The 111562-nt window shown below is 69.9% G+C and carries 113 protein-coding genes, 4 tRNA genes and 1 other RNA gene (2 of these 118 cut by a window edge); 79 read left to right on the forward strand and 39 right to left on the reverse strand.

What is annotated here, in order from left to right; genetic code table 11:
* A protein-coding gene (locus Q9R19_RS04750) for an LLM class flavin-dependent oxidoreductase (RefSeq protein WP_311255874.1) crosses the window boundary here: on the forward strand, positions 1-621 show its 3' portion. Its footprint begins 597 nt before the window's first position; 621 of the gene's 1218 nt are visible here — the last part of the coding sequence; its start codon lies off the left edge, out of view; its stop codon occupies positions 619-621.
* A gap of 1 nt (position 622) precedes the next feature.
* The gene (locus Q9R19_RS04755; protein WP_311255185.1) at positions 623-1267 is read left to right on the forward strand and encodes an FMN reductase; all 645 of its coding nucleotides are present in this window, start codon (positions 623-625) and stop codon (positions 1265-1267) included.
* 65 nt (positions 1268-1332) lie between these two features.
* Here Q9R19_RS04755 and Q9R19_RS04760 read toward each other — a convergent pair whose 3' ends face one another.
* Complete coding sequence (locus Q9R19_RS04760; RefSeq protein ID WP_311255186.1) at positions 1333-1506, reverse strand: DUF5302 domain-containing protein; 174 nt, start codon at positions 1504-1506, stop codon at positions 1333-1335.
* Positions 1507-2304: 798 nt separating this feature from the next.
* Here Q9R19_RS04760 and Q9R19_RS04765 point away from each other — a divergent pair.
* From Q9R19_RS04765 to Q9R19_RS04785, 5 genes are all read left to right on the forward strand, one after another.
* The gene (locus tag Q9R19_RS04765) at positions 2305-4578 is read left to right on the forward strand and encodes a polyribonucleotide nucleotidyltransferase (RefSeq protein WP_311255187.1); all 2274 of its coding nucleotides are present in this window, start codon (positions 2305-2307) and stop codon (positions 4576-4578) included.
* Between the two features lie 207 nt (positions 4579-4785).
* Entirely contained in the window at positions 4786-5811 is a 1026-nt protein-coding gene (locus Q9R19_RS04770) for an aldo/keto reductase (RefSeq protein ID WP_311255188.1), read from the forward strand.
* 116 nt (positions 5812-5927) lie between these two features.
* Positions 5928-6530 carry a histidine phosphatase family protein gene (locus Q9R19_RS04775; protein WP_311255189.1) on the forward strand — a complete coding sequence of 201 codons (603 nt, stop codon included), beginning with the start codon at positions 5928-5930 and terminating at the stop codon, positions 6528-6530.
* 53 nt (positions 6531-6583) lie between these two features.
* The gene (gene dapB / locus Q9R19_RS04780; protein WP_311255190.1) at positions 6584-7330 is read left to right on the forward strand and encodes a 4-hydroxy-tetrahydrodipicolinate reductase; all 747 of its coding nucleotides are present in this window, start codon (positions 6584-6586) and stop codon (positions 7328-7330) included.
* Positions 7327-10479, forward strand: a complete 3153-nt coding sequence (locus Q9R19_RS04785) for a BTAD domain-containing putative transcriptional regulator (RefSeq protein ID WP_311255191.1) — start codon at positions 7327-7329, stop codon at positions 10477-10479. The genes dapB and Q9R19_RS04785 overlap by 4 nt, the downstream gene beginning before the upstream one ends.
* 60 nt (positions 10480-10539) lie before the next feature.
* On the opposite strand, the gene Q9R19_RS04790 is transcribed toward Q9R19_RS04785, so the two are convergent.
* Both Q9R19_RS04790 and Q9R19_RS04795 read right to left on the reverse strand, forming a co-directional pair.
* Entirely contained in the window at positions 10540-11370 is an 831-nt protein-coding gene (locus Q9R19_RS04790) for an ABC transporter permease (RefSeq protein WP_311255192.1), read from the reverse strand.
* On the reverse strand, positions 11367-12359 hold the full coding sequence (locus Q9R19_RS04795) for an ATP-binding cassette domain-containing protein (protein ID WP_311255193.1): 993 nt from the start codon (positions 12357-12359) through the stop codon (positions 11367-11369). Before Q9R19_RS04795 ends, Q9R19_RS04790 begins: the two co-directional genes overlap by 4 nt.
* 130 nt (positions 12360-12489) lie before the next feature.
* Here Q9R19_RS04795 and Q9R19_RS04800 point away from each other — a divergent pair, with 130 nt between their 5' ends.
* Positions 12490-12933 carry a hypothetical protein gene (locus Q9R19_RS04800; RefSeq protein WP_311255194.1) on the forward strand — a complete coding sequence of 148 codons (444 nt, stop codon included), beginning with the start codon at positions 12490-12492 and terminating at the stop codon, positions 12931-12933.
* Positions 12934-12959: 26 nt separating this feature from the next.
* Here the strand turns inward: Q9R19_RS04800 and Q9R19_RS04805 are convergent, their stop codons facing one another.
* The 3 genes from Q9R19_RS04805 to Q9R19_RS04815 all read right to left on the reverse strand — a co-directional run bounded on the left by Q9R19_RS04805 (position 12960) and on the right by Q9R19_RS04815 (position 14273).
* Positions 12960-13385: an OsmC family peroxiredoxin gene (locus tag Q9R19_RS04805; RefSeq protein ID WP_311255195.1), complete on the reverse strand. Its 426-nt coding sequence runs from the start codon at positions 13383-13385 to the stop codon at positions 12960-12962.
* Positions 13386-13473: 88 nt separating this feature from the next.
* A complete protein-coding gene (locus Q9R19_RS04810) occupies positions 13474-13962 on the reverse strand; it encodes a DUF4395 domain-containing protein (RefSeq protein WP_311255196.1) in 489 nt (162 codons plus the stop codon).
* Positions 13959-14273, reverse strand: a complete 315-nt coding sequence (locus Q9R19_RS04815; protein WP_311255197.1) for a thioredoxin family protein — start codon at positions 14271-14273, stop codon at positions 13959-13961. The genes Q9R19_RS04810 and Q9R19_RS04815 overlap by 4 nt, the downstream gene beginning before the upstream one ends.
* A 205-nt stretch (positions 14274-14478) precedes the next feature.
* Here Q9R19_RS04815 and Q9R19_RS04820 point away from each other — a divergent pair, with 205 nt between their 5' ends.
* From Q9R19_RS04820 to dapF, 17 genes are all read left to right on the forward strand, one after another.
* A complete protein-coding gene (locus Q9R19_RS04820) occupies positions 14479-15288 on the forward strand; it encodes a thymidylate synthase (RefSeq protein WP_311255198.1) in 810 nt (269 codons plus the stop codon).
* Positions 15285-15761, forward strand: coding sequence for a dihydrofolate reductase (locus Q9R19_RS04825; protein WP_311255199.1), 477 nt, complete (start codon positions 15285-15287; stop codon positions 15759-15761). The genes Q9R19_RS04820 and Q9R19_RS04825 overlap by 4 nt, the downstream gene beginning before the upstream one ends.
* A complete protein-coding gene (locus Q9R19_RS04830) occupies positions 15761-16522 on the forward strand; it encodes an SDR family NAD(P)-dependent oxidoreductase (protein ID WP_311255200.1) in 762 nt (253 codons plus the stop codon). Before Q9R19_RS04825 ends, Q9R19_RS04830 begins: the two co-directional genes overlap by 1 nt.
* Positions 16523-16571: 49 nt before the next feature.
* Complete coding sequence (dapA, locus tag Q9R19_RS04835) at positions 16572-17549, forward strand: 4-hydroxy-tetrahydrodipicolinate synthase (protein WP_311255201.1); 978 nt, start codon at positions 16572-16574, stop codon at positions 17547-17549.
* A gap of 64 nt (positions 17550-17613) precedes the next feature.
* Positions 17614-19290, forward strand: a complete 1677-nt coding sequence (locus tag Q9R19_RS04840) for a ribonuclease J (RefSeq protein WP_311255202.1) — start codon at positions 17614-17616, stop codon at positions 19288-19290.
* Positions 19291-19406: 116 nt separating this feature from the next.
* Positions 19407-22127 (forward strand): DNA translocase FtsK, encoded by a 2721-nt coding sequence (locus tag Q9R19_RS04845; protein WP_311255203.1) that lies wholly within the window; start codon positions 19407-19409, stop codon positions 22125-22127.
* Complete coding sequence (pgsA, locus tag Q9R19_RS04850) at positions 22127-22702, forward strand: CDP-diacylglycerol--glycerol-3-phosphate 3-phosphatidyltransferase (RefSeq protein ID WP_311255204.1); 576 nt, start codon at positions 22127-22129, stop codon at positions 22700-22702. Before Q9R19_RS04845 ends, pgsA begins: the two co-directional genes overlap by 1 nt.
* The gene (locus Q9R19_RS04855; protein WP_311255205.1) at positions 22699-23181 is read left to right on the forward strand and encodes a CinA family protein; all 483 of its coding nucleotides are present in this window, start codon (positions 22699-22701) and stop codon (positions 23179-23181) included. The genes pgsA and Q9R19_RS04855 overlap by 4 nt, the downstream gene beginning before the upstream one ends.
* Positions 23182-23358: 177 nt before the next feature.
* Complete coding sequence (locus Q9R19_RS04860; RefSeq protein WP_311255206.1) at positions 23359-23667, forward strand: helix-turn-helix transcriptional regulator; 309 nt, start codon at positions 23359-23361, stop codon at positions 23665-23667.
* Between the two features lie 16 nt (positions 23668-23683).
* The gene (locus Q9R19_RS04865) at positions 23684-23905 is read left to right on the forward strand and encodes a DUF3046 domain-containing protein (protein ID WP_311255207.1); all 222 of its coding nucleotides are present in this window, start codon (positions 23684-23686) and stop codon (positions 23903-23905) included.
* 285 nt (positions 23906-24190) lie between these two features.
* Positions 24191-25240 carry a recombinase RecA gene (gene recA, locus Q9R19_RS04870; protein ID WP_311255208.1) on the forward strand — a complete coding sequence of 350 codons (1050 nt, stop codon included), beginning with the start codon at positions 24191-24193 and terminating at the stop codon, positions 25238-25240.
* Positions 25241-25297: 57 nt separating this feature from the next.
* Positions 25298-26026 carry a regulatory protein RecX gene (locus Q9R19_RS04875; protein WP_311255209.1) on the forward strand — a complete coding sequence of 243 codons (729 nt, stop codon included), beginning with the start codon at positions 25298-25300 and terminating at the stop codon, positions 26024-26026.
* An 88-nt stretch (positions 26027-26114) separates the two neighbouring features.
* Entirely contained in the window at positions 26115-27668 is a 1554-nt protein-coding gene (gene miaB / locus Q9R19_RS04880; protein ID WP_311255210.1) for a tRNA (N6-isopentenyl adenosine(37)-C2)-methylthiotransferase MiaB, read from the forward strand.
* Between the two features lie 118 nt (positions 27669-27786).
* Positions 27787-28698 carry a tRNA (adenosine(37)-N6)-dimethylallyltransferase MiaA gene (miaA, locus tag Q9R19_RS04885; RefSeq protein WP_311255211.1) on the forward strand — a complete coding sequence of 304 codons (912 nt, stop codon included), beginning with the start codon at positions 27787-27789 and terminating at the stop codon, positions 28696-28698.
* A gap of 40 nt (positions 28699-28738) precedes the next feature.
* The gene (locus tag Q9R19_RS04890) at positions 28739-29296 is read left to right on the forward strand and encodes a dihydrofolate reductase family protein (RefSeq protein WP_311255212.1); all 558 of its coding nucleotides are present in this window, start codon (positions 28739-28741) and stop codon (positions 29294-29296) included.
* Positions 29293-29736, forward strand: coding sequence for a GNAT family acetyltransferase (locus Q9R19_RS04895; protein WP_311255213.1), 444 nt, complete (start codon positions 29293-29295; stop codon positions 29734-29736). The genes Q9R19_RS04890 and Q9R19_RS04895 overlap by 4 nt, the downstream gene beginning before the upstream one ends.
* Positions 29737-29771: 35 nt before the next feature.
* The gene (gene dapF, locus Q9R19_RS04900; protein WP_311255214.1) at positions 29772-30644 is read left to right on the forward strand and encodes a diaminopimelate epimerase; all 873 of its coding nucleotides are present in this window, start codon (positions 29772-29774) and stop codon (positions 30642-30644) included.
* Positions 30645-30657: 13 nt separating this feature from the next.
* On the opposite strand, the gene Q9R19_RS04905 is transcribed toward dapF, so the two are convergent.
* Complete coding sequence (locus Q9R19_RS04905; protein ID WP_311255215.1) at positions 30658-31302, reverse strand: methyltransferase; 645 nt, start codon at positions 31300-31302, stop codon at positions 30658-30660.
* A gap of 105 nt (positions 31303-31407) precedes the next feature.
* Between Q9R19_RS04905 and hflX the strand changes: the two genes are divergently transcribed.
* Positions 31408-32922 (forward strand): GTPase HflX, encoded by a 1515-nt coding sequence (gene hflX / locus Q9R19_RS04910; protein ID WP_311255216.1) that lies wholly within the window; start codon positions 31408-31410, stop codon positions 32920-32922.
* A gap of 16 nt (positions 32923-32938) precedes the next feature.
* Here the strand turns inward: hflX and Q9R19_RS04915 are convergent, their stop codons facing one another.
* Positions 32939-33598 (reverse strand): SIMPL domain-containing protein, encoded by a 660-nt coding sequence (locus tag Q9R19_RS04915; RefSeq protein WP_311255217.1) that lies wholly within the window; start codon positions 33596-33598, stop codon positions 32939-32941.
* Positions 33599-33739: 141 nt separating this feature from the next.
* Here Q9R19_RS04915 and ssrA point away from each other — a divergent pair.
* Positions 33740-34109, forward strand: a transfer-messenger RNA (tmRNA) gene (gene ssrA / locus Q9R19_RS04920).
* Between the two features lie 73 nt (positions 34110-34182).
* Here ssrA and Q9R19_RS04925 read toward each other — a convergent pair.
* Complete coding sequence (locus Q9R19_RS04925; RefSeq protein WP_311255218.1) at positions 34183-34785, reverse strand: TetR/AcrR family transcriptional regulator; 603 nt, start codon at positions 34783-34785, stop codon at positions 34183-34185.
* Positions 34786-34899: 114 nt separating this feature from the next.
* On the opposite strand from Q9R19_RS04925, the gene Q9R19_RS04930 reads away from it, so the two are divergent.
* Positions 34900-35100 (forward strand): hypothetical protein, encoded by a 201-nt coding sequence (locus tag Q9R19_RS04930; RefSeq protein ID WP_311255219.1) that lies wholly within the window; start codon positions 34900-34902, stop codon positions 35098-35100.
* 48 nt (positions 35101-35148) lie between these two features.
* On the opposite strand, the gene Q9R19_RS04935 is transcribed toward Q9R19_RS04930, so the two are convergent.
* Together Q9R19_RS04935 and Q9R19_RS04940 are read right to left on the reverse strand one after the other, a co-directional pair.
* Complete coding sequence (locus Q9R19_RS04935; RefSeq protein WP_311255220.1) at positions 35149-35733, reverse strand: hypothetical protein; 585 nt, start codon at positions 35731-35733, stop codon at positions 35149-35151.
* A 28-nt stretch (positions 35734-35761) separates the two neighbouring features.
* Complete coding sequence (locus Q9R19_RS04940) at positions 35762-36571, reverse strand: inositol monophosphatase family protein (protein WP_311255221.1); 810 nt, start codon at positions 36569-36571, stop codon at positions 35762-35764.
* 168 nt (positions 36572-36739) lie between these two features.
* Here Q9R19_RS04940 and Q9R19_RS04945 point away from each other — a divergent pair.
* Positions 36740-36815: transfer RNA gene (locus Q9R19_RS04945), tRNA-Lys, on the forward strand.
* Between the two features lie 238 nt (positions 36816-37053).
* Here the strand turns inward: Q9R19_RS04945 and Q9R19_RS04950 are convergent.
* Positions 37054-38148 (reverse strand): Rossmann fold nucleotide-binding protein, encoded by a 1095-nt coding sequence (locus Q9R19_RS04950; protein WP_311255222.1) that lies wholly within the window; start codon positions 38146-38148, stop codon positions 37054-37056.
* 73 nt (positions 38149-38221) lie between these two features.
* Between Q9R19_RS04950 and Q9R19_RS04955 the strand changes: the two genes are divergently transcribed.
* Entirely contained in the window at positions 38222-38701 is a 480-nt protein-coding gene (locus Q9R19_RS04955) for a hypothetical protein (protein WP_311255223.1), read from the forward strand.
* Here Q9R19_RS04955 and Q9R19_RS04960 read toward each other — a convergent pair whose 3' ends face one another.
* From Q9R19_RS04960 to Q9R19_RS04975, 4 genes are read right to left on the reverse strand one after another with little or no spacing between them, the layout of a single operon-like run.
* Complete coding sequence (locus Q9R19_RS04960; protein ID WP_311255224.1) at positions 38702-39184, reverse strand: YbaK/EbsC family protein; 483 nt, start codon at positions 39182-39184, stop codon at positions 38702-38704.
* 28 nt (positions 39185-39212) lie between these two features.
* Positions 39213-40439, reverse strand: a complete 1227-nt coding sequence (locus tag Q9R19_RS04965; RefSeq protein ID WP_311255225.1) for an MFS transporter — start codon at positions 40437-40439, stop codon at positions 39213-39215.
* On the reverse strand, positions 40436-40876 hold the full coding sequence (locus Q9R19_RS04970) for a MarR family transcriptional regulator (RefSeq protein ID WP_311255226.1): 441 nt from the start codon (positions 40874-40876) through the stop codon (positions 40436-40438). The genes Q9R19_RS04965 and Q9R19_RS04970 overlap by 4 nt, the downstream gene beginning before the upstream one ends.
* 37 nt (positions 40877-40913) lie before the next feature.
* The gene (locus Q9R19_RS04975) at positions 40914-41708 is read right to left on the reverse strand and encodes an IclR family transcriptional regulator (RefSeq protein WP_311255227.1); all 795 of its coding nucleotides are present in this window, start codon (positions 41706-41708) and stop codon (positions 40914-40916) included.
* Positions 41709-41811: 103 nt separating this feature from the next.
* Here Q9R19_RS04975 and Q9R19_RS04980 point away from each other — a divergent pair, with 103 nt between their 5' ends.
* From Q9R19_RS04980 to Q9R19_RS04990, 3 genes are read left to right on the forward strand one after another with little or no spacing between them, the layout of a single operon-like run.
* On the forward strand, positions 41812-42594 hold the full coding sequence (locus tag Q9R19_RS04980) for a CoA transferase subunit A (protein WP_311255228.1): 783 nt from the start codon (positions 41812-41814) through the stop codon (positions 42592-42594).
* A 1-nt stretch (position 42595) separates the two neighbouring features.
* The gene (locus Q9R19_RS04985) at positions 42596-43249 is read left to right on the forward strand and encodes a CoA transferase subunit B (protein ID WP_311255229.1); all 654 of its coding nucleotides are present in this window, start codon (positions 42596-42598) and stop codon (positions 43247-43249) included.
* On the forward strand, positions 43246-44424 hold the full coding sequence (locus tag Q9R19_RS04990) for an acetyl-CoA C-acetyltransferase (protein WP_311255230.1): 1179 nt from the start codon (positions 43246-43248) through the stop codon (positions 44422-44424). Before Q9R19_RS04985 ends, Q9R19_RS04990 begins: the two co-directional genes overlap by 4 nt.
* Positions 44425-44427: 3 nt before the next feature.
* On the opposite strand, the gene Q9R19_RS04995 is transcribed toward Q9R19_RS04990, so the two are convergent.
* Positions 44428-44706 (reverse strand): hypothetical protein, encoded by a 279-nt coding sequence (locus Q9R19_RS04995; RefSeq protein ID WP_311255231.1) that lies wholly within the window; start codon positions 44704-44706, stop codon positions 44428-44430.
* Between the two features lie 143 nt (positions 44707-44849).
* Between Q9R19_RS04995 and Q9R19_RS05000 the strand changes: the two genes are divergently transcribed.
* The 7 genes from Q9R19_RS05000 (at position 44850) to ilvC (ending at position 53543) form a co-directional block, all read left to right on the forward strand.
* Positions 44850-46079, forward strand: a complete 1230-nt coding sequence (locus Q9R19_RS05000) for an MFS transporter (protein WP_311255232.1) — start codon at positions 44850-44852, stop codon at positions 46077-46079.
* 47 nt (positions 46080-46126) lie between these two features.
* Complete coding sequence (locus tag Q9R19_RS05005; RefSeq protein ID WP_311255233.1) at positions 46127-47551, forward strand: trehalose-6-phosphate synthase; 1425 nt, start codon at positions 46127-46129, stop codon at positions 47549-47551.
* Complete coding sequence (gene otsB, locus Q9R19_RS05010) at positions 47548-48345, forward strand: trehalose-phosphatase (RefSeq protein WP_311255234.1); 798 nt, start codon at positions 47548-47550, stop codon at positions 48343-48345. The genes Q9R19_RS05005 and otsB overlap by 4 nt, the downstream gene beginning before the upstream one ends.
* A 9-nt stretch (positions 48346-48354) precedes the next feature.
* Positions 48355-50088 carry a dihydroxy-acid dehydratase gene (gene ilvD, locus Q9R19_RS05015; RefSeq protein WP_311255235.1) on the forward strand — a complete coding sequence of 578 codons (1734 nt, stop codon included), beginning with the start codon at positions 48355-48357 and terminating at the stop codon, positions 50086-50088.
* 65 nt (positions 50089-50153) lie between these two features.
* Entirely contained in the window at positions 50154-51959 is a 1806-nt protein-coding gene (locus Q9R19_RS05020; protein WP_311255236.1) for an acetolactate synthase large subunit, read from the forward strand.
* A 3-nt stretch (positions 51960-51962) separates the two neighbouring features.
* The gene (ilvN, locus tag Q9R19_RS05025; RefSeq protein ID WP_311255237.1) at positions 51963-52472 is read left to right on the forward strand and encodes an acetolactate synthase small subunit; all 510 of its coding nucleotides are present in this window, start codon (positions 51963-51965) and stop codon (positions 52470-52472) included.
* A gap of 42 nt (positions 52473-52514) precedes the next feature.
* Positions 52515-53543, forward strand: a complete 1029-nt coding sequence (gene ilvC, locus Q9R19_RS05030) for a ketol-acid reductoisomerase (RefSeq protein WP_311255238.1) — start codon at positions 52515-52517, stop codon at positions 53541-53543.
* A gap of 73 nt (positions 53544-53616) precedes the next feature.
* On the opposite strand, the gene Q9R19_RS05035 is transcribed toward ilvC, so the two are convergent.
* Positions 53617-54534, reverse strand: coding sequence for a hypothetical protein (locus tag Q9R19_RS05035; RefSeq protein WP_311255239.1), 918 nt, complete (start codon positions 54532-54534; stop codon positions 53617-53619).
* Between the two features lie 70 nt (positions 54535-54604).
* On the opposite strand from Q9R19_RS05035, the gene Q9R19_RS05040 reads away from it, so the two are divergent.
* From Q9R19_RS05040 to Q9R19_RS05090, 11 genes are all read left to right on the forward strand, one after another.
* Positions 54605-55126: a DNA polymerase III subunit gamma/tau gene (locus Q9R19_RS05040; protein WP_311255240.1), complete on the forward strand. Its 522-nt coding sequence runs from the start codon at positions 54605-54607 to the stop codon at positions 55124-55126.
* Complete coding sequence (locus Q9R19_RS05045; protein WP_311255241.1) at positions 55123-55482, forward strand: hypothetical protein; 360 nt, start codon at positions 55123-55125, stop codon at positions 55480-55482. Before Q9R19_RS05040 ends, Q9R19_RS05045 begins: the two co-directional genes overlap by 4 nt.
* 126 nt (positions 55483-55608) lie before the next feature.
* Positions 55609-57228 (forward strand): phosphoglycerate dehydrogenase, encoded by a 1620-nt coding sequence (serA, locus tag Q9R19_RS05050; RefSeq protein WP_311255242.1) that lies wholly within the window; start codon positions 55609-55611, stop codon positions 57226-57228.
* A gap of 130 nt (positions 57229-57358) precedes the next feature.
* Positions 57359-58408 carry a 3-isopropylmalate dehydrogenase gene (locus tag Q9R19_RS05055; protein ID WP_311255243.1) on the forward strand — a complete coding sequence of 350 codons (1050 nt, stop codon included), beginning with the start codon at positions 57359-57361 and terminating at the stop codon, positions 58406-58408.
* Between the two features lie 46 nt (positions 58409-58454).
* Entirely contained in the window at positions 58455-59543 is a 1089-nt protein-coding gene (locus Q9R19_RS05060; RefSeq protein ID WP_311255244.1) for a branched-chain amino acid aminotransferase, read from the forward strand.
* A gap of 139 nt (positions 59544-59682) precedes the next feature.
* Complete coding sequence (locus Q9R19_RS05065; RefSeq protein ID WP_311255245.1) at positions 59683-60459, forward strand: fumarylacetoacetate hydrolase family protein; 777 nt, start codon at positions 59683-59685, stop codon at positions 60457-60459.
* Positions 60456-61718: an MFS transporter gene (locus tag Q9R19_RS05070; RefSeq protein ID WP_311255246.1), complete on the forward strand. Its 1263-nt coding sequence runs from the start codon at positions 60456-60458 to the stop codon at positions 61716-61718. The genes Q9R19_RS05065 and Q9R19_RS05070 overlap by 4 nt, the downstream gene beginning before the upstream one ends.
* Positions 61715-62473 carry a methyltransferase domain-containing protein gene (locus Q9R19_RS05075; RefSeq protein ID WP_311255247.1) on the forward strand — a complete coding sequence of 253 codons (759 nt, stop codon included), beginning with the start codon at positions 61715-61717 and terminating at the stop codon, positions 62471-62473. The genes Q9R19_RS05070 and Q9R19_RS05075 overlap by 4 nt, the downstream gene beginning before the upstream one ends.
* A 44-nt stretch (positions 62474-62517) precedes the next feature.
* Entirely contained in the window at positions 62518-64029 is a 1512-nt protein-coding gene (gene gltX, locus Q9R19_RS05080; protein ID WP_311255248.1) for a glutamate--tRNA ligase, read from the forward strand.
* Positions 64030-64155: 126 nt separating this feature from the next.
* The gene (locus Q9R19_RS05085) at positions 64156-64638 is read left to right on the forward strand and encodes a lipocalin family protein (protein ID WP_311255249.1); all 483 of its coding nucleotides are present in this window, start codon (positions 64156-64158) and stop codon (positions 64636-64638) included.
* Positions 64639-64734: 96 nt separating this feature from the next.
* Positions 64735-64806: transfer RNA gene (locus Q9R19_RS05090), tRNA-Gln, on the forward strand.
* Positions 64807-64848: 42 nt separating this feature from the next.
* Here the strand turns inward: Q9R19_RS05090 and Q9R19_RS05095 are convergent.
* Both Q9R19_RS05095 and Q9R19_RS05100 read right to left on the reverse strand, forming a co-directional pair.
* Positions 64849-65127: a hypothetical protein gene (locus Q9R19_RS05095; protein ID WP_311255250.1), complete on the reverse strand. Its 279-nt coding sequence runs from the start codon at positions 65125-65127 to the stop codon at positions 64849-64851.
* A 23-nt stretch (positions 65128-65150) separates the two neighbouring features.
* Complete coding sequence (locus tag Q9R19_RS05100; protein WP_311255251.1) at positions 65151-66101, reverse strand: DUF4267 domain-containing protein; 951 nt, start codon at positions 66099-66101, stop codon at positions 65151-65153.
* Between the two features lie 84 nt (positions 66102-66185).
* On the opposite strand from Q9R19_RS05100, the gene Q9R19_RS05105 reads away from it, so the two are divergent.
* Positions 66186-66683, forward strand: a complete 498-nt coding sequence (locus tag Q9R19_RS05105; RefSeq protein ID WP_311255252.1) for a MarR family transcriptional regulator — start codon at positions 66186-66188, stop codon at positions 66681-66683.
* A 2-nt stretch (positions 66684-66685) separates the two neighbouring features.
* Here Q9R19_RS05105 and Q9R19_RS05110 read toward each other — a convergent pair whose 3' ends face one another.
* The gene (locus tag Q9R19_RS05110) at positions 66686-67087 is read right to left on the reverse strand and encodes a hypothetical protein (RefSeq protein WP_311255253.1); all 402 of its coding nucleotides are present in this window, start codon (positions 67085-67087) and stop codon (positions 66686-66688) included.
* A gap of 186 nt (positions 67088-67273) precedes the next feature.
* Between Q9R19_RS05110 and Q9R19_RS05115 the strand changes: the two genes are divergently transcribed.
* From Q9R19_RS05115 to Q9R19_RS05125, 3 genes are all read left to right on the forward strand, one after another.
* Complete coding sequence (locus Q9R19_RS05115; RefSeq protein WP_311255254.1) at positions 67274-67627, forward strand: hypothetical protein; 354 nt, start codon at positions 67274-67276, stop codon at positions 67625-67627.
* Positions 67628-67703: 76 nt separating this feature from the next.
* Complete coding sequence (locus tag Q9R19_RS05120) at positions 67704-68168, forward strand: hypothetical protein (RefSeq protein ID WP_311255255.1); 465 nt, start codon at positions 67704-67706, stop codon at positions 68166-68168.
* Between the two features lie 66 nt (positions 68169-68234).
* Positions 68235-69230 (forward strand): pirin family protein, encoded by a 996-nt coding sequence (locus Q9R19_RS05125; RefSeq protein ID WP_311255256.1) that lies wholly within the window; start codon positions 68235-68237, stop codon positions 69228-69230.
* Positions 69231-69239: 9 nt separating this feature from the next.
* Here the strand turns inward: Q9R19_RS05125 and Q9R19_RS05130 are convergent, their stop codons facing one another.
* Positions 69240-69689 carry a carboxymuconolactone decarboxylase family protein gene (locus Q9R19_RS05130; RefSeq protein ID WP_311255257.1) on the reverse strand — a complete coding sequence of 150 codons (450 nt, stop codon included), beginning with the start codon at positions 69687-69689 and terminating at the stop codon, positions 69240-69242.
* Between the two features lie 132 nt (positions 69690-69821).
* Between Q9R19_RS05130 and msrA the strand changes: the two genes are divergently transcribed.
* Entirely contained in the window at positions 69822-70379 is a 558-nt protein-coding gene (msrA, locus tag Q9R19_RS05135) for a peptide-methionine (S)-S-oxide reductase MsrA (RefSeq protein WP_311255258.1), read from the forward strand.
* 9 nt (positions 70380-70388) lie between these two features.
* Here msrA and Q9R19_RS05140 read toward each other — a convergent pair whose 3' ends face one another.
* Positions 70389-70880, reverse strand: a complete 492-nt coding sequence (locus tag Q9R19_RS05140) for an Lrp/AsnC family transcriptional regulator (RefSeq protein WP_311255875.1) — start codon at positions 70878-70880, stop codon at positions 70389-70391.
* Positions 70881-70999: 119 nt separating this feature from the next.
* On the opposite strand from Q9R19_RS05140, the gene Q9R19_RS05145 reads away from it, so the two are divergent.
* On the forward strand, positions 71000-72193 hold the full coding sequence (locus Q9R19_RS05145; protein ID WP_311255259.1) for a PLP-dependent aspartate aminotransferase family protein: 1194 nt from the start codon (positions 71000-71002) through the stop codon (positions 72191-72193).
* Between the two features lie 53 nt (positions 72194-72246).
* Positions 72247-74754, forward strand: a complete 2508-nt coding sequence (gene pepN / locus Q9R19_RS05150) for an aminopeptidase N (protein WP_311255260.1) — start codon at positions 72247-72249, stop codon at positions 74752-74754.
* 110 nt (positions 74755-74864) lie between these two features.
* On the opposite strand, the gene Q9R19_RS05155 is transcribed toward pepN, so the two are convergent.
* Positions 74865-75503: an MBL fold metallo-hydrolase gene (locus Q9R19_RS05155; protein WP_311255261.1), complete on the reverse strand. Its 639-nt coding sequence runs from the start codon at positions 75501-75503 to the stop codon at positions 74865-74867.
* 147 nt (positions 75504-75650) lie between these two features.
* On the opposite strand from Q9R19_RS05155, the gene Q9R19_RS05160 reads away from it, so the two are divergent.
* From Q9R19_RS05160 to Q9R19_RS05170, 3 genes are all read left to right on the forward strand, one after another.
* A tRNA-Glu gene (locus Q9R19_RS05160) sits at positions 75651-75723 on the forward strand.
* Between the two features lie 135 nt (positions 75724-75858).
* Complete coding sequence (locus Q9R19_RS05165) at positions 75859-76884, forward strand: LLM class flavin-dependent oxidoreductase (RefSeq protein WP_311255262.1); 1026 nt, start codon at positions 75859-75861, stop codon at positions 76882-76884.
* Positions 76885-76945: 61 nt separating this feature from the next.
* Positions 76946-77018, forward strand: a tRNA-Glu gene (locus tag Q9R19_RS05170).
* A 56-nt stretch (positions 77019-77074) separates the two neighbouring features.
* On the opposite strand, the gene Q9R19_RS05175 is transcribed toward Q9R19_RS05170, so the two are convergent.
* From Q9R19_RS05175 to Q9R19_RS05185, 3 genes are read right to left on the reverse strand one after another with little or no spacing between them, the layout of a single operon-like run.
* Positions 77075-77881 (reverse strand): SDR family oxidoreductase, encoded by an 807-nt coding sequence (locus tag Q9R19_RS05175; protein ID WP_396653446.1) that lies wholly within the window; start codon positions 77879-77881, stop codon positions 77075-77077.
* A 24-nt stretch (positions 77882-77905) separates the two neighbouring features.
* Positions 77906-79150, reverse strand: a complete 1245-nt coding sequence (locus Q9R19_RS05180) for an MFS transporter (RefSeq protein WP_311255263.1) — start codon at positions 79148-79150, stop codon at positions 77906-77908.
* Position 79151: 1 nt separating this feature from the next.
* A complete protein-coding gene (locus Q9R19_RS05185) occupies positions 79152-79688 on the reverse strand; it encodes a helix-turn-helix domain-containing protein (protein ID WP_311255264.1) in 537 nt (178 codons plus the stop codon).
* Positions 79689-79916: 228 nt separating this feature from the next.
* On the opposite strand from Q9R19_RS05185, the gene Q9R19_RS05190 reads away from it, so the two are divergent.
* The 7 genes from Q9R19_RS05190 to Q9R19_RS05220 all read left to right on the forward strand — a co-directional run bounded on the left by Q9R19_RS05190 (position 79917) and on the right by Q9R19_RS05220 (position 87484).
* Positions 79917-80906 (forward strand): TerC/Alx family metal homeostasis membrane protein, encoded by a 990-nt coding sequence (locus Q9R19_RS05190; RefSeq protein WP_311255265.1) that lies wholly within the window; start codon positions 79917-79919, stop codon positions 80904-80906.
* Between the two features lie 142 nt (positions 80907-81048).
* Positions 81049-82521 carry a 3-isopropylmalate dehydratase large subunit gene (leuC, locus tag Q9R19_RS05195; protein WP_311255266.1) on the forward strand — a complete coding sequence of 491 codons (1473 nt, stop codon included), beginning with the start codon at positions 81049-81051 and terminating at the stop codon, positions 82519-82521.
* On the forward strand, positions 82521-83138 hold the full coding sequence (gene leuD, locus Q9R19_RS05200) for a 3-isopropylmalate dehydratase small subunit (RefSeq protein ID WP_311255267.1): 618 nt from the start codon (positions 82521-82523) through the stop codon (positions 83136-83138). Before leuC ends, leuD begins: the two co-directional genes overlap by 1 nt.
* A gap of 107 nt (positions 83139-83245) precedes the next feature.
* Positions 83246-84610 carry a UDP-N-acetylglucosamine 1-carboxyvinyltransferase gene (gene murA / locus Q9R19_RS05205; protein ID WP_311255268.1) on the forward strand — a complete coding sequence of 455 codons (1365 nt, stop codon included), beginning with the start codon at positions 83246-83248 and terminating at the stop codon, positions 84608-84610.
* A gap of 4 nt (positions 84611-84614) precedes the next feature.
* Positions 84615-85364 carry a lysophospholipid acyltransferase family protein gene (locus tag Q9R19_RS05210; protein WP_311255269.1) on the forward strand — a complete coding sequence of 250 codons (750 nt, stop codon included), beginning with the start codon at positions 84615-84617 and terminating at the stop codon, positions 85362-85364.
* Positions 85354-86496 (forward strand): NAD(P)H-dependent glycerol-3-phosphate dehydrogenase, encoded by a 1143-nt coding sequence (locus Q9R19_RS05215; RefSeq protein ID WP_311255270.1) that lies wholly within the window; start codon positions 85354-85356, stop codon positions 86494-86496. The genes Q9R19_RS05210 and Q9R19_RS05215 overlap by 11 nt, the downstream gene beginning before the upstream one ends.
* The gene (locus tag Q9R19_RS05220) at positions 86396-87484 is read left to right on the forward strand and encodes a D-alanine--D-alanine ligase family protein (RefSeq protein ID WP_311255271.1); all 1089 of its coding nucleotides are present in this window, start codon (positions 86396-86398) and stop codon (positions 87482-87484) included. The genes Q9R19_RS05215 and Q9R19_RS05220 overlap by 101 nt, the downstream gene beginning before the upstream one ends.
* 4 nt (positions 87485-87488) lie before the next feature.
* Here Q9R19_RS05220 and Q9R19_RS05225 read toward each other — a convergent pair whose 3' ends face one another.
* Positions 87489-87962 (reverse strand): DUF3515 family protein, encoded by a 474-nt coding sequence (locus Q9R19_RS05225; protein WP_311255272.1) that lies wholly within the window; start codon positions 87960-87962, stop codon positions 87489-87491.
* Between the two features lie 23 nt (positions 87963-87985).
* Between Q9R19_RS05225 and thiL the strand changes: the two genes are divergently transcribed.
* Positions 87986-88999: a thiamine-phosphate kinase gene (gene thiL, locus Q9R19_RS05230; RefSeq protein WP_311255273.1), complete on the forward strand. Its 1014-nt coding sequence runs from the start codon at positions 87986-87988 to the stop codon at positions 88997-88999.
* Here thiL and rsmD read toward each other — a convergent pair.
* On the reverse strand, positions 88966-89547 hold the full coding sequence (rsmD, locus tag Q9R19_RS05235) for a 16S rRNA (guanine(966)-N(2))-methyltransferase RsmD (RefSeq protein ID WP_311255274.1): 582 nt from the start codon (positions 89545-89547) through the stop codon (positions 88966-88968). The two genes, thiL and rsmD, sit on opposite strands and share 34 nt — an antisense overlap.
* 63 nt (positions 89548-89610) lie before the next feature.
* Here rsmD and Q9R19_RS05240 point away from each other — a divergent pair, with 63 nt between their 5' ends.
* The 6 genes from Q9R19_RS05240 (at position 89611) to mutM (ending at position 94751) form a co-directional block, all read left to right on the forward strand.
* Complete coding sequence (locus Q9R19_RS05240) at positions 89611-91782, forward strand: ATP-dependent DNA helicase RecG (RefSeq protein ID WP_311255275.1); 2172 nt, start codon at positions 89611-89613, stop codon at positions 91780-91782.
* A gap of 57 nt (positions 91783-91839) precedes the next feature.
* Positions 91840-92337 carry a pantetheine-phosphate adenylyltransferase gene (coaD, locus tag Q9R19_RS05245; RefSeq protein ID WP_311255276.1) on the forward strand — a complete coding sequence of 166 codons (498 nt, stop codon included), beginning with the start codon at positions 91840-91842 and terminating at the stop codon, positions 92335-92337.
* Between the two features lie 84 nt (positions 92338-92421).
* Entirely contained in the window at positions 92422-92916 is a 495-nt protein-coding gene (locus tag Q9R19_RS05250) for a DUF177 domain-containing protein (protein ID WP_311255877.1), read from the forward strand.
* A gap of 2 nt (positions 92917-92918) precedes the next feature.
* Positions 92919-93128 (forward strand): 50S ribosomal protein L32, encoded by a 210-nt coding sequence (gene rpmF, locus Q9R19_RS05255; protein WP_029263535.1) that lies wholly within the window; start codon positions 92919-92921, stop codon positions 93126-93128.
* 10 nt (positions 93129-93138) lie between these two features.
* The gene (rnc, locus tag Q9R19_RS05260; RefSeq protein WP_311255277.1) at positions 93139-93849 is read left to right on the forward strand and encodes a ribonuclease III; all 711 of its coding nucleotides are present in this window, start codon (positions 93139-93141) and stop codon (positions 93847-93849) included.
* An 8-nt stretch (positions 93850-93857) separates the two neighbouring features.
* Complete coding sequence (gene mutM / locus Q9R19_RS05265) at positions 93858-94751, forward strand: bifunctional DNA-formamidopyrimidine glycosylase/DNA-(apurinic or apyrimidinic site) lyase (RefSeq protein WP_311255278.1); 894 nt, start codon at positions 93858-93860, stop codon at positions 94749-94751.
* Between the two features lie 20 nt (positions 94752-94771).
* On the opposite strand, the gene Q9R19_RS05270 is transcribed toward mutM, so the two are convergent.
* The 6 genes from Q9R19_RS05270 to Q9R19_RS05295 form a co-directional block, all read right to left on the reverse strand.
* Positions 94772-95767: an endonuclease/exonuclease/phosphatase family protein gene (locus Q9R19_RS05270; RefSeq protein WP_311255279.1), complete on the reverse strand. Its 996-nt coding sequence runs from the start codon at positions 95765-95767 to the stop codon at positions 94772-94774.
* A 186-nt stretch (positions 95768-95953) separates the two neighbouring features.
* Entirely contained in the window at positions 95954-97069 is a 1116-nt protein-coding gene (locus tag Q9R19_RS05275; RefSeq protein WP_311255280.1) for a hypothetical protein, read from the reverse strand.
* 42 nt (positions 97070-97111) lie between these two features.
* Positions 97112-98434, reverse strand: a complete 1323-nt coding sequence (locus Q9R19_RS05280) for an FtsX-like permease family protein (protein ID WP_311255281.1) — start codon at positions 98432-98434, stop codon at positions 97112-97114.
* Positions 98431-99126, reverse strand: coding sequence for an ABC transporter ATP-binding protein (locus Q9R19_RS05285; protein ID WP_311255282.1), 696 nt, complete (start codon positions 99124-99126; stop codon positions 98431-98433). Before Q9R19_RS05285 ends, Q9R19_RS05280 begins: the two co-directional genes overlap by 4 nt.
* Positions 99127-99210: 84 nt before the next feature.
* Positions 99211-100326, reverse strand: coding sequence for a GNAT family N-acetyltransferase (locus tag Q9R19_RS05290; protein ID WP_311255283.1), 1116 nt, complete (start codon positions 100324-100326; stop codon positions 99211-99213).
* A complete protein-coding gene (locus Q9R19_RS05295; protein ID WP_311255284.1) occupies positions 100323-100601 on the reverse strand; it encodes a hypothetical protein in 279 nt (92 codons plus the stop codon). The genes Q9R19_RS05290 and Q9R19_RS05295 overlap by 4 nt, the downstream gene beginning before the upstream one ends.
* A gap of 535 nt (positions 100602-101136) precedes the next feature.
* Between Q9R19_RS05295 and smc the strand changes: the two genes are divergently transcribed.
* Genes smc through Q9R19_RS05310 form a run of 3 tightly spaced genes read left to right on the forward strand, consistent with a single transcriptional unit; the run spans position 101137 to position 106150 of the window.
* The gene (gene smc / locus Q9R19_RS05300) at positions 101137-104700 is read left to right on the forward strand and encodes a chromosome segregation protein SMC (protein ID WP_311255285.1); all 3564 of its coding nucleotides are present in this window, start codon (positions 101137-101139) and stop codon (positions 104698-104700) included.
* Positions 104701-104735: 35 nt separating this feature from the next.
* Complete coding sequence (ftsY, locus tag Q9R19_RS05305) at positions 104736-105611, forward strand: signal recognition particle-docking protein FtsY (RefSeq protein ID WP_311255286.1); 876 nt, start codon at positions 104736-104738, stop codon at positions 105609-105611.
* A 38-nt stretch (positions 105612-105649) separates the two neighbouring features.
* A complete protein-coding gene (locus Q9R19_RS05310) occupies positions 105650-106150 on the forward strand; it encodes a DUF2004 domain-containing protein (RefSeq protein WP_311255287.1) in 501 nt (166 codons plus the stop codon).
* Between the two features lie 37 nt (positions 106151-106187).
* Here Q9R19_RS05310 and Q9R19_RS05315 read toward each other — a convergent pair whose 3' ends face one another.
* From Q9R19_RS05315 to lipB, 4 genes are all read right to left on the reverse strand, one after another.
* On the reverse strand, positions 106188-106862 hold the full coding sequence (locus tag Q9R19_RS05315; RefSeq protein WP_311255288.1) for a GNAT family N-acetyltransferase: 675 nt from the start codon (positions 106860-106862) through the stop codon (positions 106188-106190).
* On the reverse strand, positions 106859-109234 hold the full coding sequence (locus tag Q9R19_RS05320) for a hypothetical protein (protein WP_311255289.1): 2376 nt from the start codon (positions 109232-109234) through the stop codon (positions 106859-106861). The genes Q9R19_RS05315 and Q9R19_RS05320 overlap by 4 nt, the downstream gene beginning before the upstream one ends.
* Positions 109235-109318: 84 nt before the next feature.
* Positions 109319-110311 (reverse strand): lipoyl synthase, encoded by a 993-nt coding sequence (gene lipA, locus Q9R19_RS05325; RefSeq protein WP_311255290.1) that lies wholly within the window; start codon positions 110309-110311, stop codon positions 109319-109321.
* A complete protein-coding gene (lipB, locus tag Q9R19_RS05330) occupies positions 110308-110961 on the reverse strand; it encodes a lipoyl(octanoyl) transferase LipB (protein WP_311255291.1) in 654 nt (217 codons plus the stop codon). Before lipB ends, lipA begins: the two co-directional genes overlap by 4 nt.
* Positions 110962-111082: 121 nt before the next feature.
* Here lipB and Q9R19_RS05335 point away from each other — a divergent pair, with 121 nt between their 5' ends.
* Positions 111083-111562, forward strand: partial view of a TetR/AcrR family transcriptional regulator gene (locus Q9R19_RS05335; protein ID WP_311255292.1) — the 5' portion only. 105 nt of this gene lie beyond the right edge of the window; 480 of the gene's 585 nt are visible here — the first part of the coding sequence; its start codon is at positions 111083-111085; its stop codon lies beyond the right edge, outside the window.

Below are 111562 nucleotides of genomic sequence, written 5' to 3' on the forward strand. Positions count from 1 at the left end.
AACAACATCTTCTGGCCCAAAGAGCACTATCAGCGCCTCATCGAGCTGTACCGGCAGCGGTGGAGCCACTACGGCCACGGCGCGCCGGAGACGGCGATCGTCGGGCTGGGCGGGCAGGCGTTCATCCGTCCGAACTCGCAGGATGCCGTCGACGAGTTCCGGCCGTACTTCGACAACGCACCGGTCTACGGCCACGGCCCCTCGATGGAGGACTTCACGGAGATGACCCCTCTGACCGTAGGTTCGCCGCAGCAGGTCATCGACCGGTACGCCTCGATGCGCGACACCTTCGGCGACTACCAGCGCCAGCTGTTCCTGATGGATCACGCCGGCCTGCCGCTGAAGACCGTGCTCGAGCAGATCGACCTGCTCGGCGGCGACGTCGTGCCGGTGCTGCGCAGGGAGCTTGCGAAGGACCGCCCTGCCGCCGTCCCGGATGCTCCGACGCACGCGGCTCGCGTGCAGGCGGCCTACGGCGACGGGCCCGCGCGCGAGGCGCGGCCGGGCGCGAACCGCGGCGACAATCTCACGGCGGGATCGCCGTACCAGGACGGCGGGTCGCCGGACGCGTCGAAGAGCGTCGCCGGCGCCGCGTTCGGCCTGACCGGAAAGGATGCCTGAGATGAGCGAGCGCCGTATCGCTGTGATCTCCTCGGGCCTGTCCAATCCGTCGTCGACGCGGATGCTGGCCGACCGCCTGTCGGCCGAGACCGCCAAGGCCCTGCGTGAGCGCGGTATCGAGGTGCAGGTCGATGTGATCGAGCTGCGCGACCTCGCGCACGACATCACGAACAACCTGCTCACCGGCTTCGCACCGGCGCCGCTGGAAGAGGCGATCAACCGGGTCGTCTCAGCGGATGCGATCATCGCCGTGACACCGATCTTCTCCACCAGCTACGCGGGCCTGTTCAAGTCGTTCATCGACGTGCTCGATCCGGATGCGCTGACCGGCAAGCCCGTGCTGATCGGAGCGAACGCCGGCACGGCCCGGCACTCGCTGGCGATCGACTACGCGATCCGGCCGCTGTTCACCTACCTGCACGCCGAGCCCGTCTCGACGGGGGTGTTCGCCGCCTCCAGCGACTGGGGTGCGAACGCCGACGAGGTGGCGCCGCTGAGCGCCCGTGTGGAGCGCGGTGCGCGCGAGCTGGCCGAGGCGATCGCGCGCAAGGAGCCGGTGACCGACGCCGACCCGTTCGACCCCGACACCTACCTGGGCAAGGGGAAGTCCTTCGGGCATCTGCTGGGCGGGCTCGCGGGGGAGTGATGCAGAAGGGCCGAGCCCGGGAGCGACATGCGCATCCCGAGCCCGGCCCGCTCGTGTCCGCTGGATCAGCCGCTCTTGCGGCGGAACTCGCGCTTCATCTGGGGTGCGGGCGTCGCGTGCACGGCCGAATCGCCGTCGAGGTGAGCCTCGCCGCCCTGGTTCTTCGCATTCTTCCGGTCGAGCGCTTCCTTGAACTTGCGCTTCATCTCCTCGGGGGAGACTGCCTTGTCTTCGCTCATGCAGGTCAGCCTAGCGGCTCAGCGTGCGCTGGGCGCGAAGAGTCAGCGTGGCATGGTCAAAGGCAGCGCCGGACCGGGCCGAAGTTGCTGGAGCGCATCATCTGATGAGACCCGCAGGCCCCGATCCTCTCGATCACCAGCTGCACCGCCTGGCGGGCCGCCGCCGTGCTACACCGTTGTGGCGAGAGCAGGGCGCCCTTCCGTGCGACGCATGACCACGACCGTGATGACCGCGCCGAGAGCGATCAGGACTGCAGACACCATCGGAAAGAGGCAGACACCATCGGAAAGAGGAGGATCAGCGCCACGGCACCGCCGAAGACGGCGATCACCGCTCCCAGCGCGATTGCGGCACCAGCGGGAAGAGACTGGAGCGTCGGGGCCATCAGAACGACGAGCGCGCCGCCGTTGAGTGCGATCGATGCGGGTTGAGCCTCGCCGACAAGCGGTGACGCGTTCGATTCCTCGCTGGCGGGATTCGGCCTCTTCGTCTCGGCGGACGCGGCTGACGCAACTCGGGGAGAACGTCGATCCTGGGGGTGCACTGCTAGGCTTGAGCAGGATGCCTGTGGCATCCGTCAAACTGCATATCGACTTAGTACGGAGCGGTCGGCTGAGAAGCTGGTCCCCTGTGGTGGGTTCCTCGTCGCGCACGGCGCCGGGTGATCTTCTACTGGTGGCCAGCGCAGGCGAGATTCGCGGGGATGCCCGCGCGCTTATATCTGTCCGCATCCGCTCCTTCGCGAGAACTCGCGCGTCACACGGACGCGCGAGCCTAAACAAAGAAGGAGAGACCTCTTGGAAGGTCCTGAAATCACTGCCGCCGAAGCCGTTCTCGACAACGGCCGCTTCGGCACCCGTACCGTCCGGTTCGAGACCGGACGCCTCGCCCAGCAGGCGCAGGGCTCCGTCGCCGCCTACCTCGACGGCGAGACCATGCTGCTGTCGGCCACCAGCGCGGGCAAGCACCCGCGCGAGGGCTTCGACTTCTTCCCGCTGACCGTCGACGTCGAGGAGCGCTCCTACGCCGCCGGCAAGATCCCCGGCTCGTTCTTCCGCCGCGAGGGCCGCCCCTCCACCGAGGCGATCCTGGTGTGCCGCCTGATCGACCGTCCGCTGCGCCCGTCGTTCGTCGACGGCCTGCGCAACGAGGTGCAGATCGTGATCACCGTGCTGTCGATCGCCCCTGGCGAGTACTACGACGCGCTGGCGATCAACGCGGCATCCGCCTCGACCCAGATCTCGGGTCTGCCCTTCTCGGGTCCGATCGCCGGCGTGCGCCTGGCGCTCATCCCCGGCCACGGCGAGCACGCCGACCAGTGGGTCGCGTTCCCGAACGCCGCTCAGGTCGAGGAGGCCGTGTTCGACCTCATGGTCGCCGGCCGCGTGGTCAAGAAGGCCGACGGCTCCGAGGACGTCGCCATCATGATGGTCGAGGCCGAGGCCACCGAGAACAGCTGGAACCTGATCAAGGCCGGCGCCGTCAAGCCCAGCGAGGAGATCGTCGCCGGTGGCCTGGAGGCCGCGAAGCCGTTCCTGAAGCAGCTCGTCGAGGCGCAGGCCGAGATGGCGCAGCACTCGTCGAAGGAGCCCGGTGTGTACCCGGTCTTCCCCGCGTACGAGCAGGCCACCTACGACTTCATCGCCCAGTCCGCGACGGCGGATCTCGAGAAGGTCTACCAGATCGCCGACAAGATCGAGCGCCAGAACGCCGACGACGAGGTCAAGAGCCGCGTCAAGGCCGAGGTCGCCTCGGCCATCGAGGCGGGAACGCTGCCCGAGTCCGCAGCCGGCGAGGTCTCCGGCGCGTACAAGTCCGTCACCAAGCAGATCGTTCGCGGCCGCATCCTGGCCGAGGGCGTGCGCATGGACGGCCGTGGCCTGGCGGACATCCGTCCGCTGGACGCGGAGGTGCAGGTGATCCCGCGCGTGCACGGCTCGGCGATCTTCCAGCGCGGTGAGACCCAGATCATGGGCGTCACCACGCTGAACATGCTCAAGATGGAGCAGCAGATCGACTCGCTGTCGCCGGTGACGCACAAGCGCTACATGCACCACTACAACTTCCCGCCGTACTCGACCGGTGAGACCGGTCGCGTCGGGTCGCCGAAGCGTCGCGAGATCGGGCACGGCTTCCTCGCCGAGCGCGCCCTCGTGCCGGTGCTGCCGACCCGCGAGGAGTTCCCCTACGCGATCCGTCAGGTCTCCGAGGCCCTCGGATCCAACGGCTCGACGTCGATGGGCTCGGTCTGCGCCTCGACCCTGTCGCTGCTGAACGCCGGTGTGCCGCTGCGCGCACCCGTCGCCGGCATCGCCATGGGCCTGGTCTCGGACGAGGTCGACGGTGAGACCCGCTACGCGGCGCTCACCGACATCCTCGGTGCCGAGGACGCGCTGGGTGACATGGACTTCAAGGTCGCAGGCACCAGCGAGTTCATCACCGCGATCCAGCTGGACACCAAGCTCGACGGCATCCCGTCGTCGGTGCTGGCAGGCGCCCTGACCCAGGCCCGCGACGCGCGCCTGACGATCCTCAGCGTGCTGAACGCCGCGATTGACGCTCCTGACGAGATGGCGCCCACCGCGCCGCGCGTCATCAGCGTGCAGATCCCGGTGGACAAGATCGGCGAGCTGATCGGCCCGAAGGGCAAGACGATCAACGCGATCCAGGATGAGACCGGCGCGCAGATCTCCATCGAGGAGGACGGCACCGTCTACATCGGCGCCGTCGACGGCCCGTCGGCCGAGGCCGCGCGCGCTCAGGTCAACGCGATCGCCAACCCGACCAACCCCGAGATCGGCGAGCAGTTCCTGGGCACAGTGGTGAAGATCGCCAGCTTCGGCGCCTTCATCTCGCTGCTGCCGGGCAAGGACGGACTGCTGCACGTCACCGAGGTGCGCAAGCTCGCCGGTGGCAAGCGGGTCGAGAACGTCGACGACGTGCTCTCGGTCGGGCAGAAGCTCCTCGTGCGCATCACCAAGATCGACGACCGCGGCAAGCTGTCGCTCGAGCCCGTGCTCGACGACGCCCCGGCCGAGGGCGAGCAGGCAGCGGAGACCGCCGAGGCGTGATCCTCGCGGATGCCGGTCAGCCGGCATCCGCCCAGGGGCCCGGGAACGTGCGCAGCGCGCGCGTTCCCGGGCCCTTTCGCATCCGATGTGATGGGATCGTTACGAGAACTTCCCGTCGCGCCCGCCCACCGGACCGCGCACGTGCGAGACCTCGCATACTCTCGAAGTACGCACGGGGGTGCGTCGGATGTCTCACGGGGGTGGGAGATGAGGATCTTCGGAGTCGGCACGGCCGATCAGCGTTCGCGCGCCGAAGAGATCTCCGCCGAGCATCCCTCCGCGCCGATCCCCGTGGTCGGTGCCGGCGTGGGCGAGGGCGTGCGCGTCCCGCTCGGCGAGACCGGCTTCTCGGTCTTCCCGCTCATGCTGGGCGCGGCGGAGTTCGGCTGGAACGTGGACCTGCCGACCAGTCACGAGCTGCTGGACCGGTACGCGGAGATCGGCGGCAACGCGATCCACACGGCCGACGGGTTCTCCGGAGGGCGCAGCGAGCACATCATCGGCGAATGGCTGCGCACGCGAGGCGAACGCGACCGGATGGTGCTGAACGTGCGCGTCGGCTCGCACGCCGACAACCCCGGACTCGGATCGGTCAACCTCGTGCGGGCTGTGGAGGCATCGCTGACCCGGCTCGGCGTCGAGCGCGTCGACGTGCTGCACCTGGACGCATCCCTGGACCAGGACACGAGCCTGGAGGACACCCTCGCCACGGTCGAATGGCTGCGGGACGCCGGCAAGATCTCCGCGGCCGGAGCCTTCCGTTTCGCCCCGGAGCAGCTCGTCGAAGCGCGTATCCTCGCCTCTGCCGGCTATCCGCGGCTGGAGGTGCTGGACGAGCCGTACAACCTGGTGCGCCGCGCAGAGTTCGAGGGCGATCTGCGGCTGGTCGCGGCTGCGCAGGGGCTGGCGGTCACGCCGTCGCATGCCCTCGAGCACGGCTTCCTCTCCGGTCGGCACCGCCGCGGTTCCCGCGTGGGAGGTGTGCGCGGGCAGCAGCTGCGCAGCCAGCTGAATCGCCGTGGCATCCGCGTGCTGCGCGCGCTCGATCTGATCGCGGCCGACCTCGGCGTGCCGGTGGCCGCGGTGTCGATCGCGTGGCTGCTGGCCCAGCGCACGGTGGTGGCGCCCATCGTCAACGCGTTCGCGACGGTGCACGTGGACGAGCTCGTGCAGGGCACGGGCATCACCCTCTCCCGAACGCAGCTGGCCGAACTCACCCGCGCCGGGGCCTGAACCGCCGCCGCGATGCCAGCTGAATCGCCGCCGCGACGCCACACGCGCGCGCCGACGTCGGCGACGTGACCTAAGCTGGAGACGCCGCGATGCGGCGGCATGAAGCGAGCAGGGTTGTGACGCACTACATATATCTGGTCAGACACGGTGAACATCAGGACGCCGAGCACGGCGTCGACGACGGACCCCTCTCGCCCAGAGGCCAGCGCCAGGCCGAGCTCGTCGCGGACCGGCTCTCGGGCCTGCCTCTGGACGCGGTCTGGCACTCCCCGCTGCTGCGCGCCGCCGAGACGGCCCGCGCCGTGGCCGCGCGTCTGCCGTCGGTCGATCCGGTGCCCTCCGCGCTGCTGTTCGACTGCGTGCCGACCGGCATGACAGAGGACACGCCCGCCGCCTACGAGCCCTTCTTCGGCTCGGTCAGCGAAGCGGAGATCGAGGCCGGCTCCGCGCAGATGTCCGACGCCGTGGGGGAGTTCCTCCGGCGGCGCACCGGCGAGGTGCACGAGGTGCTCATCACCCACAACTTCGTGATCTCGTGGTTCGTGCGCGAAGTGCTCGGCGCGCCGGCATGGCGCTGGATGACGCTGAACCAGGCGCACTGCGGACTGAGCGTGATCGCGCAGAAGCAGGGGCGGCCGTGGTCGCTGCTGACCCACAACGATCTGGGGCACCTGCCGATGGAGCTGCGCACGGGACTGCCCGACTACGCCTCGGTCTGAACCCGCCGCGTCACGCGCCCTGGGGAGTGCGAGCGCGAATCTAGACTGGAGGCATGACCACTCAAGTCGCCCTCGTGGGGGGCAGGGGCAACCTCGGACGCATCATCCACGCGGTGATCGACGACCTCGACGGGTTCGAGGTGCGCACCGTCCTCGGCTCCGACAGCGACCTGGGCGAGCTCGCCGGCGCCGACCTGATTGTGGACGCCTCCACCCCGGCCGTGAGCATCGAGGTGGTCAGGGCGGCGCTGGAGCTGGGCGTCAACGTGCTGGTCGGGACCTCCGGCTGGTCGCAGGAGCGCATCTCGCTGGTGCGGCCGCTCCAGTCTTCGGCGCGCACCGGTGTGGTCTTCATCCCGAACTTCTCACTCGGCTCCGCGCTCGGCTCCGCGCTGGCGGCGGCTGCGGCACCGTTCTTCGAGTTCGCCGAGGTCGTCGAGGCGCATCGCGACACCAAGATCGACTCGCCCAGCGGAACCGCCGTGCGCACAGCCGAGCTGATGGCCGACGCGCGCGACGCACAGGGGCCGTTCCGCGCCCCGCACGCGGATCAGCGCGCACGGGGCGAGCAGGTCTCCGGCATCCCGGTGCACTCGCTGCGCCGTCCCGGCGTCGTCGCGCGCCAGGAGGCGGTGCTGTCGGGTCCCGGTGAGACGCTGACGATCGTGCACGACACGATCGACTCCGCGGCGGCGTACACGCCCGGCATCCGCCTGGCGCTGCCCTTCGCCCGCGACAGCAGCGACCTGGTCGTCGGCCTCGAGAACATCGTCGACATCGGGATCCGGCCACGGGGATGACCGTCCGCGTCGGGGTGCTCGGCCCCGTGCAGATCGCGGGCGGGGACGCCGGGGGCGCCGCGACGCGCGCGCTGCTGGCCGCGCTCGCGCTGGCGGCGGGCAGCTCGAGGTCGGGCACCGCGCTCGCCGACGATCTGTGGGGTGACAGCCCGCCGCGCAACCCGCGTGCCGCGCTGCAGACGGTGGTGTCGCGCACGCGGGCGCTCGGCGGCGCCGACCTGATCCAGAGCGTTCCCGGTGGCTACGCTCTGGCACCCGCGGAGACCGACCTGTCCAGGGCGCGACGGCTGCTCACCGCCGCCGGCACCGGTCCGGCCGCCGAGCGCCTCGAGGCCGCCGAAGCCGCCCTGGCCCTGTGGCGCGGCGAACCCGGCGCCGATCTCGGTGACGCACCCGTCGCCGCTGAGCTCTCCCACGAGGCGGCGGTCCTCGCGGAGCGGCTGCGACTGCTGCGCGCCCGAGCGCTGGGCGCGATGGGCAGGACGACGCAGGCCGTGGCGGAGTTGGAGACGATGACCGATGCGCATCCGCTGGACGAGGGCCTGCAGCTCGAGCTCCTGACCGCGCTGCAGGCCGATGGGAGGGCCACCGAGGCGATCGCCCGCTATGCCGGCTTCGCCGATCGGCTGCGCGAGGATCTCGGCGCATCGCCCGGCCGGGCCCTGCGTGAGCTGAACGCGCGGTTGCTGCGCGCGCAGGAGCCAGGGCCCCGGGTGCGCGTGGGCATGCGCGCCGCACCGAATCCGCTGATCGGCAGGGAGGGCGACCTCAGTGCGATCGTCGAGATGCTGGCGCGCGGGCGCCTGGTGACGATCCTCGGCGTGGGCGGGCTGGGCAAGACGCGCGTGGCGTACGAGGTCGCGAACGCCTCGGATGAGGAGTCGGTCATCGTCATCCCGCTCGCGGCGGTGCGCGACGACGCTGACGTGGAATCCGCGATCGCCACCGCGCTCGGCGTGGGGGAGAGTGCCGCCGGTACGGGATTCGCCGACACGCTGAGCCGGCCCGACCTGCGGTCGCGCATCATGTCCGCGCTGGGCGAGCGTGCGACTCTGCTCGTGCTGGACAACTGCGAGCAGGTGGTGCAGGGCGTCGCGATGTGGGTCGCCGACGCGCTCGCGCACGTCGCGGGCCTGCGTATCCTCGCCACCAGCCGCACCCCGCTCGCGATCGGTGCCGAGCGCGTGTATCCGCTGCGGTCGCTGGATGCCGAGGGCGACGCGTCCGCCGTGCGCCTGTTCGTCGAGCGAGCGCGCGCCGTGCGACCGGGGGCCGAGCTGGACGCCGAGGTCGTCGCGCGGCTGTGCGCGCACCTGGACGGCCTGCCGCTGGCGATCGAGCTGGCCGCCGCCCGCGTGCGCACCATGACGCCGGAGCAGATCGAGGAGCGCCTGCAGAACCGATTCGCGCTGCTGACCACGGGAGAACGGACGGCGCCTGCGCGGCACCGCACGCTCGAAGCCGTCATCGAATGGAGCTGGGACCTGCTCGACGCGGAGGCCAGGCAGGCGCTCAGTGCGCTCTCGGTGCTCCCGGGCGGGTTCTCCGCGCGCACGGCCGCCGAGGTGCTGGAGCGCGACGATGCCGACGACATCATCGACGCCCTGGTGGCGCAGTCGCTGCTGGTGGTCGTCGACGACGCGGAGTCCGGCATCCGATTCCGGATGCTGGAGACTGTGCGGGAGTTCGGCCTGGCCCGGCTCGTGCGGGACGGCCGCGATCGGACTGCGTGGGATGCGGCGCTGCGCTGGGCGCGGTCGTTCCACGGCCGGCCGGGCTCGACGATGGTCGGGCGGTTCGCGCCGATGGACGTGGCGCTGTTCTCCCGCATCCGCTCCGAGCACGAGAATCTCGTCGTCGTGCTGCGCCGCGCGCTCGAGCAGGGCAGCCCGAGGGACGTGCTGGAGATCGCGGGAGTGCTGGTACAGTCGTGGGTCATCCGCGGTGCGGTCGGCGAGCTGACCGGATTCTCCTCCGCGATCCTGGGCGCGCTCGGCCGGCTGCGGTCCGATGCCGCGGATCCGGATGACCTGGCGCAGGTGCTGCTGCCCTGTGGCATCGTCTCCCTCGTAGCCGACGATCCCCAGCGCGCGCTGCGGGCGGTGGCGAGGGTGCGTCTGCTGCGCCGCCGCGCCGGCGCGGGGATGTCGCCCCAGTGGCGGGCGGTCGCCGAACTGCTCGAGGGGGTGCGCGCGCTGCCGCTGCTCCCCGGGATCATCCAGCGCCTGCGCGACGACGACGATACGGGCGTGCGCCTGATCGGCGAGCTCGCGCTGTCGCACCTCGCCGAGAACGAGGGCGAGACCGGGGAGGCGCTGGCGGCCTCCCGCCGCGCGTGGGAGCTCGGCGAACGACGGGGTGATCTCTGGTTCGCGACGCTGGCGGCCAGCAGCGCGGCCGACCTCGGCGGGCAGACCGGCGACCCCGCCGAGACGCTGGACTGGCTCCAGCGTGCGCGCGGCGGCCTCGAGGCCTTCGGAGCGAAGGAGTCGCTGCGCCAGCAGAGCTGGACCCGGGGCAGCGCTCTGCTCATGCTCGGCCGGCCCGAAGAGGCCGAGCCGCACTTCGGCCACATGGTCCACGGCGGGGAGCGCACGCAGGAGGGCGTCGAGCACGCCTCGCTGGGGTGGCTCGGCCTGGCCGAGATCGCACGACTGCGGGCGGAGCCCGGCGAGGCCGCGGCCCGCTATCGTCGCGCGCTGTCGCTGTTCGCCGAGCACGATCAGCGGGCATCGCCGTGGTACCTGCTCACGGTGTCGGCGCTGGTCGCCGCGGTGTCGGCGGACCGGGCGGTGGACGAGGATGCCGCGCAGTGGGCGGAGCGCCTGCGCGTGCGCTTCCTCGCCGTGCGACGGCTGCGGCCGGTGTTCGTCGACAAGCCCATCCTCGGTGTGGTGCTCACCGGCTGGTCCGCCTGGGCGCTGACCGAGCCGTCGGCGCGCGAGGCCGGGCTGCAGGCGCTGGTGCTGGGAGAGGCGATGGGGGCGCGGCAGGACGTGCCGAGCCTGCGCATCGCCGACCTCCTCCACCGGGCCGAGGCGGTGCTGGGCTCGGGCGCCGTCGCGTCGGCTCGTGCGGCGGCGTCGGCGCTGCGGATGCCGGAGCGCACAGCCGCGGGACTCGAGATCCTCTCCGGGCAGCCGCGCTGAGCGGACCCACCGCGAGATCCCCGGTCACCGTGACGGTGCCGGGGATCCGGGTGGCGGGCCTCAGGCCCTGCGCATGTAGGCGCGCACCGTGAGCGGGGCGAAGACGATCACGATGATCGCCGCGCCCAGCAGCGAGATCCAGACGTCGCCGGTGAGGGCGCCGTTGTTGGCCAGTTCGCGCACCGCGGTGACGAGGTGCGAGATCGGGTTCGCATTCGCGAACCAGCGCAGCCAGTCCGGCAGCGTGTCCACGGGCACGTACGCGTTGGAGAGGAACGTGAGGGGGAACAGCACCAGCATGGAGATGCCCTGCACGCTGCCCGCGGTGCGCGCGATCACGCCGAAGAACGCGAAGATCCAGCTGATGGCCCAGGAGCAGGCGATCACCAGCAGCCCGGCCAGCGCGACGCTGCCGATCCCGCCCGCCGGGTGATAGCCGATCACGTAGCCCATCACGAAGGTGAGCGTGGTGGCGATCGCGTAGCGGATGGTGTCGGCCAGCAGTGCCCCGGACAGCGGCGAGATGCGCGCGATCGGCAGCGAGCGGAAGCGGTCGAACACGCCCTTGTCCATGTCCTCGCGCAGCTGCGTGCCGGTCACCACTGAGGTGGTGATCACGGTCTGCACGAGGATGCCGGGGATCAGCAGCGGCAGATAGCTCTCGACGTTCCCCGCGATCGCGCCGCCGAACAGGTAGGCGAACATCAGGGTGAAGATGATCGGCTGAACCGTCACGTCCACGAGCTGCTCCGGGGTGCGCCGGATCTTGACGATGCCGCGGTACGCCATGGTCAGCGTGTTGCGGATGGTCTGCTCGAGGGGGGTGCGGTTGCTCAGTCGGCGTTCTGCGGGCGGCACGATCTGCGTGCGGCCGGGTGCGACGGCGGTCATGCGGGAACCTCCTCGGCGGGCTGATCGGCGGTGCGGTCGGCGGTGTCGTGACCGGTGATCGTGAGGAAGACCTCGTCGAGCGTGGGCTTCTGAACGCTCAGCTCGGAGAGGTGGATGCCGGCCTCGCGCAGCGTGATCAGCAGCTCGGTGATCCGGTCGGCGTCGCTCATCGGAGCGGTGATGCGGGATGCCTCGGGCGAGAGGACCGCGTGCGCCCCCAGCACGCGCTCGATGGCGGTGACGGCGTCGGCGGTGTCGGCCGCATCGGTCACGCGCAGCTGCAGCGAGGAGGTGCCGATGGATGCCTTCAGCTCATCGGAGGTGCCCTCGGCGACCACGCGTCCGCGGTCGATGACCGCGATCCGGTCGGCCAGCTGGTCGGCCTCGTCGAGGTACTGCGTGGTCAGCAGCACGGTCGACCCGCTCGCGACGAGCTCGCGGATCGTGTCCCACATCTGCCCGCGTGTGCGCGGATCCAGCCCCGTGGTCGGCTCGTCCAGGAAGATCAGCGGGGGCTGGGCGATGAGGGATGCTGCCAGGTCGAGCCGACGGCGCATCCCGCCGGAGAACTTCTTCAGCGGGCGGCGGGCGGCGTCGGTCAGCCCGAAGCGCTCCAGCAGCTCCGCCGACTTGGCCCTCGCCGCCGTGCGGGACAGGCCCAGCAGGCGGGAGAAGATGATGAGGTTCTCGGTCGCGGAGAGCGTCTCGTCCACCGAGGCGAACTGGCCGGTCACGCCGATCAGCTGGCGCACGATGTTCGGCTCGCGGACGACGTCGTGGCCGAACACGCGGCCGATGCCGCCGTCCGGTCGCAGCAGCGTCGCGAGCATGTTGATCGTGGTCGTCTTGCCCGCGCCGTTCGGGCCGAGCACGCCGTAGACGGTGCCGGCCCGCACCTGCAGGTCGACGCCGTCGACCGCGCGGTTCGCGCCGAACACCTTCACGAGCCCCTCGGCCTCGACGGCCAGGTCTGTGGTGGAAATCGTCATGCGTCGAGCATCCGGCAACGCGCTGTCACGGCGCTGTCGGCGGGCTGTCGGCCAATGTCGGCCACTATCCGGCGCTGTTCGGCGGGGCTCGCGAGCCGGGGCCGCGCGGCGTTCGATCTAGGATCGGAGGATGAGCTCGCGCATCGGCGTCGTCATCATGGGCGCCGCACTTCTGCTGTACGTCGTCGTGGCAGCCTGGTTCGCCGTGCTCATGTTCGCCACCGCCACGCCCCTGTCGATCTCCTTCGGCGCGGCCCTGATCGTGATCGCGGCCATCGCAGGCTGGGCGCTGGTGCGCGAGTTGCAGTTCGGCTTATCCGCCGATCGGCTGGGGCGCATCCTGGACGGCGAGGGCGGCATGCCTGAGGCGCCCGCGCAGCTCACCCCCTCGGGACGGCTGCGCAGCGCCGACGCGGATGCGATGATCGCGCAGCACGCGGACGCGGCCGAGCACGCTCCCGACGACTGGCGTGCACGTTACCGTCTCGGCGTCGTGCAGGACGCGGCCGGTCGCCGCAAGGACGCCAGGGCCAGCATCCGCGAGGCCATCCGCCTCGCCCGCATCCGGCCCTGACCTCCGTCCGTCGGCGCGCCCCGGGTTCAGGCCAGGCTGGCCTCGAGCGTGATCTCGATGCCGGCGAGCGCCTGCGAGACCGGGCATCCGGACTTCGCGCCCTCGGCGATCTCCTGGAACTTCTCCGGCGACAGGCCCGGAACCGAGGCGTTGACGTTCAGGTGGCTGCCGGTGATGCCGGTGCCGGGCTTGAAGGTGACGGATGCCGAGGTGTTGACGCGCTCGGGCGGCGTGCCGTTCTCGGCGAGCGCGTGCGAGAGCGCCATGCTGAAGCACGAAGCGTGCGCGGCCGCGATCATCTCCTCGGGCGTGGTCGTGGTGTCCGATCCCTCGCTGCGCGCCTTCCAGTCCAGGGGGAAGGTGCCGAGGTTCGAGGTCGAGAACGCGACGGTGCCCGAGCCCTCCATCAGTGATCCGGTCCAGGTGGCGGCGGCTTCGCTGGTGATGGCCATGGTTCCTCCAGAGGTCGCAGTGTCGCGGGCGCGGATTCGCGTCGTGTCCGCCAGCCTACCCACGCGGACCGGCCTCCGGTACCGGTGCTCAGACCGGCGTCGCGGCGCGGCCGACCAGGCCCGCGCGCTGCAGCAGCAGGTACAGCTGGCAGCCCAGGCAGAACGCGAACGCGGCGTTCAGGAAAGCGGCGATGAACGCCAGGGCGGTCGCGATGGGAAGCGCCAGCGGGACCCCTGCCACGTGCAGGATCAGACCGACGCCGACCACGAACAGTCCGACGCCTTGCGCGAAGCGCGGCGGGCGGGGATCCTCGAGCTCGGCAGGCGGGCTCAGGCGCGGTCGCACCGCGCTGCGGTACAGCACACCCCACGGCGCGGTGGCCGGCGAGAGCACGCCCCACAGGAACAGCGCCGCGATGACCGCGGTGAGCCAGAACGCCGCACCGAGTCCGGGCGCACCGAGCTCGACCAGTCCGAGCAGGGTCGCGACCACCAGCAGCACCGAGGTGATGGCCGCGCCGAAACGCGGGCCACGCGGATCGATGCCCGAGGCGCGGGTGGGAGCGGGCTGGGTCATGATGCCTCCTGGAGTCGGGACAGCTCGGTCAGCACTGCCTCCACGTCGGCGCGACGCGGCGCTCCGGTGAAGCGGGCGACGAGCGCCGCATCCGGGCTGATCACGAACGTCGTCGGGGTGCTCAGCACGCGGTGACGTGCGGCGAGGTCGGGCCGGTGAGTGAGGTCGACGTCGACATGGTCCACGCCGGGGTGCGCGGATGCGATGCCCTGCAGCAGCCGGCGCACCTGCGGGCAGCGCGCGCAGGTCTCGGTGCTGAACTGCACCAGCGCGACGCGTCCGCCGGCGACGCCGAGGTCGGCCAGATCCACCGCATCCGCTCCGCCGCGGCGACGGCCGTCGCGCGCGCCAGATCGCTCCGATGGCGCCGGCGACCCCGATCAGCGCGACGAGCGCGATCAGGGCGAAGGACAGGGGCATGCGCCCACGATAGGTCCGCCGGCCCGGCAGCGGCGCGGATGTGACGGAGCGTGACGCTCCACCCTCTGCGGTCGCCGCACCGGTATCGTTGCTCGCATGAGCGCAGCCGTTCCCACGCCGTACGAAGACCTGCTCCGCGACGTGCTCGAGCACGGCACTCACAAGGACGATCGCACGGGCACCGGGACCACCAGCGTCTTCGGCCGCCAGCTGCGCTTCGATCTCTCGGCCGGATTCCCCCTGATCACCACCAAGCGGGTGCACTTCAAGTCGATCGCCTACGAGCTGCTGTGGTTCCTGCGCGGCGACTCGAACGTGCGCTGGCTGCAGGAGCACGGCGTGACGATCTGGGACGAGTGGGCGGATGCCGACGGCGACCTCGGCCCGGTGTACGGCGTGCAGTGGCGCTCCTGGCCCGCACCCGGCGGCGGCAGCATCGATCAGCTCTCGCAGGTGCTCGAGCAGATCAGGGCGACCCCGGACTCCCGTCGGCTGATCGTGTCGGCGTGGAACCCGGCCGACATCCCCGACATGGCTCTCGCGCCGTGCCACGCGCTGTTCCAGTTCTACGTGGCCGACGGGCGCCTGTCCTGCCAGCTCTACCAGCGCAGCGCCGACCTGTTCCTGGGCGTGCCTTTCAACATCGCCTCCTATGCGCTGCTGACGCTGATGGTCGCGCAGCAGACCGGACTGGAGCCGGGCGACTTCGTGTGGACCGGGGGCGACTGCCACATCTACGACAACCATCTGGAGCAGGTGCGCGAGCAGCTGACCCGCGAGCCGTACCCGTACCCGCGGCTGCGCTTCGCCCGGACGCCGGAGTCGATCCTCGACTACCGCTACGACGACTTCGTCGTGGAGGACTACCGGCACCATCCCGCGATCCGCGCGGCGGTCGCCGTATGAGCTGGGCGGGCCTCATCTGGGCTGAGGCCGCAGGGGGCGTGATCGGCGCGGCCGGCGGGATGCCGTGGCACGTGCCCGAGGACCTCGCGCACTTCAAGCAGGTCACGCTCGGCGATCCCGTGATCATGGGGCGGCGCACGTGGGAGTCGTTGCCCGAGCGGTTCCGTCCGCTGCCGGGGCGGGAGAACATCGTCGTGACGCGGCAGCAGGACTGGGCCGCCGACGGCGTCCGACGGGCCGGCGACCTCGACGAGGCGGTGCGCGGACTCGAGCGCATGTGGATCATCGGCGGTGCGGAGATCTTCCGCCAGGTGATCGGCCAGGCCGATCGCCTCGAGATCACCGAGCTCGACCTGACCGTCGACGGCGATGCGTTCGCCCCCTCGCGCGAGGGCTGGCGCCTGGTGGACGAGGGGGAGTGGCAGCGATCGCGCACCGGCATCCGCTATCGGTTCCTGGGATACGAGCGCTGATGCCCACCGCACTGATCACCGGAGCCAGCGCGGGTCTGGGCGCCGAGTTCGCGCGCCAGCTCGCCGCGAAGGGCGCGGATCTCGTGCTCGTCGCGCGGGGATCGGATGCCCTGGAGCAGCTCGCCGCGACGCTGCGAGCCGAGCGGGGTGTGGCCGTCGAGGTGCTCACCGCCGACCTCTCCGTCGAGGCGGACGTGCGCCGCGTCGCGGAGCGCATCGCCGAGCCCGGGCATCCGATCGACCTGCTCGTCAACAGCGCCGGCTTCGGCCTGCCGCTGCGCTTCGCGGACAACGACATCGACGACGAGGTCCGTCACCTGCGCGTGCATGTGGAGGCCGCGATGCGGTTGATGCACGCGGCCATCCGCTCGATGCGCGGTCGCGGCGGCCGGATCGTCAACGTGGCGTCCGTCGCCGGGTTCATCTCCCGCTCGACCTACTCCGCGTGCAAGTCGTGGCTGATCGGCTTCAGCCGCTGGGCGAACGCCGAGTACTCCCGCGACGGCATCAGCGTCACCGCCGTGTGCCCCGGCTTCACGCACACGAGCTTCCACGAGCGGATGGGGCTCGCGCCCGGCCAGGAGGGCGTTCCGGCGGTGGGATGGCTCGACGCGGCGGTGGTCGTGCGGGAGGGACTCCGGGATGCCGCGCGCGGCAGGGCCGTGTCGATCCCCTCGCTGCGCTACAAGGCGGTCGTCGCCCTGACGCGCGTGCTGCCGAGCGCGCTCACCGCGCGGCTGGCGCGTCGCGGCCGGGTGTGACCCTGCATCGGAGCGCGTCACCGAGGACTCGACGCGATACCCTGAGTGCATGACGCACACCGACAATCCCTTCGGGCAGGTTCTCGTCGCGCTGGTCACCCCCATGACCGCCGACGGCGAAGTGGATTGGCCCGCTGTCGAGAAGCACATGGACCGCGTCATCGCCGACGGTGCCGACGGCATCGTCGTCACCGGAACCACGGGCGAGACCTCGACCCTGACCGACGACGAGAAGCTGCGGCTGGTCGAGGTCGGCAAGGACGTCTCCGCCGGTCGGGCGAAGATCATCACCGGCGGGGGCTCGAACGAGACCGCGCACGCCATCGAGCTCTACAAGGCGAGCGAGAAGGCCGGTGCCGACGGCATCATGATCGTCACGCCCTACTACAACAAGCCCACCCAGGCCGGGATCCTCACGCACTTCCGCCTGGTCGCCGACGCCACCGACCTGCCGGTCATCCTCTACGACATCCCCGGCCGCACCGGAGTCCCGATCAGGTACGAGACGATCCTGCGGCTGGCCAAGCATCCCAACATCCTCGCGGTGAAGGACGCCAAGGGCGATTTCTCCGAGGTGAGCCGCGTGCTCAACCAGACCGATCTGATGTACTTCTCCGGCGATGACACCAACGTGCTGCCGCACCTCTCGATCGGCGCGACGGGTCTGGTCGGGGTCACCGCAAACATCACCTCGGCCCCGTACCGGGCCATCATCGACGCCGTCAACCGCGGCGACCTGAAGACCGCGACCGCCGAGCACCGGCGCCTCGAGCCGCTGGTGCGCGCGGTCATGACCCACGTGCCGGGCACGGTCTCGGCCAAGTACATCCTGCACGGGCTCGGTCGCATCGGCAGCCCCCGAGTGCGCCTGCCGCTGGTGGGGCCGGAAGAGTGGGAGGCCGCGATCATCGAGGACGAGCTGGCGCTGGTCCACGATGTGCCCGGCGCCGATTTCTCGGATTTCCGGCCCGACCGCAACGCCGCCGCCGGCGGTGCCCTGCCCAAGGTGCACGGCACGACGCGCTGACATCCCGGGCGCGTGGAGCGCCCGGACACGAACGGACACCCCGTGTCCGACAGAGGAGACGCTCATGTCCATCCCCATCTCCGCCCCCGAACCCCTCGAGGCGAGTACGCTCCGCGTGACGCCGCTCGGCGGGCTCGGCGAGGTCGGCCGCAACATGACGACGTTCGAGTTCGGCGGCAAGATCCTCGTCGTCGACTGCGGCGTGCTCTTCCCCGAGGAGCACCAGCCCGGCGTCGACCTGATCCTGCCGGACTTCGAGCCCATCAGGGATCGCCTCGACGACATCGTCGGCGTGGTGCTCACCCACGGCCACGAGGACCACATCGGCGCTGTGCCGTACCTGCTCCGTCTGAAGCAGGACATCCCGCTGATCGGCTCCGGCCTGACCCTCGCGCTCGTCGAGGCGAAGCTCAAGGAGCATCGCATCAAGCCGTACACGCTCACGGTGACGGAGGGGCAGCGGGAGAGCGTCGGCCCGTTCGACCTCGAGTTCATCGCGGTCAACCACTCCATCCCCGACGCGCTGGCCGTCGCGATCCGCACCCCCGCGGGGCTGGCCCTGGCCACCGGCGACTTCAAGATGGACCAGCTGCCGCTGGACGGCCGCATCACCGACCTGCGCGCGTTCGCGCGACTGGGCGAGGAGGGCGTGGACCTCTTCCTCGTCGACTCGACCAATGCCGACGTGCCGGGATTCACGCCCACGGAGCGCTCGATCGGCCCCGTGCTGGATCAGGTGATCGGCAAGGCTCCGCGCCGGGTGATCGTGGCCAGCTTCTCCAGCCACGTCCACCGCGTGCAGCAGGTCATCGACGCGGCGCACGCGCACGGCCGGCGCGTCGCCTTCCTGGGGCGCAGCATGGTCCGCAACATGACCATCGCCGAGCAGCTGGGCTATCTGCACGTCCCGGAGAACGTGCTGATCGACTACAAGAAGGCCCGCGACCTGCCGGACGACCGGATCGTGTACATGTCCACCGGCTCGCAGGGCGAGCCCATGGCGGTGCTGAGCCGGATGGCGAACCTCGATCACGCGATCGAGCCCGGCGAGGGGGACACCGTCATCCTGGCGTCGAGCCTGATCCCCGGCAATGAGAACGCCGTGTACCGGGTGATCGACGGGCTCACCAAGCTGGGGGCGAACGTCGTGCACAAGGCCAACGCCAAGGTGCACGTGTCCGGACACGCCGCGGCCGGCGAGCTGCTGTACTGCTACAACATCCTCAAGCCGAGGAACGTGCTGCCCGTGCACGGGGAGTACCGGCACCTGATGGCGAACGCGCGGCTCGCGCAGGACACGGGCGTCGCCGAAGAGAGCACGATCATCGGTTCCAACGGCACGGTGGTCGATCTGAAGGACGGCAAGGCGACCGTCGCCGGCCAGCTGGACATCGGCTTCGTGTACGTGGACGGCTCGACCGTCGGTGGCATCACGGATGCCGATCTGAAGGACCGCCGCATCCTCGGCGAGGAGGGCTTCGTGTCGATCATCGTCGTGGTCGACTCGGCGACGGGGCGGATCATCTCCGGGCCGGAGATCCACGCCCGCGGCGTCGCGGAGGACGACAGGGTCTTCGACGATGTGGCCCCCAAGATCGTCGCCGCACTGCAGGAGGCTGCCGGCAACGGCGTGCGCGACAACCACGCGCTCTCCCAGATCGTCCGCCGCACGATCGGTCGCTGGGTCAACCAGAAGCTGCGCCGGCGGCCGATGATCGTTCCGCTCGTGATCGAGGCCTGACCCCGGGTTCCGACGTCGCGCGGGCGGGGTCGGAACCGGGCCCACGAAGCGTCCTGATCCCGCGGAAAGCCGCGTCACTGCGGCCGGATGTCGCCGCCGGGCCGTACCGTTGAAGCATGCCTAGGAGCAGCACGAAGTCTGAGCGCGCGTCCGCGACCCCCGCGTCGCGGTCCAAGCGGCAGACGCCAGCGCGCGGCGGGGCGAAGGCCGCGCCGGCGCCGAAGAAGTACGTGGGCGAGGCCGATCGGCCCGCACTCGGCGTCCGGATGTGGCTCGGGCTGGCGCACGGCGTCGGCGGCCTGTTCCGCGCCTTCGGACCCGAGTCGCTGGAGAAGGACGATCGGCGCGACGGATTCCCCTTCCTGCTGGTGCTGCTGGCAGTCATCGGTGCGATCAACGAATGGTTCTTCATCGGCAACCAGATCGCCGTCAACCTGAGCGCGTTCTCGGTCGGACTCCTGGTGGGCCGCGTCGCTTTCGTGATGCCGCTCCTGCTCCTGCTGCTGGCGGGATGGCTCTTCCGGCACCCGTCCTCCGTGCACGACAACGGACGCATCGGCATCGGATTCGGCATCTTCATCATCACGATGGCCGGCTTCTGCCATCTCGCGGGCAGCCGCCCCAACCCGAGCGACGGTCCGCTGCAGCTGAGCGCCTCCGGCGGGGTGCTCGGTTGGCTGCTCGGTCAGCCGCTCAGCTACCTGACCGATGTGCCGGCGTACGTCGTGCTGGGCGCTCTCGCAGCGCTCAGCATCCTGATCCTGACCAAGACGCCGCCGAACCGCATCGGCGAGCGTCTGGGAGACCTGTACGCCTGGATGTTCGGGGCCGAACGCCCGCTGCGCGCGTCGGCGGTCGATGAGGCGCCCCGCGACGAGGACGATGGCAAGGACGAGCTGCCCTGGTGGCGCCGCAACAAGTCCGGTCGCGAGGAGGACCCCGACGACGGCGTGGATTCCCAGGCGATCACCGCCCTGTTCGACGAGCCCGCCGGCGACGGCGCCTACGAGCAGGCCGTCGTGGTCGACCCGGCCTCTCCCGACGCCGCCACCGAGGTGATCTCCGACATCAGCGCGCTGACCGGCACGCTCGGCGAGCAGAACGCCACAGCCCTGCTCGACGACGAGGGCTCCACCGGGGAGCTCCCCGGCCTGGACGGCTTCGGCACCGCGGGTCCCGGGGGGAGCGGGCCGCAGCCGCCGGCTGCCCCTTATGTGCTGCCCTCGCCGAGCATCCTGAAGGCGGGGCCCCCGCCGGTGACGCGCTCGGATGCCACCGACCAGACCATCGCGCAGATCACCAGCGTGCTGGAGCAGTTCAAGGTCGACGCCAAGGTGACGGGGTTCTCGCGCGGTCCGACGGTGACCCAGTACGAGATCGAGGTGGGGCTCGGCGTCAAGGTCGAGAAGATCACCCAGCTGAGCAACAACTTCGCCTACGCCGTGGCGTCGAACGACGTGCGCATCCTGTCGCCGATCCCCGGCAAGAGCGCCATCGGCATCGAGATCCCGAACGTCGACAAGGAGACAGTGGCGCTCGGAGACGTGCTGCGCTCACCGGCGGCGCAGAAGAGCACGCATCCGCTGACCATCGGCGTCGGCAAGGACGTCGGCGGCAAGATCGTCGTCGCGAATCTCGCCAAGATGCCGCACCTGCTGGTGGCCGGTTCCACCGGCTCGGGCAAGTCCAGCTTCGTGAACTCCATGATCACGAGCCTGCTCATGCGCGCGCGCCCGGCCGACGTGCGGATGGTGCTGATCGACCCCAAGCGCGTGGAGCTCACCAGCTATGCGGGCGTGCCGCACCTGATCACGCCCATCATCACGAACCCGAAGAAGGCGGCCGAGGCGCTGCAGTGGGTCGTGAAGGAGATGGACATGCGGTACGACGACCTGGCGTCGTTCGGCTTCCGGCACATCGACGACTTCAACCGCGCCGTGCGCGCGGGCGAGGTGGAGGTGCCCGCCGGCAGCGAGCGGGTGCTCAAGCCGTACCCGTACCTGCTGGTCGTGGTCGACGAGCTCGCCGACCTGATGATGGTCGCTCCGCGCGACGTGGAGGATTCCATCGTGCGCATCACCCAGCTCGCGCGCGCCTCGGGCATCCATCTGGTGCTGGCGACCCAGCGACCCAGCGTCGACGTCGTCACCGGCCTGATCAAGGCCAATGTGCCGTCGCGTCTCGCCTTCGCGGTGACCAGCGTCACGGACAGCCGCGTCATCCTCGATGCGCCAGGCGCGGACAAGCTGATCGGCCAGGGCGACGCGCTGTTCTCGCCGATGGGCTCCTCCAAGCCCTTCCGTCTGCAGGGCGCCTGGGTCGATGAGGCCGAGATCGCGACGGTCGTCAAGCACGTCACGCAGCAGGCTCGTCCCGAGTACCGCCCGGACGTGCAGGAGGCGGCGGCGAAGAAGAAGGAGGTCGACGAGGACATCGGCGACGACCTCGAGCTGCTGCTGGCTGCGGCGGAGCTGATCGTGTCCTCGCAGTTCGGCTCGACCTCGATGCTGCAGCGCAAGCTGCGCGTCGGCTTCGCCAAGGCCGGTCGCCTGATGGATCTGCTCGAGTCGCGTGAGATCGTCGGGCCCTCCGAGGGGTCCAAGGCACGGGATGTGCTCGTCACCAACGAGCAGCTGCCCGCCGTGCTGGCGCGCCTGCGCGGGGATGACGCGCCGGCGTCATCCGCTCCCGCGGAGTCCGCGGGAGCGGCGTTCGCTCCGGACCCTGCTGACGGATACGGACCGGATCCGGTAGAGGCGCAGTTCCGCGACCTCCCCGTCGTCGAGAGCGAGGACGACGGCGATGAGGATGCCTGGGGACTGACGGGCCGCGACTGATGGGGATCCCCAGGCAGCTGCCCAACGCCATCACCGTCGCGCGCATCCCGCTCGCGGTCGTCTTCTTCGTGCTGCTGCTGATCGGCGGCGCGGCCGGTGCCGACTCCCTCGCGCTGCGCTGGGTGGCAGGAGCGCTGTTCGTGCTGGCCATCTGCACGGATTGGGTGGACGGCTATCTCGCCCGCAGGTATGACATCGTCAGCGACTTCGGCAAACTCTGGGATCCGATCGCCGACAAGCTGCTCACCGGCGCCGGCTTCCTGGGACTCGCGATCCTGGGCGAGGTGCCGTGGTGGATCGTGATCGTCATCCTGATCCGCGAGTGGGGAATCACCGTGCACCGGTTCACCATCGTGCACGAGCAGGTCGTGGCCGCCGCGTGGATGGGCAAGGTCAAGACGGTCGTGCAGGCCGTCGCGCTCGGCTGGGCGCTGCTGCCGCTGCACGTGCTCGTCGGAATGCCGGTGTGGACGGTCACCACGATCGTGCTGATGGTCGCCGCGCTCGTGCTGACGGTGGCCAGCGGCATCGACTACGTCGTCGCGCAGGTGCGCGGGCGGGCGAGCGCGCCGTGACCGCCGCCGAGCGGCTGGTCGCCGTGCTGCGGCGCCGCGGCTGGACACTGGGAGTCGCCGAATCGCTGACCGGGGGAGCGGTGACATCCGAGATCGTGTCGGTGCCCGGCGCGTCCGTCGTGCTCCGCGGCGCCGTCGTCGCCTACGCGACGCCTCTCAAGCACACCCTGCTCGGCGTGGACGGCGCCCTCCTGGCCGCGCACGGAGCCGTGCACCCGGAGGTGGCGAGCCAGATGGCGGTCGGCGTGCGCAGCGCAGTCGCCGCGGATGGCCGTGCGGCGGATGTCGGGATCGCCACCACGGGCATCGCGGGACCCGACTCGCCGGACGGGCAGCCCGTGGGCACCGTTCATGTCGCGGTGGCGACGCCCGGCGGCGTGCGCGTCGGCTCGTACGTCTTCACCGGATCCCGCGGCGAGATCCGGACGCAGGCGAGGGATGCCGCGATCGGACTCGCGATCGAAGCCGTGCGGGAATAGCGCCGGCGACCGCCCGGTTGTCCTTCACGTGCTCAGCATCCGAGACGCGTCATCGACAGCGAGATCCCTCACAACAGAACCACAGCGAGAAACAGTAGATTCGACCCCGTCCGATCGGGTTAGACTGGCGGTCCGCTCGGGCGAGGCCCCGGGGGGAGCAGCGGAGAGGAGGTTCCGATGATCCTTGTCAGACAGGAGATCGGCGATGTGCTGCGGGACTTCCGCCTGCAGAAGGGGCGCACCCTCCGACAGGTGGCGAGCAAGGCATCCGTCGCACTCGGCTACCTGAGTGAGGTGGAGCGCGGCCAGAAGGAGGCCTCCAGCGAGATCCTCGCCTCCGTGGCCGACGCACTGGACATCCCCATCTCGACCATCATGCGCGAGGTGGGCGACCGGATCTCGGTGCTCGAGGGTCTGGGCGGCTTCCCGGATGTCGTACCGGACGACCTGGTCGCCTCGGTCGAGCCCGAGCTGTCGCTGCGCTGACCGGAGCGCTGCACCGATGAGACGCAGCGAGCTCCTTCGCGCCGTCGACGACGAGTTCGGCGGACGGGCCACGGCGCTGACGCACGACCTGGTGCTCGGTGCGCTCGGACGCACCGCGCTGGAGGCGCTGGATGCCGGCGTGCCGCCGCGCGAGATCTGGCTGGCGCTGTGCGACGAGACCGAAGTGCCCGCTCAGCGTCGCTACGGGGTGGGTCAGCTGGAGCCGCGCCGTCGCTGACGACGCGACGGCCGCATTGCCGGCTCTCGGCGTCGCCGATCGAATCTGCGCGTGCGCGGTACGGCGTGTCATCGAAGATGTGTTCGAGATGCGCGTAGTGTTCTGCACAAGTGGTCCTGATGCGAAATCCATCCACAGAACGTGGCCTTCCCGACCGAATGTCGGTGGCCGCCTCTAGCGTGATGGACGTGGCACCAGCCCACACGCCTTGTCGCAGAGTCGATCCAGCCGGAGAGGCCGCGACAGCCTACAGGCGGCAGCATTCGAGACACTGAGGAGCACGTCATGCCATCCACCGACGACCGCGAGAAGGCCCTGGATTCCGCACTCGCGCACATCGAGCGTCAGTTCGGCAAGGGATCGATCATGCGACTGGGCAGCGACGAGCGCGCCCCCGTCGAGGTCATCTCCACCGGATCGATCGCCCTGGATTCCGCCCTCGGCATCGGAGGACTGCCGCGCGGGCGCATCATCGAGATCTACGGACCCGAGTCCTCCGGTAAGACCACTCTCACGCTGCACGCCATCGCGAACGCACAGCGGGCGGGCGGCATCGCCGCCTTCATCGATGCGGAGCACGCGCTCGACCCCGAGTACGCCCGCAAGCTCGGCGTCGACATCGACCAGCTGCTGGTGTCGCAGCCCGACACCGGTGAGCAGGCGCTCGAGATCGCCGACATGCTGATCCGATCCGGTGCGATCGATCTCGTCGTCATCGACTCCGTCGCGGCCCTCGTGCCCGAGGCCGAGATCAAGGGCGAGATGGGCGATTCGCACGTCGGCCTGCAGGCCCGGCTGATGTCGCAGGCGCTGCGAAAGCTGACCGGTGGCCTGAACCAGACCAAGACCACCGCCATCTTCATCAACCAGCTGCGTGAGAAGATCGGCGTCTTCTTCGGCTCGCCGGAGACCACCGCCGGCGGCAAGGCGCTGAAGTTCTACGCCTCGGTGCGCCTGGACATCCGTCGCATCGAGACCCTCAAGGACGGTACCGACGCAGTGGGAAACCGCACCCGCGTCAAGGTCGTCAAGAACAAGATGGCGCCGCCCTTCAAGCAGGCGGAGTTCGACATCCTGTACGGGGTGGGGATCTCGCGCGAGGGCAGCCTGATCGACTTCGGCGTCGAGCACGGCATCGTCAAGAAGTCCGGCTCGTGGTACACCTACGACGGCGACCAGCTCGGGCAGGGCAAGGAGAACGCGCGCAACTTCCTGATCAAGAACGACGATATCGCCGTCGCGATCGAGACTCAGATCAAGCAGAAGCTGGGCATCGGCGTGCAGGCGGCTCCCGAGGCTCCTGCTGACGAGCTCGCCGAGCGTCGTCCGGCCTGATGCTTCGACGTCGCTCGACAACCGCGTTTCGACGTCGCTCGACAACCGGGGTGAGCCATGTCTGATCACGGGGGCGAGGAGCACCTCGCCCCCGTGATCCCGCTCTTCGGTGCCCGCCGCGATGGGTCGCAGCCGCATCCGCAGCACGACCGTGCGGCGGACGGGCCACCGCGCACGGGCGAGGAGGAGCTGTGGCGCCCCGCACTGGCGGACGGGCCGCGACGCACCTTCCCGGTTCCCGCCGAGGAGGCGGCGAACCCGTCTGACGGGGAGCAAGCGGATGCTGAGGAGGTCGTCCGGCATGCCGAGGAGGTGCTGGTGCGAAGGCTGCGCGGCAAGCAGCTCTCCGTGGCGGAAGCGCGATCGGTGCTGCGCGACAACGACGTCGATCGGGATGCCGCCGAGCAGATCATCGATGAGTTCCAGCACCGCGGCTACCTGGATGACGACACGCTGGCGCGGCTGCTGGTGACCTCCGGCGTGGAACGCAGGGGCCAGGGGCGGGTCGCCCTCTCCCGGGTGCTGTCGCAGCGCGGCATCCCGCGGGAGATCATCGCGGACGCGCTCGCGGAGCTTCCCGACGACGACGCCGAGCGCGCACTCGAGTACGCCCGCGGCAAGGCATCCGGCATGAGCCGCCTGGAGCCGGACACCGCGCTGCGACGTCTGCTCGGACAGCTCGCCCGGCGTGGCTACGGCGGCTCGGTCGCGATGAACGCCGCGCGCACCGCCCTGCGCGAAGCCGGCAGCGGTCCTGGCGGAGTGCGCTTCGTCGACTCGGACTGACGCCGACGCGGTCCGGCGTCCGGTTCGCCGGCCGCCGGTACCGGCGGAGAGCCCCGGCCCGGGCGACGGATCGTAGAATGGCAGGATCATGTCTCTTCTCTCCTCCGAACCGACGATGATCGCGCCCTCCGCAGCGGCGATCGATGCCGACGGACGTCGACGCTCCTACGAGGTGCGCACCTTCGGCTGCCAGATGAACGTGCACGACTCGGAGCGGCTCTCCGGCTCGCTGGAGAGCGCCGGCTATGTGCCCGCCGGTGACGGCGAGGACGCCGACATCGTCATCATCAACACCTGCGCCGTCCGTGACAACGCCGCGGGCAAGCTGTACGGCACGCTGGGCCACCTGAAGTCCCGAAAGGACAAGCACGAGGGCATGCAGATCGCCGTCGGCGGCTGCCTGGCGCAGATGGACCAGCAGGCGGTGCTCGACAAGGCGCCCTGGGTGGACGTGGTCTTCGGCACGCACAACATGGGCTCGCTGCCCGGGCTGCTGGAACGCGCGCGGCACAACGGCGAAGCCGAACTCGAGATCCTGGAATCGCTCGAGGTGTTCCCCTCGACGCTGCCCACCAAGCGCGACTCCGCGCACAGCGGCTGGGTCTCCATCTCCGTCGGCTGCAACAACACCTGCACGTTCTGCATCGTCCCCAGCCTGCGCGGCAAGGAGAAAGACCGTCGACCCGGCGACATCCTGAACGAGATCCGCCTGCTCGTCGAGGACGGCGCGATCGAGGTCACGCTGCTCGGTCAGAACGTCAACTCCTACGGCGTCGAGTTCGGCGACCGTCAGGCGTTCAGCAAGCTGCTGCGGGCCGCAGGCGAGATCGAGGGACTCGAGCGCATCCGGTTCACCAGTCCGCATCCGGCCGCCTTCACCGACGACGTGATCGCCGCGATGGCCGAGACGCCCAGCGTCATGCCCCAGCTGCACATGCCGCTGCAGTCCGGCAGCGACCGCATCCTCAAGGCCATGCGCCGTTCGTACCGCAGCTCGAAGTATCTGGGCATCCTCGACCGCGTGCGCGAGCGCATCCCGCACGCGGCCATCACGACCGACATCATCGTCGGTTTCCCCGGCGAGACCGACGAGGACTTCGAGGACACCATGCGCGTCGTCGAGCAGTCCCGCTTCTCCGGAGCGTTCACCTTCCAGTACTCCATCCGCGAGGGCACGCCCGCCGCGACGATGGAGGACCAGGTGCCCAAGGAGGTCGTGCAGCAGCGCTACGACCGCCTGATCGCCCTGCAGGAGCGCATCTCACTCGAGGAGAACCAGAAGCAGGTCGGCCGCGAGGTCGAGGTGCTGGTGTCTGTCGGTGAGGGCAAGAAGGACGCCGAGACCCACCGCCTGACGGGGCGCGCCGAGGACAACCGTCTGGTGCACTTCGAGGTCACGCCCGGCTCGGACTTGCCCCGTCCGGGTGACGTGGTGACGGTCACGATCACCCACGGCGCACCGTTCCACCTGCTCGCTGACGATCCGACCGGAGCTCCGCTGCGCATCCGGCGCACCCGCGGCGGCGACGCCTGGGATCGTGCGCAGGCCGCGAGCTGCGGCGTGCCCGCTCCCGCCGGACAGGCGGCGGGAGCACCGCGCGCCGTCTCCCTCGGACTTCCGACCCTGCGCGTCGGGGTGTGACCGGCATCCTCTCGTCGCGTTCGCTCGCAGATCCGCACACGTCCGCAGGCCTCGAGCCCGTCGCCTGCGGAGTCGTGCAGAACTGCGGAGTCGCGCGGCGTCCTGAGGGAGGATCAGAATGACCGCGCGGATCTGGGCGGTCGTGGGCGCCACGGGGACGGGGAAGAGCGAACTCGCCCTCCAGCTCGCCGAGGCCCTGCGCGCGCGCGGCAACCCGGCGGAGATCGTCAACGCGGATGCCATGCAGCTGTATCGCGGCATGGACATCGGCACGGCCAAGCTCTCGCCTCCGGAGCGCCGCGGCATCCCGCATCACCTGTTCGATGTCCGCGAGGTGACAGAGGAGGCCGCGGTCGCCTGGTATCAGCCGCTCGCCCGCGCGGCGATCCAGGCGATCCATGAGCGCCGTGGCGACGCGATCCTCGTCGGCGGCTCCGGACTGTACGTATCGAGCGTCGTCTTCGATTTCCGCTTCCCGCCGAGAGACGAAGCAGTGCGTGCGCGACTCGAGGCCGAGCTCGACGAGAGCGGAGCGGGCGTGCTGTTCGCGCGACTGCAGCAGCAGGACCCCGTGACGGCGCAGCGGATCGACCCGAAGAACGGCCGTCGCATCGTGCGGGCACTCGAGGTGCTCGAGCAGGGCGGGGCGACGCACGGCGCCGCTCTCCCCGAGAAGCCGGAGCTGTGGCATCCGGAGACGCGCATCCTGGGCATGCACACGGAACGCGAGACCCTCGTCGAGCGACTCGACCGACGCGTCGAGCGGATGTGGGCCGACGGAATGCTCGACGAGGTCGCGGCGCTCCGGCGAGCCGGCCTGGAGCGGGGCGTCACCGCCTCCCGCGCCATCGGCTACGCGCAGGCTCTCGCCCAGCTGCGCGGCGACATCACGGAGCAGCAGGCCATCGCGGAGACCCAGGCGCTCACGCGTCGATACGCCCGACGCCAGGTGTCGTGGTTCAAGCGCTATCCGCGGATCGAGTGGCTCGACGCCGGCACAGCGGACCCGGCGGGGCTCATCGACGCCTGACGGCATTGTGAGTGTCGGTGGCCCCCGTCACGATGGAGTGATGACCACTCATTACTACACCGCCTCCAGCCTGGACGGGTTCATCGCCACCGCCGACCATTCACTGGACTGGCTCCTGCGACAGGACATCGACGAGGACGGCCCGATGGCGTACTCGGGGTTCCGCGAAGGTCTCGGCGCGATGGCGATGGGTGCGCACACCTATGAGTGGATCATGCGGCACGACGAGGGCGGCTGGAGCTACACGCTGCCGACCTGGGTGTTCACGCACCGCGCGCTCGATGTGCCGGACGGCGTCGACATCCGGCTCACGCAGGAGGATGTCCGCGCGGTGCATGGCGAGATGGTGGCGGCCGCCGGCGACAAGGACATCTGGATCGTCGGAGGGGGAGAGCTGGTCGGCCGGTTCGCGGATGCCGGGCTGATCGACGAGGTGTGGATCCAGTACGCGCCGGTCACGCTCGGCGCAGGGGCTCCCGTGCTCCCTCGCGCCCTCGATCTCGAGCTGATCGACGTGGCGCGCAACCGGAACTTCCTGTGCGGTCGGTACCGTGTGACAGGTACCCTCGACGACGCGCAGGACGGAGCACAGGCATGACCGTGGAGATCAGGACCTTCGACCCCGCCGAGACCGACGACGTCGTCGCGCTGTGGGAGGAGGCGGGCCTCACACGCCCGTGGAACCACCCGCGTGCCGACATCGAGCGGATGCGGGCGGTCTGGCCCGACCTGCTCATCGTCGCCGTCGACGGCGACCGGATCGTAGGAACCGTGATGGCCGGATACGACGGGCACCGGGGATGGATCTACTACCTGGCCAGCGCCGCCGACCGGCGCGGTGAGGGCATCGGACGCATGCTGGTGGGAGAGGCCGAGCGCCGGCTGCTCGCCCTCGGCTGCCCGAAGGTTCAGCTTATGGTGCGGCCGGGCAACGAGATCGTCTTCGCGTTCTACGATCAGGTCGGCTACGAGCGTTTCGATGTCGGCATGACGGGCAAGCGGCTGATCGTCGACACCCCGACCGGGGCCTCCGCCTGAGCGCCGGCATGTGCGCCGCTCTCTAGACTGTTCGCATGGTCGCATTCACCAAGGGACACGGCACCGGCAACGACTTCGTCATCATCGAGGACGTCGACGGCGCCCTGGAGCTGACACCGAGCCAGGTGCAGGCGCTCTGCGACCGGAACTTCGGCATCGGCGCGGACGGCGTGCTCCGTGTGGTGCGGTCGTCGGCGATCTCCGACGGCGCTGCCGCGCTGGCCGAGGAACCTGCGGCCGAGTGGTTCATGGACTACCGCAACGCCGACGGCTCGATCGCCGAGATGTGCGGCAACGGCATCCGCGTCTTCGCCCACTACCTGCTCCGCTCCGGTCTGGCCGAGCTCGAGCCGGGCTCGACGCTGCCGATCGGCACGCGCGCCGGTGTGCGCGACGTGATGCGCTCCGAGAACGGCTATCAGGTCGACCTGGGCCGCTGGCGGCTGGCCGGCGGCGAGCCCCTGGCACGCGCTGCGGGACTGTCCGTCGCGCGGCCCGGCCTCGGCATCGATGTCGGCAATCCGCACGTCGTGGTCGCACTGGCATCCGACGAGGAGCTCGAGGGACTCGACCTCAACCCGACACCGGTGCTGGAGCCCGCCCCGCCGGCAGGAGCCAACGTCGAATTCGTCGTGCCCGGGGAACCTCTCGTGCGGGATGGGATCGGTCAGGTGCGGATGCGTGTGCACGAGCGCGGCGTCGGCGAGACCCTCAGCTGCGGCACGGGCGTCGCGGCCACCGCACTGGCGGTCCGGCACTGGGCGGGCGAGCGCGCGCCGCACCAGTGGCGGGTGGAGGTGCCCGGCGGCACACTGGGCGTGCGGATGTTCCCCGCCGAGGACGGCGAGCACGTCGCGCTCTCGGGTCCGGCGCAGCTGGTGTACCGCGGCGAGATCGACCTGGTCTGAGCGAGGGCGCCGGTCACTCCCCGACGGCGATCGGAGCCGTCGGCGGCGCGCCGTGCCGGCGCACCTTGAGCACCCGGTAGCCCTTCCCGGTGGCGGCGCGGTGCACGCTGTAACCGGGGGTGAACGTCGCCGTCATCCAGCGCTGCAGGGAATCCGAGCCCAGGTTGCGCTGCACGACCATCCATGCGTCGCTGTGCTCGTCCAGACGCGGGATCCAGTGCTCCAGCATCTCGTGCAGGATGCCCTTGCCGACACGGATCGGCGGGTTCGAGCGGATCGTGCGGAACAGCACGTCATCGGGAACATCGTCGGGCGTCACGGCGTTGACATTGGTGAGGCCCAGGGACTCGGCGTTGCGCCGGGTCAGATCGAGCGCCCGCTCGTTGACGTCGACGGCCCACACGGTCGCGTGAGGGGCGGCCAGGGCCATCGTGAGCGTGATCGGCCCCCAGCCGCAGCCGAGGTCGAGGAAGTCGCCCCCGGGCGGCAGGGGAGGCATGTTGGCGAACAGCACGGCCGTCCCCGCATCCAGGCGATCGGGGCTGAAGACGCCACCCGCAGTGGTGAGGTCGAGTTCCCGTCCCGCGAGGGTGACATGGATGGTGCGCAGGTTCTCTGCACTTGCCGGGGCCGCGCTGAAGTAATGGTCGGACGGCATGGAGTGAGCGTACCGGATGGCGGGGGCTAAGGTTAAGGCGCTCTGAGTGGTTGTGGCCCTGTGAGCCCCAGCACCCATGCGCACGCAGGAGAAGAAAAGGATCGGATGACGAAGAGCAACGACGAGAGCACTCAGACGGATGCGCTGGATCGCGTGCTGTCGCACGCGGAGCCGCGAACCGAGGCGAGAGTGTTCGGCGCCGCTCAAGCACTGCAGAACGAGGCCACGGCCGCGCACGGCGCCGCCGACGGCGAGCAGTGGGACCTCGAGGATCGGCACGCGCTGCGTCGTGTGGCCGGCCTGTCCACCGAACTCGAAGACGTCACGGAGGTCGAGTACCGCCAGCTGCGCCTGGAGAACGTGGTGCTCGTCGGCGTGTACCCGCAGGGCGCTCAGGACGACGCCGAGAACTCTCTCCGCGAGCTCGCCGCCCTCGCGGAGACTGCTGGAGCCGCCGTGCTCGACGGATTGCTGCAGCGCCGCCCGCATCCGGATCCCGCCACCTACCTCGGCCGAGGCAAGGCGCAGGAGCTGAAGGACATCGTGGCGGCCGTCGGCGCCGACACCGTGATCGCCGACACCGAGCTCGCCGCCAGCCAGCGCCGCGCGCTGGAGGACGTCGTGAAGGTCAAGGTCATCGACCGCACCACGGTCATCCTCGACATCTTCAGCCAGCACGCCAAGAGCCGTGAGGGCAAGGCGCAGGTCGAGCTCGCACAGCTCGAGTACCTGCTCCCTCGTCTGCGCGGCTGGGGCGAGTCGATGAGCCGCCAGGCCGGTGGCCAGGTCGGCGCCGGGGGAGCGGGCATGGGCTCGCGCGGTCCCGGTGAGACCAAAATTGAGCTGGATCGCCGCCGCATCCGCACTCGTATGGCGCAGCTGCGCAAGCAGATCCGTGAGTTCGCGCCGGCGCGCGACGCCAAGCGCGCCGAGCGCAAGCGCAACACGATTCCGTCGGTCGCGATCGCCGGGTACACGAACGCCGGCAAGTCGAGTCTGCTGAACGCGCTCACCAGCGCCGGCGTCCTGGTCGAGAACGCCCTGTTCGCGACGCTGGATGCCACCGTGCGCCGCTCGGAGACGCAGGACGGCCGGGTGTACACCCTCACCGACACGGTCGGCTTCGTGCGCAATCTGCCGCATCAGCTGGTGGAGGCCTTCCGCTCCACGCTCGAGGAGGTCGGTCAGGCCGACCTGATCGTGCACGTGGTCGACGGGTCGCACCCCGATCCGTCCGCGCAGCTGCAGACCGTGCGCGATGTCATGGGGGACGTGGGCGGCCGCGACATCCCCGAGGTCGTCGTGTTCAACAAGGCCGACCTGATCGACGAGGACGAGCGGCTGGTGCTGCGCGGCCTGGCGCCGGATGCGCACTTCGTCTCCTCCCGCACCGGTGAGGGCATCGACGAGCTGCGGGCGACGATCGAGCGGATGCTGCCGATGCCGGCCGTCGAGGTGCACGCGTTGGTGCCCTACGACCGTGGTGACCTCGTCTCGGCGGTGCACGAGAGCGGCGTGCTGCTGGCGTCAGAGCACGAGGAGGGCGGCACGGCGATCCACGCACACGTCTCTGAGCGCCTGGCGGCGGAGCTCGCGCCGTTCACCACCGGCGAGCGCTGAGGCGCGGGCGGCGTGCTCAGCTCGCGCGGAAGCGGCCCTCCACCGCCGCCGACACGGTGATGTCCTCGCCCTGGAACTCCATGGCCGGTGTGGAACCGGCATCCATCGCCGGGCTCCGCATCATCGCGACCTTCGGCAGGGCGGGCATGTTCTCGGAGATGAGTCCGCGGTCGGCGATCTCCACGGGAGCGACCTCCGACAGACCCAGCGCCTCTGCGTAGGCGCGGGCGCGCGCAACGGCGACCGCGACCGCCCTGGTGGCGACCTCGCGCTCAACCTCCGCCTCGGTCTGGGCGGTGAGCCTCCAGTCGACGAATCCGATGCTGACACCGTCCTGCACGGTGACCTCCGTTGCCCAGATGGACATCTCGGAGAAGTCGGAGAACGTCACAGTGAGGTCGACGGCGGCGCGGTAGACCGGTGCGAGGCGACGTCCGTCGCTGTTCCACGGCCGATCGGCGTGCACGTTCAGGCGCTGACTGGTCCACGCGGATACGCTGCCGCTCTGCGTGCGGGACTCGATCCCGTCGCGCACGGCGCCTGCCGCTTCGAGCGTCTGCTCGACGGCAGTGGCGCGGTCAGGACCGTCGAAGGAGATGGAGAGGTGGACGGTGGCGTGCTCGGGTGCGACGCGCAGCTGGTGCTCGCCCCGCACGCTGATGATGACCTCGCTCATGCGTCAGACTGTACGGCACGGCTCTGACGTCGGCGGGAATGGCGCGGACGCCGGATCCGTTGTAGTCTGTGATGCTCGGGTGCTGAGGCATCCGCTGATAATTCCACAGAGTGACAACGGCTCCTTCGCAAGAAGGTGCACGGGGCTGATCGGTTTCGACGGCGTCTGTGTATCGACGGGAAGCGGGCCGAGGATGCAGGGTTATCTCGTGAACGCCCCCTGCGAAAAAATAGTTGCCAATGCAAAGCGCAACGACTTCGCCCTCGCTGCCTAAGCGAGCCCGATAGTCCGTCAGACCGTAGGTGATCCCGCTACGGACCCTGGCGTCATCTAGGGATCTTGCTGCGTGACGGCGTCTGGACGTCACGTGGGACTCTTCCCAGACTGGGCTCGTCGACTTGGGTGTCTGTGACAAAGGTCGGAGCCGAGCAGAACGCCTTCACAGACTGCGCCCGGAGAAGACGTGGATGATCAGCGTCGGACGGGGGTTCGATTCCCCCCAGCTCCACCAGCCGTTGTCACTGTGGATGACCCCCGCGATCCCTTACGAGAGTAAGGATCGCGGGGGTTTTTCTCTGCCCACGTCAGCGCCGCGGCGCCAGCCCGCCCAGCGCGATGGCGAGGACCTCGCCGGCGAGCAGCTCAGGATCGACCGGACCGTCCGGCCGGTACCACTCGACGACCGAGTTGATCATGCCGAAGATCAGGCGGGTCGCGACACCGGCATCCACATCGGCGCGCACCACCCCCTCGGCCTGAGCCTCGCGGACCAGCTGCGTGACGGTGTGGTCGAAGCGCCGCCGGCGCTCCAGCGCAGCCGTCTCGATGTCGCTGTTCCCGCGCAGTCGCAGCAGCAGGGTCACCTGCGGCTGGCGCTGGGCGAGCACGCATACGGCGCCGCGGATGATCGCGGTCAGACGCTCGGCCGCGGTGGCGCTCTCCAGGGCATCCGCCAGCGCCCGCTCCAGCCCGCCCAGGGCGTCCTCGAGGGCGGTCTGGAGGATCTGCTCCTTGGAATCGACGTGGTGATACAGGGCCGACTTGCTCAGACCCAGACGGCGCGTGAGGTCAGAGACCGAGGTGGCGTCATAGCCCTGCTCGTTGAAGAGCTCGACACCCGCGTTGATGACGTCCGCCCTGGCGTGGCCCGGGCGTCCGCGGCGCGGGGCGCCGGCGCTCGCGGTCACGGCGTCGTCCTCGGCATGCCTCAAATCTAGCCCGGTCGGCACTCCATCGTGCACGCCGGGGGTCGTCGGACGACTAAGCTGGAACGGATATCCGACGATCGGGAGGCGTTCGACGTGGTCGACTTCATCGTGTTCTTGGTTCTGTTCCTGGGCGGGTTCTACCTGTTCGGCATCGCCGAGGACGTGCCTGGCGCCCAGGGGGTCGTCTTCTCCGCGGGCCTGATCGCGGTCAGCCTCGCACTGGCCTATGTCATGCGTCAGCGCGGCTCGGCCACGCGTCGCACCGACAACTGGAACCAGCGCGGCGACAAGTGAGCCCGCGGCGCCGCGGCGGACGCGGCGCCGTCCTCGAGCGGAGCGGACTCACTCGCCCCAGTCGATGAGCAGCAGACCCTGCTTGGTGTCCGCGAACTTCACCCAGCCGTCCCCGAACTCGTACGTCATCCCGAACCCGTCCTCGTCCTTCGCGATCGCGTAGGCCGGGTCCTCGGTGAGGTAGATGCGGTCGCCCTCTGTGGAGCGCAGCCAGCCGTCGTCGGCGAGACCGGCTTGCGCGGTGCGCGAGGCCTCGGCACTGATCTCGCCCCAGCTGTAGATCTGGCCGTGGTCGGATGCGGTGGAGTAGTCCGCCCACAGGCATTCCAGGCCGTCCGGCACGAGGACGTCGCCGATCCGGAACTCGCGCTCTTCGAAGGTCCACCCCTGGGACGTCAGCCCCTCGACCGTGCCTTCAGTGATGATCGTGTCGCAGGTCGGGTCGGTGCGGGGCCGCGGAGTGGTCTCCCTCTCGGGCGGCGCCGCCGTCGCGGCCTCGGCCTTCGGGGGTGCCGCCGTGGTCTGCGGAGCGGACGAGGGAGCGGTGGCGTCCGGAGCGCCGGTGCCGCCGCAGGCGGTGAGCGAGAGCACCGTCAGCAGCGCGCCGGCGGCGAGGGGATATCGGGTCTTCATGTGATCCGTGGGGGAGTGTGCGTGCCGCTCAATCGTGCGGCACGTCGCGGAACAGGGAGAGGAACTGGTCGTGCAGGATGCCGTTGGTGGCCAGCGCCGAGAGGGCGGAGAGCGTGTCCGCGCCGTCGAACGCGGTCATGCGCCCGCCGGCCTCGCGCACGATCGGGACCGCCGCGGCGATGTCGTACTCCTTGACGTCGAACTCGGCGACCATATCGATGCGTCCCTCGGCCAGCAGCATGTAGCTGTAGATGTCGCCGTAGGCGCGATCGCGCCACACCCGGTCGGTGAGGGCGAGCAGCTCGGGGGTCCTCCCGGCCTTCGCCCACTGCGCGATGCTCTGGAAGCTCACGCTCGCGTCGTCGAGGGAGTCGACCGCCGACACGGCGATCCGGCGCGCTCCACCGCTTGTGGCGGTCCAGGCGCCCTCGCCGGCGGACGCCCACCAGCGCCGCCCGAGGGCGGGCATGCTCACCACGCCCACCTGCGGGACGCCGTCGATCGCCAGGGCGATCATCGTGCCCCACAGCGGCACTCCGCGCAGGAAGTTCGCCGTCCCGTCGATGGGATCGATGATCCACTGGCGGGTCGATTCGCCCTCGGTGCCGAACTCCTCGCCGAGGATGCCGTCGGAGGGCCGTTCAGCGTGCAGGATGTCGCGGATGGCCCGCTCGGTGGCGAGATCGGCATCCGTCACGTGCGAACGGTCCGCCTTGAGTGACACCTCCAGATCGGCCGCGTCGAACCGGGGGAGGGACTGCGCGTCGGCGGCGTCGGCCAGGCGCAGCGCCAGGGCGAGGTCGGCGCGGAGGTCTGCGGCTGTGAGGGGGGCGGTCACTTGAACAGGATAGTCCGGGCCGGTATGCCGGATCGGGCTGCCGCGTATCGGTCGTGAAACGATCTCCGATGTCGCCGCGGGTCAACGCGCCCGAGCGTGGAGAGCGATTTGGTGCGACCCCGGAGCGCTGGTAATGTAATTCCTCGGCCGGGGAAGCATCCCGGTCACGCGCCTCTAGCTCAATCGGCAGAGCAATTGACTCTTAATCAATGGGTTCAGGGTTCAAGTCCCTGGGGGCGCACCAAACGGCTGAGGGCCCGGATCCGAAGGATTCCGGGCCCTCAGCCGTTTTCATGCGCCGCTGTGGCGCCGTGAAGCCGCAGGGCCCCACGCGGCCGGAGGCTCCGCGCGCCGCCCGGCTCGCCACGTGACCCGACCTGCGCGGCGAGCGGCGCGGGGAGGGGCTGCGAGGGACTCAAGTCCCTGGGGGCGCACGGACAGGCTCCGAATACTCTCGCCAGTATTCGGAGCCTTTCTGCTTGCTACCGGGGCTCTCCCGGCCGCATCAGCTGCGCCGCCTCTTCTACGGTGTCGACCAGGTGCACGTGCGGCTCCATCGCCCTCCCTCTGGCCAGGGCCTGCAGCAGCGGCCACGCAGGGTACCGCTCGGTCCAGTACTCGCGGCCGACCAGCACCATGGGAGCGGTGGATGACTCGTCGGCGTAGTAGTTCTCGCAGGCATCCTGGAAGATCTCCTGCACCGTCCCTCCGGCGCCGGGCAGGAAGACGATGCCCGCCTGGCACAGCTCCAGCAGGATCGCCTCGCGCTGGGCGTTGCGGAAGTACTTCGCGATCGCGCTCGCGAACGCGTTGGGCGGCTCGTGCCCGTAGTGCCAGGTGGGGATGCCGAGCGACTCCGCCCCCGCGGGGAAGCGGTCGCGCACGGCGAAGGCGGCCTTCGCCCAGTCGTCGATGCGGGGAGAGAAGCGGGGCACGGCGCTCAGCATCACGAGCGCCTCGTCGAGCGCGCCCTCGTCGAACCCGCTCAGGTATCCGCCCAGATTCACCGCCTCCATCGCCCCGGGGCCGCCGCCGGTGGCCACGGTGTGCGTCTGCGCCAGCAGCCGACCGAGCCTGGCGCCGTGCGCGTACGAGGTCTCACCCCGCACGGCGGCGTGGCCGCCCATCACGCCGACCAGTGTGCGTCCGCGCACCCACTGCTCCAACGCGAGCCCGATGCTGTGGTCGTGCAGGGACTGCGCGAGTGCGCCGTCCCGCGAGCTGCCGCGCTGCGACCAGGCGTACACCCGCGCGTCCAGGCTCTGCGGATAGTCGGCGGCGTCGAAGAGCTCCTGCGGCGTGTACAGCGCGGTGCGGTACGTGTCGACGGGGGAGTCCGGCACGGCGGGGAACACCACAGCGCCGCGTGCGCGGATCGACGCCTCGTCGTCGGCGTGCAGCACGCAGCCCAGGAACAGTGATCCGGCGACATCCACCGTGCGCAGCTCGCGGCCGCGCTCGGCCAGATCCAGCGCGCGCAGCCGCCAGCCCGACAGCGATCGCGCTCCTGCGGCGAGCCGGCGATCGAAGTCCTCCAGCGAATCGACGTAGATGACCCGTCCGCGCGATCTCCTCATGCTCACGAGATTAGGCGACGGTGCTCTTCCGTCTGCCGCGACGCGGTGACATCATGGCGAGCAGGAGGTTGCCATGATCGAACTCGATGACGTCGACACCGATGAGGACGGCGCGCTGACAGCAAGTGCTGAGCTGCCGGGCGGGCGCCGCGTCACCGTGGAGTACGAGTTCGACGAGGACTTCGAGCACGGCGACGACGATGACGACGACGATGAGGACATCGATGACGTCGACCCCGAGGACCTTCCCGACCTGGACACGATGCGAGGGACGGTGCAGCACGCACTCGCCCGGCTCACCAAGGAGGTGCTGGACGAGCGCGAGCGCGAGGTGGCCAAGGAGCTCGCCGAGGCCGCCTACGAGGACGACGAGGATGTCGATCTGGCGGAGGAGCTGGATTCGCTGAAGGAGGACATCGCCCTGGACGGCGTGGTCGTCTTCAGCGACGGCGGCATCACGCTGCTGTACGTGGCACCGGAGGAGTACCCGGACATGGTGATCTACTGCCTGCTGGACGAGGACCTCGAGATCGACGACCTGATGGTCGAGTGATCAGGCGACGCGGATCGTCTCCCCGCCGGTGAGCGACTGCAGCTGGGAGAACGTCAGCGGCATCACCGCGTGCGGCGTCCCCGCCGCGGTCCAGACCGGGTCGTGGTCGCGCAGCTGCTCGTCCAGGTAGGTGCGCAGCGGAGCCGGATGCCCGACCGGCGCGACCCCTCCGATGGCCTGACCGGTCGCGGTGCGCACGACGTCCGCGGGCGCCATGACCACGGCATCCGCTCCGATGCCGGCGGCGAACACGTCCGGATCCACCCGGTGCGCGCCGCTGGTCATCACCAGGATGGGCGCGCCGTCCGCCAGCAGCACGAGGCTGTTCCCGATCGCCCCGACCTCGCAGCCGATCGCCGCGGCGGCCAGCGCGGCCGTGCGCGCCGAGTCCGGCAGGATGCGGATCTCGTTCCGGATGCCGGCGGCGGTCAGGTGCTCCCGCACGAGACGGCTGCGCGCCGGAAGGTTATCGGGTTCGGTCACGGTGGGGGCTCCTTCGATCGGATGCCGCTCAGGCGGCGTCACCGACGAGGATAGCGGCGGCATCCTCACCCGCGCCCATGCCGGCATCGTCGATGTGTGACAGCGCGCGCCGGCCGATCAGCACCGTGAGGGCGGCGATCAGCACCGACACGGCGGCGAACACGTAGGGCACCGTGTCGCCGTAGGCGTTCGCGAGAGCCGCGGCGACGGGCGGTGCCATCGCCCCGCCCAGGAAGCGCACGGCGGAGTAGGCGGATGAGGCGACCGAACGCGGAAGATCGGTGGCCTCCATCACGGCTTCGGTGAGCACCGTGTTCATGATGCCCAGCAGCAGGCCGCCGACGATGATGCACACCACCAGCGCGGCCGGCGTCGCCACGAGCAGCCCCGCCACGACCAGGTCGACCGCCAGCAGCGGCAGGGTGATCACGATGATCGCCGTGCGCGAGATGCGCCGCATGAGCGCCGGGGCGACCCAGACGCTGGTGATGGCGAGGGCGACGCCCCAGCCGAAGAAGGTCAGGCCGATGCCCATTGCACCGAAGCCGAGCGGGAACGGCGAGAACGCCAGCAGCACGAAGAAGCCGATGTTGTAGAACAGCGCCGCGACCGCGAGGATCGCCAGAGCGGGACGTCCGAGGGCGCGGAACGGGGCCGACAGCGGCATGGGCTCGCGCTTCTCGCCGCTGGAGCGCACCAGCGCGAGCACGGCGATGAAGCCGATCGCCATCAGCGCGACCACGCCGAAGAACGGTCCGCGCCAGCTCACCTCGCCGAGCAGACCGCCCAGCAGCGGGCCGATCGCGATTCCGAGGCCGAGAGCGGCCTCGTAGAGCACGATGGCGGCGCCGCTGCCACCGGATGCCGCGCCGACGATCGTCGCGAGCGCGGTCGAGATGAACAGGGCGTTGCCCAGTCCCCAGCCGGCGCGGAATCCGATCACCCAGTCGACGCCGCCGCTGACCGCGCACAGCAGCGCGAACACGACGATCAGTCCGAGTCCCACCAGCAGCGTCGCCTTGGAGCCGATGCGGCTGGAGACCCAGCTGGTGATCAGCATGGCCAGACCGGTCACGAGCAGGTAGCTCGTGAACAGCAGCTCGGTCTCCACGGCGGACGCCTTCAGGGAGTCGGCGATGGCGGGCAGGATCGGGTCGACGAGTCCGATGCCCATGAAGGCGACGACGCATGCGAAGGCGACCGCCCATACCTGTGCCGGCTGCCGCCAGACCGATCCCTGTGGTGTTCCGCTCATGCGGGTTCTCCTGTTCTGTCGGGTTCCTGTGCGTGCGCGGCGAGGATCTCGGCCGCGCGGTGCAGCGCCGACCACTCCTGCTCGCCGAGGTCCGCGAAGCGGGGTGCGAGCGTGTCGCGCAGCTCTGCGCGCCAGTGCGTCAGCTGGGTGAGGCCGTGCGCGGTGGCGGTGACCAGCGTCGCGCGCGTGTCGGCCGGGTCGGCCGAGCGCGTGACCAGGCCGGCGTGCTCGAGGGCGCCGATCAGCCGGGTCATGCCCGGCTGGGTCGTGCGGGCCGCGGCGGCGAGTTCGCCGATGCGCATGCCGCCCTGTCGCTCGAGGATGCTGAGCGCGCGCCACTGCGCGGACGGAGCCTCGTTCCCGGCATCCTGTGCCGCGATCCGGGCCAGCACGTGCGCGGAGAGCACGATCGACGGGATCACATCCGCCTTTTGCATACCAACAAGTATATATCAAGCGGTAAGAATCGAGGACTCAGCGCCGGGCGCCGGCGATCCGCGAGGAGAGCTGATGCGCGTGCGCGAGCAGCGTGCGGCCCAGCTGGGGGAGCCGGTCGGGGCCGAAGCGGAACTCGGCACCGGTCAGGCTCAGCGCCCACTCGGCGCGCCCCTCGCGGTCGAACACCGCCGCACCGATACCCCAGGACCCCTCCACGATCAGACCGGGGTTCACGGCGTAGCCGCGGGCCTTCGTCTCCTGCAGTCTCCTGCGCAGCGGTTCCGGCCCGTGCGCCGCACCCCAGCGTCCCTCCAGCTCGGGATGGCGCTCGAGATAAGCATCCACATCGTGGTCAGGCAGGAACGAAAGGATGGCGATGCCGGCGCTGGCGACGCCGAGCGGGAAGCGGATGCCCTCGCTGAGCACGAAGGAGCGGATCGGGAAGGATCCCTCCTCGCGGATCAGGCACACCGTCTCGTCGGCGCGCCGCGTGGACAGGAACGCGCTCTCCTCGGTCTTCACCGCCAGCGAGCGCACGATGTCGCGGGAGATCTCGGTGATGTCGTAGCGGGACGCCGCCGCGGTGCCCATCAGGTACAGCTCCGGACCCGCTGTCCAGCGCGAGGTCACCGGATCCTGATCCACCAGGCCCTCCAGGCGCAGCGCCGTGAGCAGCCGGTGCGCGGTGGACCGGCTGAGTCCGGCATCCCTCGCCAGCTGCTGCAGCGGAGCGCCCTCGGCCGACGCCGAGACCAGGCGCAGCAGCGCGGCGGCGCGGGCGATCGCCTGGGCGCCGGGAACGGTGCGCCTGCCAGCCGTCGTCGATTCCACAATGTGGACGCTAGCCGGATCTGTGACCACATCGCAAGCATCCGCTTGCCGCTCTGCTCGGGCGGGCGGATGCTGGGGGAGGACAGTCACGAAGGAGTGGTCAGTGATCGACAAGCAGTTCGCAACGGCGGCCGAGGCCGTCGCCGACATCCCGGACGGCGCCTCGCTCGCCGTCGGCGGATTCGGGCTCTCGGGAAACCCGATGACGCTCATCGAGGCGCTGCTCGCGCAGGGCACGAAGGATCTCAGCGTCGTCAGCAACAACTGCGGGGTGGACGACTGGGGCCTGGGCGTGCTGCTCGGCGCGCAGCGCATCCGCAAGATGACCTCGTCGTACGTCGGCGAGAACAAGGAGTTCGAGCGGCAGTTCCTCGAGGGTGACCTCGAGCTGGAGCTCACCCCGCAGGGCACGCTGGCCGAGAAGCTGCGCGCCGGGGGATCGGGCATCGCCGCGTTCTACACGCAGACCGGCGTGGGCACGCAGGTCGCCGAGGGCGGATTGCCGCGGCGCTACAACCCGGACGGCACCATCGCCGTCGCCTCACCGGTCAAGGACACCCGCATCTTCGACTTCCACGGCGCTGAGCGCGAGTTCGTGCTGGAGGAGTCCATCACCACCGACTTCGCCCTGGTGCACGCGCTGAAGGGCGATCGGTACGGGAACCTGGTCTTCAACAAGGCGGCCCGAAACTTCAACCCGCTCGCCGCGATGGCCGGCCGCATCTGCATCGCTCAGGTCGAGCAGCTGGTCGAACCCGGCGAGCTCGACCCGGACGGCATCCACCTGCCCGGCGTGTTCGTGCACCGGATCGTCGAGGTCGGAACCGACATCGAGAAGCGCATCGAGCGACGCACGGTCGCCGCGAGCCCGGAAGGGAGGGCCTGACATGGCGCTCACCCGTGACCAGATGGCGGCCCGCGCCGCGCGGGAGCTCGCGGACGGCTCCTACGTCAACCTCGGCATCGGCCTGCCCACCCTCGTGCCGAACCACGTGCCCGAGGGGGTGACGGTCGTCCTGCAGTCCGAGAACGGCATCCTGGGCGTCGGGCCGTACCCCACCGAGGAGAACGTCGATCCCGACCTCATCAACGCTGGCAAGGAGACCGTCACGCTGCTGCCCGGTGCGGCGTTCTTCGACTCCGCCACCAGCTTCGGCATGATCCGCGGGGGTAAGATCGATGCAGCCATCCTGGGTGCCATGCAGGTGTCCGCGCACGGCGATCTGGCCAACTGGATGATTCCCGGCAAGATGGTGAAGGGCCCCGGCGGCGCCATGGACCTCGTGCACGGCGCAGGGCGGCTCATCATCCTGATGGAGCACGTCGCCAAGGACGGCTCCGCCAAGATCGTGAACGAGTGCTCGCTGCCGCTGACCGGCAGGGGAGTGGTCGATCGCATCATCACCGATCTCGCCGTCATCGACGTCACCCCCGGCGGGCTGGTGCTCGTCGAGACCGCGCCGGGCGTCAGCGTGCAGGACGTCATCGCCGCCACCGAGCCGGAGCTGACGCTCTCGGACGAGCTGAAGGAGAACTCATGAGCGACATCGTCATCGTCGCCGCCGCCCGTACCCCGCAGGGACGCCTGAAGGGCCAGCTGGCCTCGTTCACGGCACCGCAGCTCGGATCCTTCGCGATCCGCGGCGCGCTCGAGCAGGGCGGCATCTCGCCGGACGAGGTCGACGCGGTGATCCTGGGCCAGGTGCTGGTCGCCGGGTCGGGGCAGAACGCGGCGCGTCAGGCATCCATCGGCGCCGGAATCGGCTGGGACGTTCCCGCGAGCTCGGTCAACAAGGTCTGCCTGTCGGGGCTGACCGCGATCATCGACGCGGCCCGGATGATCGGCGCCGGAGACGCCACCACGGTGGTCGCCGGCGGCATGGAGTCGATGACGCGCGCGCCGCACCTGCTGATGGGCTCCCGCGACGGCTGGGCCTACGGCACCGTCGAGGTGCTCGACCACATGGCGTACGACGGGCTGACCGACGCTTACGACAAGGAGAGCATGGGCGCCTCGACCGAGCGTCAGAACCCGCGCTACGGGATGACCCGCGAGATGCAGGACGAGGTGGCCGCACTGTCGCACCAGCGTGCCGCGGCCGGGCAGACCGACGGTGTGTTCGACGCCGAGATCGTGCCCGTCACGGTCCCGCAGCGCAAGGGCGACCCGCTGGTGCTCACGAAGGACGAGGGGGTCCGCCCGGACACCACCGTCGACACCCTGGCGAAGCTGCGCCCCGCCTTCGCGGAGGGCGGCACGATCACCGCCGGCAACTCCTCGCAGATCTCCGACGGCGCGGCCGCCGTGGTGGTCACGACGCGGGAGAACGCGGATGCCCGGGGCTGGCCCGTGCTCGCGGTGATCGGTGCGAACGGTCAGACCGCCGGCCCGGACAACTCGCTGCAGGCCCAGCCGGCCCGGGCGATCGAGAAGGCGCTGTCCAAGCAGGGCATCACCGTCGCCGACCTGGACGTCGTGGAGATCAACGAGGCCTTCGGGGCCGTGGTCGCCCGCTCTCAGCAGGAGCTCGGGCTGTCGAGCGACATCGTGAACGTGCACGGCGGCGGCATCGCGATCGGGCATCCGATCGGCGCCAGCGGTGCACGGCTGGTGGTGCACCTGGCGCACCAGCTCGCGCAGCGGGGATCCGGCACGGCCGTCGCGGCGCTGTGCGGCGGCGGCGGTCAGGGCGAAGCGCTCGTCCTCACCCTCTGACGCTCACCGCTCGGCGGCGATGCGCGCGACCTCGTCGCGTCGCTTCTCCTTGCGCTCGCGCTTGTCGGGCTTGGGAGCGAACGGCGAGTCCGCCGCGACCGGCAGGCCCTTCTCCTGCCGACGCAGGTCCTTGATCGCGCCGATGGCCAGGACGAGGGTGATCGCCCAGCTGACCCAGCCGAGCACCGCGCGCCACGTGATCTGCTGGCCGCGCGAGCCGCGCAGCAGGGTCACGCCCGTGGTGATGGCGCCGAAGAGTCCGGTACGAAGCAGATAGCGCATGACTCCACGGTATCCGAGTGTCCAGAATGCTCGGGTAGGCTTGACAGCAGTTCCAGCTGTGTATCTACCGGCCGTCGGCACCCCGGCGGAAAGCGGCGGCACCCGACCCGGCGTCACGCGGAACCGTCTGGCGCCCGAGAGCCATGACACACACCACTTCTGCTTCGTCCTCGCCGAGCCTGCTGCGCCTGGCCGGCCTTCCCTACTTCCTGATCGCGTTCATCGCGCGGCTGCCGTTCGCGATGATGGTCGTCGGCGTGCTGACCATCGTCGTCAGCGCGCGCGGCTCGCTCTCGCTCGGCGGTCTCACCTCCGCCGCAGTCGGGCTGGGAACCGCGCTGATCGGGCCGTTCCTGGGTGCAGCCGCCGATCGCTTCGCCCAGCGGCCGGTGCTCGTGGCCGCTGCCGTGCTGAACGCGGCGATGCTCGCCGCGTTCGCCGCCGTGGTGTACAGCCCGCTGACCGAGCCGTTCGTGCTGCTGACCGGGTTCGCGATCGGCGCGACGGCCCCGCAGGTCTCGCCGATGTCGCGATCCCGGCTGGTCACCATCATCGACGAGCGGATGCCGTCCGAGCGGCGCGCCCGCACGACCTCGGCGACGATGTCCTACGAGTCCGCGGCCGACGAGACCGTGTTCGTGTTCGGGCCGTTCCTGGTCGGCGCGCTGGCATCGCTGGTCGCGCCGTGGGCGCCCATGGTCATGGCATCCGCCCTCACGCTGTTCTTCGTGGGTGCGTTCGCACTGCATCCGACCGGCCGTCACATCTCCACCTCCCGCGGCACCGACGGCACCGCGCCCTCGCAGGTGTCGGAGCTGTTCCGGCCGACGCTGCTCGTGGTGGTGCTCGGCATTCTGGGCGTGGGGCTGTTCTTCGGCGCGACGCTCACCTCGCTCACCTCGTTCATGGCGGATCGTGGTGCGGCCGAGCAGGCGGGACTGCTGTACGGCGTGATGGGCGTCGGCTCGGCGATCCTCGCACTGGGCGTCGCCTGGCTTCCGGTCCGCTTCACGCTGCACGCGAGGTGGCTGGTCTTCGGCGGCATCATGCTGGCCGGCTCCGTGCTGCTCGCCACGGCATCGGACATCCCGACGATCACGGTCGCGCTGGCGATCCTGGGCATCGGGATCGGGCCCACCCTGGTCACGCTGTCCACCCTGGGCGCCGCGCGCAGCCCGCTCGGCCGCTCGGCGACGGTGATGACCATGCTGGGCTCCGGCGTGGTGGTGGGACAGGCCGCAGCCTCGGCGATCACCGGTGAGCTGGCCGAGGGATCGGGCACCAGGGCGGCGCTGCTCATGCCGCTGGCGGCCGCCGCGATCGTGGTCCTCGCCGGTACAGCAAACCGCTTCATGACGCCAGCCCGGCGCTGACGCGGCTGCGGCTCGATAGCCTGGAGTCTCCGAGCAGAGGAGATCCCATGGCCGCCGCAGAGTTCGTCGTCGTCGCCAACCGGCTGCCGGTCGACCGGGTGGTCACCACGGACGGCGAGGAGATCTGGCGCACCTCGCCGGGTGGGCTGGTCGCCGCGCTCGAGCCGATGATGCGCAGCGTGGACGGCGCCTGGGTGGGCTGGGCGGGCATGCCGGATGCCGAACTCGAGCCGTTCGACGCCGACGGCATCCATCTCATCCCGGTCGCGCTCAGCGAGGACGACGTCAAGGAGTACTACGAGGGCTTCTCCAACGACACGATCTGGCCGCTCTATCACGACGTGATCGCGCCGCCGCAGTACCACCGGGAATGGTGGGAGGCGTACGTGTCGGTGAACCTGCGCTTCGCCGAGGCGGCATCGGCGGCCGTGGCCAGCGGCGGCACGGTGTGGGTGCACGACTATCAGCTGCAGCTGGTGCCCGAGATGGTGCGCAACCTGCGCCCCGACGTCACGATCGGCTACTTCCACCACATCCCGTTCCCCGCCCACGGCCTGTACGCGCAGCTGCCCTGGCGGGATCAGGTGCTGCGCGGCCTGCTCGGCGCCGACGTGATCGGCTTCCAGCGGGCTCAGGACGCCACGAACTTCGTGACCGCGGCCAAGCGGCGTCTCGGCGTCGAGGCCAAGGCCGGCGTCATCACGCTGCCCGGCGGCCGGCGCAGCCACGCCAGGGCGTTCCCGATCTCGATCGACACGACGCCGTACCGCGAGCTCTCGCAGCGCGCCGACATCCGCGCGCGCGCCGTCGAGATCCGTGAGGGGCTGGGCAATCCGAAGCACATCCTGCTGGGCGTGGACCGGCTGGACTACACCAAGGGCATCCGGCATCGCATCAAGGCGTACGGCGAGCTCCTCGACCAGGGGCGCATCTCGGTGGAGGACGTCGCCTTCATCCAGGTGGCCAGCCCCAGCCGTGAGCGCGTCGACGCGTACGTGCACCTTCGCGACGAGGTCGAGCTGGCGATCGGGCGCATCAACGGCGACCACGACACGCTCGGCCACACCGCCATCCGGTACCTGCACCAGGGCTTCCCCCGCGAGGAGATGGTGGCCATGTACCTCGCGGCGGATGTGATGCTCGTCACCGCGCTGCGCGACGGGATGAACCTGGTCGCCAAGGAGTACGTGGCCACCCGCGCCGACAATCGCGGCGTGCTCGTGCTCAGCGAGTTCACCGGAGCGGCCGATGAGCTTCGCCAGGCCGTGCGCGTGAACCCCCACGACATCGAGGGGGTGAAGGATGCCATTCTCGCGGCGATCGAGATGCCGCGCCAGGAGCAGAGCCGCCGGATGCGCTGGTTGCGCAAGCGCGTGCTCGAGCACGACGTCACCGCCTGGTCGCAGTCCTTCCTGAAGGCGCTCGAGCACGCGGCCCGTCACCGCCGGCCGCACGACGAGGAGCACGCATGACTCGCGTCTGGACCCCCGGCGCCCCCGATCCGCAGGTCACGGCGATCGCCCGCACCCGGGTGCTGCTGGTCGCCCTGGACTTCGACGGCACGGCATCCGCCCTCGTCGCCGACCCGATGAGCGCGCGGGCGCTTCCGGAGATCGCGGATGCCGTGCAGCGCCTGGCGCTCATGCCCGACACGTCCGTCGCGTACGTGTCCGGGCGCAGCCTGACGCACCTGCGCGAGATCGCCGAGCACGACGACGACTCGAAGGTGATCCTGGCCGGCTCGCACGGCGCCCAGTACTGGTTTCCGGGAGAGGGAGAGGCGGAGATCGTCGAGACGGAGCAGGAGCGCGCGCTGCGCGAGTCCCTCTTCGATGAGCTCGAGCCGCTGCTGACGCGGTACCCGGGCGTGGAACTGGAGCGCAAGACCTTCGGCGTCGGCATCCACGGTCGCCCCGCCGATCCCGCCGTCGAGCGCGCGGCGTTCACCGCGGTCGACGAGGTGATGGCCAGACGCGCGGCCAGGTGGCGCCGGCGCACCGGCGATCGCATCCTGGAGTTCTCCTCCCGGCACGAGGGGAAGGATGCCGCGATCACGGCGCTGCGCGCCCGCACCGGCGCCACCGGAGTGCTGTTCGCGGGCGACGACGTGACCGACGAGGACGGTCTGCGGGTGCTGGGCGCCGACGATCTCGGTGTGCGCGTGGGTGCGGGCGACACGGCGGCCGCGCTGCGCGTGCGGTCCCCGCAGCAGATCGCCGCGCTCCTCGGTGTCATCGCGGACGAGCGCGCCGCCGGGCGGGAATAGACTTCCGTCATGTCCTCCCACGAAGCACACTCGGGCGCGCCCGGCGCGTCAGCCGAAATCGACATCAAGCCGCGCAGCTGGGTCGTCACCGACGGCATCGAAGCCACCACCTCGCGGGGCATGCTCCGCGCTGTCGGCATGGGCGACGAGGACTGGGACAAGCCGCAGATCGGCATCGCGTCGAGCTGGAACGAGATCACCCCGTGCAACCTGAGCCTGGACCGGCTCGCCCAGGGAGCGAAGGAGGGCGTGCACGCCGGCGGCGGCTACCCGCTGCAGTTCGGCACGATCTCGGTCTCGGACGGCATCTCGATGGGCCACGAGGGCATGCACTTCTCGCTGGTCTCGCGCGAGGTCATCGCCGACTCCGTCGAGACGGTGATGATGGCCGAGCGCCTGGACGGCAGCGTGCTGCTGGCCGGCTGCGACAAGTCGATCCCCGGCATGCTGATGGCCAGCGCGCGCCTCGGTCTGTCCAGCGTGTTCCTGTACGCCGGATCCATCGCCCCGGGCTGGGTCAAGCTCTCGGACGGCACCGAGAAGGACATCACCATCATCGACTCCTTCGAGGGCGTCGGCGCGTGTCGCGCCGGCCGCATGACCGAAGAGGACCTCAAGCGCATCGAGTGCGCGTTCGCACCCGGTGAGGGCGCCTGCGGCGGCATGTACACCGCCAACACCATGGCATCCGTCGCCGAGGCGCTCGGCCTCAGCATCCCCGGCTCCGCCGCTCCGCCGTCCGCCGATCGGCGCCGCGACTACTTCGCGCACCGCTCCGGCGAGGCCGTGGTGAACCTGCTCCGCCAGGGCATCACCACCAGGGACATCCTCACCAAGGAGTCGTTCGAGAATGCCATCTCGCTCGCGATGGCGCTGGGCGGCTCGACCAACGTCGTGCTGCACCTGCTCGCCATCGCGAACGAGGCCGGCGTCGAGCTGAGCCTGCACGACTTCAACCGCATCGGCGACCGCACCCCGCACGTCGGCGACCTGAAGCCGTTCGGCCAGTACGTCATGAACGACGTCGACCGTCACGGCGGCATCCCGGTGATCATGAAGGCGATGCTCGACGAGGGCCTGCTGCACGGCGACGCGCTCACCGTCACCGGCAAGACGGTCGCCGAGAACCTGCGCGAACTCGACCCCGATCCCATCGACGGCGAGGTCATCCGCACCTTCGACAACCCGATCCACTCCTCCGGCGGCATCACGATCCTGCACGGCTCGATGGCGCCCGAGGGCGCCGTCGTGAAGTCGGCCGGCTTCGACGCCGACGTGTTCGAGGGACCGGCCCGGGTGTTCGAGCGCGAGCGCGCCGCCATGGATGCCCTGGCCGCCGGCGAGATCACGGCGGGCGACGTCGTCGTCATCCGGTACGAGGGGCCCAAGGGTGGGCCGGGGATGCGGGAGATGCTCGCGATCACCGGCGCCATCAAGGGCGCGGGCCTCGGAAAAGATGTACTACTCTTGACGGACGGACGATTCTCAGGCGGCACAACCGGCCTGTGCATCGGCCACATAGCACCCGAAGCGGTGGACGCAGGTCCCATCGCCTTCGTGCGCGATGGTGATCTGATACGGGTCGATATCGCGGCTCGCTCTCTCGAGCTACTCGTCGAGGAGGCAGAGCTGAGCTCCCGCCGTGAGGGCTGGGAGCCCCTTCCCCCGCGCTATACCCGTGGCGTCCTCGCCAAGTACTCCCGTCTCGTGCGCTCCGCCGCGCAGGGCGCGGTCACCGGCTGAGCCCGAGAGGGCACCCGCCGCTCCCGACCGGGGTACGACTCATCACGATCATCAAGAGGAAAGACATGACACCTCCCGACTCCGCACCGGCCGTGCCCCGTCCGCCGGCCCGCACCGCAGCCGCTCCCGAGCTCTCGGGTGCCGAGGCCGTCGTCCGATCGCTCGAGAAGCTCGGGGTCACCGATGTCTTCGGTCTTCCCGGCGGGGCGATCCTTCCGGTGTACGACCCGCTGATGGACGCCTCCGAGCTGCGGCACATCCTCGTGCGGCACGAACAGGGCGCCGGTCATGCGGCCGAGGGCTACGCCTCGGCATCCGGGAAGGTGGGCGTGTGCATCGCGACCTCCGGCCCTGGCGCGACCAACCTCGTCACCGCCATCGCCGACGCCTACATGGACTCGGTGCCGCTGGTCGCCATCACCGGGCAGGTGTTCTCCACCCTGATGGGCACGGACGCGTTCCAGGAGGCCGACATCGTCGGCATCACGATGCCGGTGACCAAGCACTCCTTCCTGGTCAAGCGCGCCGAGGACATCCCCGGGGCGATCGCCGCGGCCTTCGAGATCGCCTCGACGGGCCGGCCCGGTCCGGTGCTCGTCGACATCACCAAGGATGCACAGCAGGCCATCGCGCCGTTCGTCTGGCCGCCCAAGGTGGAGCTGCCCGGCTACCGCCCGGTGACCAAAGCGCACGGCAAGCAGATCCAGGCGGCCGCCGCGCTGCTCGCCGAGGCGAAGAAGCCGGTGCTGTACGTCGGCGGTGGCGTCATCCGCGGCCGCGCGTCCGAGGAGCTGCGGGTGCTCGCCGAGTCCACCGGCGCTCCCGTCGTGACGACGCTGATGGCCCGTGGTGCGTTCCCGGACTCGCATCCGCAGCACCTCGGCATGCCGGGGATGCACGGCACCGTGCCCGCGGTGCTCGCGCTGCAGGAGGCCGACCTGATCGTCTCCCTGGGCGCACGCTTCGACGACCGCGTCACCGGCCGGGTGGCGCTGTTCGCCCCGAAGGCGAAGGTCGTGCACGTCGACATCGACCCGGCGGAGATCTCGAAGATCCGCACCGCCGACGTGCCGATCGTCGGCGATGTGCGCGACGTGCTGGTCGACCTGGACACCGCCTTCCGCGGCACGATCGCGGGCGCCGAGCCCGACACTGAGGAGTGGTGGTCGTACCTGGACGGGCTGAAGGCCGAGTTCCCGCTCGGCTTCGCACCCACCAGCGACGGCCTGCTCTCGCCGCAGCACGTGATCCAGCGCATCGGCGAGCTGACCGGACCCGAGGGCGTCTACGCCGCGGGTGTGGGCCAGCACCAGATGTGGGCCGCGCAGTTCATCAAGTACGAGCGACCCAACTCCTGGCTGAACTCCGGCGGTGCGGGCACCATGGGCTACTCGGTGCCGGCGGCCATGGGCGCCAAGGTCGCCGAGCCCGACCGCGTGGTGTGGTCGATCGACGGCGACGGATGCTTCCAGATGACCAATCAGGAGCTGGCGACCTGCGTCATCAACGACATCCCGATCAAGGTCGCGATCATCAACAACTCCTCGCTGGGCATGGTGCGGCAGTGGCAGACGCTGTTCTACGACGGCCGCCACTCGAACACCGACCTCAACACCGGGCACGGCACCGTGCGGATCCCCGACTTCGTCAAGCTCGCCGAAGCATACGGCTGCCTGGCCATCCGGGTGGAGAGCGAGGACGAGGTGGATGCCGCCATCAAGCTGGCACTCGAGACGAATGATCGCCCTGTGGTCATCGACTTCGTGGTCAGTGCGGATGCCATGGTGTGGCCGATGGTCCCCCAGGGGGTCAGCAACAGCTACGTCCAGTACGCGCGTGACCACGCGCCGGCCTTCGAGCAGGAGGACTGACCCATGGCATCGCATGTGCTGAGCCTGCTGGTGGAGGACACCCCCGGCATCCTGACCCGTGTCGCGGGACTGTTCGCCCGTCGCGGCTTCAACATCGAGTCCCTGGCGGTCGGCGTCACCGAGGTGACCGGGATCTCCCGGATCACCGTCGTGGTCGACGTGGACGAGCTGCCGCTGGAGCAGGTCACGAAGCAGCTGAACAAGCTGGTCAACGTGATCAAGATCGTCGAGCTGGAGCAGTCGTCGTCGGTGCAGCGCGAGCACATGCTCATCAAGGTGCGCACGGACAACAACACCCGCTCGAACGTGCTCGAAGTCGTGAACCTGTTCCGCGCCTCCGTCGTGGACTACGCGCCCGACGCGCTGGTGGTCGAGGTCACCGGCGACCAGGGCAAGGTGCAGGCGCTGCTGCGGGCTCTCGAGCCCTTCGGCATCAAGGAGCTGGCCCAGTCGGGTCTGCTCGCGATCGGCCGCGGCGGCAAGAGCATCACCGAGCGCGTCCTGCGCAGCTGACCCTTCTTCATCTTCAGAACCACAACCAAGGAGAAACACACCGTGAGCACCGAGATCTTCTATGACGACGACGCGGATCTGTCGATCATCCAGGGCAAGAAGGTCGCCATCGTCGGCTACGGCTCGCAGGGCCACGCCCACGCGATGAACCTGCGCGACTCCGGCGTCGAGGTCGCGATCGCCCTCAAGGAGGGCTCGAAGTCGATCGCCAAGGCCGAGGAGGCGGGCTTCCCCGTCAAGACGGTCGCCGACGCCACCGAGTGGGCCGACGTGATCATGATCCTCGCGCCCGACCAGCACCAGCGCACGATCTACAACGAGTCGATCAAGGACAAGCTGACCGCGGGCAAGGCGCTGGCCTTCGCGCACGGCTTCAACATCCGCTTCGGCTACATCGACGCGCCCGAGGGCGTCGACGTCATCCTCATCGCGCCGAAGGCGCCCGGCCACACGGTGCGCCGCGAGTTCGTCGCCGGCCGCGGCATCCCGGACATCATCGCCGTCGAGCGCGACGCATCCGGCGGCGCGTGGGCTCTCGCGCTGTCGTACGCCAAGGCGATCGGCGGCACCCGCGCGGGCGTGATCAAGACGACCTTCACCGAGGAGACCGAGACCGACCTGTTCGGCGAGCAGGCCGTGCTCTGCGGCGGCGTGAGCCACCTGGTGCAGGCCGGCTTCGAGACGCTCACCGAGGCCGGCTACCAGCCGCAGATCGCCTACTTCGAGGTGCTGCACGAGCTCAAGCTCATCGTGGACCTGATGTGGGAGGGCGGCATCGCCAAGCAGCGCTGGTCGATCTCCGACACGGCCGAGTTCGGCGACTACGTCTCCGGCCCGCGCGTCATCGACGCCGGCGTGAAGGAGCGGATGCAGGGCGTGCTCGCCGACATCCAGTCGGGCGCGTTCGCCAAGCGCTTCATCGACGATCAGGACAACGGCGCCGCCGAGTTCCTGGCACTTCGCGAGAAGGAGCAGGGCCACCCGATCGAGACCACCGGCAAGGAGCTGCGCGCGCTGTTCGCGTGGAAGCAGGCTGACGAGGACTACGTCGAGGGCAGCGCCGCGCGCTGATCCGAAAGCACGAACAAGCGGGCGCCCCGTCAGGGACGCCCGCTTCTTCGTTCCCCGATGGGGGAGGGATCGGTCAGCTCGCGGCGGGAGCGGCGTCCTTCACCTCGATCGGCGGCGTGACGCCCTCGCCCCACACGGGAGCCGGCAACGCGACGTCGGTCTGCCCGCCCTGGATCTGGCGCAGCGCGTCGACGATCTCGGAGGAGTTCTCCGGCACGGGAAGGCCGCACTTCTCGAGCTCGGAGACGAACTTCAGCGTGAGGCGCTCCTTGTGCTCGGCGATCGCCTCGGCGGTCGTGCCGGTGTGGATCTCGCTGCCGGTCTGCAGGTCGGACACCTGGTCGCACACGTGGTACACCGAGCCGCCGGCCACCCAGGTCACCTCGTCGTGGCCGAGCAGCTGGATCACGGCGGACTGGTCGGCGTTGTACTGCTCCTGGGAGGCCGGGGCGAAGTCGATGCCGAGGAACACGGCGACGGCCGCGAGCACGATGCCGACGATGCCGGCCGTGGTCTTCTGCCCCTTGTCCATGTCCTTGTTCAGGAAGATCAGGATGATCAGCGGCACGAACGCGATGATCGCGATGATCGCGCCCAGCTGGTTCTGCACGAAGAAGCGCACGGTGTCGGACTTCTTGGCGGGGTCGAGGTGGTTCGCCTTCTTCCACAGCACCGATCCGGTGATCGAGAGCGCGGCGATCACGACGAGCAGCACCAGCAGCGTGATGAACGCCCACTGCGGGAACGACGCGGTGACGCCCTGCTCGGTGAGGCGCCCGGTGTCGGCATCGCGCACGAACGTGCCGTCCTCACCGGTGTACTCGCGCTGCCTGAGCAGCCAGAAGATCCCGACGGCCTCGCCGACGATGGCGACGGCCCACAGCGCCGCGGCGATCCAGCGGAACGTGGTCGCCTTCTTCTTGGCCTCGGCCGTGGGGGCCCAGGTGCGCTCGGCGGGCGCGCCGCCGGCGTTCTTGCTGCTCTCTGCCACTTTTCCTCCCGGTGTGGTGTCGCCCCTGAGCATAATGGGGCGCGGGGCCCGGCGTAGGTACGCTGGAGCGATGAGATCCGACGGCGACGACGAGGCCCTGAGCTGGGACGGTGACGACGCGCTCGAGGCGCAGCGTCCGCTGAGGCGGCCTCGGGAACCGCGTCGAGCGGATGCCGCGGCTGAAGAGCCCGCGCCCGCTGATCGCCCGACCATGGATCCCGCCCCGGCGCTCCCGGACCCGGTCGCCGTTCCGTCCGGCGGTGCGGATGCCGAAAACGACCGCGAGCCGGGCGGGCTCAGTACCGCGAGCCTGGTGGCGCTCGGCATCCTGGGCGGCGTCTACCTGCTGTACACCGTCGGCTGGATCCTGGGCGGGGTGGGGATGCAGCTGCCGGTCACGTTCACGCTTCCGGTGCTCCTCTATCAGGGTGCACTGTGGCTGGCGGTGCTCGCCCCCGCGCTGTGGTTCGCGGCGGTGCTCGTCCTCACCCGCGGTGCGAAGGGATGGGTGCGCATCGTGTGGCTGATCGCCGGTGCGGTGCTGCTGGTGCCCTGGCCGTTCGTCGTCTCAGGGGGAGGGGGAGTCCTGTGAGCGTCGAACCGTCGTCGCCGCGGAGCGAGTCCGCTCGGCCCCGGGGTCTGCGCGGTCTGCTGCGCGGGTTCATCACCGGCATCGCAGGACTCGCCTACGGCTTCATCATCTGGACCGCGGTCTTCTACGCGATCAGGCTCTCCACAGGAGGGATGAGCGGGTACGGCTGGCTGATCCTCCTGCTGCCCGCGGCCGTCGCCGTGGTGGTGTTCGCCATCGTGCTGGCGCTGACACGGCGACGCTCCATCGGGGCGTTCGTCCTGACGCTGCTCACCGGTCTGGGGCTGAGCGCGGTGTTCCTGCTGGACACGTTCGGCTACGTCATCCGCAACCTCGACGCCCTCACCGGATCCTGACCGCGCAGCCCACCGTCACACGAGGCGGGGCCCGCGCGTCGCTCGGGTAGAGTGTGTCCCGATCGCGCCCCGACGGCGTGCGGCGCATCGACTGCCATCCACCGTGTGCTGCCCCGAAGGATACCTGTGCCGAATCAGTCCGCATCCAAGCCCGTCGTCCTCCTCGCAGAGGTGCTCTCGCCCGCGACGATCGAGGCACTCGGCCCCGACTTCGAGGTGCGGAGCGTCGACGGCACCGACCGCGAGGCGCTGTTCGCGGCGCTCGCCGACGCGGATGCCATCCTGGTGCGCTCCGCGACCAAGGTCGACGCCGAGGCGCTCTCGCACGCGCCGAAGCTGAAGGTCATCGCGCGCGCCGGCGTGGGCCTGGACAACGTCGACATCAAGGCCGCCACCACCGCGGGCGTCATGGTCGTGAACGCGCCGACCTCGAACATCGTCTCTGCGGCGGAGCTGACCATCGGGCACATCCTCAGTCTCGCCCGCCGCATCCCGGCCGCACACGCCTCCCTGGCCGGCGGCGCCTGGAAGCGCAGCTCGTTCACCGGTGCCGAGCTGTTCGAGAAGACGGTCGGCATCGTCGGGCTCGGCCGCATCGGCGCGCTGGTCGCCGCGCGCCTGAACGCCTTCGACATGCGCGTCATCGCATACGACCCCTACGTCACCAGCGCCCGTGCGCAGCAGCTGGGCGTGCAGCTGGTCTCGCTCGACGAGCTGGTCGCCGAGGCGGACTTCCTCACCATCCACATGCCCAAGACGCCCGAGACCACGGGAATGATCGCGGCGGCGCAGTTCGCCGCCATGAAGCCGACCGCGTTCGTCGTCAACGTGGCCCGCGGCGGCCTGATCGACGAGGCCGACCTGCACGAGGCGCTCGTCGCCGGCGAGATCGCCGGTGCCGGACTGGACGTGTTCACCTCGGAGCCGCCCGCTGAGGACAGCACGGCGCGCGCGCTGCTGGGGCTGCCGAACGTGATCGTCACGCCGCACCTGGGCGCCAGCACGGAAGAGGCGCAGGAGAAGGCGGGGGTGTCGGTCGCACGGTCGGTGCGTCTCGCGCTGGGCGGAGACCTGGTGCCGGATGCCGTGAACGTCGCCGGCGGCGTGATCGACCCGTATGTGCGGCCGGGCATCGCCCTGGTCGAGAAGCTCGGCCAGATCTTCTCGGCGCTGTCGCAGTCGCCGCTGACCAGCCTGGACGTCGAGGTGCACGGCGAGCTGAACGACTACGACGTGAGCGTGCTCGAGCTCGCCGCGCTCAAGGGCGTGTTCACCAACATCGTCAGCGAGACCGTGTCGTACGTGAACGCTCCTCTGCTGGCCGAGCAGCGCGGCGTCGCCGTGCGCCTGCTGCAGGACGAGATCAGCGAGGAGTACCGCAACGTTATCACGCTGCGGGGGGCGCTCTCGGACGGCTCCCAGCTGGCGGTGTCGGGAACGCTGACGGGTCCGAAGCAGATCGAGAAGCTGGTCGCGATCAACGGTCACGCGATCGAGCTGCCGATCGAGAAGCACCACGTCGTGATGACCTACACCGACCGGCCGGGCATCGTGGCCGTGTACGGCCAGAAGTTCGGCGAGGCGGGGATCAACATCGCCGGCATGCAGATCGCCCGCGAGGCGGCCGGCGCGCAGGCGCTCGCCGTGCTGACGCTGGACTCGCCGGTCACCGACGACCTGCTCGCCGATGTGAGCGCAGCGATCGAGGCCGACCTGTTCCGTCAGATCGAGATCACCGAGGTCTGATCCGGATCCAGGAGTCGCGACGGCGCGGTGTCGCCCGGCGACTCGCGGTCGGAGGCGGTGTCCCGTCGCGACTACGCTGGAGCCACGTCCGCGGCGACCGGCGTCGCGGCTCGTGGTGCAAGGGAGTTCCATGTCGCGCGTCGTGAAGCTGGCTGTCATCCCCGGGGACGGGATCGGACCGGAGGTCATCGCCCAGGCCGAGCGCGTGCTCGACACCGTGACCGCGAGCAGCGACGTCGCGTTCGAGAAGACGCCGTTCTCGCTCGGAGCCGACCGCTACCTCGCGACCGGCGACACGCTGACGGATGCCGATCTCGACGCCATCCGCTCGCACGACGCGATCTTGCTCGGCGCTGTTGGGGGAGTGCCCGGCGACCTGCGCCTGAAGGACGCCAACATCGAGCGAGGGCTGCTGCTGAAGCTGCGCTTCGAGCTGGACCACTACGTGAACCTGCGTCCCTCCAAGCTGTTCGCAGGAGCGCCCGGGCCGCTCGCGAACCCCGGCGAGATCGACTTCGTGGTCGTCCGGGAGGGCACCGAGGGTCCGTACGTGGGCAACGGCGGCAGCATCCGCAAGGGCACCCCGCACGAGGTCGCCAACGAGACCAGCGTCAACACCGCCTTCGGCGTGGAGCGCGTCGTGCGCCACGCGTTCGAACTCGCCGAGCGTCGCCGCCGCAAGCTGACACTCGTGCACAAGACCAACGTGCTCGTGCACGCCGGGGCGATCTGGAAGCGGATCGTCGACCACGTGGCATCCGAGCATCCCGACGTGAGTGTCGACTACCTGCACGTCGACGCGGCCACCATCTTCCTGGTGACCGATCCGTCGCGCTTCGACGTGATCGTCACGGACAACCTCTTCGGCGACATCCTCACCGATCTGGCCGGCGCCGTCACCGGCGGCATCGGCCTGGCGGCCTCCGGCAACATCAACCCGGACGGCACCTCTCCCTCGATGTTCGAGCCCGTGCACGGTTCGGCGCCCGACATCGCGGGGCAGCAGAAGGCCGACCCCACGGCCGCCATCCTGTCCGTCGCGATGCTGCTCGATCACCTCGGGCTGCGCGACGAGGCCGCGCGCGTGCAGCGCGCCGTCGAGCAGGACATCGCCGCCCGCACGGGCAGCCGCAGCACCAGCGAGACCGGCGACGCCGTGATCGCCCTGCTGCAGGCGTAATCTGACAGTACGCGCGCACCGCCGCCGCATTCGAACGAGGACAGACATGACCGACACCACCACCGCACCTCTGACCTTCGCCGTGACGAAGAACCTCGCCGCCAAGAGCCCGGCTCAGCGCGAGGAGATCCTGCAGAATCCTGGATTCGGCGTTCACTTCACCGATCACATGGTCGACATCTGCTGGTCCGAGAACGGCGGCTGGCATCGTCCGCGGGTGCAGCCCTACGGCCCCATCTCGCTCGATCCGGCAGCCGCGGTGCTGCACTACGGGCAGGAGATCTTCGAGGGCATCAAGGCCTACCGGCATGCCGACGGCTCGGTGCACACCTTCCGTCCCGACCGCAATGCGGCCCGTCTGCAGCGCAGTGCGCGCCGCCTGGCGCTGCCCGAGCTGCCCACGGAGCACTTCATCCAGTCGATCCGCGAGCTGGTGGCGGTCGACGGCTCCTGGGTGCCGTCGGGCGCCGATCAGAGCCTGTACCTGCGGCCGTTCATGTTCGCCAAGGAGGCGTTCCTGGGCGTGCGCCCCGCGAAGAAGGTGGCGTACTACCTGATCGCCTCGCCCGCCGGCGCCTACTTCACCGGCGGTGTGAAGCCGGTGCGCATCTGGCTCAGCGAGGACTACGCCCGTGCGGGCAAGGGCGGCACCGGCGCCGCCAAGACCGGCGGCAACTACGCATCCAGCCTGTTGCCGCAGGCCGAGGCGTACGAGAAGGGCTGCGACCAGGTCGTCTTCCTCGACGCGGAGCGGAACGTCGAGGAGCTCGGCGGCATGAACGTGGTGTTCGTGTTCAAGGACGGCCGCATCGTCACCCCGGCGTCGGACTCGATCCTGGAGGGCATCACGCGCGACTCGCTGTTGCAGCTGGCCGAGGACCGCGGCCTGACCGTCGAGCGTCGACCGGTGTCGCTGGACGAGTGGCGTCAGGGCGTGGCGTCCGGCGACATCGTCGAGGTGTTCGCCTGCGGCACCGCTGCGGTGGTCACCCCGATCGGCGCGCTCGTCGGCGAGGGCTTCGAGGAGCCCCAGCCGGTCGGAGAGCTGGCCTTGTCGCTGCGCGAGGAACTCACCGACATCCAGTACGGCCGCCGCGAGGACACGCACGGCTGGCTGCTGCGCCTGGACGTCTGACCCCTTCCGTCGAGACCCCTCTCGGTTGTCGAGACCCCTGCTGAACAACGCCATTCACGAGGGGTCTCGGCAGTCAGGAGGGGTCTCGACGCGGGAAGCGCGGGGAGCGCGGGGAGCGCGGGGTGGATAGGCTGTTGCGGTGAAGATCGCACGGTTCAGCCACAACGAGAGCATCCGGTTCGGCATCGTCGACGAGGGAGACCTGGTCGTGCTCGCGGGCGACCCGATGTTCGCCGGATTCGAGACGACGGGGGAGCGCGTGCCGCTCGCCGACGCGGCGCTGCTGGCTCCTGTGATCCCGCGCTCCAAGGTGGTATGCGTGGGCCGCAACTACCACGAGCACGCCGCAGAGTTCGGCAACGTCGCCCCCGAGGAGCCGCTGCTGTTCTTGAAGCCGAACACCTCGGTGATCGGCCCCGGCGACGCGATCCTGCGCCCGGCGATCTCGGAGCGCACCGAGTTCGAGGGCGAGCTGGCGGTCGTGATCGGTCGCATCGCCAAGAACGTGAAGGCCGAGGACGCCCTGGACCACGTCTTCGGGTACACCGTGGGCAATGACTTCACAGCGCGCGACATCCAGCGCAAGGACGGCCAGTGGACCCGGGGCAAGGGCTTCGACACCTTCTGCCCGCTGGGCCCGGTGATCGAGACGGAGTTCGATGCGGCGTCGGCTCGCATCGAGACCCGGGTGAACGGCGAGGTGCGCCAGCAGGCGCCGCTGACCGACATGATCCACTCGGTCGCCGACATCATCTCCTACGCCTCCGCAGCGTTCACTCTGCTCCCGGGCGACGTGATCATGACCGGAACGCCCGCAGGCGTGGGACCTGTCGTCGCGGGCGACACGATCGAGGTCGAGGTCCCGGGCATCGGCATCCTGGGCAACCCGGTGCGCGACGCGGTCGCGACCCCGTGAGCAGGGCCGTCACCCTCGACGAGGTCACCGCGCTCCAGCGCCGCACGGTGCGCATCCTCTCGGTCGGGCAGGTGCTCGGCGGCATCGCCTTCGGTGCGACCGTGTCCCTCGGGGCGCTTCTGGCAGCCGACCTGTCCGGTGACGATGCGCTGTCGGGCCTGGCGACGGCATCCGTCACGCTGGGCGCCGCGGCCTTCGCCATCCCGCTCGCGCGCTTCGCCGCCCGTCGCGGGCGCAGGCTCTCGCTGACCGCGGGCAACCTCCTGGCGCTGGTCGGTGTCGTGACCGTGATCACGGCGGCCGCACTGCGGGTGTTCCCGCTGCTGCTGGTCGGCATCGTCATGGTCGGCATGGGCAATGCGGGCAATCTGCAGTCGCGGTTCGCGGCGACCGACCTCGCGTCGCCGCAGCATCGCGCCCGTGACCTGTCGGTGGTCGTGTGGTCCACGACCGTGGGCGGGGTGGCCGGGCCGCTGCTGCTCACGCCGGGCGAGATCGTCGGAGAGGCGATCGGGATGCCGCCGCTGACCGGCTCGTACCTGTTTTCGCTGATCGCGCAGATCGCAGCGCTCGTGCTGTACCTGCTCGCTCTGCGGCCCGACCCGCTGCTGACCGCGCTGAGCCTGGCGGCCACGCACCCGACCTCGTCACCGCTGGGCGCCGGGGTGGATCGCCCGGTCAGCGCCCGCTACGCGATCTTCGCGGTCTCCGGCTCGCACGCGGTGATGGCGTCGGTGATGGCGATGACTCCGATTCACCTGAAGCACATGGCGCACGACCTGCACGGGGCGATGACCAGCGAGACCGACGTGACACTGCTGGTCGGCATCACGATCGCGCTGCACGTGGCGGGCATGTACGGACTCTCGCCGGTGTTCGGCATCCTCTCCGATCGCTGGGGGCGGGTGCGGGTGGTGCTGCTGGGCCAGGCCGTTCTCGCGGCATCGCTGATCATCGCCATCTTCGCCGGGCGGTCGCCCGCGGGCGTGATGATCGCCCTGATCCTGCTCGGGCTGGGGTGGAGCGCTGCGACCGTCGCCGGCGCGGCGCTGCTGACCGAGTCGTCCACGGTCGAGATGCGTCCGCGTCGCCAGGGCATCAGCGACTCCCTGATGAGTCTGACCGCCGCGATCGGGGCCGCCGCGGCCGGGTGGGTGCTGACGACGTTCGACTACGCCGGGCTCGGCATCGTCGCCCTGGCGTTCGTCATCGCGATCACGGCGCTGTCCCCGCTGGGCCGGATCCGCGAGACCGCATGAGCTGGGCCGGCACGGGTGAAGCGTACGCGTCGTCGTACGCGGACCTGTGCGCGGGCACGGGGCCTCGGCTCCGGGAGCTCGCCGGTGCGGCGCGCGGGCGTTCGCTGCTGGATGCCGGTGCGGGCGACGGGCGCCTCGCCGCGGCGTGGCGGGATGCCGGGTGGCGGGTGACCGCGTGCGAGCCGGAGCGCAGCATGCGCGAGGCGGCTGTGCGGCAGCATCCGGATCTCGACATCGTCGACGGGGCGCTGCCCGCGCTGCCGTTCGCCGACGACGCCTTCGACGCGGTGGTGGCGAACTTCGTGCTCAATCACGTGGCCGACCCGCGCGCCGGCGCGGCCGAGCTGCGCCGCATCGCGCGGGGGGTCGTGATCGCGACCACCTGGTCGGCATCCCCATCGTCCTTCTGGGCCGAGGTGACGGCGCTGTCCGGGCTGACGCCGGTCGCCGGCGGTCGTCTTCCCGCCGACAGGGACTTCGCGCGCACGGCGCCCGGGTTCGATCGGATGCTGCGCGATGCCGGCTGGCATCCCAAGGTGACCGAGCTCACCTGGACCTGGCGTCCCAGCATCGACGCGCTGTGGCGGTCGGTCGAAGGGGGAGTGGCCGGTGCCGGCGCGTTCTACGCGGGACTCGACGGGGCCGGGCGCGTCCGGTTCCGCCGGGCGTTCGAGCGCCTCGCCGCAGAGCTCTCCGACGGCGGCGCCGTGCCGCACACGCAGACGGCTGCGATCGCCGTCGAGCGGGTGCGCTGAGCCGTCTCGGGCGCGGCATCCGCCCCGGATAGAATCGAGGGGATATGGCTACCGTGCATCCCCTCACCACCACCGCGACCGGATCCGACATCCGCGTGCGCTTCTGCCCTTCGCCGACCGGCCTGCCGCACGTCGGCATGGTGCGCACGGCGCTGTTCAACTGGGCGTACGCGCGGCACAACGGCGGCAAGCTGATCTTCCGCATCGAGGACACCGACGCGGCCCGCGACAGCGAGGAGAGCTTCCGCCAGCTGGTCGACGCGCTCACCTGGATGAAGATCGACTGGGACGAGGGCGTCGAGGTCGGCGGCCCGCACGCCCCGTACCGGCAGTCGCTGCGCCAGGACATCTATCGCGACGTGATCGAGAAGCTGAAGGCCTCGGGCGCGGTGTACGAGAGCTTCTCCACGGCCGAGGAGATCGATGCGCGCAACGAGGCGAACGGCCGCGCCAAGCAGCTCGGCTACGACAACTTCGACCGCGACCTCACCGACGAGCAGAAGGCCGCGTTCCGCGCCGAGGGGCGGCAGCCGGCGCTGCGCCTGCGGGTGCCCGATGAGGACCTCACCTTCGTCGACCTGATCCGCGGCGAGGTCACCTTCCCGGCCGGCTCGTTCCCCGACTACGTGCTCGTGCGCCCGAACGGGCAGCCCCTGTACACCTTCGTGAACCCGGTCGATGACGCCCTGATGGGCATCACGCACGTGCTGCGCGGCGAGGACATCATGCCGTCCACGGCCCGTCAGCTGGTGCTCTACGACGCGCTGATCAAGGCCGGCGTCGCGAGTTTCGTGCCGCGCTACGCGCACATGCCGCTGGTGCTCGGCGAGACCGGCAACAAGAAGCTGTCCAAGCGCGACCCGCAGGCCGACCTGTTCCTGCACCGCGAGCGCGGCTTCATCCACGAGGGCCTGCTGAACTACCTGGCGCTGCTGGGCTGGTCGATCGGCCCCGACCGCGACGTGTTCTCGCTGGAGGAGTTCATCCAGGCGTTCGACATCGTCGACGTCAACCCGAACCCGGCCCGCTTCGACCAGAAGAAGGCCGAGTCGATCAACGGCGACCACATCCGTCAGCTGGACGGCAAGGACTTCGCCGAGCGGATGCTGCCCTATCTGGCGGATGCCGGAGTGTTCGGCGCGGCCGAGCCCACGCACGAGCAGATCGTGCTGGCATTCCGCGCCGCCCCGCTGGTGCAGGAGCGCATGCAGCTGCTGGGCGAGGCGCCGGGGATGCTGGGCTTCCTGTTCACCGACGAGGTGACCTACGAGGCGGACGCCATGAAGGGCCTGCCCGCGAACGCCGCCGAGGTGCTGGAGGCGTGCGTCGCCGCGCTCGAGCCGGTGGAGGCGTTCACCCCGGATGCCGTGCAGACGGCGCTCTCTGCTTCGCTCGTGGACGACCTCGGTCTGAAGCCGCGCGTCGCGTACGGCCCGCCGCGCGTGGCGCTGACCGGACGCCGCGTGTCTCCGCCGCTGTTCGAGTCGATGGAGCTGCTGGGCAAGGACGAGACGCTGAAGCGCCTGCGCGCGCTGGTGACCGTCCTCGGGCGGTGAGATCGAGCTCATCCGCGTGGCAGCATCCGCTGCCTCCGCAACAGGGTCGATGCAACCCCGTTCTGCTGCTGTGCCTGGGTCCGTAGTCTGATGCAGGAGCAGAGGAGAAGCATGATGAGCGACCAAGTGCATTCTGTACCCGCACTCGAGCTGCGACGCTATCTGGGCCTGTGGTTCGAGATCGGCAGGCTGCCGTTGCGCTTCGAAGACGACGGCGCCTCTGACGTGACCGCCGAGTACTCGATGAACGATGACGGCACGGTGCGGGTGGACAACCGCTGCCTGGACGAGGAGGGGCGGCCCACGCAGGCGCTGGGGCAGGGAGTGCCGGATGCGGAGCATGCCGGACGCTTGCAGGTGACGTTCCTGCCGGAGGCGCTGCGGTGGATCCCCTTCACGAAGGCGGATTACTGGGTACTGCGAGTGGACGACGACTACCGGCACGCCCTGGTGGGTACACCCGATCACCGACATCTGTGGCTTCTGGCCCGGGAGTCCCAGATCACGGATGCCGTGGAGCAGACCTTCCTCGACACCGCACGCGATCAGGGCTTCGACCTCGGCCCGTGGATCCGGCCGACACAGTCGGGACAGGTCGTCACGGTGTAGAGCGGCGGGGTTCGCCACGCCCGAGCCGATTCGATTCGCCTTCTCCTTGCTGCTCGGGTAAGCTTGAACCTCGGTGCGAGGCCTCGCTTTCGCCCTTGGGGTATGGTGTAATTGGCAACACGGCTGATTCTGGTTCAGTTGTTCTTGGTTCGAGTCCAGGTACCCCAGCAAGGAAGAAACCCCCGCTCAGGCGGGGGTTTTCCGCTTCTCTCACGTCTTTGCGAGCTCACGACTCACCGTCGCTTGTCGGCCAGTGCAACCAGGTCCTCGCGCGTGCGAGGTGGCGTAGATCACCGGCGGCGCCCCGTGGTGCTGCTTGAGCCTGTCGAGCAACGGGCCCAGGATCGCGTCGACCTCGTCACGTGTCGGCGGATGAGCGAAGAAGTCGCCGCAGTGCTCCAGGTCCAGTGCGATGTGAAGGGTCGCGCCAGCCGGGACGGTCTCGATGATGTGCTCGGCCTGAGCCTCGCCGCTGCTCTCGAAGCTCACGAAGTATACGTGTACCGTCCGCCTCAGGCCGGTGCGGAGACCTGCGCCGGCACGGTGGTGTTCGCGGCGGCGGCAGGATGCTTCGGTCTCTCGGTCAGCAGCAGCACTCCCGTGCCGAGGGTGAGCACGGCCGTGAGGGCGTGCACCCAGATGGCCATTGCGGTGGAGCCGCCCGTGGACAGGATGAGCGCGGCATCCAGCAGCGGAACGATCGCGATGATCGACATCGCCCAGCCGAGCGCACGGCGCTGGCGGGTGAACAGCAGGACCAGCGGCAGGATGCCGGTGACCAGGTCGCGAGCTCCCTTGGTGGCGAGGAACGCCGCGGCATCCCCCTCGGGCCAGGCCGCCATCCCGAAGCCGGGGGCGGTGCCACCGGGATCGATCAGGTAGCTGACCCCCACGTAGCCGATCATGGCGGCGAGAAGGAAGGTCAGGCAGGTGGCGAGGTGTCGGCGGAATGTCATCGGGTCAGCTCCTTGCGGCTGAACGTCCGCTGGCGATGCGGTCGGCGTCGGCCGCAGTGCGCCCAGCACCTGCACGAGCAGGCGGGTGATGGCGGAGGAGGGGCGCATCACATCGGAATGAGCACGCAGCACGCCGGCCTTCGCCATCAGGCTCGTGGTTCCGGCGCGGTGCAGCGCGTCCATCGCCCGGAAGAACGACTCGACACGACCAGCCGGCGTACTGACCCAATGCACCGACGCGGTGGAATCGCCCGCATTCCACATTCGATGCGCGACGCCACGGGGGATCTCGAACGACTCGCCGGCCGCGTAGTCGCGCTCCTGATCCGTGTACCCGACACGCAGCACACCGGCGAGCACGGTGAACTCTTCCGCATGACCCGGATGCATGTGCATCGGCGGCTTCTCGCCCTGCGGCTCGTACGTCGCCTCCACCTCGAAACGGGAAGGCGTGCTCTCGATGACGGTGATGCGCTCGGAGCCGCTGAGCGTCAGTGTCTGGTCCATCAGATCTCCTATTTAGCTTGCCTGCAAGTTACTTGGATAAAAGCTAACAGGGGAGCAGCTTGTGCGCAAGCTATAATTTCCGGCATGGATGACAACGACCGGATCGATGCCCTCGTGGGGCAGTGGGCGCAGCAGCGGCCGGATGTCGACCGTGAGGCGATGGCGCTGCTGGCGCGGCTCAACCGTGCCACCGAGCTCGTGAACGCACGCACCGAGGCACTCAGCCGGGATTACGGCGTCAACAAGGGCGACGGGGACGTGGTGTTCGCACTGCGCCGCTCCGGGCCCCCGTATCGGCTTTCACCGACCGCGATCGCACGTGCTCTGCTGATGACCACCGGCACCATGACCGGCAGACTCGACCGGCTCGAGAAGCGCGGCGTGATCGCGCGCGTGCCGAATCCGCAGGACCGCCGCAGTCTCGACATCGAGCTGACCCCGGAGGGGCTCCGTATGGCCGATGAGGCGGTGAGCCGGCACAATGCCACGCTGCGCGAGATCGCCGGCGGCCTGAGCGACACCGACCGCGCCGACCTCGACCGGGTCACCCGCAGGCTCATCGCAGGGCTCGGCGAGCGCTGAGCTCAGCGCGGCACCGACGACCACACGATCGAGACGCACACCATCATCGAGACCAGCGCGATGACGGCCATCGCCAGCATGCACGCCGCAAGCCACCGCAGCCGGTGCGCGCGGGCGTCGACCATGAGGCGCACCACGAACTCCGCCACCAGCAGGGCCACGAGCAGCACGACCGCGACGACGGCGACCGGAGTCGCCGCACTGCCCGTGGCGATGATGCCGATCAGCGGCACCAGGCAGACCGCCACGAACACGCCGGACGCGATCAGCCACACCGCTCCGGACGAGCTGCGCAGTGCCGGCTGGTTCGTCACCATCGTCGGGTCCGACGCCGAATCCGGCACAGGCACCCGCCTGCTGCCGCGTGCTCGCCCGCTGCCGTGCGTGGAATCATCCTGGGTCATGCATCGCAGCATCCGCTCCGGCACGGCATCCGTCGATGGGCTGGACGCGGTGGCCGATCAGCGCTATGCGGATAGCACTCCCGCCTCGCGCATGCCACCCCCTTCAGCACTCCCGGCGGTGCAGGGCATCGTCGCTTCGAGCGACGTCCCCTCCGAGGGGACGTCGTGCACGGAGAGGAGTGGAGCATGACGGTCCGGCTGAACGAAGATGCACTGTCGCACGCGCGCGGCCTGCTGCGCGAGGGCGAGGTCGTCCACGACGAACGCGATGACTGGAGCGAGCACGCACCCAGCACCGACGACGAGAACGACTTCATCGACGAGCACGGCATGAGCGAGTTCGCGCGATGGCACCTGGGCGAGGACACCGACGCGACGGAAGGGACCAAGGGGCGCTACAGCTTTCCGTTCGGCGACTTCCGCAGGCTGCACCGCTGCGCCGTGATCTCGGCGGAGAGCCGCGCCGGCCAGTACGATCACGCGTCGATCGAGAAGGCGCTGAAGGACCTGCTCGAGCAGATCGACGGCAAAGACGACTGAAGACGTCACGCCCCCGCGCGGGCGCTCGGCGTGCAGCGTTCGGCTCGCCCCTAGGGTGCGCGGGTAGATTCGCAGCGTGACATCGCCGGCATCCGCTTCCGCTCGCGCCATGCGCGGTATCGGCGCCGCCGCCGTCATCGCCGGCGGGCTCGTCGCGGCGGTGACCGGCCCGCTCGAACTGACCAAAGGCAGCTGGACCGCGGCGTATCTGGTGCTCGTCGCCGGCGCCGCGCAGATCCTCATGGGCTCCGCACGCCGGCGCTGGCCGCGCGCGCGGGGGGATTCTGCCGGCTGGTGGCAGTTCGCGCTCTGGAACCTCGGCCATGCGGGCGTGATCGGCGGGACCCTGACCGGGCTCACCACGATCGTGTTCTGCGGTTCGGCGGTGCTCGTCGTCGCGCTCGTGCTGGCCTTCCTCGCCACGTTCGGCGTCGCCGAGCGATCCGAGCGGATGCTGCTGCTCGGCTACCGCGTGGTGCTCGTGCTGCTCGCCGTCAGCATCCCGGTCGGCATGGTGCTCTCCGCCATTCGCAACGCCTGAGCGGGAGTCGCTCCGGGCCGGAACTGGCTACGCTGGGTCGGGTCAGGGATGCCGAGGAGGACCATCGTGACCAACCTCGAGAAGAACCCCTCCGAGCACGTGCTCGAGCCGGGGGAGCGGTGCACGGATGTCGAGGTGCTCATCCCTCGAGAGGTGCCGCTGGGCGGCATCCGGGCCATGACGGTCCATCGCACGCTCCCGCAGAAGCAGCGCTCGCTGGTGGGCGCCTGGTGCTTCCTCGATCATTACGGGCCCGACGACGTCGCCGACACCGGCGGGATGCAGGTGCCGCGGCATCCGCACACCGGGCTGGCCACCGTGTCGTGGCTGTTCACCGGACGCATCGACCACCTCGACTCGAACGGTGTGGCCGCCGCCGTGCTGCCCGGTGAGCTCAACCTGATGATCGCTGGGAGGGGCATCACGCATCAGGAGATCAGCGCGCCGGGCACCACGACGCTGCACGGCGTGCAGCTCTGGTACGCGCTTCCGGACGCCACCCGGTTCTCCGAGCACGCCTTCGCGCATCACGCCCCCGAGCCCGTCGAGCTGCCGGGCGCGAGCATCCGGGTGTTCATCGGCTCGCTGGCGGGCTCCACCTCGCCCGTCGACACGCGCACGCCCGACCTGCTCGGCGCGGAGCTGCTTCTGGAGCCGGATGCCGAGGTCGTGCTCGAAGTCAGGGCGGATCTCGAGCACGCGGCGCTCGCCGAGACGGGCTCGATCATCGTCAACAGCACCGCGGTGCAGCATCGGCAGTTGGGCTACACGCCCACCGGCGCGGACACGCTGCGCATCGCCTCCGGGCCCGAGGGCGCCCGGGTGATCCTGCTCGGCGGCGTGCCGCTGGGCGAGCAGATCGTGATGTGGTGGAACTTCATCGGCCGCAGTCACGACGAGATCGCGGAGTTCCGGCGCCGGTACCAGGCCGAACTCGGCTTCGAGCCGGTCGACGCGCAGGATGCCGGGGGATCGCGGCTGTTCGGTCCGTATCCCGACGGTCAGCCGTCACCGCTGCCGGCACCGCCGCTGCCGACCGTGCAGCTGCGACCCCGCGGCTGACGGGTCGCGTCAGCGCGGACGCACCGGATGCTCGCTCAGAATCGAGACCCGGTTGAACGCGTTGATCGCCACGGCGACCCATTCGGCCGCCGCGAACGCCTCCTCACCGAGCACGGCGGCGGCGCCGGCCAGATCGGCCTTCGACTCCTCGCTCAGCGGCATGCGAGTCGCCGCCTCGGCGACCGCGAGCAGCGCCTTCTCGCGCTCGGTGTACAGCGCGCTCTCGCGCCAGGCCGGCAGCAGGTCGATCTTCTGCTGGGGGATGCCGGCGTCCCGGGACTCCCTCGAGTGCACGTCCAGGCAGAACGCGCACGCGTTGAGCTGCGAGGCGCGCAGCTTGACGTACTCGGACTCCTGCACCGACAGGCCGCTGTCCGCCGCCTGCTGCACGACCGCGGCCGAGAACGCGCCGATGGCCTTCCACACGTCGGGGGCGGACTTGTCCAGATATGGACGCATGACTCTCCTCGGATGCTCGGAACGCGGGCCCGGCCCGCTCTCAGCACCAACCTAGACGCCGCGGCCCCGATCACCCAGCCAAGAGGGAGAATAGACGAGCAGCATCTGCACACCGACCCGAGGAGCACAGCGATGACCAGCGGCAGCAGCGACACCGGAGCGATCACCCGCCAGCCGGGAGCCGACACGGCGGTGCTGGCCGGCGGATGCTTCTGGGGCATGGAGGATCTCATCCGCCGGCAGCCCGGGGTGCTCGCCACCCGCGTGGGGTACACCGGCGGCGAGAACGACCACGCCACGTATCGACACCACCCCGGTCACGCCGAGGCCGTCGAGATCGTCTACGACCCGGCGCAGACCAGCTACCGCGACATCCTCGCGTTCTTCTTCCAGATCCACGACCCGTCCACGCTCAATCGCCAGGGCAACGACATCGGCAGCAGCTACCGCTCCGCGATCTTCCCGCTGGATGCCGAGCAGGAGCGCACGGCCCGCGAGACGATCGCCGACGTGGACGCCTCCGGCCTGTGGCCGGGAGCCGCCGTCACGACGATCGAGCAGCCCGGCCCGTTCTGGGAGGCCGAGCCCGAGCACCAGGACTACCTGGTGCGGTATCCGGGCGGATACACCTGCCACTTCCCGCGCGCCGGCTGGGTGCTTCCCCGCCGCGACGCGGCGACCGGCTTCTGAGAGAGCCGGTCACAGTCGGGCGGATGCCGCAGGCAGCACGCCGACGCCCTCGCGCCGCTCGAACACCAGCTGCGTCTCAGTGGCGCGCACCACGTCGTGCACGGTGATGCGCTCCAGCACGATGTCGCGCAGCGAGGCGGCATCCGAGACCGCGACGTGCACGACGAAGTCGTCCGCTCCGGCGATGTGGAACACCTGCAGCACGCCCGGCGTCGCCACCAGCGCGTCGAAGAGGCTGTCGACGCCGCCCTTGTTGTGGTTGGCCAGGCGCACGCGGATCATCGCCTGCACGCTCGCGCCCAGCGCGGCCGGATCGATCGTCAGGCTCAGTCCGGTGATCACCCCGCGGGTCCGCAGCGAGCGCACCCGGAACGCGCACGTGGAGGCCGGAACGCCGAGCGCGGCGGCGAGCTGGGAGACCGGTTCGTCCGGCCTCGCGGACAGCTCCGCCAGGATGCGCAGATCCAGCGCGTCGACGGGCCTTCCCGCACCATGCTGCATCGCCAACTCGACCTCCTCGAACGCCTCGGCTCTTGCTGTGTGACCAAGATATCCGCACGCGCAGCATTGATGTGACAACGAAGGTGGACGCAGAGCGCGTCGCCGACCATCCTGGAGTCATGTCCGATCTGCCGCTGCATCCCGATACTGTCGCCGTCCACGCCGGACGCTCCGATCTCGCCGCGCTCGGCGTGCACGCCGCGCCGATCGACCTGTCCTCGACGAACCCGCTGCCCGACATCCTGCACGGCGGAGACTCCTACGAGTCGATGGCCAACGGCGGACACCCGCTGCCCGACGGCGGCAACGTGTACGCCCGGCTGTGGAACCCCACCGTGGCGCGTTTCGAAGAGGCGCTCGCCGAGCTCGAGCACGCGGAGGCCGCCGTGGCGTTCAGCTCGGGCATGGCCGCCACGACCGCGGCCATCCTGTCGCACACCACCGGGGCGGGCAAGCGCCACATCGTCGCGGTGCGCCCGCTGTACGGCGGCACGGATCACCTGCTGGACTCCGGGCTGCTGGGCGCCGAGGTCACCTTCTGCCACGAGGGCGAGGTGGGGGCCAGCATCCGGCCCGACACCGGGCTGATCGTGCTCGAGACGCCGGCGAACCCCACTCTCGACCTGGTCGACATCGCGGCGGTCGTCGCGCAGTCGCAGGGCGTGCCGGTGATCGTGGACAACACGTTCGCGACTCCGCTGCTGCAGAACCCGCTCGACCTGGGAGCGGCCATGTCGCTGCACAGCGCCACGAAGTACATCGGCGGCCACGGCGACGTGATCGCGGGCGTGATCGCCTGCTCCGAGGAGACCGCGCAGGCCCTGCGGCGCGTGCGCGCCATCACCGGCGCGCTGCTGCACCCGCTCGGCGCCTACCTGCTGCATCGCGGCCTCGCGACCCTGCCGGTGCGCATGCAGGCCCAGCAGGCGAACGCGCGGCTGCTGGCCGCGCGGCTGCGCGAGAACCCGGCCGTGACCGATGTGTTCTATCCCGAGTTCGACGATCATCGCGGGCTCGTCGGCCGGCAGCTGAGCGGCGGCGGAGCCATGATCGCCGTCCGGCTGGCCGGCGGCTACGCCGCGGCCGAGGCTCTCACCGGCGCGGTGCGGCTGTTCACGCATGCGGTCTCGCTCGGTGGCGTGGACTCGCTGCTGCAGCATCCGGCGGCGCTCACGCACCGGCCGGTCGCTCCGGAGGCGAGGCCGGGAGCAGACATCGTGCGACTGTCGATCGGCCTCGAGAACGTGGACGATCTCGCCGCCGACCTCGAGCAGGCGCTCCTCAAGGCGCAGGCCGTGGCGACCGTCGAGTGACCGTGCGCAGGCGTGAGCGCACGCGTGCGTGACCGACGTGACACGATGGAGCCATGAGTTCTGCCAACGCGACCGCCAATCTCAGCCGGGAAGAGACCGCTGAGCGCGCCGAGCACATCACCGTCCACAGCATCCGGGTCGAGCTCGACCTCAGCGGCGCGCCGGAGCGGGCGCGCACGGGCTTCCCCACCGTCACGACGCTGACGTTCGACGCGACGGCGTCCGAGACCTGGATCGATTTCATCGGCGAGAGCGTGTCCCGCGTCGTCGTCAACGACGAGGCTCGCGAGGTCCGATGGGACGGTGCGCGCATCGTCATCGACGCGCTCGCGGAGCACAACGAGGTGCGCATCGAGGCCGTGGCCGCCTACAGCCGCTCCGGCGAGGGGATGCACCGCTTCCACGACCCCGTAGACGGCGAGACGTATCTGTACACGCAGTACGAGCCGGCGGACTCGCGCCGAGTGATGGCCTGCTTCGAACAGCCCGACATGAAGGCCGCCTACACGTTCGAGATCGTCGCCCCCGCGGGCTGGCACGTGCTCTCGAACCAGTCGCCGGTGCGCGTGCAGGACGGCATCGGCGTGCAGCGGGTCGAGTTCGCGCCGACCCTGCCGATCTCCAGCTACATCACCGCCGTGGCCGCCGGACCGTATGCGCGCATCGACGGCGAGTGGTCGCGCGCCGATCAGCGCATCGACCTGGGCGTGCTGTGCCGGGCGTCACTGGCCGAGCATCTGGAGGCCGACGAGATCATCGAGGTGACACGGCAGGGCCTCGACTTCTTCAGCGAGGCGTTCGACTACCCGTACCCGTGGGGCAAGTACGACCAGATCTTCGTCCCCGAATACAACCTGGGCGCCATGGAGAACCCCGGCCTGGTCACCTTCACCGAGGCGTACATCAACCGCGGCGCGGCCACCGACGCGCAGCGCGGGGGCCGGGCGAACACCATCCTGCACGAGATGGCGCACATGTGGTTCGGCGACCTGGTGACGATGCGCTGGTGGGACGACCTGTGGCTCAAGGAGTCGTTCGCCGACTACATGGGCACGCACGCGTCGGCCGCGGCGACGCGCTTCACCGATGCCTGGGCGCGCTTCGCGAACAGCCGCAAGACCTGGGCGTACCGGCAGGATCAGCTGCCCACCACGCATCCGATCGTCGCGGACATCCCCGATCTGGAGGCCGCCAAGCTCAACTTCGACGGCATCACCTACGCCAAGGGCGCCGCGGTGCTCAAGCAGCTCGTCGCCTTCGTGGGCGAGGACGCCTTCTTCGAGGGCGCCCGCCGCTACTTCGCCGCGCACGCCTTCGGCAACACCACGCTCGATGACCTGCTGCACCAGCTGGGGGAGGTGTCCGGGCAGGACATGCGGGCCTGGTCGCGCGCCTGGCTCGAGACCAGCGGCGTCGCGACGCTGTGGCTGGAGAAGGATGCCGACGGCCGCACCGTCCTCGTTCAGGACGGCGGTGCAGCGGGTGCGCGCCCGCATCGCCTGCGCGTCGGTCTGTACGACCTGCACGACGGTCGGCTGCAGCTGCGCGAGCGGATCGAGCTGGGCATCCAGGACGAGCGCACCCCGGTCGAGATCCCGGATACCGACCTCGTTCTGTTGAACGATGACGATCTCACCTACGCCAAGGCGCGCCTGGACGAGCGCTCCCTGGCGACCGTCACGGAGTCGCTGTCCACCCTCGACGACGATCTCGTGCGCGGTCTCGTCTGGTCGTCGCTGTGGAACGCGACGCGCGACGGAGAGCTCGGCGCGGAGCGCTACCTGGACATCGTGCGGCGGCATGCGCCGGCCGAGGCCAACGTCGCGCTGCTGACCGCCGTGCTCGCCAACGCGGCGTTCGCCGTGCGCCACTACGTCGCCGATGACGCGCGGGAGGGGCAGAGCCGCGCCTGGGCGGATTCGACCTGGTCGGCACTGCAGTCGGCGGATGCCGGCAGCGACGCGCAGCTGGCGTGGGCGCGCGCCTTCGCCGCGGCATCCGCGTACGGCGGCGCTCACGACGACGCCGTGCGCGGCATCCTGAACGGCGATGCGCCACGCGGTCTCCCCGTCGACGCCGACCTGCGCTGGCTCATGCTGACGGCGCTGTCGACCACCGGCGCAGCGACCGTCGATGAGATCACGGCCGAGCACGCGGCGGACGACACGGCGACCGGCCGAACGGCCGAGATCCGCGCGCTCGCGTCTCGACCCCACGCCGCCGTGCGCGCGGCCGCCTGGGATTCCGCCTGGAACGATCTGGCCCTCAGCAACGATCATCTGGATGCCACCATCGCCGGCTTCCGCGCCGGCGGACGCCGTGATCTGATCGCCGCCTTCGATGCCGAGTACTTCGAGCGGATCCGCGGCGCGTGGGAGACGCGGTCGATCGAACTCGCGCAGCGGCTCGTCGTCGGGCTGTTCCCCGAGACGCCCGACACCGCGCTCGTGGACGGATGGCTGGAGCAGAACGCGGATGCTCCCGGTGCGCTGCGCCGGCTCGTGATCGAGGCGCGTGACGACCTCGCCCGCGATGTGCGCGTGCGCGCCGCGCAGCCCTGACCTCGGCCGGCCCCGCAAACCTGGGTCGCTGAGCCGGGCCCACGCGCCCCGGAGGCTCCGGGCGGCGCGGAGCGACGGTCGGAGTGGGGCGTGGGGATCGAAGCGTCGCCTCAGAGATCCAGCGCGTCCCCGGCCTGGAGATCGAAGTAGCGTCCGCCGCCCTGCTCCGTCGCCCACTGCAGCCGCTGCTGATGCATGTTGCGCCCGATGGTGGAGAGCGTCATGTCGTGCGTGCCGAAGGCGCGCTCGGGTGCGACGGCGAGCACGAAGTCCATGGCCTCGCCGATCTTCAGCCACGGCGCCCCGATCGGCGCGGCGAGCGTGTCGACGGCGACGCCCTCGGGAATCGCGTACGAGTCGCCGGGGTAGTAGAGCTGCTCATTGATCAGCACGCCGACGTTCTGCACCAGCGGCATCGATGAGTGGATCACGGCGTGCTCGCCGCCGAAGAAGCGCAGCGCGAACTCGCCGACGGTCACGCTCTCGCCCGGCTCGACGACGGTGATCTCGTACCCCTCGGCGGCCGCCGCGACGCCCGCCGGTGCGTAGATCGGCGTACCGGGGGCGGCGCGCAGCAGCCGATCCAGATGCGCGGAGGTCCAGTGATCCGGGTGCTCGTGGGTGATCACGATCGCGACGAGCTGCTGCACGTCGTCGAGCGGGGTGGTGAACATCCCCGGGTCGACGACGATCGTCTGGCCGACGTGGTCGATGCGGAGAGCGGCATGTTCGAACTTGGTGACGCGCATGTGCTCGAGTCAACTCCTTCGCGTTCCCCGGAGCAAGCCGCGTGACGCGACACGCCCGTCGCCGGCTCGGCGTCGCGCAGATTTGGATTCGCGCGTTCGCGCATGACAGACTTGCACGGTTGCCGAAACGACCTTCACGGGTCGGACGGCCCCATCGTATAGCGGCCTAGTACGCCGCCCTCTCACGGCGGTAACGCGGGTTCGAATCCCGCTGGGGTCACAGCGACACGAAGGCCCTCCGAGCGATCGGAGGGCCTTCGTCATCCCGGCGGCGCACGACGAGTCGCGGTGGTCCGGGGTCGTCGCGAGATTCATTCGTCGGAATGAAAATTGCGGATGCGAGGTTGGGCCTGTCATGACCGACATCGAATTCGGACTCGACACCTTCGGCGGCGTGACGAACGACGCCCAGGGGGCACCGGTTCCTCATCCGCAGGTGATCCGGGACATCATCGAGCAGGCTGTGCTCGCCGATCGCGCCGGGCTGGACTTCTTCGGCGTGGGGGAGCACCACCGCCCGGACTTCGCGGTCTCCAGCCCCGAGATGGTGCTCGCGGCGATAGCATCCCGCACCGAGCGGATACGGCTCGGCTCCGCCGTGACCGTGCTCAGCTCGGATGACCCGGTGCGGGTCTTCGAGCGTTTCGCGACACTCGATGCGGTCTCGAACGGTCGTGCCGAGATCGTGGCGGGGCGTGGATCGTTCACGGAGTCGTTCCCGCTGTTCGGGTTCGATCTGCGGCAGTACGAGGAGCTCTTCGACGAGAGGCTCGACCTGCTGTCGCACCTGCTGAGGGAGCAGCCGGTCACCTGGCAGGGCAGTACCCGTGCGCAGCTGGCCGACCAGCGAGTGTTCCCGACGACGGCGAACGGCATCCCCACCTGGGTGGGCGTCGGCGGCAGCCCGGAATCGGTTGTGCGCACGGCTCGGTACAACTTCGGCCTGTTCCTCGCGATCATCGGGGGACCGGCGGCGCGCTTCGCTCCGTACATCGATCTCTTCGATCGTGCGCAGGATCAGTTCGGCGTCGAGCACAAGCCCGTCGCCGTGCACTCGCCCGGGCTGGTCGCCGAGACCGACGAGCAGGCTCGCGCGCTGACGCACGACGGCTGGATCGCGATGCGCACGCGCATGGGCAGGGAGCGTGGCTGGGCTCCGCCGGCGGTGGGCGACTTCGAGCGCGAGATCGAGTCCGGAGCGCTCTACGTCGGCTCACCCGAGACCGTCGCGCGCAAGATCGTGGCGACGCTGGGAACGCTGCGCGTGAACCGCTTCGACTTCAAGTACGACCAGAGCCAGATCAGTCATGCCACGATGATGGACTCCATCGGGTTGTACGGCGAGCGGGTGGTTCCCATGGTGAAGGACATGCTCGGCTGAGGCCGCCGCGCCGATTTTGACCCGCTGTCACGTCATGGCATACTTGAACGGTTGCAGTGACGGCCCCATCGTATAGCGGCCTAGTACGCCGCCCTCTCACGGCGGTAACGCGGGTTCGAATCCCGCTGGGGTCACCGACACGAAAGCCCTCGGCCATGCCGGGGGCTTTCGCTTTCGCGCCGCCGAACTGTCAGAGCTCACGCCAGGAGTCGTCCGTCAGGCCCGAGCCCGCTTCGGGGCCCATCTGCAGCATCCCGCCGTCCACCGACCAATCCGCGCCGGTGACGTAGCTCGACGCAGGGGAGGCGAGGAACGCGATCACCGCAGCGACCTCCTCGGCCTTTCCCGGCCGGCCCAGTGGGACGCCGGGCCGGTGCGTGCGCTCGGCGTCCGCAGAGGTGCGCCCGCTGGCCGCCGTCGCGATCTCGCCGGGCGCCACGGCGTTCGCCGTGATCCCGTGCCGGCCCAGCTCCTGAGCCATCGTCTTGATCAAGCCGGAGAGCGCATGCTTGGCGGCGATGTACGCCCCGAGACCGACGCGCGGCTGGTGCGCATGCACACTGGTCACCGCGATGAGCCGCCCTCCCGAACCGGCCTGCACCATGTGCCGCGCGGCGGTCTGCATCCCGAGGAACGCCCCGTCGACGTTCAGCGCCATCGTGTCGAGCCATTCCTGCATCGGGATGTCGAGCACCAGCCGGGGAGTGCTCGCGCCCGCATTGTTCACGAACACGTCCAGTCCGCCGAGGCGATCACGCAGATCGTCGATGACACCAGCCACAGTGCCGAAGTCCGTCGCGTCGAAGTGCGCCACCACCGCATTGCGCCCACGCGAGCGGACGACCTCGGCTGTGTACTCGGCGCCCTCCTGATCCTCGTGCCAGGTGATGCCGACATCCATGCCGCTGTCGGCCAGAGCCACAGCCGTGGCAGCGCCGATCCCGGAGTCCGAGGCGGTGACGATCGCGTGGCGGGGGAGGAACTCGTCTGTCATCATGCCCGGCAGGCTATCCCGCAAGGCTCACGCCTCGACGGGGGTTGACAGCGTGAGCGCGCGGATCTGCGGATTGCGCAGCGGCAGCACCATCAGCAGCACCATCGCGCCGCCGTAGATCGCGAACGGGACGAACAGCGGAAGGATGCCGGCGAGCAGTCCGAACACCGCCATCGCCACCGGCATGAGGCAGTCGTCGCCCAGGCGCAGGATCGACCCCAGCCGGCCCAGATAGTCCGGTGCTGCGGTCGCCGCGAACGTCGAGCTCAGCAGTGCCGAAGCGAAGCCGGCGGTCAGGCCGATCACGAAGCTCCCCGCGCCCACGACGATCTGCGAGCCGAAGCCCAGCGCGACGATGCCCGCTCCCTGCACCATCAGCGCGATGAACGCGCCGGTGGCCTCGTGACGCGGGCGCCAGCGCACCACGGCCAGTGCGCCGAGCATCGCACCGCCGCCGACGAGCGCCTCGAACACGCCGACCGCACCCGCGCCCCAGCCGTGAGCGGTGGCCTGCAGGGGAAGTCCGATGGAGATCGCGGGACCGACCGCGAGGTTGAGCCCCGACAGGGCGATCACCAGCGTGCGGGTCGCGTGCTCCTTGCCGAGGTGCCGGAACCCGTCCGCGACGCCGCGCAGCACGCTCTGCTTCACCGACGCGCGCGGCAGTGCGAAGCGCGGACGCAGCCACAGCACGATGAAGACGATCACGACCACGTAGGTGAGGGTGTTCAGCCCGGCGCTGCCGGCCAGGCCGAAGGCCGCGACCAGGAAGCCGCCCGCCGCGGCGCCCGCCATCGTGCCCAGCCGCGAGAGCGTCTGGCTGAGCGCGGAGTACCCGGGCAGATCCGTTGGTGCGACCAGCTGCCGGGGCATGGTGCCCGCCGCGGGCTCGAAGAACGCATCGCACAGCCCGAAGGCGACGCTGGCCGTCAGAAGCAGCGCGACCGTCGGGGGCGCGGCGAGACACCACACCGCCACCGAGATCAGCACCACCACGCGCAGCGCGTTGAAGAGCACCATAAGCCTGCGCGCGTCGGAACGGTCTGCGTACGCTCCGCCCACGAGCAGCACGATCGCGCGCGGCACCGTGCCCGCGGCGACGACGAGCCCGGCCACCGCAGGAGACGCGATCTGCACGGCCGTCCACGCGAAGGCGATCGTGAAGATCGCATCACCGGCATCCGAGAGCGCCTTCACGACCAGCCACGCCTGCACCAGCAGGTCACGGCGGAACGGCGGCGGGGTGCGCAGCATCCGGGCTTCGCTCGTCACCTCACACCTCCGTCGGAAAGCCGTGCGCGAAGAAGTACACCGGCATGCGCTCCTGCCCGTCTTCGCGGTCGATGCCGCGGCGCCATTCGTCGAGCATCGCGTTGAGCCGTCCGTGCAGGTCGCTCAGCTCGTCCTGCGTGGCCCAGGCCAGCGAGTCCGTGTTGAACCCCTCGACCTCGCTCTGCGCCGAGATCCGGTACCAGCGCTGCAGGCGGTCCAGCTGGTTGCGCACGTTCGCGCGCTGCGCCTCTCGCGCCAGCAGGGCATCGGCGGGGGAGTCGAAGTCCGAGGACGACCAGGTGAACGACCGTCGTGCGAGCCGCCACCAGCTGGCGCGACGATCGCCGTCGGGAGCCTCGACCTGCTCGACGACGCCGGCTCTCTGCAGCATCCGCAGGTGGTGGCTGATGCTGCCCACCTGCGCGTCGAGGGCCCGCGCGAAGGTGCCCACCTGCGTGGGCCCGTGCAGGAGCAGGCGATCGACGATGCGTCGTCGGAGGGGATGCGTGATGGCGGTGATCACCGAGATGTCTTCCACGTCGACAACGCTAGAGGCGAGTCCGGATGCTAACAAGAGTTCTTGTATAACTTGGTCGGCTCAGACTCCGCGCAGACTCGGGTACGATCATTCGAGCGAAGGGGAGTATCCCGACATCGCGCAGATCGTCATCACGAGCATCGTCATCGCTGCTCCGGTCGCGCGGCGCACCACCGGTGCGGGGAGAGACTTTCGGACTTCCGCCCACCCCTTCGAAAGGCGATTCCCGTGGACATTCCCGTCTGGTTCGAGATCACCTCATTGGTCGTGCTGACCGCGATCCTCATCGGCGATCTGCTGCTGATCCTGAAACGGCCGCACATCCCCAGCACCAGGGAGTCCGCGCTGTGGGTGGTCTTCTACGTCACGCTGGCGCTGATCTTCGCGGGTCTGCTGTTCGTGGTGGGCGATGCGAAGACCTCGCTCGACTTCCTCACCGGCTGGGCCATGGAGTACAGCCTGTCCATCGACAACCTGTTCGTGTTCATCCTGATCATGACCCAGTTCGCGGTGCCCAGGCGGTATCAGCAGGAGGCGCTGATGGCCGGCATCATCATCGCGCTGGTGCTGCGGGCGATCTTCATCATCATCGTCGGCGCGGCCGTGCAGCATCTCAGCCCGATCTTCTACCTGTTCGGCGTCTTCCTGCTGTTCACCGCCATCCGCCAGGCGATGCCCGACAGGGAGGAGGACGACGCCCAGACCGAGAACTTCATCGTCCGCCAGATCCGCCGGGTGATCCCGATCAGCGAGTCCTACGACGGGCCCAGGCTGCGCACCACCGTCGCCGGCCGGCGCATCTGGACGCCGATGCTGATCGTGTTCATCTCGCTCGGCGTCACTGATCTGATGTTCGCGGTCGACTCGATCCCGGCGATCTTCGGCATCACCACGAACCCGTTCATCGTGTTCACCGCGAACCTGTTCGCACTGATGGGTCTGCGCCAGCTGTACTTCCTGCTCGGCAACCTGCTCGACAAGCTCCGCTACCTGCACTACGGCGTCGCGTTCATCCTCGCCTTCATCGGAGTGAAGCTCGTGCTGCACGCCATGCACGAGAACGAGCTGCCGTTCATCAACGGCGGGCAGCCGATCGCGTGGGCTCCGGACATCGACAACTGGATGTCCCTCGGCGTGATCTTCGGCTCGATGGCGGTCGCCACGATCGCCAGCCTGATCGCGTCGGGCCGGGAGAAGCGCGCTGCAATCGAGCGCTGAGCACGGCGCGGGCCGTTGTAGACTGACCGGCATGCGGCGTGTGGTTCTCCTCCTTAGCAGCCGCGGCGGGTCCTCGATCTAGGCCTTCCTCGCCGCGGAGTCCATCGTGGGCCGACTCATCGAGCCATAAGGAACGCACCGCATGACCAGCAGCACACGCCCGCGCACTCTCGCCGAGAAGGTGTGGGATGACCATCTCGTCGTCAAGGGCGAGAACGGCGAGCCCGATCTGATCTACATCGATCTGCACCTGATCCACGAGGTCACCAGCCCGCAGGCCTTCGACGGCCTGCGCGCCGAGGGGCGCCCGCTGCGCCGCGTGGATCTCACCATCGGCACCGAGGACCACAACACCCCGACGCTGAACATCGACAAGCCCATCGCCGATCTCACCAGCCGCACGCAGATCGAGACGCTGCGCCGCAACGCCGCCGAGTTCGGCGTGCGCCTGCACTCGCTGGGGGATGCCGAGCAGGGCATCGTGCACGTCGTCGGCCCGCAGCTCGGCTTGACCATGCCCGGGATCACCGTGGTCTGCGGCGATTCGCACACCTCCACGCACGGCGCCTTCGGAGCGATGGCGTTCGGCATCGGCACCAGCGAGGTCGAGCACGTGATGGCCACGCAGACCCTGCCGCTGAAGCCGTTCAAGACCATGGCGATCAACGTCGAGGGCGAGCTGCGCCCCGGCGTGACCGCCAAGGACATCATCCTCGCCGTCATCGCCAAGATCGGCACCGGCGGCGGGCAGGGCTACGTGCTCGAGTACCGCGGCAGCGCGATCCGCGCCCTCTCGATGGAAGGCCGGATGACGATCTGCAACATGTCCATCGAGGCGGGCGCCCGCGCCGGTATGGTCGCTCCCGACGAGACGACGTTCGCGTACGTGAAGGACAAGCCGCACGCGCCGCAGGGCCAGGACTGGGAGGATGCGGTCGCGTACTGGCGCACGCTTCCCACCGATCCGGATGCCGTGTTCGACGCCGAGGTGCACATCGACGCGAACGAGCTGGAGCCCTTCGTCACCTGGGGCACCAACCCCGGTCAGGGCAGCTCGCTGTCGGCATCCGTTCCCGACCCGGCGGCGATCGTCGACGCCAACGAGCGCGCGGCGGCCGAGCGCGCCCTGGAGTACATGGACCTCGTCCCCGGAACGCCGTTGAAGGATGTCAGGGTGGATGCCGTGTTCATGGGCTCCTGCACCAACAGCCGCATCGAGGACCTGCGCGCCTTCGCATCGGTCATCCAGGGCAAGCAGAAGGCCGACGGCGTGCGCGTGATGGTCGTCCCCGGTTCGGCGCGGGTGCGCCTGGAGGCCGAAGCGGAGGGCATCGACAAGATCGTCGAGGCGTTCGGTGCCGAGTGGCGCTTCGCCGGATGCTCGATGTGCCTGGGGATGAACCCCGACCAGCTCGCGCCGGGGGAGCGCTGCGCATCCACGTCCAACCGCAACTTCGAGGGGCGTCAGGGCAAGGGCGGGCGCACGCACCTGGTCTCGCCCCTGGTCGCCGCCGCCACGGCTATCCGCGGCACCCTTTCCAGCCCGAGCGACCTGACGGATGCCGGGGTGCCTGCGCCCGTCGCGGGGGCAGCGAACGAGATCGGAGCGATCTGATGGAGAAGTTCACCACCCACACCGGCGTCGCCGCGCCGCTGAAGCGCTCCAACGTCGATACCGACCAGATCATCCCGGCCGTGTTCCTCAAGCGCGTCACCAAGACGGGCTTCGACGACGCGCTGTTCCACGAATGGCGCAAGGACCCGCAGTTCGTGCTCAACCAGACGCCGTTCCAGCATGCCTCGGTGCTGGTCGCCGGGCCCGATTTCGGCACCGGATCCAGTCGCGAGCACGCGGTCTGGGCGCTGCGCGACTACGGCTTCAAGGTGGTGCTCAGCCCGCGCTTCGCCGACATCTTCCGGGGGAACTCCGGCAAGCAGGGCCTGCTGGCCGCGACCCTCGAGGAGTCCGAGATCGAGCGCATCTGGGAGCTGATCGACCAGGAGCCCGGCCGCGCCATCACGGTGGACCTGGAGCAGCGCACCGCCACGATCGCGGGTTCGTCAGGTGAGGAGCCCGTCTTCCAGGCCGCCATCGGGATCGACGATTACACTAGGTGGCGGCTCCTCGAAGGGCTCGATGACATCGGGCTCACCCTGCGCAGCGAAGACAAGATCGCGCAGTTCGAGGCCCGCCGCGAGTCGTGGCGGCCACGTACGCTCCCCGTTCGGTAGGACGAGGCGCGGGGTGGGCCGGGGCCAACAGCCCACGCGGCATCCGCCGTGATCCGATGAGAGCCCGCGGCCACCGCCGCGCCTGTCCTGACGTAGAAGAGGCCCGAATGACCACACCGCTCCGCGATGCTGCAGCCCAGGAGGCTCCGGTTCCCGCCGGTTCCGTGCTCGCTATCCGCGGAGGCAGGGCTCTGCGCGGCCGCGTCGACGTGAAGGGCGCGAAGAACCTCGCGACCAAGGCGATGGTCGCCGCCCTGCTGGGCGAGACCACCAGCATCCTGCGGGATGTGCCCGATCTCAGCGACGTCGCCGTGGTCCGCTCCCTGCTGGAGGTGCACGGCGTCAACGTCTCCGAGGGGGACGAGCCCGGATCCCTCGAGCTCGACCCGAGCCTGGTGGAGTCCGCGCACTACGAGGAGATCGACGCGCACGCCGGTGCCTCCCGCATCCCGATCCTGTTCTGCGGACCGCTGCTGCACCGGCTCGGTCAGGCGTTCATCCCCGACCTCGGCGGATGCCGCATCGGCGACCGCCCGATCGACTTCCACCTCGACGCGCTGCGCAAGTTCGGCGCGATCGTGGAGAAGCAGCCCAGCGGCATCCGCATCTCCGCGCCGAACGGTCTCAAGGGCGCGAGCATCCACCTGCCCTACCCGAGCGTGGGCGCCACCGAGCAGGTGCTGCTGACGGCCGTGCGCGCGCAGGGCCAGACCGAGCTGCGCAACGCGGCCATCGAGCCCGAGATCATGGACCTGATCGCGCTGCTGCAGAAGATGGGCGCCATCATCTCGTACGAGCCCAACCGCGTGATCCTGATCGAAGGCGTCGAGACGCTGCGGGGCTACGACCACCGCTGCATCTTCGACCGCAACGAGGCGGCGTCGTGGGCGTGCGCGGCCCTCGCCACCGACGGGGAGATCTTCGTCGGCGGTGCGAAGCAGCAGGAGATGCTCACCTTCCTGAACGTGTTCCGCAAGGCGGGCGGCTGGTTCGACGTGCAGGAGGACGGCATTCTCTTCCGCCGCGGTGGCGAGCTCAAGCCCATCGTCGTCGAGACCGACGTGCACCCCGGCTTCATGACCGACTGGCAGCAGCCGCTGATCGTCGCGCTGACGCAGGCGAACGGCCGCTCGATCGTGCACGAGACGGTCTACGAGAACCGGTTCGGCTTCACGCAGGCGCTGGTGAAGATGGGCGCCGACATCGTCGTGCACCCGCATGGGCTGCAGGACGGCCCGCGCCGCGTGCCCCGCCGCGAGCTGGAGCAGGCCGCCGTCATCACCGGGCCCACGCCGCTGCACGGCGCGGACATCGTGGTCCCCGATCTTCGCGGCGGCTACAGCCACGTCATCGCGGCCCTGGCCGCCGAGGGCGAGTCGGTCGTCTCGGGCGTGGACATCCTCAGCCGCGGCTACGAGAAGTTCCTCGACAAGCTGAAGGCGCTGGGCGCCGACTTCGACGTCGTGCGGTGATCTGATGGCTGCCACCGAGCGGAGTCGTCCGAGCCTGTTCTGGCCGCTGGCGGCGCTGGTCATCCCCGCGGTCTCGCTGCTGGCCAGGATCAGGACCGTCGACGCGCACAAGCTGCCCCGTGAGGGGGCGTTCGTGCTGGCGCCGAACCACTACTCCGAGTTCGATCCGCTGATCGTGGCGATCGCGGTGTTCCGCACGGGCCGGCTCCCGCGGTTCATGGCGAAGGAGAGCCTGTTCCGGATCCCCGTGCTCGGCTGGGTGCTCAGGCGCACCGGCATGATCCCCGTCGCGCGCAGCTCGTCGGCCACGTCGGCGAAGCAGACGATGAAGCAGTCCCGCGAGCTGGTCGAGCACGGCCGCGGCGTCATCGTGTATCCGGAGGGCACGCTGACCCGAGACCCCGAGCTGTGGCCCATGCGCGGCAAGTCCGGTGCCGTGCGCCTGGCGCTCTCCGGCGACATCCCTCTCATCCCGATGGCGCAGTGGGGCACGCAGCGGATCATGGGCCGCTACCAGAAGGGCCTGAGCCTGTGGCCGCTGCGCAAGCCGGTCGACGTGATCTTCGGCGACCCGGTGGACCTCTCCGACCTGCGCGCGCGTGCGAGCGAGCCCGCTGCGCTGAACGAGGCGACCGCCCGCCTGATGACGGCCGTCACCGAGCTGCTGGAGCAGCTGCGACAGCAGAAGGCGCCCGAGAAGCGCTGGAACCCCTCCGATCACGGACAGAAGGAGACGGGGCGCCTTGACTCCTAAGCGAGAGCCGCTCAGCACCGGTGCCCGTGCCGCCATCCTGGGGTCGGGCAGCTGGGGGACCACGTTCGGCAAGGTGCTCGCCGACGGGGGCGCGCAGGTGACCATGTGGGCCAGACGCCCCGAGCTCGCGCAGGAGATCGACGAGGCCAAGCGCAACTCGAAGTACCTGCCCGGCATCAACCTGCCGCGCACCGTGCGCGCGACCGCCGAGGTCGAGCTGGCGCTGCGCGGCGCCGAGCAGGTCTACCTGTCGGTGCCCAGCCAGACGCTGCGCGAGAACCTGCGCGCGTTCCGGCCGCTGCTCGCCGACGGCGACTTCCCCGTCATCAGCCTGATGAAGGGCGTCGAGCGCGGCACAGGGCTGCGCATGAGTCAGGTCATCGAGCAGGAGCTGGGCATCGACCCGATGCGCATCGCCGTGGCATCCGGGCCGAACCTCGCGCTGGAGATCGCGCGCGAGCAGCCGACGGCCGCCGTGATCGCGTCGCGCAGCCAGGAGACGGCGGATGCGGTGGCGCGCACCGCGCGCAACCGGTACTTCCGCTCGTTCGTGAACACCGATGTCGTCGGCACGGAATTCGGCGGGGTGCTGAAGAACCTGATCGCGGTGGCGATCGGCATCGTCGACGGCGTGGGCTACGGCGAGAACACCAAGGCGTCGATCATCACCCGCGGCCTGGTCGAGATGACCGACTTCGCCGTCGCCAACGGTGCGCAGCCGGAGACGCTGCAGGGCCTGGCCGGGCTGGGCGATCTGATCGCCACCTGCCAGTCGCCGCTGAGCCGCAACAACACCGCCGGGCGGCTGCTCGGCCAGGGCTACGGCTTTCAGGACGTGATCAAGCAGATGAACCAGACCGCCGAGGGCCTGGCATCCGTCGCGCCGATCCTTCAGCTGGCCCACGAGGCCGACGTGTACATGCCCATCGTGGAGCAGGTGAAGATGGTGCTCGACGGGAAGATGGATCCGCGTGACATCGCGCCGCACCTGACCACGGACGACGACACTCCCCAGGAGGAGAGGATCAACTATGGACAGGCAGACGGTGGTGGTGCTCTTCGGCGGGCGTTCCAGCGAGCATTCGATCAGCTCCGCAACGGCGGGCGGGGTGCTCGCGGCGATCGATCGTGACCGCTATGCGGTGATCCCGGTCGGGATCACGCGCGAAGGTGCGTTCGTGCTGGAGCAGGACGACCCCGCCCGGTTCGCTCTGGATGCCGAGAACATGCCCGAGGTGCTCGACAACGGCACCCGCATCCGGTGGCCCGAGCCAGACGGCGATCGCACGCTGCGCGTGGTCGCCGCCGACGGCTCCACCGTGGATCTCGGTGAGGTGGATGCGGTGCTGCCGCTGCTGCACGGCCTGCACGGCGAGGACGGTGCGATCCAGGGATTCTTCGATGTGCTGGAGGTACCGTACGCGGGCGGCGGCATCCTCGATTCCGCGGTGTGTCTGGACAAGCACTTCACCAAGCTCGCGCTGTCGGCGGCCGGCATCGCCGTCGCGCCCGGGATCACGGTGCGCAGCGCCGAGTGGGATGCCGATCCGGAGAGCGTGCGCGAGCGCGTGCGCGCGCTGGGGGAGACGGTCTTCGTCAAGCCGGCGAGCGCGGGATCGAGCGTCGGCGTCTCACGCGTTGACAAGGGCGAGGGGCTGGACGAGGCGTTCCGCATCGCGTTCGATGAGGACGCGAAGGTGCTCGTCGAGACCCGTGTCGACGGGCGCGAGATCGAGGTCGGCGTGCTGGCCGGACGGAACGGCGAGCGGGCGCGGGCGTCGCTGCCCGGCGAGGTCGTGCTGACCTCGCGCAGCTTCTACGACTTCGAGGGCAAGTACCTGGGCGGCGAGGGCGTCGAGATCGTGTGCCCGGCGCACGTCGACGAAGCGCTGGTCGAGCGACTGCAGCACACGGCCGTGCGCGCGTTCGAGGCGGTGGACGGCAGGGGTCTCGCCCGGGTGGACTTCTTCGTCGGCCCCGACGGCGCGCTCACGGTGAACGAGCTGAACACCATGCCCGGCTTCACGCCGTTCTCGATGTTCCCGAAGTGCTGGATCGCCTCGGGCATGTCCTATTCCGAGCTGATCACCGAGCTGATCGAGGCCGGCCTGAGCAGATGACGGGCTATTCCGGCAGCTCGTCGGGGGCGATGCACTTGCTCGTCGCCGGGATCGTGCGGACGCCGCCCACCAGGCTGCTGTTCGTGAGCACCTCGTTCGCCCCGATCACCTCGGTGTCGACGAACACCTGCACTGCGGGGTCGCGCCCGTAACTGGTCATCCGCATCTTCGGGCGCAGGGTGTCGTCGACGAGCCAGTCCACGCCGTCCAGGGTCACGCACTGCAGCTCGGCGGTCGGCCCGGGGACCTCCACGCCGCACGCGACGATCACCGCCGTGGGATCGCCGTACGCCGCGGTCGCCTGTGCATCCGTCCACCGCCGGGGCAGGTCGCCGATCGCATCCGGAAGCCGCACGCTGACCTCGGCGCACGCCGGGTTGTTCGCGTCCTGCGCGGGCTCGAGCGCGACTGTGCTCGAGCACCCGGAGAGCGCGAGCAGGAGCAGCGCCCCGGCGATCGGGGCGGAACGACGAAGCATGATTCCAGGCTACCGTTGACCGCATGGCATCCGATCCCGACGACGATCCGCGCATCGGCGACATCTCGGAGGGCGCAGTGCTGCGCGCCATTCTCGAGCGCACGCCGCAGGCGTCCGGCACCATCCTCGGCCCTGGCGATGACGCGGCCGTGATCGCGGCGCCCTCGGCGTCGGTCGTCGCCACCACCGACACGCTGGTGGACGGGCCCGACTTCCGCACGGCCTGGTCGAGCGGCTACGACCTCGGCTGGAAGGCCGCGGCCGTGAACCTCGCCGATGTGGCCGCGATGGGCGCCGGCCCGACGGCGCTGCTGGTGGCACTGGCGGTGCCGCGCGAGGTGCGGCTCTCGTTCGTCGCGGCGCTGGCGGACGGCTTCCGCGAGGCCTGCGAGGCGCTCGCACCCGGATGCGCCGTGGTCGGCGGCGACCTCACCGTCTCCGACGTGCTGATGATCGCCGTGACCGCCCTCGGCGACCTGGACGGGCGGACGGCCGTGACCAGATCCGGGGCGCGCAGCGGCGACATCGTGGCGCTGGCGGGCGAACTGGGCGCCGCGGCCGCCGGCCTGGAGGTGCTGTTCGACACGTTCCGCGACGCGGAGACACCGATCGCCGTGGATGCGGATGCGCTGGACGACGCAGCCCGGCACGCGCTCTCCCGGCAACTGCGGCCGCAGCCGCCGATCGCGCTCGGGAAGGTCGCGGCGGATGCCGGAGCGACCGCGATGATGGATGTCTCGGACGGCCTCGCGCTGGACGCGGGCAGGCTGGCGGACGCGTCCGAGGTCACGATCGACTTCTCCGCAGCGGCCCTCGACGCTCTCGCGTTCGGGGGGGATCGGGCGCGCGGACTCGCCGGAGGAGAAGATCACGGGCTGCTCGCGACCTTCCCCGCCGACAGGCCGCTGCCCGACGGCTTCCGGCGCATCGGGGCCGTCACGGCCCGCACGACCGACGGAGTGCTGCTGGACGGCGCGGCGGTTCCGCGATCGGGGTGGGACCCCTACCGCGACTGGGACGGCGTGGCCGCCGGCTGAGCCCACCACACGGCCGTGTCGCCGTACGTCTTCTGCCGGACCAGCTCGAGGCCGGCGGCGACCAGCTCCGGGGTCGTCGAGCGCTTCGCGCGTTCGATCACGACGATGGCATCCGCCGACAGCAGCGGTGCGAGCGCGAGCAGATCCGCGCTCATCGCGGCGTCGGCGAGCTCGTAGGGCGGGTCGGTGAAGACCAGGTCGTACGGGCCGGCGACGCGGCCCAGGAACGCGTGCACGGCGCTCTGATGCACCTTCGCCCCGGCGGAGCCGACGGCCTTGCCCACGGCGGCCGCGTTGCGTCCGATCACCGCAGCGGCCGGCCGCGAGCGCTCGACGAGGTCGACGGATGCCGCGCCCCGGCTCCACGCCTCCAGTCCGAGCGCTCCGCTGCCGGCGTACAGGTCCAGCACCCGGGCGCCGTCGATCGCGTCCATCGACTCCAGCGCGCCGAGCACCGACTCGCGCACCCGGTCGCTGGTGGGTCTGGTGCCGGCATCCGGCACGTCGATGCGGATGCCGCGCGCGGCGCCTGCGATGATCCTGGTCACGCGTTCACGATACCTGGACGGAGTGCGGCCGCCCGGGTCGGTGGCGCTCCCTAGACTCGGATCATGTCCTTGCAGCTCGAGACGCCGCTGACCGAGGCCGTCGGCGCATCCGCCGCGAAGAGCCTCGATCGCGCGTTCGGGATGTCCACCGTGGGCGAGCTGCTCGGGCACTACCCGCGCCGCTATGCCGATCGCGGCGAACTGACGCCGATTCTCGAGCTTCCGGTGGGGGAGACCGTCACGATCGTCGCGGAGGTGCTGTCGACGCGACCGCGTCAGATGCGCAACCGCCGCGGCGCGATGCTCGAGGTGGTGATCGGCGACGGCGTCGGGCAGATGTCGCTCACCTTCTTCGCCAAGAACCTGGGTCAGGCCGAATGGCGCGCCAAGGAGCTGCGGGTGGGCCGGCGCGGCATCTTCTCGGGCAAGGTGTCGACGTTCCGCGACACGGTGCAGTTCGCGCATCCCGATTACCAGCTCTTCGACGACGGCGAGGCCGCCTACCGCCAGGCCGATGCCCTGCAGGACGTGCCGATCCCGATCTACCCCGCCACCTCGGCCGTGCACAGCTGGCAGATCGCGAAGCTGGTCGGTGCGGTGCTCGACCAGCTGGGCGATGTGCCCGATCCGCTCTCCGAGGAGCTGCGACGCAGTGAGGGGCTGCTGACCGCGAAGCAGGCGCTGCACAGCATCCATCGCCCGCACCGGCGCGCCGACGTCGACCCGGCCGTGCGCACGCTGCGCATGCACGAGGCCCTGGTGCTGCAGACCGCGCTGCTGCAGCAGCGCAACCTCATCCGCTCGCTCCGGGCCACTCCGCGCGAAGCGCGACCGGGTGGACTGCTGCAGCGGTTCGACGACGCGCTGCCGTTCACCCTCACCGCCGACCAGCAGCGCGTGGGTGCGGAGATCTCCGCCGACCTGGTGGCGGAGAGGCCGATGAACCGTCTGATCCAGGGTGAGGTCGGCTCGGGTAAGACGCTCGTCGCGCTGCGCGCCATGCTGCAGGTGGCCGAATCCGGCGGGCAGGCGGCGCTCATCGCCCCCACCGAGGTGCTCGCCGCCCAGCACCTGCGCTCGGTGACCAAGATGCTCGGGCCGGAACTCGCCGCCGAGCTGATCCCCACGCTGCTGACCGGCCAGATGTCCGCGCCGGAGCGCCGGAGGGCGGCGCTGCGGGTGGCGTCCGGGCAGTCCCTGCTCGTGATCGGCACGCATGCGCTGCTGTCCGAGAAGACCACCTTCGCCGACCTCGCACTGGTGGTGGTCGACGAGCAGCACCGCTTCGGGGTCGAGCAGCGCGAGCTGCTGCGGGCCAAGGGAACGGCGCCGCACGCGATCGTCCTCACCGCCACGCCCATCCCGCGCACGGTCGCGATGACGGTGTTCGGCGATCTGGACACCTCCGTCATCCAGACGATGCCCGCCGGGCGTGCGGGCATCAGCAGCTTCGTCGCGCCCCTGGCCGAGCATCCGGAGTGGTTCCGCCGCGTGTGGGAGCGCGCCGGCGAGGAGATCGCGCAGGGGCGCCAGGTGTTCGTCGTGTGCGCGGCCATCGACGCCGCCCAGGAATCCGCGGAGTCCGAGGACGCGCCGCCTGCCGACGTGGAGGGCAGGGGTCCGCGCTGGGGCGTCGTGCAGCTGGATCAGCTGCTGGCCACGCACCCGCAGCTCGGCGGGGTGCGTCGTGCCGTGCTGCACGGCCGGATGCCCTCCGACGAGAAGGACGCCGTCATGCGCGCCGTCGCGCGGGGCGAGATCGATCTGCTGATCGCGACGACGGTGATCGAGGTCGGCGTCGACGTGCCGAACGCGTCGACCATGGTGATCATGGAGGCCGATCGGTTCGGCGTCTCGCAGCTGCACCAGCTGCGCGGGCGCGTGGGACGCGGTGAGTACCCCGGGCTCTGCCTGCTGGTGACGGAGGCCGAGGCCGGGTCGCTGGCGCGGGAGCGCGTGGAGGCGGTGGCCGCCACGCTCGACGGCTTCGAGCTGGCGGAGGTCGACCTCGAGCTGCGCGGCGAGGGCGACGTGCTGGGTGCGGCGCAGGCGGGGGCCAGATCGTCGCTGCGGCTGCTGCGGGTGGTGAAGGATGCCGGGCTCATCGCCCATGCGCGGGACATCGCCGCGGACATCCTGCGCGACGACCCGATGCTGGTCACGCATCCCGGGCTGCGCGTGGCGATCGCCGGGCGCGTCAGCGAGGCCGACCGCGCCGCCCTCAGCAAGAACTGAGGGTTTCAGGCCCTAGTCTGGAGGCGTGCTTGTACTGAGCGAACGGAGTGAGTCGAAGTGAACAGCAGGATCGCCGTCGTCCCCGGTTCCTTCGACCCGCCCACGCTCGGTCACCTGGACGTGATCCGCCGGGCGGCCGGGCTCTATGACGAGCTTCACGTGCTGGTGGTGCACAACCCCGGCAAGGAGGCCATGCTGCCGATCGCGCAGCGGATGAGCCTGCTCGAGCAGTCCATCGCCGAAGCCGAGCTCGACGGGCACATCATCGTGGGCTCCTGGAGCATGGGCCTGCTCGTGGACTACGCGCGAGACGTGGACGCGGGGGTGCTCGTCAAGGGCATCCGGTCCCAGGTCGACGTCGCCTACGAGTCGCCGATGGCGATCGTGAACCGGCATCTCGCCGACATCGAGACCGTGTTCCTGCTGCCGGATCCCGCTCATGCCATGGTCTCCAGCTCGCTGGTGCGCCAGGTCGCCTCGCTCGGCGGCGACGTGTCGCCGTTCGTGCCGCCGGTGGTGGCATCGTTCCTCGACACCGGAGCCCGAGGTCTGTGAGTCGGTAGAATCGGTGGGGTGAAGACCCGATTCGACGGACCGTTCGTCCTGCCCGTCCGCGACATCGTCCGCAAGCCGGGCGAGATGCGCGAGCACCGCTTCTCGGTGACCCTGCCCGAGAGGTGGGGTGAGGGCATCGTGTCGGTGGAAGCCGGCGAGAGCGTCGATCTGGACGTGCGTCTGGAGTCCGTGCACGAGGGCATCCTGGTCTCGGGCACGGCCGATTCCGACTACGTCGGAGTGTGCGGCCGATGCCTCACCGACATCACCGCGCCTGTCGAAGTCGAGTTCCAGGAGCTTTTCGCGTATCCTGGAGAGGAAGAAACTGACTTCGAAGTTCAAGACGACCACGTGGATCTTGAAAATCTGGTCAGGGATGCGGTCGTACTGTCGCTTCCATTTCAGCCGGTGTGTCAGCCGGATTGCCCGGGTCTGGACCCGGAAACGGGCGAGAAGCTGACCGCGAGCACCGACGCAGAGAGCTCAGCTCCCATCGATCCTCGATGGAGTGCGCTCCGCCAGATCACAGACCAGGACGCCCCGGCAGGAAGCCGCGGCGCCGAGAAAGAAGAGAGCTAGTCATGGCCGGTAACCCCCCGAAGCGCAAGGTCTCCCGTTCCAACACCCGCAGCCGTCGCGCGCAGTGGAAGGCGGCTCCCGTCGCACTCGTGAAGACGGTTGAGAACGGCCAGGTCGTCTACAGCCGTCCGCACCAGGCGAAGGTCGTCACCGACTCGCAGGGCACCGAGCTGTTCCTGGAGTACAAGGGCCGCAAGGTCGCCGACGTCTGATCAGGCGATCGTGGCGGATCCTTCCGCGGGAGCTGCGGCTCTGACCGAGAAGCTCGGCGTCGACATCGGCGCCGAGCTTCTTGAGCTGGCGCTGACGCACCGCTCCTACGCCTACGAGCACGGTGGCATCCCGCACAACGAGCGCCTGGAGTTCCTGGGCGACTCCGTGCTCGGCATCGCGGTGACAGTGATGCTGTTCACCACGCACCCCGACCTGGACGAGGGCGAGCTGGCCAAGCGCCGTGCGAGCGTCGTGTCCACGGTCGCGCTGGCGGAGGTCGCCCGCACGATCGGCCTGGGCGCGCATCTGCGTCTGGGACGCGGCGAGGAGCAGACCGGCGGCCGCGACAAGGACTCGATCCTGGCCGACACCATGGAGGCCGTCTTCGGTGCGACTTATCTCTCCGCCGGCCCGGATGCCGCCGAGGCGCTGGTGCTGCGGCTGACCGCCCCGCTGCTGGCCGACCCCGAACGCTACGGTGCGGCGATGGACCCGAAGACGAGCCTGCAGGAGCTGGCGGCGCGGCTGGGCAGGACGCCGCCGAGTTATTCGGTGAGTTCGTCCGGTCCGGATCACAACCGCCTGTTCACGGCGACGGTCGTGGTGGGAGACCTGGCGACCACGGGTGTGGGCACCAGCAAGAAGACCGCGGAGATGGCGGCTGCGCTCACGGCCTGGCGCGCACTGAGCGAGCGGCCCTCCGATCACGACGTCGCCTGAGCCCGCCCGTGCCTGAGCTGCCAGAGGTCGAGGTCGTTCGCGCGGGGCTCGCCCCGGCTGTCGTCGGAGCGCGTGTTCTCGCCGTGGACGTGCACGATGAGCGCGCGCTGACACGGCATCCGCTCGGCAGCGCTGATTTCGTCGCCCGGCTCGAGGGTCGCGCGGTGACGGCGGCGGCACGGCGCGGCAAGTTCCTCTGGCTGCCGCTGGAAGGCGACGCGGATGCCGTGGTCGCGCACCTGGGCATGAGCGGCCAGCTGCTGCTGCGCAGACCCGATGCCGCAACCGAGCGCCACGAGCGCATCCGGCTGCACATCGAGCATCCGCAGCACGGGCACCTGGCGGTCGTGTTCGCCGACCAGCGCACGTTCGGATCCCTCGCGATCGACGAGCTCCGGCCCACCGAGGACGGTGCTGCCGGTGGCCTCGGCACCCGGCTTCCGCTGGTGCCGACGCAGGTCTCGCACATCGCCCGCGACCCGATGGACCCCGCGTTCGATGAGGCGCTGTTCGGGGCAGCCGTGCGCCGCCGCACCAGCGCGATCAAGCGCATCCTGCTGGATCAGACGCTGGTCAGCGGCATCGGGAACATCTACGCCGACGAGTCGCTGTGGGCTGCGCGGATCCATCCCGAGACCGAGGGTCAGGCGCTGTCCGCGCAGGCGGTGCGACGCCTGATGGGCGAAGTGCGTCTCGTTCTGCACAAGGCGCTGGCCGAGGGCGGCACGAGCTTCGACGCGCAGTATGTCAATGTGAACGGGCAGGCGGGGTACTTCGCGCACTCGCTGAACGCCTACGGGCGCACCGCGCAGCCCTGCCCGCGCTGCGGCGCGCCGATCGTGCGGAAGCAGTTCATGAACCGCTCGAGCCACTACTGCCCGAAGTGCCAGCGTCGGCGCTGAATCGCGTCAGGCCTCGTCGGTCACTGCCTGCCGAGGACTGCCACGATCGGGCGGTGATCGGAACCTCCCGGATCACCGTCCAGCACGCGCACGCCCTTCGCCGTCCATGCCGACCCGAGGAGCACGTGGTCGATCGGCGACGAGATCCATGACGGAGCGTCCGCGGGCCACGTGCCGCTCGCTGCGCCGCCGGCTTCCAGCGCCGCATCGCCGCAGTCATCCATCAGATCGGTCATGTGGTCGACCGTGGCATTGAAGTCGCCGGCGATCACCACGTCGGGACCCGACGAACGGCAGACCTCTGCCACCCACCGGAGCCCCGCCTCCCAGCCGTCCATGCTGTCGGGCAGCGGCGGCATCGGATGCGCGGCGACGATCGCCTCCGGGCCGGTGCCGGCCGTCCTGCGCCACAGGCCGCTCGGCAGTCCGGGAGTGCTCCCGGCGCTCGTGTCGAGGTCGTACGCACCCACGTCGTCCGCGATGAGCACCGAGGTCGGGATCCAGTCGTATGCGCCTTCGGCTCTGACGGTGTGCGGCGTCATGACGATGCCCCGCTCGGAGAGCAGGCGTGCGACCTCAGCGGCCGCCTCCTCGTCGGTCTCGGGCAGGCTCACCACATCGGCCCCGGACTCGGCGGCGACCCGGGCTATCGTCGCCGGCGACGTCGCGCCGCCCTGAGCGTTCCACGCCATCACGACCAGATCGCCCTGCGCCGCACCGCTCGATGATCCTCGTGCCATGAGCACTGCGCAGTTGAGAATGGCCCCGAGGGCCAGAAGAACCGCGAGACCGAGTGAGAGCACCGGCTCGGGTCTACCTCGGCGTCGAGAGCCCAGGAGCGCGACGACACCTGCGAGCAGTGCCAGCGCGCCCAAGCCGATCGCCAGCAGAGCCCGGAACGCGATCAGCTGCGCGACGCCGATCAGGCGCTGAGCTCCCAGCACCTGAGGCCACGACAGAAGAAGGACCGCCAGTCCGGCGAGCACGAGCGCCACGAGCACCAGGATGCGTCGCATCGGCACGATGCGGGACGCCCCGACGCGCGAGCCCCGCGACTGCCCGTCCGCAGCCTCGGCGCTACGGGGCAACGGTCGCGACTCCCGCGCCCAGGGTGAGTTCGCCGTTCTCCCGCACGCCGCCTCCTCAGGCCGGATCGGAAGGATCAGCCTAGCCGCAGCGTGGCCGCCAGTCCTGTATCGCGGTCAGCCGGGCATCGGGGCGTTGACGCTCGCTGCCCACTCTCGGATCGCCTGGCGCTCGGACTCATCGCACACATAGCCGTATCCGAAGGTCGCGCCATCGACCGTGAGCGAGTGCGCGTCCAGGTAGGTGAGCGCGTAGCAGTCCGACATCACCTCGCCGCTGCCGCGGAACAGCCCGCGATCCTTCAGCTTCATCGCCTCACTCTTCTCGTCGACCGGAGTGGAGTCGAGATCGGCGTACTGGTACAGGTGCGCGAGCTCGTGCAGCACCGTCAATCGTGTTCCCTCGTCTCCGCCGAGCTGCTTGTCCTGCGGCAGGATGTGCACGGCGACGGGATCGGAAGAGGTGCACCCTGCCGTGGTGTGCCCCTCCTTCTCGGCGGTGGAGCAGGCGGTGTCCGCATCCCAGCGGATATCGATGAAGCCGTCACCGGCGCTGTCGACGAGCCCTTCGGCGATCGAGCCCGACGCATTCTCGCGGCGCGCCTGCGCTTCGGCGAACCGCTGCTGCAGCTTCTCCTTGTGCGATCCGATCTCATCCAGGAGCCCCTTGACCTGGAACGTGTTCAGTGGCCGAGCCTCCGCCCGCGTCTGGAACCGCTCGAACCAGTGCGGGGACGTGACCAGGGGACCCACCGGATTGCCCTTCAGCTTCGCCGCCAGCGATCGGTACTCGGCGATCTCGCCCTCGAGCCGGCCGAGCTGATCTTCGACCGACGGGGCCGGAGACGCAGCGGGAGCCGCACCGCCGCCGTCACCACCGTCGAAGGATGCGGTGCGCAGGCCGACCGCGACGACGATCCCGATGACCACGACGATCAGCAGGCATCCGCACCCTCCGATCAGCCATCCGAGGCCCTTTCGGCGCGGTCTCACGGGCGGCGTGTAGGGGGCGAACGGCGCCGTACCGGGTGCTGCGGATGCAGCGTACGGAGGGTGCGGCGCCTGCGCGCTGACCTGACCGATCCACTGTCGCAGCTCCGGGTACGCCCGCGGGTTCACCAGGATGATCCTGTGCAGATCCGGTCGTCGGGCCGCGATGTCCGCGAGCTGCTGAGCGGGAGTCGCGGGATCCGCCGCTGCGAGGTGGTCGAGATCGTCGTGCGCTCCGGTCATGCGCTCCAGCCTAACGACGCCGGTGCGGTCGGCTCGTCGCACTCACGCCGGAGCGAATGCGCGGCGCAGCATCGGCCGCGTCGCCAGCGTGCTCAGCCACACGATCAGGATGCCTGCGGCCAGCACCGCCGCGATCGTGAGCAGTGAGAGCGGGGCGATGATCAGCGTGATGCCCAGCAGCGGGAACACCACGATGCCGGCGCACAATGCGGAGCCCAGCGCGGTGAGCAGCAGGGGCGACATGATGGCACGGCGCCGGGCCGCCTCCACCGTCGCGGCGGGTACGCCGAGCTGGCGCAGGCTGCGGTGCAGCGGGCGCTGATCGAGCGCATCGGATGCCTGAGTGACACCGACGGATGCCGCGACCATCAGGAACGACGCGACCAGTGTGATGATCAGGCCCGTGCGCATGTCGGTGACCAGCGCGAGGTCGGCGGCGCTCGCATCCGAGGTGCTCATGACGTTCATCAGCGACACCCCGGTTCCGGCGAACACCGCCATGAAGCTCGCCATCGCGATGCCGCCCACCTGACGCCACGCGCCCTTCGGGTCATCGAGCACCGTGCGTGCGGCGAGCAGCCGCTCGGGCGTCTGCGCGCGCCTGGCCTGGCGTCGCGAGAGCAGCGAGAGCGCCCACGGGCCGACCAGGTTCAAGACCGAGAGCACGGCGGCGAACACCGCCGCCAGCAGTACGGTCAGCGTGACCATGCCGGGCAGAGAGGGCAGCATCCGGCCGACCGCGAACGCGACCACGATCGTCAGCACCGCGAGCACCGCGCGCAGCCAGTGCACGGGCTTGCCCTGCGCGCGCAGGCGCACGCCCAGCGGTGAAACCACGATCCGGCGCAGTCCGGCCACCGCGCTGAGCGCTGCCAGCAGCACGGCGCCAGCCGAGACCGCGGCGATGATGGCGGGGGAGAGCATCACGGATGCCGTGCCCAGCGCGGCTCCGCGGAAGGGGATCAGCCCGATCAGCGGAACCAGCACCAGGTGAACGGCGATGCCGACGATCGCCCCGGCTGCGGCGACCATCGTCGACTCCACGACGGTGAGTACGCCCACTCCCGCCGGGGTGACGCCGAGCAGCCGCAGCGTGGAGAGGCGCTCGTCCCGGCGGCGGGCCGAGAGGCGCGCGGCGGCTCCGCCCAGGGATGCCAGCGGCACCACCAGCAGCACCAGGGCCACGGCGGCAAGAGTCTGATAGATCAGCGCGTAGTCGTCATCCCACGTCCAGAACGCCTGCGCCCCGCCGACGACCGTCAGCACGAGCGCGGTCACGATCGCGAACGCCGTTGCCGGGATGAGGATGGTCGCGGCACCGCCTGACGCAGGGCGCAGCAGCATCCGCATCACCGACGCGTTCACGCGCGCACCTCGGCATCCACGATCAGGCCGTCGCGCATGTGCAATGTGCGCGCGCAGCGCGCCGCCACCTGCGGATCATGCGTGACGACCACCAGCGTCCGATCCTGAGCGCTCATCGACCACAGCAGCGCATCCATCACCTCGGCCGACGTGTGCGAGTCCAGAGCGCCCGTCGGCTCGTCGGCGAAGATCAGCTCCGCACCGGTCACCTGCGCGCGGGCGATCGCGACGCGCTGCGCCTGCCCGCCGGACAGCTCGCCGATGCGGCGATCCTCGAACCCGGCCAGGCCCAGCGTGTGCAGCCAGGCGGCCGCGTGCCCGGTGGCGTCGCTGCGCTTCATCCCGTTGATCATCAGCGCCAGTGCGACGTTCTCGATCGCGGTGAGCTCGGGGATCAGCAGCCCCTGCTGAAAGACGAACCCGAACCGCTCTCGCCGCAGCCGCGACCGCTCGGTCTCGGACAGCGCGGTCACCTCGATGCGCTCCCCGGATGCCGGCGAGAACAGCACCGTGCCGAAATCTGGCGGGATGATGCCCGCGAGCGCGTGCAGCAGGGTCGTCTTCCCCGACCCGGACGCTCCCATGATGGCGAGCGACTCTCCGCGATGGACCGCGGCGTCGACGCCCGCGAGGGCGTGAGCGGGCCCGTAGGCCTTCGTGAGGGCGTGTGCGTGCAGGACCGGATCGTTCATGAATCCAGCATCCGACCCGCATGCCGACCCGATCATCGCCCCCGAGGATGACTCCGCGCAGCGGTGGTCATCCTCGGGGATGATTCAGATCAGATCCTTGCGCCAGGCGCCCTCGTACGCGATCGGTGCGAACCCGATCGCCTCGTTGATCGACAGCATGGGCCGGTTCTCCTCGGCGTTGTAGGTGATCACCGCCGGGGAGTCGGGGTGCGCGTCGTGCCAGGCCAGCAGACCCGCGACCTTGACCAGCATCCCGAGTCGATGCCCGCGATGCTCGGAGAGCACCAGCGTGTCCCACTGGTGAGTCTTGGCAGGATCGAGCACGGAGATCGCCAGCTCGTTATACGCGCAGAGCCGGCCGGTGGCGATGTGCTGGGCGGCGGTGGTCTGCGACGTCCACCCGCGAGCGGTGGTGCGCTGGTCCTGGTCGCGCACGCGCTCGGCATCCCAGATCTCCTCCGGACTGCCCAGATCGCCGTCCGGAACATCGGTGGACATGCGCGACTTCATCCACGCGTAGTCGTCGACGAACTCGTCGGGAGTGGGCACGCCCCACTGCACGATCCGGTAGCCGTCCGCGTGCTCCCGCGCCTCGGCCTGCAGGGTGCGCAGGCGGGAGTCGGTGTCCGGCTCCCAGGTGAGCGCGCTGGCGCGCTCGACCTGCTCCAGACGGAATCCGGCCTGCTGCAGGAACCGGGCGGAGCGGTCGGCTGGTACCGAGCCGAAGCCGGTGGGGGATGCGAGCGTGGGAAGAGTCCCGCTCCGGTCGTGATGCTCGGACCAGTGCACCAGCTTGGCCACCCCGGATGCGCGGGCATGCGCCTCGACCTGCTCGTACACGGCACGTCCGATGCCGTGACCGGATTCATCGGCGAGTACCGCGACCACGACGATGGCGGTGTCGCCGTCGCCATCTTTCAGGATGTCGAGCGCCGCGCAGCCGATCACGGCACCATCGCGGTGCACGGACCACTGCCGGCGCTCGCACTGCGCCGAGCTGCGCAGGCCAGGGAGCAGTGACTCCGGAGACAGGAAGTCGTCCTCGCGCCCGGTGCTCTCCAGGAGCGAGCGATTGCGCACCGCCGCGTACTCGCGGATGAGCGGGGTGGGCCCCGCGTCCGCCCGGGCCGGAAGCACGAGCGGACGCAGGGTGGCTCCTGCGGGGAGGTCGATGGTCGTCTGATCGGAAGCGATGGTCATCGCAGCCCCCTGTGCAGGTCGTAGGTGAGCAGGGTGAGCGCCTCGCGCTCGGTGATGCCCTCGCTGCGGCGCGGGCGCGGGCCGTCATCGGCGAGGTCACTGTGATGCAGGCCGCGCTCGAGCAGCCACAGCCCGATGCGAAGGCTGAGACGGTCCGGCAGCGGGAGGCGCCGCTGGGCCGCGTGGTCGGGGATGCTGAGGATCTGACGATCCCCGGTATCCGGCGGATGGATGGACGTGGTGTGCCGACGGTCTGCCAGCAGTGTGGTGCTCACGAGTCGTGCGCTTTCTGTTGGGTGTGGTGTTCACTGAGGGAGCGAGGTGGACGCCGGGGACGCGCAAGCGCGCCGGCGGCGGCCGGGGGCACGCGCCGTGTGTCAGCGGACGTGCCCGGGGATGCCCGAAGCGGGGCGGGAGCCTGCCGCGCGAAGCGCGGGGCGACGATCATCGACCGGACGCGAAGCGTCAGACGAGTCGTGGGAGAGGCAGGGCGTTTCTACGAGGCCGTGCGTGCGAAGGCCACCGAGAAGGCTGGCGTCTTCGCAGACGCTGTCGCGGCACTGCCGCTGACGCCGTTGATCTTCGTGATCATCATCGGTGACCTCCTCTCGTGTGATCGGTGAATCACGCTAGTGGGACATTCCCAGCCACGTCAAGCCTCGGGCGTGTCGTCGGCGTGTCGCGCTGCTGGCGACGCGCCGCGGATCCCCTCGACGCAGCGCGGGATCCGCGCCGTTCCGCGGGGTTCGGGTAGCGTATGGGCGTGCTCCTCCCGACCGCTGACACCCTTCCGACGCCGGGGGTGCGACCGTGCATCTGAAGAGCCTGACGCTGAAGGGCTTCAAATCCTTCGCGCAGCCGACGTCGTTCGTGTTCGAGCCGGGCGTTACCTGCATCGTCGGCCCCAACGGATCCGGCAAATCGAATGTCGTGGACGCACTCGCCTGGGTGATGGGCGAGCAGGGCGCCAAGACATTGCGCGGCGGCAAGATGGAGGACGTCATCTTCGCCGGAACGTCCACGCGCGGCCCGCTGGGGCGCGCCGAGGTGCAGCTGACGATCGACAACAGCGACGGCGCGCTGCCGATCGAGTACGCCGAGGTCACGATCAGTCGCACACTGTTCCGCAACGGGGCGAGCGAGTACGCGATCAACGGCTCCAGCTGTCGTCTGCTGGATGTGCAGGAGCTGCTCAGCGACTCGGGTCTCGGCCGCGAGATGCACGTGATCGTCGGGCAGGGCCGCCTGGACACCGTGCTGCAGGCATCGCCGGAGGACCGCCGCGGATTCATCGAGGAGGCCGCCGGCATCCTGAAGCACCGGCGCCGCAAGGAGAAGACCCTTCGCAAGCTCGACGCGATGGAGAGCAACCTCACCCGCCTCAGCGACCTGGCGGGGGAGATCCGCCGGCAGCTGAAGCCGCTGGGCAAGCAGGCCGAGATCGCACGCGAGGCTGCCGGCATCGCGGCGATCGTACGCGATGCGAAGGCGCGGATCTTCGCGGACGACGTGGTCGCGCTGCGCACCGCCCTCGCCGATCACACCCGCAGCGAGCAGGAGCGGCACACCGAGCGCCTCGTGCTCTCCGACCAACTGGACACCGTGCGCGCTGGCATCCAGCAGCTGGAGGCGCAGCAGAACTCCGCAGTCGTCGACGAGGCCCGCCGGGTGGCCTTCGCACTCGAGCAGGCCCAGGAGCGGATGCGAGGCCTGTTCACCCTCGCGAACCAGCGCCTGGCGCTGCTGGGCGGTGAGGACGACACGATCACCGCGATCACCGTCACCCAGGAGACGATCGACGAAGCCGGTGACGAGATCACCCGCATCTCGGAGGGGCTCGGCGATGCGCAGGATGCCGCGGCCGCCGCCAGCAGGCAGGTGGTGGAGGCGCGGGCCGAGCTGGACACCCTGGACGTGGACATCGCCGAGCAGAGCGCGCTGGTCTCGCAGTACGACATGCGTCTGACGACCCTGCGCGGGAACGCGGATGCCGCGGCCTCGGCGCTGGCTGCCGTGCGCGGTGCGGTGCTGCGGCAGGAGAACGCGCTGGAGGCGGCGCACGTGCGTCGCCGTGAGGCCGCCGAGGCGCTGGAGGCGATCGAGGATGCCGAAGCGCCCGAGGGATCGGCCGCCGAGTACGCGAGCGCGTACGACGAAGCGCAGAAGCTCGTGACCTCGGCTGAGGGTGAGCGTGATGCGCTGCGGGAGCGCCTGCACGAAGCCGAGCGCGAGGCCGACGCGCTGATGGCGAAGGCCGCAGCTCTGGGCAGCGCACTGTCGCTCTCGGGCGGCGCCGCCGAGATCGTGGCCGCCGGCGGTGCAGGTGTGCGAGGACTGGTCGGAGACGCGGTGCAGGTTCGCGCCGGTTTCGAAGCGGCCATCGCCGCGGTACTGGGCCCACTTGCCGAGGGTGTGCTCGTCGACGATGTCGATGACGCTTTCGCCCTGGTCTCCTCCGGTGGAGCACGCGGCACCGTCGACTTCGTGATCGCGGACAGCGCCGTGGCGGTCCCGCGCGTGGAGCTGGATGTGCCCGGATCGGTACCTGCTGTCGAGGTCGTCGATGCGCCGCCCGGAGTGCAGGGGATCCTGGCATCCGTGCTGATCGCCGACGATCTCGACGCCGCCCGCACCGCCCGCTCCGCGCTGGACGCAGTCGGTGACGCTCGGACCACGGTCGTGACCAGGACCGGCGAGGTGATCACTGCTCACACGATGCGCGCCGGCTCCGGAGAGGCCTCTCGCCTGGAGCTGTCGGCTGAGCGGGAGGCCGCTACCGAACGGCTGGCCGAAGTGCGTGTCAGCGTCGAAGAGCTGCGGGGCGCGCGTGAGGATGCGATCGAGACCGTGGAGCGGGCCCGTGCGCATGCCAAGGACGCACTGCGAGCCCTGCGCGAGCACGATGCGGCTCTGGCCACCCGTGCCGAGCAGGTCAACCGCGTGACGGTTCAGCACGAGGCCGCGATCGCGGAGTGCGAGCGGCTCGAGACCGGACTGGCCCAGGTGCAGGGCACGGTGGCGGATGCTGAGCGGGCGGCGGAACGCGCGAAGTCGGAGGTGGAGGCGGCGGAGTCCGAACCGCGTCCCGTCTTGGATGCCACTGCCCGGGACGGGCTCCTCGAGGCCCTCGAGACCGCTCGCGAGGGCGAGGTGCGCGCACGTCTGGAGATCGAGACTCTGCGAGAGCGCGTGCGCGCCGCGCAGGCGCGGGTCGCCTCACTGGAACGGCAGCGCGAGCAGGAACGGGATGCGGCCGCGGAAGCGGCGCGGCGCGCCGTGATCCGCCGAGCACAGCGTGAGGCGGCGTCCGCCGTCGCCGACGAGGTTCCGCGCGTGCTGGACTCCATCGACCGCTCGGTGACCGAGGCGCGCGTCGCACTGGCCGCTGCCGAGACCGAGCGCTCCGCTCACAACGAGGAGCTCACCGCGCTGCGCGCCCAGGAGGGCACGCTGCGCGAACGTCTGGCGGGCCTCACCGAGAGCGTGCACGGGCTCGAGCTGCAGATCCACGAGAAGAAGCTGCACCTGAGCAGCGTGCTGGAGCGGGTGGCGTCGGAGCTTGCGCTCGACGAAGATATTCTCATTGCGGAATATGGGCCGGATCAGCCGGTGCCGCCCGACCCGGAGTCCGGCACTGGGGTCGGCCCAGGGCCGGACCCAGAAGGGGACGGAGAGAGCGACGAGGGCGACGATGTGGGGATGCCGTTCGATCGCCGCGCTCAGGAGCGCCGGCTGAAGGACGCCGAGCGCAAGCTCGCGCAACTGGGCCGGGTGAACCCGTTGGCACTCGAGGAGTTCGCGGCTCTCGAGCAGCGGCACGCGTTCCTCACCGAGCAGCTCGCCGATCTGACCCGCACCAGGCAGGATCTGCTTTCGATCATCGCGGAGCTCGACGAGCGGATGCAGGTGATCTTCGCCAGCGCGTTCGAGGACACCAGGCAGGCGTTCACGGAGGTGTTCCCGCTGCTGTTCCCCGGCGGTTCGGGCAGCATCTCGCTGACGAATCCCGATGACATGCTCACCACGGGCATCGAGGTGGCGGTGCGGCCGGTCGGCAAGAAGATCGAGCGGCTGTCGCTGCTCAGCGGTGGTGAGCGATCGCTCGCAGCCGTGGCACTGCTGGTGGCGATCTTCAAGGCGCGCCCCAGTCCGTTCTACATCCTCGACGAGGTCGAGGCGGCGCTGGACGACGCGAACCTCGGTCGCCTGCTGACGGTGTTCGAGCAGCTGCGCGAGAACTCGCAGCTGCTGGTCATCACGCACCAGAAGCGCACGATGGAGATCGCGGACGCACTCTACGGCGTCTCCATGCGCCAGGACGGCGTCTCGGCCGTGGTCGGGCAGCGCGTCGGCGATCGCGCCGCGGCATCCTGACGAGCCACCTGCCCGCCGCACCGTAGGCTGGAGGCATGGCGGAGAAGTCCTGGTCCCTGGGTCGCGCGCTGCGCGGCATGTTCGTCAAGCCCACCATCGACGAGACCACGTGGGAGGACCTCGAGACCGCGCTGATCACCGCGGACTTCGGTCCCGACATCACCGAGGCCCTGCTGGATGAGCTGCGGGGGAAGGTCGACCGATACCGCACCACCGATCCGCGTGACCTGCAGCGGATGCTGCGCGAGACGCTCGAGGAGCGCTTCGCGAAGTTCGACACCACGCTCAAGCTCACCGAGCGCCCCGCCGTCGTGCTCGTGGTCGGCGTGAACGGCGTCGGCAAGACCACGACGATCGGCAAGTTCACGAAGTTCCTGCGCGGGTTCGAGCGCAGCGTGGTGGTCGGCGGCGCCGACACGTTCCGCGCTGCGGCCGTCGAGCAGCTGGCCACGTGGGCGCAGCGCGGGGGAGCGGCGATCGTCCGGCCCCAGCATGAGGGGCAGGACCCGGCATCCGTCGCCTATCAGACCGTCGAGTACGCGCGGCAGCACGGCACCGAGATCGCCATCATCGACACCGCCGGCCGGCTGCACACCAAGGGTGGGCTGATGGACGAGCTGTCCAAGGTGCGTCGGGTGGTCGAGAAGCTCGCACCGATCAGCGAGGTGCTGCTGGTGCTGGACGCCACCACGGGGCAGAACGGCGTCATGCAGGCGGAGGCCTTCCTGCAGCACGCAGGCGTGACGGGTCTGGTGATCACCAAGCTCGACGGATCCGCCAAGGGCGGGTTCATCCTGGCCGTGCAGGAGCGCACCGGCATTCCCGTCAAGCTGCTCGGCCAGGGCGAGGGGATCGACGATCTCACCGGCTTCACCCCGCACGTGTTCGTCTCCTCGCTCGTCGGCGCGTAGGACTACCGGACGAGCGGGCGGGCTGGTTTCATAGCGATATGGCGATCGAACACGACTACTTCGGAGTCCTCTCATCCGGTCCCGACGGCGCCATCTTCTGGACCGAGCGGGTGGAGTTCGGCGACCAGTCGGTGACGGTCGACCTGACCGCCCCGGATCAGGACGACGTGTCCCAGGCAGCGCTCGATGTCGCGGCCGGTCTGATCTCGGGCATCGAGAACCTGGATGCCGTGGTGCGGCGCGCCATGCTCGCTGAGGTCGACGATCGCACGAGCGAGGTCACCGAGTACATCCTGCAGCAGCAGGAGGTCTACGGCGACGAGCTGCAGGACGTGCTCGTCGACGTGAGCGGGGACGCCGCTGTGGACATCATCCGCTCACTGAGCCTGATGAGCATGACGATCCTCGCCGACGAGCACGGCGGCGCCGACCCGTTCGCCGTGATGGAGTACGCCCTGGATGCGGATTCCACCGACGACGTGCTGCTGGTCAACCTCGCCGACGACGGCTCCGTGCTCTCGGTGATGAGCGCCGACTGACACACCCACGACTGGGGCGGGGTGTGGAATCGAGGGCTCAGAGCGGGGAGCGGGCGATCCGGGCGTAGTCCTCCAACGGTATCGCGCGCAATCCGTCGGGCTCGGCCGCCGCCCGCAGCCGGCGCGCATCCGGGTCATCGGCCGCTTCGAGGATCTCGTGCAGATAGTGCTGCACGGCACGCTGCTGGCGGGCATCCAGCGCACCGCGCTCGGCGATGCGACCGTCACGGTCGAAGACGGCCAGCAGCATCCCGTGCTCCCGACTGTTGTGCTCGGAGACAGGCGGCTGGAAGTACGGCAGATCGAGGGCGAGCGCCCCGAAACGCGCGTAGAACCGCAGCCGCGCCGCCGGGTCGCCGTGCACCGGATGTGGGGATTGCACGTCGGGGCGGTCGAACTCCGCCAGCATCACCGAGCCCGACCACCGGTCCAGGAACGCCGACAGCAGCCCCGATCCGACGCCCCTTCCGCGTGAGGAAGGAGCGGCGACCAGGTACTCCAGCAGCACGGCATCCCCGAAGGGCTGGGCGACGGCGGCGCCCAGCATCCGGCCATCCTGATCGCGGGCCAGCAGCACCTCCCCGCCTTCGCCGAGCTGGGCGACGAAGTCGTGCTCGGGAACGAGCTCGCCCGGCCGGAACGACGGCGTCAGCAGCGTGCGGTGCGCATCGCGCAGTTCGGCGGCATCCGTGCTGGAATCGAAGGAGATCATCTCGGCGATCCCGACCGCCGTCGGCGCCCGCCGGCTCGACGGGACATCACGATCATGACGACCCCGATGGCGGCCGCGACGACCAGGATCGCGACGATGAACCACCACGTGATGTCGCCGCGCAGACCGAACCCTTCCTGCAGCAGGGACGCCATTCCGGAGATGCCGATGACGGCGAGGATCACGCCGAGCACGCGCTCGACCCGCTCTGTGCGGCGCTCGCGCTCGCTCTGCCGGTCGTCGAGGATGCGCTCGATGCGCCGGTGGCAGACATCCAGCAATGGCTGCAGCCGAGAGCCGAGCACATCGCGCACGGCACGCTCGAAGCCCTGCCGCAGCAGGTGATATCGGTTCGACCGGAGCACGGTGTCCAGATCCATGCGCAGCGCCGGCGACGAGACGATCGCGGGTGACTCCACGAACAGCATGATCGCCTGCTTGGACTGCACGAAGGACTGCAGCTCGAGCTCGGCGCGCTCGATGACCCGCACCAGGTCGCCCAGCCGGTCGGTGACCTCCTGCTGCGCCGCGACATCGCCTCCCGAGCTCGACGCATCGGCGGCGGCGAGCAGACTCTCCACGTCGGTGAGCAGACCAGAGATGCTCTCGGCGTGCTCACGCACTCTGCTCTGCCATGCCTCGTACATGCCATGCATGCTGTGCGCGAAGGTGATGAAGCTCTCGATCTCGCTGACCGCGTAGTCGGGGGAGCGGAAGCTGGCGAGCAGCGTGACGTTGGAATTGGCGGCGAGCAGCTCGTCGTTCAGATGCAGCAGCTCGAACGTGTCGACGTCATCGATGTCGTACATGGCCCAGTCCGCCACACCGGAGGCGCCGGCGGGCAACGGATGCAGCAGGGGCTGGGCGCCCCACAGCCCGGGGATCTCGCGGGCCGACGTCAGTGGCGTTCGCACTCCGCCGACGTCCCGCGATGCCCGTTCCACCGTCACCACCACGCCGAACGAACCTGACCGCGCAGAGATCGGATCGGCCGAGTCGCCCGCTGCCCCGTGTTCGGCTTCGCCTGCGTCGCGCAGCAGAGCGCGCAGATCATCCAGCACCGCGGCGACGACGTCGGCCAGTCGCGACAGGCGTGTGCGCGGCTCCGAGCGAGGATGCAGGTGCAGCGCCTGCGGGATCTCCGTGAGATCGCCGAAGACGGGAGTGGCGAGATTCACGATGCGGGCGACCTCGACGGCAGGCGCATTCGCCAGGTCGATGTCGAACAGCACGGCATGGTTGCCGAGATCGGACAGCTGCACCTGCGTGCGGATCGTGAGCGAGTCGGTGTCCGCTCCCGCGGCTGCGAGTACGACATCCTCGAGCTGCAGGGTCGAGCCGCGGTAGCGTCTGCCCAAGCTGTCAGACCCCTGCCAGACGTCGCTGAGCGTCAGTCGGCGCAGCACCTTCGTCAGTCGCAGCGGGCCCAGGCGCTCGCTCTGCTCGGCGGCATCGGCGAGTCGGCGCACGGCGTCGAGGTCTGCCGACAGCTCGTCCGCGCCCTGCCGCAGGACGCCGAACCCGTAGATGATGCGCATGCGGCCCTCGTCGATGTGCAGCCAGGGTCGCTCAGAGGCACGATGGACCGCCTCGAGCGAGGCGAGGTGACCGCGCAGTTCGCTCGCGTCGACGGCACGGAATCCGCCGCGGTCGATCAGGGTGGTGATCCGGGCGATGTCGACGCTGACGTCGTCGATTCGACGGGAGAGCAGGCCCGCAGTCGCGACGGCGATCTCGTGGATCGCCCGGTAGTAGCGATGCTCGCAGCGCGTCTCCTCGATCAGGCGCCGGCGCCCAGGGTGCGCGGGCAGGGCGCGGGCGGACCTCCGGATCGGAGCGATGCTCGCAGTCGCCTCGGCGGTGATGCGGATGACAGCACGCAGATCACCGGTGAGCAGTGCGGCCTCGACATCGAACTCGTGATTCATGAAGCGCAGCAGGCTCCACGCCACGGCGTCGGCGCCTTCGGGCGCCAGCGACCTCGCCTCATCCACGGCTGCATTGACGGCGGCGCGGATCAGTGAGTGATCCCAGTTGAGCTCCCACGCCTCGTTCACGAGGTTCCTGAGGTACATCGCCAGCACCACCCCTCCGAGGGGCAGAGCGGATGCCGCGCGAACCGCGGCGGGAAGCAGGTTGCCCAGCAGCACCCCGTGGGAGGCATGACCGTCGTCGGCGCCGTCGGAGACCGCGCTCTGCCACCATTCCAAGCTGAGCACCTCTCGGATGCCCGCCTGCTGCTCTGGCGTCAGCGCCCACGCCGAACCCTCGCTCCGCTGGGCGATGAACCCAGCCGACAGCCATTCGCGCGCTTCCTCGGCGTCTTCGTTGGCCAGCGCGAAGATGCTCTCGCTGCTGCTGTCCGTCTCCACTGGTGCCCCCAGACTGCGCGGTGTCCCGCATCGAGTCCGATTGTGCCCGAAGACACCTTCCGAGCACCATGCCCGCAGCGGAAATCACACGGCCTGAGCGAACCCCAGGTCGGCGCCCTCGGCGATGTGCGCGAGATGAGCGGGGATCTCACGGCCCTTCGAGATCATCGACTGCGCCCACAGCCGGCCGGCGCGGTACGAGGAGCGCACCAGGGGGCCGGCCAGCACGCCGAGGAACCCGATCCGCTCGGCCTCGGCCTTGAACTCGACGAACTCGTCGGGCTTGACCCAGCGCGCCACAGGCAGGTGCCGCGGGGATGGGCGCAGGTACTGCGTGATGGTGATGATGTCGCAGCCGGCATCGTGCAGATCCTGCAGAGCCTCGATGACCTCGGCGGGCTCCTCGCCCATGCCGAGGATGAGGTTGGACTTGGTGATAAGTCCCGCCTCGTGACCCTGCGTGATCACATTCAGGGAGCGCTCGTAGGTGAACGCCGGGCGGATGCGGCGGAAGATGCGCGGCACGGTCTCGACGTTGTGCGCGAACACCTCGGGGCGCGCGTCGAAGATCTGGCCGAGGTACTCAGGTCTGCCGCTGTGGTCGTTGGCGAGCAGCTCGACGCCCGTGTTCGGGTTCTGCGCGTGGATCTGCCGCACGGTCTCGGCGTTCAGCCATGCACCGGTGTCGGGCAGGTCGTCGCGGGCGACGCTGGTGACCGTGGCGTAGCGCAGACCCATGCGCGTGACGCTCTCGGCCACGCGCCGTGGCTCGTCGGTGTCGTAGTCGGCGGGCTTGCCGGTGTCGATCTGGCAGAAGTCGCAGCGCCGGGTGCACTGCGATCCGCCGATCAGGAAGGTCGCCTCCCGGTCCTCCCAGCACTCGAAGATGTTCGGGCAGCCCGCCTCCTGGCACACCGTGTGCAGGCCCTCGTCCTTCACCAGGGAGTGCAGTGCCTGGTACTCCGGGCCCATCTTTGCCTTAGTGCGGATCCATTCGGGCTTGCGCTCGATGGGCGTCTCGGAGTTGCGGATCTCCAGACGCAGCAGCTTGCGTCCGTCGGGGTGGGCGGCGCTCATGCTGCCACCTCCTTGCGGGTGTCGGGGGCGTACTCGGCGGCGAAGGCATCGGAGACGCTCTGCACGATGTCTGCGGGGGTGATGTCGCCGCCCACGATCTCGCTGACGGTGGTGACACCGGCATCCGTGATGCCGCACGGGATGATGCCGCGGAAACCGGCCAGCGTGTTGTCGCAGTTGATCGCGAAGCCGTGCATGGTCACGCCCTGCTGCACCCGCACGCCGATCGCGGCCACCTTGTCCTCGGACAGCGGTCGGCGCACCCACACTCCGCTGCGGCCCTCGACCTGGTAGCCGTCGACGCCGAGCGGCTTCAGGATGCTGATCAGCAGACGCTCCATGCGGCGCACGTGCGCGACGACGTCCATCGGCTCGGGCAGGCGCACGATCGGGTAGCCGACGAGCTGACCGGGGCCGTGCCAGGTGATCTTGCCGCCGCGATCCACGTCGATCACCGGCGTGCCGTCCTGCGGGCGCTCCTGGGGCTCGGTGCGCTTGCCCGCCGTGTAGACCGCCTCGTGCTCCAGCAGCAGGAGCGTGTCGGGCCGGTCGCCGGCGACGACCTCGCGGTGGATGCTGCGCTGCAGCTCCCAGCCCTGCTGATACGGCACGTACTCCGGTGCGAGACCGGCGATCCGGATGTCGAGCATGTTCGCTCCTGTCGTGAACGGAAGAACCGTCGTTGTTGGATGCGGTGCAGAAAATGTCTCGGTACAGCCTACGCCTACCGGGTCGACTTGTCGTGCGCGGCATGCCGCTACGCTGACGGGCATGGCATCCGAGTCGCGAGCGGGCAGGCCGAGGGCATCCTCCAGGGAGACGCTCGCCGAGGCCGCGTGCGAGCTGTTCCTGGAGCAGGGGTACGAGGCGACGTCGATCGTCGACATCGCACAGCGCGCCGGCGTGAGCCGTTCGAGCTTCTTCAACTACTTCGACTCGAAGAGCGACGTGCTTTGGTCTGGACTGGATGCCAGGATCGCCGACGCCTCGGTGCGGCTCGCGGCACTCGGATGCGACGCCGACGGCTCGTCCGTGCGCGCGGCCGTGGAGCCCATCGTGCAGGGCTTCGCGCCGGATCCGCTCGCGCTGGCGCTGCGCAACGCCGCGGCCATGGGCCTGGAGCAGGAGCTGCTGCGCGACACGGGCCTGCGTCACGCCCGTATGGCGTCGGCGGTCGCCGGTGCCGCCCGCAGCTCGGGGATCGATCAGATCCGCGCCGACATCCTGGGGTCCGCACTGGCCACCGCAGTG

The sequence above is a fragment of the Microbacterium sp. ARD32 genome (assembly GCF_031844385.1).
GTDB lineage: Bacteria > Actinomycetota > Actinomycetes > Actinomycetales > Microbacteriaceae > Microbacterium.

What these genes read in the sequence shown, in the direction of transcription:
- Q9R19_RS04755 (WP_311255185.1), top strand. Translation starts at nt 623, where the DNA reads ATGAGCGAGCGCCGTATCGCTGTGATCTCCTCGGGCCTGTCCAATCCG.
- Q9R19_RS04760 (WP_311255186.1), bottom strand. Translation starts at nt 1,506, where the DNA reads ATGAGCGAAGACAAGGCAGTCTCCCCCGAGGAGATGAAGCGCAAGTTC.
- Q9R19_RS04770 (WP_311255188.1), top strand. Translation starts at nt 4,786, where the DNA reads ATGAGGATCTTCGGAGTCGGCACGGCCGATCAGCGTTCGCGCGCCGAA.
- dapB (WP_311255190.1), top strand. Translation starts at nt 6,584, where the DNA reads ATGACCACTCAAGTCGCCCTCGTGGGGGGCAGGGGCAACCTCGGACGC.
- Q9R19_RS04785 (WP_311255191.1), top strand. Translation starts at nt 7,327, where the DNA reads ATGACCGTCCGCGTCGGGGTGCTCGGCCCCGTGCAGATCGCGGGCGGG.
- Q9R19_RS04790 (WP_311255192.1), bottom strand. Translation starts at nt 11,370, where the DNA reads ATGACCGCCGTCGCACCCGGCCGCACGCAGATCGTGCCGCCCGCAGAA.
- Q9R19_RS04795 (WP_311255193.1), bottom strand. Translation starts at nt 12,359, where the DNA reads ATGACGATTTCCACCACAGACCTGGCCGTCGAGGCCGAGGGGCTCGTG.
- Q9R19_RS04800 (WP_311255194.1), top strand. Translation starts at nt 12,490, where the DNA reads ATGAGCTCGCGCATCGGCGTCGTCATCATGGGCGCCGCACTTCTGCTG.
- Q9R19_RS04805 (WP_311255195.1), bottom strand. Translation starts at nt 13,385, where the DNA reads ATGGCCATCACCAGCGAAGCCGCCGCCACCTGGACCGGATCACTGATG.
- Q9R19_RS04810 (WP_311255196.1), bottom strand. Translation starts at nt 13,962, where the DNA reads ATGACCCAGCCCGCTCCCACCCGCGCCTCGGGCATCGATCCGCGTGGC.
- Q9R19_RS04820 (WP_311255198.1), top strand. Translation starts at nt 14,479, where the DNA reads ATGAGCGCAGCCGTTCCCACGCCGTACGAAGACCTGCTCCGCGACGTG.
- Q9R19_RS04825 (WP_311255199.1), top strand. Translation starts at nt 15,285, where the DNA reads ATGAGCTGGGCGGGCCTCATCTGGGCTGAGGCCGCAGGGGGCGTGATC.
- Q9R19_RS04830 (WP_311255200.1), top strand. Translation starts at nt 15,761, where the DNA reads ATGCCCACCGCACTGATCACCGGAGCCAGCGCGGGTCTGGGCGCCGAG.
- dapA (WP_311255201.1), top strand. Translation starts at nt 16,572, where the DNA reads ATGACGCACACCGACAATCCCTTCGGGCAGGTTCTCGTCGCGCTGGTC.
- Q9R19_RS04840 (WP_311255202.1), top strand. Translation starts at nt 17,614, where the DNA reads ATGTCCATCCCCATCTCCGCCCCCGAACCCCTCGAGGCGAGTACGCTC.
- Q9R19_RS04845 (WP_311255203.1), top strand. Translation starts at nt 19,407, where the DNA reads ATGCCTAGGAGCAGCACGAAGTCTGAGCGCGCGTCCGCGACCCCCGCG.
- pgsA (WP_311255204.1), top strand. Translation starts at nt 22,127, where the DNA reads ATGGGGATCCCCAGGCAGCTGCCCAACGCCATCACCGTCGCGCGCATC.
- Q9R19_RS04860 (WP_311255206.1), top strand. Translation starts at nt 23,359, where the DNA reads ATGATCCTTGTCAGACAGGAGATCGGCGATGTGCTGCGGGACTTCCGC.
- Q9R19_RS04865 (WP_311255207.1), top strand. Translation starts at nt 23,684, where the DNA reads ATGAGACGCAGCGAGCTCCTTCGCGCCGTCGACGACGAGTTCGGCGGA.
- recA (WP_311255208.1), top strand. Translation starts at nt 24,191, where the DNA reads ATGCCATCCACCGACGACCGCGAGAAGGCCCTGGATTCCGCACTCGCG.
- Q9R19_RS04875 (WP_311255209.1), top strand. Translation starts at nt 25,298, where the DNA reads ATGTCTGATCACGGGGGCGAGGAGCACCTCGCCCCCGTGATCCCGCTC.
- miaB (WP_311255210.1), top strand. Translation starts at nt 26,115, where the DNA reads ATGTCTCTTCTCTCCTCCGAACCGACGATGATCGCGCCCTCCGCAGCG.
- miaA (WP_311255211.1), top strand. Translation starts at nt 27,787, where the DNA reads ATGACCGCGCGGATCTGGGCGGTCGTGGGCGCCACGGGGACGGGGAAG.
- Q9R19_RS04890 (WP_311255212.1), top strand. Translation starts at nt 28,739, where the DNA reads ATGACCACTCATTACTACACCGCCTCCAGCCTGGACGGGTTCATCGCC.
- Q9R19_RS04895 (WP_311255213.1), top strand. Translation starts at nt 29,293, where the DNA reads ATGACCGTGGAGATCAGGACCTTCGACCCCGCCGAGACCGACGACGTC.
- dapF (WP_311255214.1), top strand. Translation starts at nt 29,772, where the DNA reads ATGGTCGCATTCACCAAGGGACACGGCACCGGCAACGACTTCGTCATC.
- Q9R19_RS04905 (WP_311255215.1), bottom strand. Translation starts at nt 31,302, where the DNA reads ATGCCGTCCGACCATTACTTCAGCGCGGCCCCGGCAAGTGCAGAGAAC.
- hflX (WP_311255216.1), top strand. Translation starts at nt 31,408, where the DNA reads ATGACGAAGAGCAACGACGAGAGCACTCAGACGGATGCGCTGGATCGC.
- Q9R19_RS04915 (WP_311255217.1), bottom strand. Translation starts at nt 33,598, where the DNA reads ATGAGCGAGGTCATCATCAGCGTGCGGGGCGAGCACCAGCTGCGCGTC.
- Q9R19_RS04935 (WP_311255220.1), bottom strand. Translation starts at nt 35,733, where the DNA reads ATGAAGACCCGATATCCCCTCGCCGCCGGCGCGCTGCTGACGGTGCTC.
- Q9R19_RS04950 (WP_311255222.1), bottom strand. Translation starts at nt 38,148, where the DNA reads ATGAGGAGATCGCGCGGACGGGTCATCTACGTCGATTCGCTGGAGGAC.
- Q9R19_RS04955 (WP_311255223.1), top strand. Translation starts at nt 38,222, where the DNA reads ATGATCGAACTCGATGACGTCGACACCGATGAGGACGGCGCGCTGACA.
- Q9R19_RS04965 (WP_311255225.1), bottom strand. Translation starts at nt 40,439, where the DNA reads ATGAGCGGAACACCACAGGGATCGGTCTGGCGGCAGCCGGCACAGGTA.
- Q9R19_RS04970 (WP_311255226.1), bottom strand. Translation starts at nt 40,876, where the DNA reads ATGCAAAAGGCGGATGTGATCCCGTCGATCGTGCTCTCCGCGCACGTG.
- Q9R19_RS04985 (WP_311255229.1), top strand. Translation starts at nt 42,596, where the DNA reads ATGGCGCTCACCCGTGACCAGATGGCGGCCCGCGCCGCGCGGGAGCTC.
- Q9R19_RS04990 (WP_311255230.1), top strand. Translation starts at nt 43,246, where the DNA reads ATGAGCGACATCGTCATCGTCGCCGCCGCCCGTACCCCGCAGGGACGC.
- Q9R19_RS04995 (WP_311255231.1), bottom strand. Translation starts at nt 44,706, where the DNA reads ATGCGCTATCTGCTTCGTACCGGACTCTTCGGCGCCATCACCACGGGC.
- Q9R19_RS05000 (WP_311255232.1), top strand. Translation starts at nt 44,850, where the DNA reads ATGACACACACCACTTCTGCTTCGTCCTCGCCGAGCCTGCTGCGCCTG.
- Q9R19_RS05005 (WP_311255233.1), top strand. Translation starts at nt 46,127, where the DNA reads ATGGCCGCCGCAGAGTTCGTCGTCGTCGCCAACCGGCTGCCGGTCGAC.
- otsB (WP_311255234.1), top strand. Translation starts at nt 47,548, where the DNA reads ATGACTCGCGTCTGGACCCCCGGCGCCCCCGATCCGCAGGTCACGGCG.
- ilvD (WP_311255235.1), top strand. Translation starts at nt 48,355, where the DNA reads ATGTCCTCCCACGAAGCACACTCGGGCGCGCCCGGCGCGTCAGCCGAA.
- Q9R19_RS05020 (WP_311255236.1), top strand. Translation starts at nt 50,154, where the DNA reads ATGACACCTCCCGACTCCGCACCGGCCGTGCCCCGTCCGCCGGCCCGC.
- ilvN (WP_311255237.1), top strand. Translation starts at nt 51,963, where the DNA reads ATGGCATCGCATGTGCTGAGCCTGCTGGTGGAGGACACCCCCGGCATC.
- Q9R19_RS05040 (WP_311255240.1), top strand. Translation starts at nt 54,605, where the DNA reads ATGAGATCCGACGGCGACGACGAGGCCCTGAGCTGGGACGGTGACGAC.
- Q9R19_RS05055 (WP_311255243.1), top strand. Translation starts at nt 57,359, where the DNA reads ATGTCGCGCGTCGTGAAGCTGGCTGTCATCCCCGGGGACGGGATCGGA.
- Q9R19_RS05060 (WP_311255244.1), top strand. Translation starts at nt 58,455, where the DNA reads ATGACCGACACCACCACCGCACCTCTGACCTTCGCCGTGACGAAGAAC.
- Q9R19_RS05075 (WP_311255247.1), top strand. Translation starts at nt 61,715, where the DNA reads ATGAGCTGGGCCGGCACGGGTGAAGCGTACGCGTCGTCGTACGCGGAC.
- gltX (WP_311255248.1), top strand. Translation starts at nt 62,518, where the DNA reads ATGGCTACCGTGCATCCCCTCACCACCACCGCGACCGGATCCGACATC.
- Q9R19_RS05100 (WP_311255251.1), bottom strand. Translation starts at nt 66,101, where the DNA reads ATGGACCAGACACTGACGCTCAGCGGCTCCGAGCGCATCACCGTCATC.
- Q9R19_RS05105 (WP_311255252.1), top strand. Translation starts at nt 66,186, where the DNA reads ATGGATGACAACGACCGGATCGATGCCCTCGTGGGGCAGTGGGCGCAG.
- Q9R19_RS05110 (WP_311255253.1), bottom strand. Translation starts at nt 67,087, where the DNA reads ATGACCCAGGATGATTCCACGCACGGCAGCGGGCGAGCACGCGGCAGC.
- Q9R19_RS05115 (WP_311255254.1), top strand. Translation starts at nt 67,274, where the DNA reads ATGACGGTCCGGCTGAACGAAGATGCACTGTCGCACGCGCGCGGCCTG.
- Q9R19_RS05130 (WP_311255257.1), bottom strand. Translation starts at nt 69,689, where the DNA reads ATGCGTCCATATCTGGACAAGTCCGCCCCCGACGTGTGGAAGGCCATC.
- msrA (WP_311255258.1), top strand. Translation starts at nt 69,822, where the DNA reads ATGACCAGCGGCAGCAGCGACACCGGAGCGATCACCCGCCAGCCGGGA.
- Q9R19_RS05140 (WP_311255875.1), bottom strand. Translation starts at nt 70,880, where the DNA reads ATGCAGCATGGTGCGGGAAGGCCCGTCGACGCGCTGGATCTGCGCATC.
- Q9R19_RS05145 (WP_311255259.1), top strand. Translation starts at nt 71,000, where the DNA reads ATGTCCGATCTGCCGCTGCATCCCGATACTGTCGCCGTCCACGCCGGA.
- pepN (WP_311255260.1), top strand. Translation starts at nt 72,247, where the DNA reads ATGAGTTCTGCCAACGCGACCGCCAATCTCAGCCGGGAAGAGACCGCT.
- Q9R19_RS05155 (WP_311255261.1), bottom strand. Translation starts at nt 75,503, where the DNA reads ATGCGCGTCACCAAGTTCGAACATGCCGCTCTCCGCATCGACCACGTC.
- Q9R19_RS05165 (WP_311255262.1), top strand. Translation starts at nt 75,859, where the DNA reads ATGACCGACATCGAATTCGGACTCGACACCTTCGGCGGCGTGACGAAC.
- Q9R19_RS05175 (WP_396653446.1), bottom strand. Translation starts at nt 77,881, where the DNA reads ATGATGACAGACGAGTTCCTCCCCCGCCACGCGATCGTCACCGCCTCG.
- leuC (WP_311255266.1), top strand. Translation starts at nt 81,049, where the DNA reads ATGACCAGCAGCACACGCCCGCGCACTCTCGCCGAGAAGGTGTGGGAT.
- leuD (WP_311255267.1), top strand. Translation starts at nt 82,521, where the DNA reads ATGGAGAAGTTCACCACCCACACCGGCGTCGCCGCGCCGCTGAAGCGC.
- murA (WP_311255268.1), top strand. Translation starts at nt 83,246, where the DNA reads ATGACCACACCGCTCCGCGATGCTGCAGCCCAGGAGGCTCCGGTTCCC.
- Q9R19_RS05210 (WP_311255269.1), top strand. Translation starts at nt 84,615, where the DNA reads ATGGCTGCCACCGAGCGGAGTCGTCCGAGCCTGTTCTGGCCGCTGGCG.
- Q9R19_RS05220 (WP_311255271.1), top strand. Translation starts at nt 86,396, where the DNA reads ATGGACAGGCAGACGGTGGTGGTGCTCTTCGGCGGGCGTTCCAGCGAG.
- Q9R19_RS05225 (WP_311255272.1), bottom strand. Translation starts at nt 87,962, where the DNA reads ATGCTTCGTCGTTCCGCCCCGATCGCCGGGGCGCTGCTCCTGCTCGCG.
- thiL (WP_311255273.1), top strand. Translation starts at nt 87,986, where the DNA reads ATGGCATCCGATCCCGACGACGATCCGCGCATCGGCGACATCTCGGAG.
- Q9R19_RS05240 (WP_311255275.1), top strand. Translation starts at nt 89,611, where the DNA reads ATGTCCTTGCAGCTCGAGACGCCGCTGACCGAGGCCGTCGGCGCATCC.
- Q9R19_RS05250 (WP_311255877.1), top strand. Translation starts at nt 92,422, where the DNA reads ATGCGCGAGCACCGCTTCTCGGTGACCCTGCCCGAGAGGTGGGGTGAG.
- rpmF (WP_029263535.1), top strand. Translation starts at nt 92,919, where the DNA reads ATGGCCGGTAACCCCCCGAAGCGCAAGGTCTCCCGTTCCAACACCCGC.
- Q9R19_RS05270 (WP_311255279.1), bottom strand. Translation starts at nt 95,767, where the DNA reads ATGCGACGCATCCTGGTGCTCGTGGCGCTCGTGCTCGCCGGACTGGCG.
- Q9R19_RS05275 (WP_311255280.1), bottom strand. Translation starts at nt 97,069, where the DNA reads ATGACCGGAGCGCACGACGATCTCGACCACCTCGCAGCGGCGGATCCC.
- Q9R19_RS05285 (WP_311255282.1), bottom strand. Translation starts at nt 99,126, where the DNA reads ATGAACGATCCGGTCCTGCACGCACACGCCCTCACGAAGGCCTACGGG.
- Q9R19_RS05290 (WP_311255283.1), bottom strand. Translation starts at nt 100,326, where the DNA reads ATGACCATCGCTTCCGATCAGACGACCATCGACCTCCCCGCAGGAGCC.
- ftsY (WP_311255286.1), top strand. Translation starts at nt 104,736, where the DNA reads ATGGCGGAGAAGTCCTGGTCCCTGGGTCGCGCGCTGCGCGGCATGTTC.
- Q9R19_RS05310 (WP_311255287.1), top strand. Translation starts at nt 105,650, where the DNA reads ATGGCGATCGAACACGACTACTTCGGAGTCCTCTCATCCGGTCCCGAC.
- Q9R19_RS05315 (WP_311255288.1), bottom strand. Translation starts at nt 106,862, where the DNA reads ATGATCTCCTTCGATTCCAGCACGGATGCCGCCGAACTGCGCGATGCG.
- lipA (WP_311255290.1), bottom strand. Translation starts at nt 110,311, where the DNA reads ATGAGCGCCGCCCACCCCGACGGACGCAAGCTGCTGCGTCTGGAGATC.
- lipB (WP_311255291.1), bottom strand. Translation starts at nt 110,961, where the DNA reads ATGCTCGACATCCGGATCGCCGGTCTCGCACCGGAGTACGTGCCGTAT.